We start from the raw sequence: 115,343 nt of genomic DNA on the forward strand, positions 1-115,343 counted from the left end.
GTGTCGTCGCGGGCTTCATCCGCAATTTTTTCCGCTACTTTTTCACTGTCGACCGAGGCGTTTGCCAGCTTCACCAGCAGGTCGAACAGCACTGCGTAGCGGCTCTCACGTTGCTGAAGACGCGCGCTGAGCAACGCCAGAATCGGCGCGATGTCCTGCAAACCGCCAAGGGCATCTTCTTTTGGCAGCTGTGCCAGATATTCCAGGTACAGCGGCAGGTGGTCTGGAAGCTCACGGCTGTCGAGCTGCAGGCCGTGCTGCTCGTACTGGGCCATCAGGTCTACCATCGCCTGACCACGGTCGCGGGACTCACCGTGAACGTGTTCAAACAGCAGCAGTGAGGTAGCGCGGCCACGGTCAAACAGCTGGCTGTAATCCGCCTGCGCATCGAGCAGATCGCGCGCTAACAGGTCGCGGAGGAAAACGCCCAGTTTCTGGGCATCCTCTTTATCCAGGTTTTCAGATGACGCGAGTGCATCGAAGAGTTCCTGTTGATGCTGCGCAAGCGCAGCATCCGGGTACTCGAGCAGACGCGAAACAATGACGAGTTCAATCATTGGTGCGGCTCCGTTTTGCTGGTCACATCCATGGCGTCGATGCGGCGGCTGTTGAACAGGTTGAATTTGCTGTCTGACCCGTGGCAACCGTCGCCAAAGGTAAAGCCACAACCTCTTTGTTCCGGGAAGGCTTCGCGGGCCTGCTCACGGTGGCTGCTCGGCACCACGAAGCGGTCTTCGTAGTTCGCAATCGCCAGGTAACGGTACATCTCCTGCGCCTGCGCTTCGGTCAGCCCAACCTCTTCCAGCGCACGGGTATCGTTAACACCGTCAACGGTTTCCGCACGTTTGAAATGACGCATCGCCAGCATACGTTTCAGCGCCAGCAACACCGGCTGGGTATCGCCTGCGGTCAACAGGTTCGCCAGGTACTGAACCGGGATACGCAGGCTTTCCACATCCGGCAGAATGCCGTTGCTGCCCAGTTCGCCTGCATCAGCGGCAGACTGAATCGGAGACAGAGGCGGCACGTACCAGACCATCGGCAGCGTGCGGTATTCCGGATGCAGCGGCAGGGCCAGCTTCCAGTCCATCGCCATTTTGTACACCGGAGACTGCTGTGCCGCGTCGATCACGCTCTGCGGTACGCCGTCTTTCAGCGCCTGCTCAATCACCTTCGGATCGTTTGGATCAAGGAACACGTCCAGCTGGCGCTGATACAGATCTTTCTCGTTCTCGGTGCTGGCCGCATTTTCAATCGCATCCGCGTCATACAGCAGCACGCCGAGGTAACGAATACGCCCTACGCAGCTCTCGGAGCAGACGGTTGGCATCCCGGCTTCAATACGTGGATAACAGAAAATACACTTCTCTGATTTGCCGCTCTTCCAGTTGAAGTAGATTTTTTTGTACGGGCAACCGGTAATGCACATACGCCAGCCGCGGCACTTGTCCTGGTCGATCAGGACGATGCCGTCTTCTTCACGCTTGTAGATAGCACCGCTCGGGCAGGTCGCGACGCACGCCGGGTTAAGGCAGTGCTCACACAGACGCGGCAGATACATCATGAAGGTGTTTTCGAACTGGCCGTACATCGCCTTCTGCATGTTTTCGAAGTTCTGGTCTTTGGCGCGTTTTTCGAACTCACCACCCAGGATCTCTTCCCAGTTTGGACCGCTGGTGATCTTGTCCATGCGCTGACCGGTGATCAGCGAGCGAGGACGCGCGATCGGCTGGTGTTTGCTTTCCGGCGCGTTATGCAGATTCTGGTAGTCGTAGTCAAACGGCTCGTAATAATCGTCGATACCCGGCAGATGCGGGTTAGCAAAGATTTTACCCAGCAGCATCGCGCGGTTACCCATGCGCGGCTGCAGCTTGCCGTTGATTTTACGTATCCAGCCGCCCTTCCACTTCTCCTGATTTTCCCAGTCGGTCGGGAAGCCGGTGCCAGGTTTACTTTCCACGTTATTGAACCAGGCGTATTCCATACCTTCACGGCTGGTCCAGACGTTTTTACAGGTGACTGAGCAGGTATGACAGCCGATGCATTTATCCAGATTCAGCACCATGCCGACTTGTGAACGAATTTTCATTTTACGCTCTCCTGTACCTGGTCATTACCTTCGCCGTCTAACCAGTTAATATTCTTCATCTTACGTACCACCACGAACTCATCGCGGTTAGATCCTACGGTGCCGTAGTAGTTAAAGCCGTAGGCCAGTTGCGCATAGCCGCCGATCATATGGGTTGGCTTAGGTGTAATACGGGTCACGGAGTTGTGAATACCGCCGCGCTGCTCGGTGATTTCAGACCCCGGCAGGTTAACGATACGTTCCTGCGCGTGGTACATCATGGTCATCCCGGCAGGTACACGCTGGCTCACCACCGCACGCGCCGTCAGCGCACCATTGCTGTTGAACACCTCGATCCAGTCGTTATCTTCGATACCCAGATCTTTAGCGTCCGCTTCACTCATCCACACAATCGGGCCACCGCGGGACAACGTCAGCATCAGCAGGTTGTCGCTGTAGGTGGAGTGGATACCCCACTTCTGGTGCGGCGTCAGGAAGTTCAGCGCCTTCTCAGGGTTACCGTTGGATTTCTTGCCCATCACAGTTTTCACCGAACGGGTGTCGATTGGCGGACGATAAACCAGCAGGCTTTCACCGAAGTCACGCATCCACTGGTGATCCTGATACAGAGACTGACGACCGGACAGGGTACGCCATGGGATCAGCTCGTGAACGTTGGTGTAACCGGCGTTATAAGAGACATGCTCATCTTCCAGGCCAGACCAGGTCGGGCTGGAGATAATTTTGCGTGGCTGCGCCTGAATATCGCGGAAGCGAATTTTCTCTTCCTCTTTATTCGTTGCCAGATGCGTATGATCACGGCCAGTGAATTCACTCAGCGCCGCCCACGCTTTTACCGCCACATGGCCATTGGTTTCAGGAGCCAGAGTCAGGATCATCTCTGCCGCATCAATTGCCGTGTTCAGCATTGGCTGGCCTTTAGCCGGGCCGTCTGCTTTGGTGTAATTGAGCTTACGCAGCAGATCCATTTCGCTCTGGGTGTTCCAGGCAATGCCTTTCCCGCCGTTACCGATTTTCTCCATCAGCGGGCCGATAGAGGTAAAGCGCTCGTAAGTGGCCGGATAGTCGCGTTCAACCGGAATAATATGCGGCGCAGTAACGCCAGGGATCAGGTCGCACTCGCCTTTCTTCCAGTCTTTCACGTCCAGCGGCTGCGCCAGTTCGGCGGCAGAGTCGTGCTGGATTGGCAGCGTAACCACGTCGGTCTCTTTACCCAGGTGACCCACACAGACCTCGGAGAATTTCTTCGCGATGTCTTTGTAGATCTCCCAGTCACTTTTGGATTCCCATGCCGGGTCAACAGCAGCCGACAGCGGATGAATAAACGGATGCATATCCGAGGTATTCATGTCGTCTTTTTCGTACCAGGTCGCGGTTGGCAGCACGATGTCGGAGTACAGGCAGGTGCTCGACAGACGGAAGTCCAGCGTCACCACCAGATCCAGCTTGCCGTCCAGCCCGTTGTCTTTCCATTCCACTTCTTCAGGCTTCACGCCGCCCTGTTTGCCGAGATCTTTACCCTGGATACCATTTTCAGTACCGAGCAGGTATTTCAGCATGTACTCGTGGCCTTTACCGGACGAACCCAGCAGGTTAGAGCGCCAGATAAACAGGTTGCGCGGATGGTTTTTACCGTTTTCCGGCTGTTCAGCCGCGAAACGGATTGAGCCGTCTTTCAGGGATTTAACGGTGTAATCCACCGGCGTCATGCCTGCTTTTTTCGCTTCTTCCGCGATGCGCAGCGGGTTAGTACCCAGTTGAGGCGCAGACGGCAGCCAGCCCATACGTTCAGCGCGAACGTTGAAATCAATCAGATGGCCGCTGTAGCGGGATTTATCTGCCATCGGTGACAGCAATTCCTGCGCGGTTACCGTCTCGTAGCGCCACTGGCTGGAGTGGTTATAGAAGTAAGAGGTGCTGTTCATGTGACGCGCCGGACGCTGCCAGTCAAGGGCAAACGCCAGCGGCTGCCAGCCGGTTTGCGGACGCAGTTTTTCCTGGCCCACATAGTGCGCCCAGCCGCCGCCGCTCTGACCCACACAGCCGCAGAAGATCAGCATGTTGATCAGGCCGCGATAGTTCATATCGAGGTGATACCAGTGGTTCAGACCGGCACCCACGATAATCATCGAACGACCGTGAGTTTTATCTGCGTTTTCCGCAAATTCACGTGCGATACGGGTGATCTGTGCCGCCGGTACGCCCGTGATTTTCTCCGCCCACGCCGGCGTATACGCTTTCACTTCGTCGTAGCTGGTTGCGCAGTTTTCGTCGTTCAGGCCACGTTCCAGACCATAGTTGGCCATGGTCAGGTCGTAAACGGTTGTCACCAGCGCCGTAGACCCATCCGCCAGCTGCAGGCGTTTCACCGGCAGTTTGTGCATCAGGACGTTTTGCAGTTCAACTTTATTGAAGTGTTCAGAACCTTCACCGCCGAAGTACGGGAAGCCGACTTCAGCGATGTCGTCCTGGCTACCCAGCATGCTGAGACGCAGTTCAGTCTCTTCACCCGTGGTGCCGTTACGCTGCTCCAGGTTCCATTTACCCTTCTCGCCCCAACGGAAACCGATAGAGCCGTTTGGTGCTACCAGCTCGCCATGACTGTTAAAGGCGACGGTTTTCCACTCTGGATTGTTTTCCTGACCCAGTGCGTCTACCAGATCGGCTGCACGCAGTGTGCGGCCCGCGGCATAGTAACCATCACGCTCTTCCAGCATCACCAGCATCGGCATGTCGGTATAGCGGCGCACGTAGTCGGTGAAATACTGGCTTGGTTTATCCAGGTGGAATTCACGCAGCATGACGTGGCCCATTGCCATCGCCATCGCGGCATCGGTCCCTTGCTTCGGAGCCAGCCACAGGTCGCACAGTTTGGCGATTTCTGCGTAATCCGGGGTCACTGCAACGGTTTTGGTGCCTTTATAGCGGACTTCAGTGAAGAAGTGGGCGTCTGGGGTACGGGTCTGCGGAACGTTAGAACCCCAGGCAATGATGTAGCTGGAGTTGTACCAGTCTGCAGATTCAGGCACATCGGTCTGTTCGCCCCAGGTCTGCGGAGAGGCTGGCGGCAGGTCACAGTACCAGTCGTAGAAGCTCAGACAAGTGCCGCCGATCAGCGACAGATAGCGAGCACCGGAAGCGTAAGAGACCATCGACATCGCCGGAATTGGCGAGAAGCCTGCGACACGGTCCGGGCCGTAAGTTTTGACGGTATAGACGTTAGAGGCGGCAATCAGTTCGTTCACCTCTTTCCAGGAAGAACGGACAAAACCACCGCGGCCACGAGCTTGTTTAAAACTTTTCGCTTTGTCAGCATCCTCGATAATGGATGCCCAGGCATCAACCGGATCGCTGTGCTGAACTTTCGCTTCACGCCACATTTTCATCAGGCGTTTACGCATCAGTGGGTATTTCAGACGGTTAGCGCTGTAGAGATACCAGGAGTAGCTGGCACCACGCGGACAGCCGCGCGGTTCGTGGTTTGGCATATCCGGGCGAGTGCGCGGATAGTCGGTCTGCTGCATTTCCCAGGTCACCAGACCGTTTTTAACGAAAATCTTCCAGCTACAAGAGCCAGTGCAGTTTACGCCGTGGGTAGAACGGACAACTTTGTCATGCTGCCAGCGCTGACGGTAACCGTCTTCCCAGTCCCGGTTAGTCTCCAGAACCTGGCCGTGCCCATCGGCAAAAGTTTCACCCTTCTGTTTGAAGTAGCGAAACCGGTCCAAAAATTTGCTCATCGGGTATCTCCTGTGTGGAGCCTGTGGCTCTCTAAATCGACATTGCTGATTTGCAGCGAAGGTAACGCCCTGATAGATGACGAGAATTGATAACGATCAAGGCAAAGAGGCTCTTCGCGTCGTGGTATTACATGTGCTACCACTTAAGCGGTATATTTTTCTATTTTTTATCTTTATGATTTATAAGGGTAAAATCCATTTATCGTACAAACAGTACGGCTTTTTTTAACATCTTAGGTATTAAGGGGTAGAGACAGCTGCAAAGCGATGGCGATCACAGTGTCAGAGGTTCAAAACAGGTGCAGCACCGATAAGTATGTTGTAACTACTTTACGCATAAAAAAAGCGCGGCCCAAAGGCCGCGCAAACGGATAATCAAACTTACTTGTTTTTCTTGGTATTACGGCCATATACCAGCCACGTAATCACAACGCAGGCGATATAGAAGACGAGGAATACTTTCATTGCCCCTGCCGGAGAACCGGTCAGGTCCAGTGAGATACCAAACGCTTTTGGAATAAAGAAGCCGCCAATCGCGCCAATGGCAGAGATAAAGCCCAGCGCCGCTGCAGTATCGGTCGCTGCTTCACGCATCGCCTGTTCTTCAGTGCCACCCTGTGCTTTCACGCGATCCATTGTGAGCTTGCGGAAGATGATAGAAATCATCTGGAAAGTCGACGCACTACCCAGCCCGGCCGTCAGGAACAGCACCATAAAGACGCCGAAGAAGGCGATGAAATTACCACTCTGACCCTCGCCTGGCAGCGTCAGGAACAACAGCGCACAGAAGACAGCCATCACCACGAAGTTCACCAGCGTCACGCGCGTCCCGCCCAGACGGTCAGAGACCATACCGCCGAGGGAGCGTGCCAGTGCACCAATAAACGGACCGAAGAAGGCAAAATGCAGGATCTGTATTTCCGGAAACTGCGTTTTTGACAACATGGCAAAGCCCGCAGAGAAACCGATGAACGAGCCGAATGTGGCCAGATACAGCAGCGCCATCACCCACAGGTGGCCGCGTTTCAGCACCGGAAGCTGCTCGCTCAGGGAAGCCTTCGACGCGGACAGGTCATTCATAAAGAACCAGGACGCGAGGGTGAATACCACCAGGAACGGCACCCAAATCCAGGCTGCGTTCTGCAGGAACAGAGAAGAACCATCCGGCTGCTCAACGCCACCGCCGCCAAAGGCTGCGAAGATGGAGACAGAGATCGCCAGCGGGGCAATCAGTTGCATCACGCTCACGCCCATGTTACCCAGACCGCCGTTGATACCCAGCGCACCACCCTGCTTCGCTTTCGGGAAGAAGAAGCTGATGTTTGCCATGCTGGACGCGAAGTTTGCACCGGCAAAACCGCACAGCAGGGAGATAATCACGAACACGCTAAACGGTGTGGAGGTATCCTGGACGGCGAAGCCGAGCCACACGCAAGGCACGATCATGATACCGGTACTGAACGCCGTCCAGCGACGGCCGCCAAACACCGGCACCATAAATGCGTAAGGCACGCGCAGCAGTGCACCCGATAACGACGGCAGCGCGGTCAACATAAACAGCTGATCGGTGGTAAAGGTAAAGCCGACTTTCGGCAGATTCACCGCGACCGCACTAAACAACATCCATACGCAAAACGCTAACAACAAACATGGAACGGAAATCCACAGATTACGACTTGCTACACGATGACCGCGCTGTTGCCAGAACGCCGGATCTTCCGGACGCCATTCAGTAATAACGCCACCGTTTTCCCTTTCGGGAGCGGATGAGTGACTCATAGACACCTCTGATTCTCGAATGATGCTGCAAACATTAGGGTTTTAGGGCGGCGGTAAGTTGATATAAATCAAAGGAAAAGTGGAGGGTTTGGCGACGAAAAAAACGCCATCACCCTTAGTGGGTAGGGATTTTATGCAAAAAAGGTGTGGTTTTTCACGGTGCTGAAGCGTCCTGGTCGGGGCCTCCCCCCGACCACTACCCTTATGGCAATTTAGGGGTAATCCTTTATTGGTATGGGTATACTCCAGGGTATGCACCAGAATAGCGCCATTCCTGCAAGCAGGCCACGTCAGGAGCCCGGCAACTCTATGTTAAAAAGATGTTTATCACCATTAACGCTGGTGAATCAACTGGCACTGATCGTTTTGCTGTCCACCGCTATCGGTGTGACCGGCATGGCTATCTCTGGCCGTCTGGTTCAGGGCGTGCAGGGTAGCGCGCATGCCATTAACGAGGCAGGTTCCTTACGCATGCAGAGTTATCGCCTGCTGGCCGCCATCCCGCTTACGCAGGATGATAAACCGCTTCTTGATGATATGGAGCGTACCGTATTCAGCCCGGAACTGGTCGTTGCCGCCAACCGCGACGGGCAGCAGGCGCAGCTCAAATCACTGCAGGATTACTGGCACAGCCAGCTGCAACCCGGCATGAAACAGGCCACATCGCCAGACGCGGTAGCCACCGATGTCGCCAGTTTTGTTGCCCGCATCGACAGCCTTGTCTCCTCGTTCGACCATACTACCGAGATGCGTATTGAGCGGGTGGTACTCCTGCATCGGGCGATGGCCCTATTTATGGGCCTGCTGCTAATTTTCACCATTATCTGGCTGCGTAAGCGGCTGCTGAATCCCTGGAAACAGCTACTCGCCGTGGCGCGCGCAGTCACCGAGCGCGACTTTACGCAGCGTGCCAACATCAGCGGTCGCAATGAAATGGCAATGCTGGGCCAGGCGCTGAACACCATGTCCGGGGAGCTTGCTGAAAGCTACGCGGTGCTGGAGCAACGTGTGCAGGAAAAAACCGCCGGGCTTGAGCAGAAAAACGAGATCCTCTCGTTTCTGTGGCAGGCAAACCGTCGTCTGCATATGCAGGTCCCGCTGTGCGAGCGGCTCTCCCCGGTACTCAACGGTCTGCAAAATTTAACGATGTTGCACGATCTGGAACTGCGGGTTTACGACGTCGAAGATGAAGAGAACCATCAGGAATTTACCTGTCAGTCGGATATGTCATGCGATGATAAAGGGTGTCATCTTTGCCCTCGCGGTTTACCTCCCTTGACCACCAGCGGTACTACGCTGAAATGGCGTCTGACGGACAGCCACACGCAGTACGGCATTCTGCTGGCGACGCTTCCCGCAGGCCGCCATCTCAGCCATGACCAGCAGCAGCTGGTTGATACGCTGGTTGAACAACTGACGGCCACGCTGGCGCTTGACCGCCACCAGGAAAAGCAGCAGCAGTTGATTGTCATGGAAGAGCGCGCCACCATTGCCCGCGAACTTCATGACTCTATCGCCCAGTCGCTCTCCTGTATGAAAATGCAGGTAAGCTGCCTGCAGATGCAGGATGCGGAGATGCCCGAGAGCAACAAACAGCTCCTTAGCCAGATCCGCAATGAGCTGAACACCTCCTGGGCTCAGCTTCGGGAATTACTGACCACCTTCCGTCTGCAGCTAACCGAGCCAGGACTGCGCCCTGCTCTTGAATCCAGCTGCCACGAATTTAGCGCCCGACTGGGGTTCCCGGTCAAACTTGATTACCAGCTTCCGCCTCGTTTTGTCCCTTCTCACCAGGCGATTCATCTACTGCAGATCGCCCGTGAAGCCCTGAGCAACGTACTCAAGCATTCCGGTGCTACGGCGGTCACGGTGACCGTGAGTCATCACAATAATCAGGTGAAGCTGACTGTCCAGGATAACGGCTGCGGCGTGCCGGAAAATGCCGAGAGAACGAACCACTATGGTTTAATTATCATGCGAGACCGCGCGCAAAGCCTGCGCGGTGATTGCCAGGTTCGCCGGGGAGAGTCTGGTGGCACTGAAGTCGTCGTCACCTTCATACCCGAAAAGCCCCTTACAACTGCTCAAGGAGAAAACCATGACTAATCAGGAACCGGCATCGATCCTGCTGATCGACGATCACCCGATGCTGCGCACTGGCGTAAAACAACTTGTCAGCATGGCACCGGATATCACCGTTGTCGGTGAAGCCAGCAACGGCGAACAGGGTATTGAACTTGCCGAATCTCTTGATCCTGATTTGATCTTGCTCGATCTCAATATGCCCGGCATGAACGGCCTGGAAACCCTCGACAAGCTGCGGGAGAAATCGCTGTCAGGACGCGTTGTGGTCTTTAGCGTTTCGAATCATGAAGAAGATGTGGTCACAGCGCTGAAGCGCGGTGCAGACGGCTATCTGCTGAAAGATATGGAGCCTGAAGATCTGCTCAAGGCGCTGCAACAGGCCGCTGCGGGCGAAATGGTATTGAGTGAAGCCTTAACGCCGGTACTGGCCGCCAGCCTGCGCGCGAACCGCGCGACGTCCGACCGTGACGTCAGCCAGTTAACCCCGCGAGAGCGCGATATTCTCAAGCTGATTGCCCAGGGACTGCCGAACAAAATGATCGCCCGCCGCCTGGATATCACCGAAAGCACGGTTAAAGTGCACGTGAAACATATGCTGAAGAAAATGAAGTTAAAATCCCGCGTCGAGGCCGCCGTGTGGGTGCATCAGGAACGCATTTTTTAACTTATTCATCCGGCAGCAACGTCCACCGTGGGTCGTCTTTCGGTAAGGCGATAAGCGGTTGCACCACCGTTAGCGTGATCTCATTGGAAGAGACACGCTGCCCCTTCTCATCTTCAACCACCACCGACAGCCGCCAGCGGTTGGTCGCCCCTTCACTGTCATCCCAGGCAGGCATGATCACACTCCAGCCCTCGCTGCTGTTACTCTTCGCCGGTGACGTCAGGCTCAACGCCTGCGTATCGCCCTGCCAGTGAAGCTGCCGGATACCGTTCGAACTGCGAATTTGCAGCTTCAGCATCACGGTTTCACCTGCTTTCAGATCCCACGGCGGTGTCGCCAGATAGACCGACAGCGTTTTGCGCTGGCGGAACTCCATCACCGGCAGGTTATCCCGCTCCGGTGAGTCATAACGGCTGCCCCGCAGCGAACGCGTCGCGGCAACTTCGCTGGCTGAAAGTTGTTTAACGAGAGGCACACCGAAGCGATAGTTTAGCTTCAGCCCGAGATTGTTCTGGGTTACGCCACTTTCCCCCTGCTTATGAGCAGCCGTTAAGGTGACCAGCGGAACGGGCGTATAGTTAAGCCCCAGATTCACCGCCATCGGGTTGTGATAACCGTTGCCAGTGTTGAACAGATCGACGTTATCGCCAAAATACTGCTCAAAGCTGACGCTGGTGTTGAGATGATGAAACCACGGTAGCCACGCTTTAGCCGTCACATCATAACCGCGCGCCATACGTTGTTCCTGAACGTCGGAGCTGTCGCGCCAGCTGGCGAACGGCTGATAGTAGTTTGCAGACAAACGCAGATTTTCACCCCACGCCTCGGCCCCAAGCCCGGCGCGCTGCAGATTTTCTTCGAGCAGGTTGTCATAAAACGTGTTGTAACCCAGCAGCCAGCTTCCGGCGACCCAACGCTGCCCCGCTCCGGCGTTACTGACCAGGCCGTCCGTTTGTTGCGTCAGCCCAAGCTGGCTCCAGCTCAGATAACGGTTATTATCATTCCAGGGAATAAACCAGTTCCCGCTGCTGCCATTGAATTTGCCCTCGTCATCCACCAGCACATTTACGCTGGCATTTCCCCAGGGCGAAAGCCAGGACTCAATCTGATCATTCACCTCACCACTCAGCACATCACGCACCTGACCAAACGCGAACTGGCGCGCCTGCTGGCCCGTGGTGAGGCCGTTGTCGGTCATACTGGCTTCACCAAAGGCTTTTGCCATCTCCGCCAGATGCTTTTCACCTTCCGAGGTCGGTTTTGCGAGGCCCAGATCCGGCAGATTATCACCGTTGTTATCAAACGGGTTTTGCGCCTGCTGCATAAAGGAATTCGGCGCACCGTGAACGGCTCCGGCCGAAATAAGGGGGAGTAGAAACAACCAACGGAGATGAAATAAAACGGTCATTAACGTCGTAAGAAATACCCGGTGCTTACGTGAGAACACAGGGTACATTAACGTGATTCTTTTTCTTTTGCAGCCTTAACGGGAATTTTCAGGAATAACCTGAAACAGGGTTTTCAACTCCGGTACGCACGATCCGCAGTTCGTCCCGCAACGTAATTTGGCCCCCAGCGCCTCGACAGAATCACACCCTCCGGCGATGGCCTCACGAATCACCTTCTCCCCGATGCTGAAACAGCTACAGATGATCCGCCCCGGTTCGGCGCGCTCATCCGGGCTCTGTCCGTTCAACAGCGCATGACGTCCGGCAAGATCAGCAGGAGCATGCTGGAACGAGGCTTCAATAAACGTATGTGCCAGATCCGGTAATGCAGTACCTTCCCAGAACCCAAGCATCAGCGCGCCGTTATGCCACGCCAGCACGCTGCTGCGCTCGTCGGTTTTAGCGATTTGCAGTTGCCAGCCCTGATTGCTGGCGTACGCCATTACCCACTCCAGCAGCGGTTTATCGCCTGCCACGGTCAGTCGAGAGGTTTTGCGCCACCAGTAGACGGAAGACGGCAGCTCCGGCAGTTCGCGTGCATACAGTTCCCCCTGCCAGCCAGGCTGCCAGGGCATGATCCTTACGGCGGTTTGTTTGCTCTCAGGCTGGCCTGAGCAGGGATCGCAGCGCCCTTCCACCAGCGCGTTCACCCTGCCCTGACGCGAAAAAAGGGAATTCCAGTGCATGGGCGCAAACAGCTCGCCCTCCTGTGGTGAGTCGTTAATGCGCACTCTGGCGACCATCACACCGCGCGGAGAGCTGATCCGCGCGAGCTGACCGTCGAGCAATGCAAAGCGTGAGGCATCGGCCGGACAGATCTCAACAAATGGCTCAGCGATATGCTGCATCAGCCGGGGAACGTATCCTGTGCGGGTCATGGTGTGCCATTGATCGCGAATGCGACCGGTATTCAGTATCAGCGGATAGAGCGCATCTGCCACAGCCTTGTGTAATGCAGGTTCGACGGGAACGATCCGTCTGCAGGGGAAATCTCCGGCGTTCCACTGGTACGGCTCCAGCGCGTCCCACTCAGCGCGGGTCAAGCCGGCAAGTTCATGCAGGTTTAACGCCCGCTCACCGTCATTCTCAAAGGCCGTAAGCGCCGCATGTTCGCAAAAAATCGCCTGCGGATGTTCCCATGCAAATGCCTCTCCATAGCCAAGCTGTTCAGCTATCCTGGCGATAATCCACCAGTCCGGTTTGGCGTTGCCAGGGGCGGGCAGGAAAGCCCGCTGACGCGAAATGCGGCGCTCGGAGTTGGTCACCGTGCCATTTTTCTCTCCCCAGCCCAGCGCCGGAAAACGAATATGAGCAAAACGGCTGGTATCTGTGTCCTGCATTACCTCCGAGACGATGACCAGCGGGCAGTTCGCCAGCGCCTGACACACCGCATGGCTGTCCGGCAGCGATACGGCAGGGTTAGTGCCCATAATCCACACCGCTTTCACCTCACCGCGGGCAATGGCGTCAAACAGTTCCACCGCCATCAGCCCCGGCGTTTGCGCCAGCCGCCCGGTTCCCCAGAAGCGCGCCACGCGCGAGAGATCGTCCGGTTCGAAATTCATGTGTGCCGCCAGTTGATTCGCCAGCCCGCCCACTTCCCGCCCGCCCATCGCATTTGGCTGTCCGGTCAGCGAAAACGGGCCACAGCCCTGACGGGCGAATTTTCCGCTGGCAAGGTGGACGTTGATAATGGCGTTACATTTGTCGCTCCCGCTGGTGGACTGATTGATCCCCATGGTGTAGAGCGTAATGGCGCGGGGGGCGGTCATAAACCAGTCGTAAAAAGTCCCGATCTCTTCGGCGGATAAACCGCAAAATTCTGCCACGCGAGCAACCGGCCACGCGTCGGTTTTCTGAATCAGGTTTAGCAAGCCGACAAACAGCCCGGCGTCACTGCCCGGCGCAAGCGCCAGATGCAGATCGGCGATATCGCAGGTGGCGGTTTTGCGCGGCTCGATCACCACCACTTTCATCCCGGCGTTGTTCTGCCGGGCCTGCACCAGCCGCTGGTAGAGCACCGGATGCGTCCAGGCGGCGTTTGACCCGACGAGTACCACCAGATCGCTGTTTTCCACATCTTCATAGCTGCACGGCACCAAATCTTCCCCGAATGCGCGCTTATAGCCCACCACCGCCGACGACATACACAACCTGGAGTTGGTATCGATATTAGCCGCACCGATGAATCCCTTCATCAGCTTATTGGCGGCGTAATAGTCCTCTGTCAGCAACTGGCCGGAGGCGTAGAACGCCACCGCCTGCGGCCCCCAGGTATCAATGATCTCCCGTAGCCGCTCGCCCGCCGCGCTTAACGCCTGTGGCCATTCCACGTCCTGGCCGTCAACAACGGGGTGTAACAGCCGCCCCTGCAGGCCTGTGGTTTCGCCCAGTGCCGAGCCTTTAACACAAAGCCGCCCAAAGTTTGCAGGATGGCGTTCATCGCCGCGCACGCTTACCTTTTCGCCCTCAACGCTGACGACCACGCCACAGCCCACGCCGCAGTAAGGGCACGTTGTCCGCGTTTCATTCATGATGCCTCCGCTCGCATGACCAGTTCCTGGTTACCGACCCACACTTTGCCGTGTTCGACTTTTACCGGCCACGCCCGCACGGCGGGTTCACCGTTCTCACACTGCCGCCCGTCACGCAGGCGGATGCGCTGTTTATAAAGCGGAGAGATCACCACCGGCTCACCGCCCGCATCGCCCAGAATGCCGCGCGAGAGCACGTTCGCGCTGCTGCCCGGTTCAATATCATCAAGTGCATAAACGGATTTACCAAAGCGGAACAGCGCAATAGGGTTGTGCCCCAGCCGCGCGCCAATCCCGGCTTGTTCCGGAATGTCGTCGATGCCGCAGATCTCCTGCCAGCGTTTGCTCTCCTCCGCTGGGGTGTTGTTCACCGTGGTACGGAACAGCGCCAGTCGGTTTGGATCGTTAAGCGTGGTTTGCCATTCGCACTGATACGTCTCCACCACGCGGGCCATCTCCTGCTCAAGCTCGTGGGCGATGCCCAGACTGTCGTCGAGGATCACCTCACGCAGGTAGTCCAGCCCACCTTCAAGGTTATCCATCCAGGTACTGGTACGCTGCAGGCGGTCCGCAGTACGGATATAAAACATCAGGAAGCGATCGACGGTACGAACTAAGGTTTCGTCATCCAGATCGCTGGCAAAGAGATCCGCATGGCGCGGTTTCATGCCACCGTTACCGCAAAGATAGAGATTCCAGCCCTTGTCCGTGGCAATGACACCGACATCTTTACTCTGCGCTTCGGCGCACTCGCGGGTGCAGCCGGACACCGCCATTTTGATTTTATGCGGCGCACGCAACCCCTTGTAGCGGTGCTCCAGTTTTACCGCCAGCCCGGTAGAATCCTGCACGCCATAGCGGCACCAGGTCGACCCGACGCAGGACTTCACCGTGCGGAGGGACTTACCGTAAGCGTGTCCGGTTTCAAACCCAGCCTCCACCAGCGCCTGCCAGATCTCCGGCAGTTGTTCAAGGGTGGCACCGAACAGATCAATACGCTGTCCGCCGGTGATTTTGCTGTACAGGTTGTAGCGTTTTGCGATCTGGCCGATGGCGATCAGCCCGTCGGCGGTCACTTCGCCTGCTGGCATGCGCGGCACGATGGAGTAGGTCCCGTCCTTCTGGATATTGGCAAAGTAGCGGTCGTTGGTATCCTGCAGCGGCAGATGCGCCGGTTTTAACAGGTATTCATTCCAGCAGGAGGCGAGCACTGATCCTACCAGCGGCTTACAGATCTCACATCCGTGTCCGTGCCCATAGCGACCGATCAACTGGTCGAAGGTGCGAATGTGGTTGACGCGAACCAGGTGATAAATTTCCTGCCGCGAGTACGGGAAGTGTTCGCAGATATCCTTTTTCACCTCCACGCCCTGCTCCGCAAGCTGGAATTCCATCACCTGCTTCACCAGCGCGCTACAGCCCCCACAGCCCGTCGCCGCTTTGGTGCACTGTTTAACCGCGCCGATATCCGTTGCACCTGCGCTCACCGCCTGGCAAATATCGCCTTTGCTGACGTTATGACACGAACAGATCTGCGCGCTTTCCGGCAGCGCCGCCACGCCCAGCGCTTTCGGCGCACTGCCTGACGAAGCGGGTAAAATCAGGGTTTCAGGCTCTTTTGGCAGGCTGATACCATTGAGCATCATCTGCACCAGCGTAGCGTATTCGCTCGCATCGCCCACCAGCACGCCACCCAGCAACGTTTTGCTGTCGTGACTGACCACGATTTTTTTGTAGATCTGCTGAGGGCCATGCGTCCACTGGTAACATAACGCGCCAGGGGTTCGCCCGTGGGCATCCCCAAACGAGGCCACATCTACGCCGAGCAGCTTCAGTTTGGTACTCATATCGGCCCCGGCAAACCTCTTCTCTTCGCCTGCAAGCGTAGCCGCCACAACGCGTGCCATTTGATAGCCTGGTGCCACTAAGCCGAAAATTTTGCCTTCCCATAGTGCGCATTCACCGATGGCAAACACGTTTTGATCGGAGGTCTGACAGCGGGCATCAATGCAGATCCCTCCACGTTCACCAGTGCTCAGCCCGCTGCTGCGTGCCAGCGCATCCTGCGGACGAATACCGGCCGAGAAGACCACCATATCGGTTTCCAGCTGTTCACCATCGGCGAAGCGCAGTACCAGCCCGTCGTCCGTTGTCGCAATTTCCGTGGTGGCTTTACAGGTGTGTACCCCCACGCCCAGTGCCTCAATTTTCTTGCGCAGCATTGCCGCGCCGTCGTTGTCGAGCTGAACTGCCATTAGATTCGGCGCAAACTCCACCACGTGAGTTTCCAGCCCCAGTTGTTTCAGCGCGTTCGCCGCTTCCAGCCCCAGCAGGCCACCGCCTATGACCACACCACGACGGGAGCCTTCAGCATGTGCCGCAATGTTGTCGAGATCGTCGAGCGTGCGATAGACAAAGCAGCCCGGCAGATCGTTACCGGGTACAGGCGGTACAAACGGATACGAGCCGGTTGCCAGCACTAGTTTATCCCAGTGGGTTTCATGCCCGCTGGCGGTGCGCACCACGTGCGTTTCGCGGTCAATCGCGACGATCTGCTGAGCCAGACGCAGCTCAATGCCGTTGTCGGTAAAGAAATCACCTTTCACCAGCGAGAGCGAATCTGCGCTGCGCCCGCCAAAATATTCTGAAAGGTGGACACGGTCATACGCGGCATAGCGCTCTTCACCGAAGACGATAATCTGGTATTGCTGGTGCAGATTGCGGTTAACGCAGTCTTCAAGAAAATGATGGCCGACCATACCGTGTCCAACCACCACCAGAGTAGGTTTTGTCATAGCGTTTTGTCCTGCAACCTGCGGTTGCGTAGTGAAACGATCGAACAGCCAGTCCACGTGCGCGGGAACCGGCGTTGCCAGTAAATCGGTGAAGGTCGTTGCGCTGCGGCAATCCCCCACCAGCAGCACGCCTGCAAGGGTGCCGTGATTGATCACCAAGCGGCGGTAATGGCGCGTCAGCGGGTCCCACGATTGCCAGACCACATCATCCGCCTGTGCCGTTGCGCGTCCGGCGCAGAACAACTCCACGCCCGTCACCTTGAGGCGCATCCCGTTCCCGGTTAGCGCGACGGGCGTTGCCGTATCACCAGCCAGGCGAGCGGCGAGGATATCTGCCTGTGCCAGGCACGGGGCGACCAGGCCAAATGTCTGACCCTCTGTTTCGCAGCATTCGCCGATGGCGCTGATGTGTGGTGCGGATGTCTGCATCCAGCGGTCAACCACAATGCCTCTGGCGCACTCAATGCCACTCGCTTTTGCCAGCGTAACGTTGGGCTGCACGCCAGTAGCCAGCACCACGCGCCTGGCGTCGAGCTGACGGCCATGGGATAACGTCACAGAATCCGCGGCGATAGCCGTAATGCTGGTAGCCAGTTCACACCGCACACCGCGCTCCGCCAGGGCCTCTTCCAGCAGCAGCCCCGCCTGCTGATCCAGCTGTTGTTCCATCAACCACGGGCCGCGATGCACCAGCGTGACATTGTCACAAGTCCGCGCAAGCGCCGCCGCTGCCTCGACACCGAGCACGCCGCCCCCCAGCACCACCGCCGGGCCTGGCGTTTCGAGAATCGCGCGGGTATCCTTCAGGGTGCGAAACGTAAAGACGTGCGGTGCGTCGTGACCAGGGATCGGCGGCACAAACGGCAGCGACCCGGTGGCAAACACCAGTTCATCCCACGGCAGCGTCAGGCTTTGGGTATGGACTTCAGCGCGCACCACATCCACCGCCGTCACCTTTTCCCCTCTCAGAACCGTGACGCCACGCTGCTGATACCAGTCGTCCTCCTGCAGGCGAATAGTCGCCGCCTGTTTTTCGCCGCCCAGCACCGGAGAAAGCTGAATGCGGTTGTAGGCATGCTCATGCTCATCGCCAATCACGGTGATAGCAAAGCGGCCAGGCGCACGCCCGGTTAGCGAGGCAATCAGCCGTGTCGCCGCCATTCCATTGCCGATAATCACCAGTCGCATCGTGGCCTCCTCGTTACGCCGCTTTCGGCTGCTTTTCATAGAGGAAATGGAGGATTTGCTGGCGCAGGTGGTGATAACGGCTGTCGTCCGCCAGTTGCACCCGATTGCGCGGCCGCGGCAGGTTAACAGACAGGATCTCCCCGACGTTGGCCGCCGGGCCGTTGGTCATCATCAGCACGCGATCGGAGAGCAGCACCGCCTCGTCCACGTCATGCGTGATCAGCACGATGGTGGTGTTCAGCGCCTGCTGGATCTGCATCACCGAGTCCTGCAGATGCGCACGCGTCAGCGCATCCAGCGCGCCAAAGGGTTCATCCATCAGTAAGACTTTCGGCTTCATCGCCAGCGCGCGGGCGATACCTACACGTTGCTTCATGCCGCCGGATATTTCTCCCGGACGTTTATGCAGGGCGTGACCCATCTGCACGCGATCGAGGTTGTGCTCTATCCACTCCTTGCGCTCGGCTTTACTCATGGTGCGACGAAACACCTGATCCACCGCCAGCGCGACGTTGTCGAAGCAGGTGAGCCACGGCAGCAAAGAGTGGTTCTGAAATACCACCGCGCGCTCGGGCCCTGGACCGGCAATTTCACGGTTGTCACAGATCAGCCCGCCTTCGGTCGGCAACGTGATCCCGGCGATCAGGTTCAGCAGCGTCGATTTGCCGCAGCCCGAGTGACCAATCAGGCTCACAGTTTCGCCTTCGTGAATATCAAAAGAGACGTTCTGCAGCGCCAGAAACTCGCCGCTGGCAGTGGAAAAACGCTGGCTCACAGCCTGTACCTGAATTAACGGTTTCATCATCACTCCTTATTTTTCCTGCCAGCTAAAGCGACGGGCGATCAGCATCAGCCCCTGCTCCAGCAGCAACCCGACCACGCCAATGATGACGATGGCGATGAGAATGTTTTCGACGTTGAGGTTGTTCCACTCGTTCCAGATCCAGAAGCCGATCCCCAGCCCCCCGGTCAGCATTTCAGCGGCGACGATCACCAGCCAGGCGATACCGATGGAGAGGCGCACCCCGGTCAACACGGCGGGCAGCACGGCGGGGAAGAGAATGCGGCGCATGATGGTCCACTCAGAGAGCTGCAGCACGCGAGCAACATTGAGATAGTCCTGCGGAATACGGCGCACGCCTTCGGCGGTATTGATCACCATCGGCCAGATCGAGCAGATAAAAATCGTCCAGCTCGATGCGGGTTCCGCTTTCTGGAACAACAGCAAGCCGATAGGTAGCCAGGCCAGCGGGCTGACCGGGCGCAGAAGCGCAATCAGCGGGTTGAACATGCGCGCAAAAAAGGTGAAGCGGCCAATCAGAAAACCGAGCGGAATACCGGCCAGCGCCGCCAGACCAAAGCCCACCGCCACACGCTGCAGCGAGGCAAGCACGTTCCAGCCGATGCCCATATCGTTGGGGCCGTCGCGGTAGAACGGGTTGGCGAAGAGTGTTAACGCCGAATCCAGCGTACTGAGCGGCGTCGGGAAACCTTTGCTGTTAATCGCCGCCAGTTGCCAGAGCACCACCAGCAAGCCCAGGCCGAGGAGCGCCGGGATGATGCGCTGTAACAGGCCATTCATCCGCCGGGCAAACGCAGGCGCGCGACGGCGAACCTGTAACGGAGGCAGGACAATCACTTCCCCGCTCTCTGACGTCTCTTGTGGTTTCGTATTTTGCAGATGCTGCATAATCAGGCCCCTCTGTGATGAATGGCGAAGCGGGTGGCGTAACCTTCCGGATCGGTACCGTTCCAGACGGTGCCGTCCATCAGTGTGCTGCTGCGAAGTGATGATGCCGGTGTGGTGATCCCCCCTACGGCTGTGGCGGCATCCTGCCAGACCGACGTCTGGTTAATACGCTGTGCGATGCCCGCGTAGTCCGGTGCAGATTTGAGTAATCCCCAGCGGCGGAACTGGGTTAAGAACCACATGCCGTCGGAAAGATACGGATAGCTCACGGCACCGTCGTTGAAGAAGCGGATTGGATGCGCATCCTGCCAGCGCTGGCCGAGGCCGTTTTCGTATTCACCGAGCATCCTCCCGGTGAGGTATTGCTCTTTGGTGTTCAGCCACGCGCGACGTGCGAGGATCTGCGCGGTTTCGCGTTTGTTCTGCGGTGAAGCGTCGATCCAGCGCGCAGCCTCCAGAACAGCGCTCACCAGCGCGCGGGCGGTATGCGGGTTTTTATCTACCCAGTCGCGGCGCGTACCGAGAATTTTTTCGGGATGATCGGCCCAGATGGACTGAGAGGTTGCGGCGGTAAACCCGATCCGGTCGTTAATGGCGCGCGCATTCCACGGCTCCCCGACGCAAAAACCGACCATGTTGCCTATGCGCATGTTCATCACCATTTGCGGTGGCGGCACCACCACGGTGCGAACGTCGTCGAACGGATTAATACCCGCGCTGCCCAGCCAGTAATAGAGCCACATGGCGTGCGTGCCCGTCGGAAAGGTGTGTGCAAAGGTGTATGTCCCCGGTGCCTGCTGCCCAATCATTTTTGTCAGGCTATCCAGATCGCGAACGCCCTTCTCTGCCAGATCGCTGGAGAGCGTAATGGCCTGGCCGTTCTGGTTGAGAGTCATCAGGTTTGCCATCTGCTGAGGCTTACCGGCGATACCCAGCTCCAGCCCGTAAAGCAGGCCGTAGAGAATATGTGCGGCATCCAGTTCCCCGGCGACCAGCTTGTCACGCACTGCCGCCCAGCTCGCCTCTTTCGTGGGCACGAGGGTAATGCCGTATTTTTTATCAAACCCTTTCAGCGCCGCGATAACGAGCGGAGCACAGTCGGTCAGAGGGATAAACCCTACGCGTACCGTCTCCTGCTCGGGCTTATCCGAGCCAGCCGCCCACGCCGCCTGCATGACGCCAGGTAACAGCATTGCCCCGCTCGCCAGCATGCTGGCCTGCAAAAACCGTCGTCTCGACACATCCGCCATAACCACTCCTGAAAAAAAGCCAAAAAAAAGCGCCCGACAGTGCCGGAGCACCGCTGGACGCCTTTATCCCGAAGACACATGCACCGCCGTTGGTACATTGTCGAAAGTAGTGAGTTTGTCACTGCAAAGTAGATGCCAGTTTTTAATCCCTTGTTTTTCCGCCTCTCATCGGTTGCTGCCAGCGATTACGCACCTGAATCATGCAAAAAATGCCCACTGACTGTGCAACTACTCCTTTGGTATTATCTGCCAGAGGTTCTTTACGGTGAGCAGCGCGCGGGCGATATCCACCATCCGCTGGTTCTTATCCATCGCCATTTTACGCAGCGCTGTCCACGCCTGCTCTTCACTCATGTTCTGGTACGTCATCAGGATGCTTTTGGCTTTATCGATGGTTTTACGTTCTTCCAGCGTGTCGCGCAGCGAGGCCAGTTGACGGGAGAGTTGTTCTATTTCCCGCGCCTGCTGACGAACCAGTGGCAGAAGCGGCTTATCCGGGAAGTGGGCGAGAGGATCGTCATGCTCGCTGGCCTGGGGTGTGCAATCATCATCGCTGCGCATTCGTTCATCGACCGCGACCATCAGATCGGCGATCTCTCCCTCCTCCAGCGTGCGCAAATGTTCAAGACGCGCGGTCTGCAACGCAAACCACTTCAGCGCAGTATTGCCGTTATCGGCCGCAGGCTGGCGGGTACAGGCCATGCGTCTGAGCTGCTCGGTTTCACGATCCGGCAGGCAATAGAGGGTAAATGTCTCCTGCACGTCGGCATGGCTGTGCGATAAAAAGACCTCAAAACAGGCCTGCTGCCCGTCAATGCGATCAACCAGTCTCTGACGCGTTTCATCGTCAAAAAAGTTTAGGGTAAAGCCAATTGCCCCCAGCGCGCGCTCCTGGCCCACCAGCTCTTTTCCCTGCATCAGACAATAGAGCGCCACAAAGCGGCCCGCGATTTGCGGATCGTCAATGCTGTCATTGAGCTGCGGAACGATACTGAGCAAATGGCGGAGCATACGGCTGTAGTGCTCCATCGCCTGAGGTGCCGCAATAGTTTGCTCAGTGACGCCGTCACGCAGTGCGTCAAGCGTCTCCAGACACTGCAGAGCACGGGCAATGCGTTCGCACACCGCACTGCCCGGCAATGGGGAGTGCTCATTGAGAAAATGATGAAAAAGCGTAATATTTTCATCGACCAGTGCTCTGCTGGCTTTGCATTCGGGCGCATAGAGCTTGCCTTGTGAACACAGCCAGACGTTTGATGCCCCGCGTTCGCACTGTAACATATGCACCAGTCGGCTGATGCCGTTCACCAGCGTCCCTGATTGCGCCAGCCTGCTGAGATGTTCCCTGCGCATCTGCCTGGCGCGTTGAAACCACGCGGTTGCGCCGGGCGAACTGCCAGCCTTCAACGTCATACATACTCTCCCGGATAGGTATACCCGTTGAGATAAGCAATATCCGTGCCTTTACAAGAACAGGAGTCAATATGCAGAAGATTGTGATCGTCGCCAACGGTGCGGCTTACGGTAGCGAATCCCTATTTAATAGCCTGCGTCTGGCGATTGCGCTGCGCGACCGCGAAAGCGACCTGGAACTGCGTCTTTTTTTAATGTCCGATGCGGTAACAGCCGGATTGAAGGGGCAAAAACCTGCTGAAGGGTACAACATCCAGCAGATGCTGGAGATCCTGACAGCGCAAAATGTACCGGTTAAATTGTGTAAAACCTGCACCGACGGGCGCGGGATCACCGGGCTGCCGCTGATTGAGGGGGTTGAAATCGGCACCCTTGTTGAGCTGGCTGAGTGGACTCTGACCGCCGATAAAGTATTAACTTTTTAATAATAAACCCGTAAAAATATTATTTTCTTATGGACGCGGTTTCAGCATCAAGTTTACCTGCGAAATTGCCGATAGGCATGAAAACAACACAGCAGGTATTTCACTTATGTTCAGGTCCATTCGTGCTCGTATCATTGCCGCGACGACAGGCTGTCTGGTCGTCGCCCTTCTTCTTAATACCGTTATCAACTTCCAGGTCACGCGCCAGGATAACCAGCAGTCGCAGCGCGATATCCTGACCAGCACCAGTGCCAGCCATAATATGGCGATTGCGGACTGGGTAAATAGCAAAATGACCGTGATTGTTTCCGCGCAGAGCGTCGCGCTGAGCGATGATCCGGTTCCGACCTTTAAACAACTCGCTCAGGCTGGCGGGTTTACTAACGTCTATGTGGGCTATGCCAGCAAAACGGCAAAATTCTCTGATCCTGCGGGTGTTCCGGCGGATTACGACCCGACCATTCGCCCGTGGTATCAGCAGGTCGTCAGCGCCGACGCGCCCGTTGTTACCGCTCCTTACGTTGATGCAGGAACCGGCAAGCTGGTGGTGACCTTCGCCGTGCCGGTCAAAGAAAATGGCACCCTGAAAGCGGTGGTTGCAGGCGACGTGGCAATGGATAGCGTGGTCGCTAATATTCGCGGTATTCACCCCACTCCGGCGAGCAGCGGGTTGCTGATTGACAGCGACGGCACCGTGATTGCAGCCAACGATCCGGCCCTGACGCTGAAGCCATTTGCCGACGTGCTCAAGGGGACTGACTTTAGCGCGCTGAAAAAGGGTGACCCGGTCGACGGAACGTTTAACGGCGTTGAGAAAACGTTCGTGGCAACAGCGGTGCCAGGCACACACTGGATGCTGATTGTGGCACTCGACAACAATGATGCCACCTCCGGTATGCGCTCCCTGCTGAAAGCCTCGGCGCTGTCGCTGGTGATCCTGGCCCTGCTGAGCGGCGCAATTGTCCACTTCCTGATTGCCCGTCTGCTGAAGCGTTTATCGGATATCCGCGACGCGATGCATAACATTGCCAACGGCACCAACGACCTGTCGCAGCGCCTGCCCGATAACGGTGAAGATGAAGTGGCACAGATTGCCCAGGCGTTTAACGCCTTCAGCGATAAGCTCTCGGTGGTAATGGTTCAGCTACGGGATGCGAGTGCGTCGGTGAAAAATGCCGCACGGGAAATTGCAGCGGGCAACCAGGATCTGTCCGGGCGTACTGAACAGGCCGCCTCCAGCCTGCGTGAAACGGCCAGTGCCGTCGAAGAGATCACCGCCTCGGTCACCCAGTCGAATGAGTCCGCAGCGGAAGCCAACGATCAGGCGAGTAAAGCCTCAGCCGCAGCCTCGCGTGGAGGCGAAGTGGTATCCCAGGCCATCAGCACCATGCAGTCTATTGAAGTGGCCTCGGCTAAAATTGGCGACATCACCAGCGTGATTGACGGCATTGCCTTCCAGACCAACATTCTGGCGCTGAATGCTTCCGTCGAAGCGGCGCGCGCCGGAGAGCAAGGCCGCGGGTTTGCCGTGGTGGCAGGTGAAGTGCGTAACCTGGCCAGCCGCAGCGCCCAGGCTGCTAAAGAGATTAAATCTCTGATCGATTCCACTACTGACAGCGTGGCGACCGGTTCTCGTTATGTACATCTGGCCGGAGAGAGCATGAATGAGATCCGCTCCAGCATCGGTAGCGTTTCGGGCATCATGCGCGAGATCTCCATCGCGACCAGTGAGCAGATGAAAGGCATTCATGAGATCAACCATGCGGTGACGCACCTGGATCGTATGGTGCAGCAGAACGCCGAACTGGTGGTGCAATCCGCCGCCGCAGCCAGCGCCCTGCAGAGCCAGGCGGGCGACCTTGCTGAAACGGCCGGACATTTCCGCATTTAATTTTCTTCTGGCGCGCGAAAAGGGGGTAAAACGCGCGCCAGCTGAATGCTTTCAGGAATTTTGTCATTTTTGTTTAAACGTTATGCCATTTTTTGATCAAAATCAGCATCCTTCACCCTCCCCTTTGGTGTTATGCACTGAGTGAATTGTGAACAACATCACGCTCAGCGCTGGCTGCAAAGAGCGTAGCTTAAGACGACGGGGTAAAAAAATGGCACTGGTAAAAACAAGTCTGAAACTGTTTGGCGGGGATACGGTTGTGGTACGTTGCTCAGAGCGCTGCCGCATTCATTTGATGAGTGCAAAAGCACAAAAGCAAACGCAGGCAGATATCCTGACCGTGCAGGATGACAAGGCATGGCTGACGGTGCCGTACACCGGCACCTGGGATGTGCTGATTGACAGCCACAGCCAGTCACTCGAACACTCTGTGAGCTACGTTGCCGCTTAACCGCGACGCCCGGCTGCAGTCACACAGTCGGGCATTTTTATCAGGCAAAGCCCGGACGCAGCGGGTTATTCAGCAGGTTACCTTCCATCAGCGCTTTGACTTTCGTCACCAGCTCATTCAGACAATCATCCTTCATGCCGAGCCGCGTTAGCTCCTGATCGAGGGAAAAGAGATATTGCGCATTCGTGCCCAGTGGACCACTGGCGGCAGCAATTAACGGGGCAATAACCTGCGGGCGGGTGTCCGCTTCATACAGCGGATGGCGCGGGTCCATAATAAAGACCAGCGCATTGACGGTGCGGCCATCGTCGAGTTCCAGTTTGAACCAGCCGGGAATGTAGCAGCCGGTGATCATCTCGCGCTTCCACAGCAGCGTCAGTTCATCTTCCAGCGTGGCATCCGGGAGCCGGTAAGCCACGCCGGTGGTGCGTCCGCCCTCTTTCAGTGCAAGCATACGACCCGGCTGACACGCACTGCCGCGCCCGGCTGTCAGGCGCAAACAAAATGCGCGATGCCAGCCAGGAAGCGTACCGGTTGCCGATTCGACAAATTCCAGGGCCGGGTTCCACATCAGCGAACCGTAGCCAAAAATCCACACCGGTCCATCATCCGGGCGGCAGGCCAGCGTCGCAGCGAGCGATGCCGCACGTTGTTCAGCCGACCAGAGAAGCGATTCCTCAATATCACCAAATGCCGTCTTACAATCTGCCTTCATTAAGAAATCACGCGTTAACACTTTCCACCTCCGCCACTGCATGCTTCCCTGCGACATCTGTAATTCGCCTTCCCGGCATTAAATGCTGGTCATTTTACCCGCAGTGAATGAACGATAAGCAATTCACAGGCCAGTTGCAATACAACGGAAGTTCCACCGCCTGAAAAGTCAAAATGAAGGTGTTGCATCAGGCAGCGGCTATTTCTTTTTGTGCCATTTATCATCGTCTCCTTTCTCATATTCATGTTTTACGGCAGCCCATGCCACCTTATGTGCGGTCTCTTCACGGCTGGCATCATCCCGGCGATCGTCTTTATCTTTGTACTGATCCCAGGCGCTGTTAAACGCCTCTTTATAGATCTCCTGCGCATGAGCGGGAAGGACGTGCTGCACGCTGTCGGGTAATTCGCGTTTCGTTTTATATGGCATCTCTGACCTCTCTTTTTGCTAAAGAGATAAGTGTGGACGAGGATACTTCATGGTGCCAGCATGAATAGAATTCTTAAATACCAAAGAAGTTAATTAACTGTTATTTATTGATTATTTATAAAAGAAGATAAGATATGCCACTTAGAATAAGAATTTACTGCTAACGGTAAAATTAAGTAAACATTAAACGGTATTCAACAGAGATCTGTTAGTTTAATGGCCTCAAAATTCTATCTATAATTACAAGCACCTGCATTGACGGAGAAGCACATGACAGCAACACACGAGGCGGTAAAGACCCGCCACAAGGAGACGTCGCTCATTTTCCCGGTTCTGGCACTGGCTGTGCTGCTCTTCTGGGGAAGCAGTCAGTCACTGCCAGTGGTGGTGGGTATCAATATCCTTGCGCTGGTGGGGATTTTAACCAGCGCATTTAGCGTGGTTCGCCATGCGGACGTGCTGGCGCACCGCCTGGGTGAGCCGTACGGTTCATTAATCTTAAGCCTTTCCGTTGTTATTCTCGAAGTGAGCCTGATATCTGCTCTCATGGCGACCGGCGACGCTGCGCCAACGCTGATGCGCGATACACTCTATTCCATCATTATGATTGTAACGGGCGGTCTGGTGGGCTTTTCTCTCTTACTGGGCGGACGCAAATTTGCGACCCAATATATGAATCTGTTTGGTATTAAACAGTATTTAATCGCCCTGTTCCCGCTGGCCATTATTGTGCTGGTCTTCCCGATGGCGCTACCGGGTGCGAATTTCACCACTGCACAAGCATTACTGGTCGCACTGATTTCGGCCGCAATGTACGGCGTGTTTCTGTTAATTCAGACCAAAACGCACCAGAGCCTGTTTGTTTACGAGCATGAAGATGACGCCGACGACGACGACCCGCATCACGGTAAGCCGTCAGCCCACAGCAGCGCCTGGCACACCGTCTGGCTGATTGTGCATCTGATCGCGGTTATCGCCGTGACCAAGATGAACGCAAACCCGCTGGAAACGCTGTTAACTGAGCTGAATGCGCCCGTGGCCTTCACCGGCTTCCTGGTGGCGCTGCTTATTCTCTCCCCTGAAGGGCTGGGAGCACTGAAAGCGGTGCTGAACAACCAGGTGCAGCGCGCGATGAACCTGTTCTTTGGCTCCGTTCTGGCAACCATTTCCCTCACCGTTCCGGTGGTAACGCTGATTGCCTTTATGACCGGTAATGAGCTGCAATTTGCGCTGGGCGCACCGGAGATGGTTGTGATGGTGGCATCCCTGTTGCTGTGCCAGTTATCCTTCTCGACCGGACGCACCAACGTACTGAACGGTGCCGCGCATATGGCGCTGTTTGTCGCGTACCTGATGACGATTTTTGCGTAACCTTTTTTGCCGGGTGGCGCTGCGCTTACCCGGCCTACAAAACCCGTAGGCCCGCGCAAGCGCAGCGCCGCCGGGCAAAGAAAAACCCGCCGAAGCGGGTTTTTTATTAGTTGCTGGTATCCAGCTCGTCGAAGCTCTTCACCAGATCGTCAATCGCTTTGATCTGCTTCAGGAACGGCTCCAGCTTATCCAGCGGCAGTGCAGATGGGCCATCGCATTTCGCATTGGCCGGGTCCGGGTGCGCTTCAATGAACAGACCCGCCAGGCCGGTAGCCATACCGGCGCGCGCCAGCTCGGTCACCTGCGCACGACGGCCGCCAGAGGCTGCGCCAAACGGGTCGCGGCACTGAAGGGCGTGGGTCACGTCGAAGATCACCGGAGACTGGCCGGAAACGTTCTTCATTACGCTGAAGCCCAGCATATCCACAACCAGGTTGTCGTAACCGAAGTTTGAACCACGGTCACACAGGATCACCTTGTCGTTGCCGCCTTCGATAAACTTATCGACGATGTTACCCATCTGGCCAGGGCTGACGAACTGAGGTTTTTTCACGTTGATCACGGCACCGGTTTTCGCCATCGCAGCAACCAGATCGGTCTGGCGAGCCAGGAACGCCGGAAGCTGGATCACGTCTACCACGTCTGCAACAGGCTGCGCCTGAGAGGCTTCGTGCACGTCGGTGATCACTTTCACGCCAAAGGTCTGTTTCAGCTCCTGGAAAATCTTCATCCCTTCTTCCAGACCAGGACCACGGTAAGAATTGATAGAGGAGCGGTTGGCTTTGTCAAAAGAGGCTTTAAACACATACGGGATACCCAGCTTCTGGGTCACGGTCACGTAGTGTTCGCAGATACGCATCGCGAGATCACGGGACTCCAGCACGTTCATACCGCCAAACAGCACGAACGGCAGGTCGTTTGCCACGTTGATATCGCCAATGCTAACTACTTTTTGTTTCATATAATCGCCTTTTTCAGGTGTGAATCGGAACTAAGTTAATGCAATGTGATTTGTTTATGCGAGATCGCGTTGATCTGCGCGCGAATCATTTCGCTAATGGGATCTTCCGGACACTGCTCAACGAAATAGTTCAAATCATGTAACGCCACATGCTCACAGTCGAGCTGGGCATAAATAAGCCCGCGGTCGCGAATTTCATACGGATCTTCAGGGTTAAACTGGAGCAGTACCTCGCTGGCACGCAGTGCCAGCTCCATTTGCCGCTCTTCCATCAGTGCGGATTTTAGCGTATCCAGCAACTTGCGAATAACCTCTGAATTATCGGCTTCATCAAGATCTTCGTTAAAAAGCTCAGCCACCGGGCTAATGTTACCTTTCAACCACACATCCAGCGTATGCTCATCCAGCGTATCGCCGTTAAAGGGATTAATTAACCACATCTCCCCATCCAGCCACTCTGCACGCAGGATCATCTGCGTTGGAAAAATGACCGGTACTAGCGGAATATCCAGGCGATGAGCCACCCACAGCAAAATGGCACCCAGCGCAACGGCGCTGCCCTGACGGTTTTTTAACACCTGGTCCAGCCACAATGCATCAGAAAGACGATACACGCCACGCGTGTCGCAGAAACCCCATTCGCCGTAGAAAAGCTCAACCAGCTTCTCTAATTGCCAGTCCTGCGGGCGGGCCTGATTGATCTCTTCGCGCGCCAGGCTGACCAGATTCTCCAGCTCATCGTAGACATACTGTGACGTAAAGTCGTCGCGAATCATCTCAGAAATCAGGATCATGCCATCGCAGAGCGGCACTTTGTTAAATTCGAAATCGGCTAAGGACCTCATGACTTACCCCAGTAACGGTATTCTTGTGGTGGCGAGTTTAATGATGATGTACAGCACCACCAGGCCCAGCAGAAAGGCAATAAACCCCGTCTGCTGGCTGCGCGGACGATGACGCCCAAGCGCGATAAAACCCAAAACGATGTAGATGATAACGCCAAACAGCTTTTCAGTCAGCCATGCGCCTTTATCAGTAAATGGCAGATAGCCGGTCTTCCACATTAACCCCGCGCCGGAAAGGAACAGCACGGTGTCGATACAGTGCGGCGCGATGCGTACCCAACGCGCGTTAATCAGCAGATTATTGCTGTAGCGCCACCAGTAACGGACGATAAAAAAGCCGATGGTCAGGGCTACGGAAATCAGGTGAACGGAGATCAGCACCGTAAACACGCTCACGACCACTGCCCCAGCGTCAGGCGTTCATTGCCGCCGTAATCGCGACAGGTTTCCACTGCGGTGTACCCTGCCTGCGTAAACAGCGCACGAACGGCTTCCCCTTGCGTCCAGCCATGTTCCACCAACAGCCAGCCACCGGAAAGTAAATGTTGCCGTGACGTTGTCACAATGTGATCAAGATCGGCTAACCCTTCGTTAGCGGCAACCAGCGCCGTCAGCGGTTCAAAACGAACATCACCCTGCGCGAGGTGCGGATCGTGTTCGTCGATATAGGGCGGATTGCTGACAATCATCCCAAAAGTACGGTTCTTAAGGGCGGCAAACCAGCTGCTTTGCAGGACAGAAACATTGTTCAGCCCCAGACGTTCAACGTTACGCTGCGCGAGTGCCACCGCATCAGGCATGACGTCCACCGCCGTCACGGTGCAGTCCGGCCGCTCGCTGGCAAGCGCCAGCGCTATCGCGCCAGTGCCCGTACCAAGATCGAGTATGTGGCATGGCTGCGCCGGTAACCGCGCCAGCGCCTGCTCCACCAGACACTCGGTGTCGGGGCGAGGGATCAGCGTTGCCGCCGAGACGTACAGCGGCAGAGACCAGAACTCACGTTCCCCGACCAGATGCGCCACAGGCTCGCCCGTTTTACGGCGGGCAAGCAGCGCGTCCAGCTTCGTTTGCTGTTCAGCGGTCAACCCGGTTTCCCCGAACGCCAGCAGGTACGTGCGGGCTTTACCCGTCACAAAACCCAGTAAAATCTCGGCGTCGCGGCGTGGGCTTTCGCTGGCAGAAAGCTCACTTGCGGCATGGCGTAACCAGTGCTGAAAATCCATTATTCCTGCTCGGACAAGGCCGCCAGCTGGTCGGCCTGGTATTCCTGCACGACAGGCTCAATCAGCATGTCGAGCTTGCCTTCCATCACTTCGTCCAGCCGGTACAGCGTCAGGTTGATGCGGTGATCGGTTACACGGCCCTGCGGGAAGTTATAGGTACGGTTACGATCGCTGCGATCGCCGCTGCCCAGCAGGTTACGACGCGTAGACGCTTCTGCCTGCTGGCGTTTCGCCACTTCGGCGGCGCGGATACGCGCACCGAGCACGGAGAGCGCTTTGGCTTTGTTCTTGTGCTGCGAACGTTCGTCCTGACACTCCACCACAATGCCGGTTGGCAGGTGGGTAATACGGATGGCGGAGTCAGTGGTGTTAACGTGCTGACCGCCCGCCCCTGAGGAACGGAAAGTATCGATGCGCAGGTCCGCGGGGTTGATGTCCGGCAGTTCCGCGTCCGGCAGCTCAGGCATGACCGCGACCGTACAGGCGGAGGTGTGAATACGTCCCTGCGATTCCGTGGCAGGCACGCGCTGCACGCGGTGGCCGCCGGATTCAAACTTCAGGCGGCCGTAAACACCGTCGCCGCTGATCTTGGCGATAACTTCTTTAAAACCACCGTGCTCACCTTCGTTGGCGCTCATGATTTCCACACGCCAGCGACGCGCTTCCGCGTAACGGCTGTACATGCGGAACAGGTCACCCGCAAACAGTGCCGCTTCGTCGCCGCCGGTTCCGGCGCGAACTTCCACAAACGCGTTGCGTTCGTCGTCAGGATCTTTTGGCAGCAAAAGCACCTGGAGCTGCTGCTCCATCTCTTCAGAACGCGCTTTCGCATCCTGCAACTCTTCCTGCGCCATTTCACGCATTTCAGGGTCGTCGAGCATCATCTGCGCGGTTTCAATATCTTCCTGGACCTGTCGCCAGTCGGTAAAGCATTTAGAAACATCACTTAACTGCGCGTACTCACGCGACAGCGCGCGAAAACGTTCCTGGTCTGCAATGGTCCCGGCATCACCGAGCAGCGCCTGTACTTCTTCATGGCGCTCGTGCAGAGCTTCCAGTTTGGCGACGATAGAAGGCTTCATAGGCGTAAATGCACCTTGTAATAGAAAATGGGTGTAGGGCGCTATTCCAGCCCGAGGCTGTTGCGCAGAATAGTCAGGCGTTCATCGTCCCCGTCTCGGGCAGCCTGCTGAAGAGATTTGGTTGGGGCATGGATCAGGCGGTTGGTCAGTTTCCAGGCCAGATCCTGCATAATAGCTTGCGCGTCGCCGCCCTGTTCCAGGGCCGCTAACGCTTTGGCAGTCAGGTCATCACGCACCTGCTCTGCCTGCCCGCGATACTCGCGGATCGTCTCGCTGACGCTTTGCGCGCGCAGCCAGGCCATAAACTCGCTGGTTTCCTGCTCGACGATGGTTTCCGCCTGCATCGCCGCCGCTTTACGCTGCGCAAGGTTGTGCGAAATGATGCTTTGCAGGTCATCCACGCTGTAAAGATAGGCGTTTGCCAGTTTGCCGACTTCCGGCTCGACATCGCGCGGAACCGCGATATCCACCAGCAGCATCGGCTGATTACGGCGGGATTTCAGCGCACGCTCCACCATCCCTTTACCGATAATCGGCAGCGGGCTGGCGGTAGAACTGATAATAATGTCCGCCTCTTTCAGGCGTTCATCAATGTCGCTCAGCGCAATGACTTCTGCGCCCACTTCGTCCGCCAGCACCTGCGCACGTTCGCGGGTACGGTTCGCGATAATCATCTTTTTCACTTTATGTTCGCGCAGATGGCGGGCCACAAGTTCGATGGTTTCACCGGCACCCACAAGTAACACCGTGACAGTCGACAGCGACTCAAAAATTTGACGCGCCAGAGTACAGGCTGCGAAAGCAACAGAAACCGCACTGGCACCAATGTCGGTTTCGGTTCGCACACGCTTTGCGACGGAGAAGGATTTCTGGAACATACGTTCCAGCTCGCTGGCTTTAAGATGCCCTTTTTGCGAATCCGCAAAGGCTTTTTTGACCTGACCGAGAATTTGTGGCTCGCCGAGCACCAGCGAATCCAGACCGCTGGCCACGCGCATCAGGTGGCTGACCGCATCGTTGTCATGATGCCAGTACAGACTATTACGCAGCTCTTCTTCGTCGAGGTTGTGGTAGTCACATAACCAGCGAATTAACGCTTCGTGCAGGTTGTCCTGCTCTTCCACGCTTAAGTACAGCTCGGTACGGTTGCACGTCGAGAGCACCACGCCGCCCTGCACCATCGGTTGTGCAAGCAGGCTGTCCAGCGCCAGGTCGAGCGTATCCGGCGAAAACGTAACGCGTTCTCGCAACGAAACCGGGGCTGTTTTGTGGTTAATACCGAGTGCTAATAGGGTCATGTTGAGCGGGAGTAGTACCAGCGTTAATAAGGTTAGCAGGTCGCATCATACAGGATGCGCGAGATCAATAAAAGAGACTGCCCCCTTTCGGAGTAATAGCTTACACAACGCTTTGAGATAATTTGAACGTAGACGGTAGCACCCTGTGACGCTAGCATTAACAGTTATAACTGCAACGTATCTCAAGGATTTGTCATCATTATGACCCGACTGATTCGCCTGCTGCCTCTGGCGGCGCTGGTTCTGACCGCGTGTTCCATCACCCCGCCCAAAGGACCAGGCAAAAGCCCTGACTCGCCGCAGTGGCGTCAGCACCAGCAGGACGTGCGCAATTTAAGTCAGTACCAGACCCGCGGTGCCTTTGCTTACCTGTCTGACGAGCAAAAAGTGTACGCCCGCTTCTTCTGGCAGCAAACGGGGCAGGACCGTTACCGTCTGCTGTTGCTCAACCCGCTGGGCAGTACCGAGCTGGAACTCATCGCCAGACCGGGTGAAGCGCAGATCACCGACAACAAAGGGCAGCATTACACCGCCACCGATGCGGAAGAAATGATCAGCAAGCTGACCGGCATGCCTATCCCGCTGAACAGCCTGCGCCAGTGGATACTCGGCCTGCCGGGTGACGCGACCGATTACACCCTCGATGACCAGTACCGTCTGAGCCAGGTGAATTACACCCAGAACGGCAAAAGCTGGAAAGTGGTTTACAGTGCCTATGACAGCAACACGAAACCGTCGCTGCCATCCAATATGGAACTGACGCAGGGCAGCCAGCGCATCAAGCTGAAAATGGACAACTGGATCGTTAAATGATGACCCACTGGCCCTCACCTGCAAAGCTGAACCTGTTTTTATACATCACCGGGCAGCGTGCTGACGGGTATCACACCCTGCAGACGCTGTTTCAGTTTCTTGACTACGGCGACACAATCTCTATTGAGCTACGTCAGGACGGGCAGATTCGTCTGCTGACGCCGGTTGACGGCGTAGAGCATGAAGATAACCTGATCGTGCGTGCCGCACGCCTGCTGATGAAGGCGGCGGCGAATACCGATCGGCTGCCTGCGGGCAGCGGCGCAGATATCCACGTTGAAAAGCGTTTGCCGATGGGCGGCGGTCTGGGCGGTGGCTCTTCTAATGCGGCTACCGTACTGGTTGCGCTGAATCACCTTTGGGGCTGTGGGTTATCGAAAGACGAGCTGGCAGCCTTAGGGTTGACGCTGGGTGCGGATGTGCCGGTGTTTGTGCGCGGTCATGCGGCGTTTGCTGAAGGCGTTGGTGAGATACTTTCGCCCGTGGAGCCAGCGGAAAAATGGTATCTGGTTGCCCACCCTGGCGTGAGCATTCCGACCCCTGTTATTTTCAAAGATCCTGACCTGCCAAGAAATACCCCGGTGCGGTCAATAGAAACGTTATTAAATTGTGAATTCAGCAACGATTGCGAGGTTATCGCAAGAAAACGTTTTCGCGAGGTTGATGCGGTGCTTTCCTGGCTGTTAGAATACGCGCCGTCGCGCCTGACTGGCACAGGGGCCTGTGTCTTTGCTGAATTTGACACCGAGTCCGCCGCTCGTCAGGTGCTTGAGCAAGCGCCGGTTTGGCTGCATGGTTTTGTAGCACGCGGGATGAACACCTCCCCCCTACAGCACGCCATTCTGGCGCAGACTGAGTTTCGGTGACAACGTCACCCTGTTCCAGACGTTGCATCGCGCTCTTTAATACACCGCCTGGATAGCATTTCGCTTAGGCCCCGCAGTTAGCGGCGAATGCTATCCACCACTGGACGCATGCCTGAGGTTCTTCTCGTGCCTGATATGAAGCTTTTTGCTGGTAACGCCACCCCGGAACTAGCACAACGTATTGCCAACCGCCTGTACACTTCCCTCGGCGACGCCGCCGTAGGTCGCTTTAGCGACGGCGAAGTCAGCGTACAAATTAACGAAAATGTACGCGGTGGTGATATTTTCATCATCCAGTCCACCTGTGCTCCAACGAACGACAACCTGATGGAACTGGTTGTTATGGTCGACGCCCTGCGTCGTGCTTCCGCAGGCCGTATCACTGCTGTAATCCCTTACTTTGGCTATGCCCGCCAGGACCGTCGCGTCCGTTCCGCGCGTGTGCCCATCACGGCCAAAGTTGTCGCTGACTTCCTGTCAAGCGTAGGCGTTGACCGCGTTCTGACCGTTGACCTGCACGCCGAGCAGATCCAGGGCTTCTTCGATGTTCCGGTTGATAACGTATTCGGCAGCCCAATCCTGCTGGAAGACATGCTGCAGCTGAATCTGGACAACCCAATCGTGGTTTCTCCGGACATCGGTGGTGTGGTCCGTGCACGTGCTATCGCAAAACTGCTGAACGATACCGACATGGCAATCATCGACAAACGCCGTCCGCGTGCTAACGTGTCTCAGGTGATGCATATCATCGGTGACGTTGCTGGCCGCGACTGTGTGCTGGTTGATGACATGATCGATACCGGCGGTACGCTGTGTAAAGCAGCTGAAGCCCTGAAAGAGCGTGGTGCCAAGCGCGTGTTCGCTTACGCGACTCACCCGATCTTCTCCGGTAATGCGGTGAATAATCTCCGTAACTCCGTTATCGACGAAGTTGTGGTTTGCGATACCATTCCATTGAGTGATGAAATCAAAGCGCTGCCAAACGTGCGTACTTTGACCTTGTCCGGAATGTTGGCCGAAGCGATTCGTCGTATCAGCAACGAAGAATCGATCTCAGCAATGTTCGAACACTAAGCGAACATGGCCGAAAAACCCGCTGCGGCGGGTTTTTTTGTCTCTGATATGTATTTGTATGATTAATGCCTCCTTCACCTGCCATTCACATGACAGATGATGCGCACACGGATGAAAGATAATTGTGAAAAACGTAACTTCCTCACATGTTCTGCCCTTTCGCGCCCTCATCGACGCTTGCTGGAAAGAGAAATATACCTCGTCACGTTTTATACGTGACGTCATCGCCGGGATCACCGTCGGTATTATCGCCATACCGCTGGCGATGGCGCTGGCGATTGGTAGCGGCGTGGCACCGCAGTACGGCCTTTACACCTCGGCTGTCGCCGGGATTGTGATTGCGCTGACGGGCGGCTCACGCTTCAGTGTTTCCGGGCCGACCGCTGCTTTTGTGGTGATCCTTTACCCGGTTTCTCAGCAGTTTGGCCTGGCTGGCCTGCTGGTCGCCACCTTGATGTCCGGCGTCTTTCTGATCCTGTTTGGCCTGGCCCGCTTTGGTCGGTTAATTGAGTACATTCCCCTTTCCGTGACGCTGGGGTTCACATCCGGGATTGGCATTACCATCGGAACAATGCAGATCAAAGATTTTCTTGGCTTGCAGCTGACGCACGTGCCTGAACATTACCTGCAAAAAGTCGGAGCGCTGCTGATGGCGCTACCGACCCTCAACGTGGGTGATGCCGCGATTGGGATTGTCACCCTGGGGACGCTGATTGCCTGGCCTCGTTTGGGCATTCGTCTGCCGGGGCATTTGCCTGCGCTGCTGCTGGGCTGTGCGGTGATGGCCATCGTTAATTTATTCGGTGGAAACGTCGCCACTATCGGCTCACAGTTCCACTATGTTCTGGCGGATGGTTCTCAGGGTAGTGGTATTCCACAGCTATTACCGCAACTGGTTCTGCCGTGGGATATGCCTGGCTCCAGCTTCACGCTGAGCTGGGATTCGCTGCAGGCGCTGCTGCCCGCCGCCTTCTCAATGGCGATGCTGGGGGCGATTGAATCCCTGCTGTGCGCCGTGGTACTGGACGGTATGACCGGCACCAAACATAAAGCCAACAGCGAGCTGGTTGGTCAGGGGTTAGGGAATATCATCGCGCCATTCTTTGGCGGTATCACGGCAACGGCCGCCATTGCCCGCTCTGCGGCCAACGTGCGCGCAGGGGCCACCTCACCGGTTTCGGCGGTTATTCACTCCGTGCTGGTGATCCTCGCCCTGCTGATCCTCGCGCCGCTGCTTTCATGGCTGCCACTTTCGGCTATGGCGGCTCTGCTGCTGATGGTGGCGTGGAACATGAGTGAAGCGCATAAGGTGGTAAATCTGCTGCGCCGTGCGCCAAAAGACGACATCATCGTCATGCTGATCTGTATGTCCCTGACCGTGCTGTTCGATATGGTTATCGCTATCAGCGTGGGCATCGTGCTGGCCTCGTTGCTGTTTATGCGCCGCATTGCGCAGATGACACGCCTCTCACCGGTTAACGTTGAGGTGCCTGACGATGTGCTGGTGCTACGCGTGATCGGCCCGCTGTTCTTTGCCGCTGCCGAAGGTCTGTTTAGCGATCTGGAGTCCCGCATTGCGGGCAAACGCATTGTTGTGCTGAAATGGGATGCCGTGCCGGTGCTGGATGCCGGTGGCCTGGATGCCTTCCAGCGCTTCGTTAAGCGTCTGCCGGAGGGTTGCGAGCTGCGGGTCAGTAACCTGGAATTCCAGCCGCTGCGCACCATGGCACGCGCTGGCGTACAGCCAATCCCCGGTCGCCTGGCTTTTTATCCCGATCGCGAAGCCGCGCTAAAGGATCTGTAATCTGCAACCGCAAAAAAAACGACTCTGAAAAGAGTCGTTTTTTATGTTCTTTATTGCAACGCACTAACTGTGCTTATGCTGGTCACGGCGGCAACGTTTGTCGTAATGGCGCACCCACCAGTATCTGTCACTCACCTGTTCGTGGCCGCTCACACGCGCCCCTGCCAGCCACAACACTGCACCAATAAAGATGCTCAGCACCGCGCCATGCGCGAAGTATTGTGGAAGGTCAAGCTGCGGTAACTGGTTTAAAATAGAATAACCCACACCGACGACCATCACCAGGAGTCCCAACCCCATCAGTACGTTACCGAGTATCGAAGCGTTTTTGCGTTTCATATGTCACCTCCGGAACCTGGGTTGTAAGGGATAATCCCCTAATCCTTGTGTGTAAAGTATAGACAACACCGCTTATATGAGTTGCGTGAATGATCACAATTACAGACGACGTCCGGACAAAAGTTTACAAATAAGCGCCTGAACAGCTTGAAATTCTAATGGTTCAGACCAGTAATTATTCACATTTCCGCCTGACTGCCCCATAACTTTGTCAAGCGGCTCGCCAGACAGTAAACTACGCGCCAGATCTGGAACCCATTAGGAATTGAATCGTGACGATTAAACTGATTGTCGGCCTCGCCAACCCAGGCGCAGAATATGCAGCGACCCGCCATAATGCCGGTGCCTGGTATGTCGATCTGCTGGCCGAACGGTTACGAGCCCCGCTGCGTGAAGAACCGAAATTCTTCGGGTATACCTCACGCATCAACCTTGCCGGTGCAGATGTACGGCTGCTGGTGCCCACCACCTTTATGAACCTGAGCGGCAAAGCCGTGGCGGCAATGGCAACGTTTTATCGCATCAATCCGGATGAAATTCTGGTTGCTCATGACGAGCTTGACCTGCCCCCTGGTGTGGCAAAATTTAAACTCGGCGGCGGTCATGGCGGTCATAATGGCCTGAAAGACATTATCAGCAAACTGGGGAATAACCCGAATTTTCACCGTTTGCGCGTGGGAATCGGTCATCCGGGCGATAAAAACAAAGTTGTGGGTTTTGTTCTGGGTAAGCCTCCGGTTTCTGAGCAAAAATTAATTGATGAAGCGGTAGACGAAGCGGCGCGCTGCACTGAAATCTGGCTCAAAGAGGGCTTAACAAAGGCGACAAATCGCTTACATGCCTTTAAAGCGCAATAATCAGGGCAATACGGCTTTTTTGCCGCGCACCCTGCAGGTTACGTGTATAATAGGCGTAGTTATTTACTTTTCTTCAATCGGTTATCTCTAACGGATTGATTATCAAGATATTAAGGTGATTTAGAAATGGGATTCAAATGCGGTATCGTCGGTCTGCCAAACGTGGGCAAATCCACCCTGTTTAACGCGCTTACCAAAGCGGGTATCGAAGCGGCGAACTTCCCGTTCTGTACCATCGAGCCAAACACTGGCGTTGTGCCAATGCCCGATCCGCGTCTGGACCAGCTTGCGGAAATCGTTAAGCCACAGCGCATTCTGCCAACCACCATGGAGTTCGTGGACATCGCGGGCCTGGTTAAAGGGGCTTCCAAAGGTGAAGGTCTGGGCAACCAGTTCCTGACCAACATTCGTGAAACCGAAGCGATCGGTCACGTTGTGCGCTGCTTCGAGAATGACAACATCATCCACGTGAATAACAAAGTGGACCCGGCAGACGACATCGATGTTATCAACACCGAACTGGCGCTCTCTGACCTCGATACCTGCGAACGCGCTATCCACCGTGTGCAGAAGAAAGCGAAAGGCGGCGATAAAGACGCAAAAGCTGAACTGGCCGCGCTGGAGAAGTGCCTGCCACAGCTGGAAAACGCGGGCATGCTGCGCGCGCTGAAAAACCTGACCGAAGAAGATAAAGCTGCGATCAAATACCTGAGCTTCCTCACTCTGAAGCCAACTATGTACATCGCGAACGTCAACGAAGACGGTTTTGAAAACAACCCGTATCTGGACAAAGTGCGCGAAATCGCCGCTGCTGAAGGTTCTGTCGTGGTTGCCGTCTGTGCCGCCGTTGAATCTGACATTGCTGAACTGGACGACGCCGACCGTGAAGAGTTCATGGCGGAGCTGGGTCTGGAAGAGCCTGGCCTGAACCGTGTGATCCGCGCAGGCTACGAACTGCTGAACCTGCAGACCTACTTTACCGCTGGCGTAAAAGAAGTCCGTGCATGGACCATCCCGGTTGGCGCGACTGCGCCGCAGGCAGCGGGTAAAATCCACACCGATTTCGAGAAAGGCTTTATCCGTGCTCAGACCATCGCGTTTGAAGACTTCATCACCTATAAGGGTGAACAGGGTGCGAAAGAAGCCGGTAAAATGCGTGCAGAAGGTAAAGATTACATCGTTAAAGATGGCGACGTGATGAACTTCCTGTTCAACGTTTAATCCTCTCCATCCTGCTTACAAAATCCACGCCGTTGCGTGGATTTTTTATTTCTCGCCGGACGCGGTTAGATAATAACGTTAATACGGAGCGAGAAGCCGGGCATACGGCTGACGCGTCATCTCACTAAATCCCTTAATCAACACGGCATCGCAAACGCCTCTGTATTCCGGTGCTTTTACCAGCGCATTCAGCGCATCCCGAAGGGCATGCAGGGTGTCGGCTGATGTCGCACGGGAGGTGATTAACGGCAAACCCGGCGTCAGTGGAGTACAATCAATCACTGCCAGTCCTTCAGATAATTGTGGTTCATGGCGTTGCAGCAGCGTATACGTTACGCAGTCGATAGCCGCGATGTCCCCTTCCCCGCGCCTTACAGCCCTCAATGATTGGCGATGGCTGCCGCTAACGTTCATCTGCGAGAAAAATCGTCCGTTAACTGCGAGCGGTGCCACCTTTTTCAGCAGGGCGTTATAGCCTGACTGGGAATCGAGCGAGTTACATACCGCACGCCGCCCGCGAAAATCGGCAAGCTGATGATGTTTATCTTCCTCACGCACCACCAGAAAACTGCGGTACTGCTCCCCTTCGCAGCCCGGTGCAGAGTAGTGAAAACAGCCGACAACCTGCACGTCTGGCAACTGTGTGACCAGCGGATAGCCGCAGGTCTGGCTCAAAATAAGCCGGGGATCTCGCCAGTGTTCCAGCAATTCCACGTCCGGTGCACCTGGCGCAGCATCGCCCACCGCCACGCCGCGCGCGGCCAGCAGCGTTTGAACTACCCGCCATAACGCGTCGGTATTTGCGCGATCCACAGCATACATCGGGAACGCCAGCAGGTTACTCATTCCCCTAATCCTTTTTAATTCCCGGATGAACGGTAATGTCCACCGCCTTGCCCCAGAACTGGCGAAGCCATTCGCCGTATCCTTTCACCAGAAAACCGTGGTTTCGCTGTTGATAATCGTCGCGATTTCGCAGATAGATACTCTTCAACCCGTACCAGGGTACACCAGGGAGATCGTGGTGCACTGAATGATAGTTGAGATTTAAAAACAGCACCTGCCAGAACAGTCCGGCCTCGTTAATCACCGACCGCGCCAAAGGATCGTCCGCCGCGCGATGTTCAAGGAAGGAGCGCACCTTAGTCAGCGCCAGCGCAGGGTAGCTCACCGCCAGCACAAACCAGAGAGGTGAGAAACCGATGTGATCCATCCAGGCGAAAAGCACAACCAGCAGCGCAACATGCACCAGCCACATCACTATCGCCCGAAGGTGACGCTGCCGAAACGCCACCACCGCGCTGTTGAGTGTCTGAACAATATCCAGCAGCGGTGCCAGCAGCACGCGTCCGATAAAGGTATTCCGCGCGTGGATGAGCCTTTGCTGCCACGGCGAAAACCGCGCCCAGCTCTCTTCGGTAAAATAGTATGACTCCGGATCATCCACCGGAACAGTCAGGTGATCGTTACGGTGATGGGCCAGGTGGGAATCCCGGTACAGACCATACGGATACCAGACAGCCAACGGCAGCGTGCCGAAAAGCTGGTTAATCCGCGGGAAACGCGTGGGATGACCATGAATTAACTCATGCTGAAGTGACATATACCAGGCGGTAAACCAGACAAGCAGCAGCGTGGCGGGCAGCAACCCCAGCGTTTGCCAGTACGCCAGCGTGGAAAACCAGCCGCCGTAAAGAGTGATGATTAAGAGCCAGGTTGGTAGTTCACTTCGCCACAGAAAACCCGCGGCGAGATGATGAATCTCATTGCGTTGTTGTTCATGCAAATAGAGGGAGTGTCGTTTACCCATTCCGTCAGACGCCGTTTCCGTCAGTAACTATTGAGCATGACGATCCCGGATAACGTCTGAAATAACAAACAACTTAAATCGCTTTGCTTTGCCAAAAGTGATACAGCCCCCGCAACTCCGGCTTGACTTATTCTGTGTTAAAGGTACTTTTCAGGACATGAAGAAGATCCTGATTATCGTTCCTGACGGCGGCATGCTGTTTGAAGCCGCCGGTATCGCCGACATTCTGATGCAGGCCAACCGGCTGCACCCGGAAGGCACGGCCCATCCCTGCTATCGCATTATCATTGCGACCACCCAGCCTCACCAGGTGATCCACGGCCAGTCCGGGTTAAACCTGCTGGCAGACTACCGCCTGCCGGAGCTGGACCCGCGCGAGCCGCTGGACACCATCATCATTACCGGGCGTGGCATGAACGAGCAGGAGAGCACCGCCGTGGTGGACTGGCTGCATCTTGCTGCTCCGCATGCGCGTCGGATTGCCTCCATTTGTGGCGGTGCGATGCTGCTGGCACAAACCGGTTTGCTTGATGGACGGCGCGCGACGACGCACTGGCGGTTGCTGGAAACCATGCAAACGCTGTACCCGGCAATCACGGTTGAAGGCGGCCCGCTCTATATCCAGGATGGCCCAGTCTGGACCTCAGGAGGCGTCAGCTCCGGGTTCGATCTCACGCTGGCGCTGGTTGAGGACGATTACGGTTTTTCCCTCGCCCGCGATGTCGCCCAGGATATGGTGATGTATCTGCGCCGCCCTGGCGGACAATTGCAGTTCAGCCGTTATAACCTGCAGCATTCCGGCTCCACCGGCCCGATTAGCGAGCTACAGACCTGGATACTGCAAAACCTCACCGCCGATTTGTGTGTGGAAAATCTGGCGGAAAGAGTCGCCATGAGTCCACGCAATTTCACCCGCGTGTTTACTCGCGATACGGGCGTCTCTCCGGCGCGTTATGTGACCGAAGCACGCCTTGCCGCCGCTCGCCAGCTGCTTGAGCAAACAGCGGAGACGCTTGAGAACATTGCGGAGAAAAGTGGTTTTGGCAGCAGCATCAATCTGCGCCGCGTTTTCGAGAAACAACTTCATCTCACGCCGGGTGAATACCGCCAGCGCTTCCACTGCCGCAAAATGGCGTAATGTGATCCTTTTTTGTCGTTTACGCCACTTAGCCTGACGCCTACAGTAACGCCAGACAACACTGATAAGGAGTCCATCATGGTTAAGGTCGGTATTAACGGTTTCGGCCGTATCGGGCGTAATGTTCTGCGTGCAGCGCTGGGTAATCCGGAAATTCAGATTGCCGCTATCAACGATCTGACAGACAGCAAAACGCTTGCTCATCTGCTGAAATATGATTCCCTGCTCGGTACGCTGCCAGTTCCTGTTGAAGCGGCAGACGGCGCTCTGCAGGTGGATGGTCAGCGGATCACGGTGTTTAGCGAACGCGACCCGGCAAATATCCCCTGGCGTGATGTCGGCGTTGACGTGGTGATTGAAGCGACAGGTTTCTTCACCGAACGTGACAAAGCCGCGGTGCATATTACGCACGGCGGGGCGAAACGCGTCATCATCTCCGCACCAGGCAAGAACGACGATCTGACGATCGTGATGGGTGTCAACCACACGCTGTACGATCCCGCTCAGCACGTTGTGGTGAGTAACGGCAGTTGCACCACGAACGGACTCGCTCCGGCGGCTCAGGTGTTGCATCAGGCGTTCGGTATTGAGCATGGGTTAATGAATACCACCCACGCCTATACCAACAGCCAGGCGCTGCACGATCAGCCGGAGAAAGATCTGCGTGGTGCGCGAGCTGCAGCGCTGTCGATTGTCCCTTACTCCAGCGGGGCGGCTAAAGCGCTGGGCAAAGTGATCCCTGAGCTGGATGGGCGTCTGACCGGGTATTCTCTGCGCGTTCCTGTTCCGGTAGTGTCGATTGTCGATTTAACGGTAACGCTAAGCCGTGATGTCACCGCCGACGAGGTGAATGACGCGTTCCGCAAAGCCGCCACCAGCGGAGCACTGAAGGGGATTCTGGGTTACAGCGATGAGCCGCTGGTCTCCAGCGATTACCAGGGCGACCCGCGATCGTCCATTATCGACGGGCTCTCAACGCTGGTCATTGGCGGCAACATGGTCAAGATCCTGGCGTGGTATGACAACGAGTGGGGCTTCTCGAACCGACTGGTGGACCTGGCCGTGTGGATGGATAAGAAAGGGTTGTAAGCTCACCTCATTCCCTCTCCTCCGGGAGAGGGAACAGGGCTACTCCGCCTTAACTCTGACGCCCATAAACACGATCACCATTGCGGTCACCAGCAACAAGCCGCTCCCCATGAATACCCCGCTGGCACCGTTGAGATCGAACACCGCACCGCCCCCTGCCGCACCCGCGCTTATCGCCAGCTGGATGGACGCCACCAGCAGCCCTCCGGCACTTTCTGCTTCATCCGGAACCGTGGTTGCAAGCCAGGTTGACCAGCCCACCGGCACCAGGCCAAAGGCAAAGCCCCACAGCGCGACCAGTAACCCGTCCAGCATCGCCAGATGACCAAACGCCACCATGGTCAGCGCCAGTACACCCATCACAAAAGGCACCAGCGCCAGCGTCAGACGTAAGTTGCGTGCCAGCAGATGTCCGGCGAGAGACGTGCCGACAAAGTTGGCGAGCCCGAAGCCCAGCAGGATCAGCGAGATGCTTTCCACACTCGCCTGCCCGACGGTTTCCAGGAACGGACGCAGGTAGGTGAAGAAGGCGAAATGACCGCTGAAGATCAGAATCGTCGCCAGCATCCCGCCGATCATTCCCGGACGTCGCAGCACGCGGAATAACGTTCCCAGACTGCCGCTACTTTCCGGTTTCATTGACGGGAGCACCCACAGCTGCCACAACAGCGCCAGCATGCTAGGCAAAATACAAAGGATAAAGACGTTACGCCAGCCAATCAGGCTACCCAGATAACTCCCCAACGGCGCAGCCACTACCGTTGCAATCGACACGCTGGAGAAGATCACCGCCAGCGCTTTGGGCACTTTATCGGCAGGCACCAGACGCATTGCCGTGGCGGTGGACATCGCCCAGAATCCCCCAATCGCGATACCGAGCAGCAGACGTCCCATCAACAGCACATGCAGCGTGGGCGCGAAAGCAACCAGCAGGCTGGAGATAATCTGTAAAACAGAGAAGAACATCAGTACCCAACGACGGTCGATGCTTTTGGTGGCTGACGTGATAAGCAATCCGGTGACCAGCGCCACCAGGGCGGTGGCGGTCACGGCTTGTCCGGCCATGCCTTCCGTCACGCCCAGGCTTGCCGCCATCGGCGTTAATAAACTGGCTGGCAGGAACTCCGCCGTAATCAAGCCAAACACCCCCAGCCCCAGAGAATAGACGGCTCGCCAGGCGGGTTTTGCGGGCGTAGCGGCCTCTCTCGCTGCGACACATGTGTTCATCTGTTGTACTCCCGTTATAAAAATGTGACTAATGTCGCAAAAGCATAGAGTGTTCCTAATGGACGATCTATGACATATAATCTCCACTTATTGATTATTCGTCCGGAGTTGTGCCGATGAGCGTCCAGTCACCCGATTTAATCAGCGAGCTTTTACGGGGTATGCGCCTGTCGGGCGTGAAATACCGGCGGATCGAAGCCAGCTCACCGTTTGGCGTGGCATTTCAGCAAGCGCCTGGGAAGGCACAGTTTCACTTCGTGAGCCACGGTACGGCACTGCTGCGCATGGAGAGCGGCGCGACGTTCGGGTTGAATGGCGGCGATGCCTTATTCATCCCAAACGGCAACGCCCATGCCCTCCTCTCTGACGAACATGCGAACGTGACGCCGGTGAATGCCTTTCCAAGCGAGCCAATATGTAACTCGGTCTGCGCCATTCGCTGCGAACCCTGCCCGGAGAGTGAGAAGACCGTTATCTTCAGCGGATGCATGGATTTTGAGCTTGGCGGGATGCAGCCGCTGATTAAGGCGATGCCGGAAGTGATGATGGTAAGCCGGTTAATGTCCACCTGGCCGGAGATCCACCCACTGCTGGCGGCCATGGAGCGTGAGTCGATGACGCGTCAGGTCGGGTTTGCCGGAATACTGGCACGTCTGGCGGATGTGGTCGCCGCGCTGATTGTGCGCGGCTGGGTAGAAGCCGGGTGCGGCAAAGCCACGGGTTGGGTACAGGTGCTACGCGATCCCCGTCTGAGCCGGGCGATTTATGCCATGCATCAGCAACCTGGCGTAAACTGGAGCGTGGCAGATCTGGCGAAAGAGGCGGGCACATCGCGCTCCGTATTTGCTGAACGTTTTCTCTCGGCTACGGGCACCACGCCGGCAAAATACCTCGCCGAGTTAAGGATGCGGCTGGCGATCCAGTACATACGCCATGAGCATCAGCCTGTCGAAACCGTCGCGCTGCGTCTGGGATACGGGTCGCTGGCGGCGTTTAGCCGGGCGTTTAAGCGCATCGTCGGCCATGCGCCGGGAACATTGCGGGAAGCCAGCCAGGCCCCGGAAGAGGTCTGACCGGCAGGTCCATCAGAAGTAATATTTGAAGCGCACGCGGCCGCCATAGCGATCGTCGTTTTTATCGTTACCTTCTTTAGGCGACGCGTTCACCCAGGACGCATACGCCCCCAGATAGATGTTGAAGTTTTTCATCTTCATCACGTTTGGGATCAGGTATGACGTATGGATGGTATGAATGTCATATTCGCCGGGATCGGTGATCCAGCAGTCGTTATCGCAATCCGCATCAAACGTGGAGGCGTTAAATTCATCGATTTCGTTGTGAGCATAGATATAACCCAGCTCAAAGTTGTGCCACAGGCCGTTAATCCCGGTGGTCAGGTCTGTCTCGTCAGCCGCATCCAGATAAGCCGTGTTGACATTCACGACGACACCATCTTCCGGATCAGTTTTGAGCCCGTCCCAGGTGAGGGTAAAACCGTAGCCCGTGCGGTCAGACTGATCGACCCAACGCCCCGCATCATCCCGATATCCGTAAGCGTTGTTGACCAGGTTGGTCTCCATCGCCACGGCGGTTGAAAACGGCCCGTCCTGCCACGAAATGACCGGGCGCACGTATGCCACATTTTTGTCGTTTTCAAGTTCTGCACCGTGATAACGCTGATCGACAAACAGATCGCTTCCATCCTTAAACAACGTATTCAGCTCGAAATACCAGTTATCCAGCGTTTTGCTCATCAGGAAGTTACCGCCACTGTCGGTACGGCCACGTCCCTCTTTCAGCATATAGATATAACCGTAGCCGTCGCTATAGAGATCGTCTGCGGTATTACCGGAATATTCAACAAAGGTATCCTGATTAAGCGGAAACATATCGTAGGCTTCGAAGCGTCCGACTTTCACTTCCCAGTCGTTTTCTGTGCCAAAGAAGAATACTGCATCATCAAGATACATTTGTCCGACGAGATCTCCCAGCGGCTGAACAGAGAAGCCAGCAAAATTACCGTTATCCATTTTTCGATAGCCATCAAAGCCGAGCAAAATACGTCCGTTAATATCCCAGCGCTCTTTATCTCCGGGAGCCCAGTCATTATTAGCGCTTTGCTTAACAGAGGTCAGACTGCCAGTTTTACTTGCTGCGTCCATATTAAATTCCACATCGCCGTAGAATTTAATATCACCGAAACCAGACAACGTGAGCTTCGGTGGCGCGTCTGCGTTTACGGGCTCCGCCGACTGTACTGCAACGGTTGTCGCTGGCTGGCTGGCCACCTGCTGTTGTTTTAATTCCTGGATTTGCGCTTCCAGTTGCGCCAGTTTTTCTTCCACGCTCAACGGCGTTTGTGCAGCAAACAGAGCCCCCGAATAGAGCGCCCCCATAACGACAGCTATTTTATTTAGTTTCATAGAATCCATCCTGATAACAAAAGTGAACACCCAAAAAGATGAGTTCCGCAATTTCGTATAAATGCCGACAAAGACGCTATTATGTTTTTTGGTATGGGTGTTATGTTTTTTACTTTGTGTGACTCTCGCAGAAACTTTCCACCTATTTTCGTTTTAAAACAGAACGTGACTCACATTATTAAATACGGCTTCAACCCATAACCACAACCAATATTAAAAAGAATCTTTAATATAATATTTAATATCAATTATTCCTGAGGATTTATTCCCTTCAAAAATATTCTCCTGCCACCCCTGCGCTGCGACCGCAGCGGTAAATCGTCTGGTTGTGCGCAAAATGGGATGTTCAACACGCGAAGCGGGCAATATTCGTCTAAGGTTTTCAGGTGATTGACAACAGCGGTCACGCTGTTCAGCGAATACAGGAGATGAACCGATGATAAGACCTCGTAGACTACGCCCTGCTCTTTTGCATCTTGCGCTGGGAGGCGCACTACTCGGCGTTACCACGTTGGGTTATGCAGACGATCAGCTAACGAGCCAGAAAACCTCACCCGACATTCTGTTTGGCCCACTCTTTAATGATGTTCAGAGCGCGAAACTGTTCCCGGATCAAAAAACCTTTGCGGATGCGGTCCCCAAAAGCGATCCACTGATGATTCTGGCGGATTACCGGATGCAGCGTACCCAGTCTGGTTTTGACCTGCGCCACTTTGTGGAAATGAACTTTACCCTGCCGACGGAAGGCGAAAAATATGTTCCCCCCGCAGGTCAGAACTTACGTGAACATATCGACGATCTGTGGCCTGTGCTCACCCGCACAACCGACAAAGCCAGCAAATGGGATTCACTCCTGCCGTTACCGAAATCCTACGTGGTGCCCGGCGGGCGTTTCCGCGAGGTCTATTACTGGGACAGTTACTTCACCATGCTGGGCTTAGCCGAGAGCGGGCACTGGGACAAAATCAGCGATATGGTGGACAACTTCGCCTATGAACTGGATACCTGGGGCCATATTCCTAACGGCAACCGCAGCTATTACCTGAGCCGCTCTCAGCCACCGTTCTTCTCTTTAATGGTGGAACTGCTCGCCACCCACGACAGCGATGCGCTGAAAAAATACCGTCCGCAGATGGAAAAAGAGTATGCCTACTGGATGGATGGGGTTGACGCACTGCAGCCTGGTGACGCCAGCAAACGGGTGGTGAAGCTGGACGATGGCTCCGTTCTCAACCGCTACTGGGATGACCGCGACACGCCGCGCCCGGAGTCCTGGCTGGATGATGTGACCACGGCCAAAAACAACCCGAATCGCCCGGCCACGGAGATCTACCGCGATCTGCGTTCTGCCGCCGCCTCAGGCTGGGATTTTAGCTCCCGCTGGATGGACGATCCGCAGAAACTCGGCACAATCCGCACCACCAGCATTGTGCCGGTGGATTTGAATGCGCTGATGTTTAAGATGGAAAAACTGCTGGCGCGGGCAAGCCAGGATGATGGCGATGCCGCCAGCGCGAGCAAATATGAAGCGCTGGCGACGGCGCGTCAGAAAGCGATTGAAAGCCACCTGTGGAATGAAAAAGAGGGGTGGTACGCCGATTACGATCTTAAAAGCAAAAAGGTGCGTAATCAGCTGACAGCGGCCGCGCTTTTCCCGCTTTACGTGAAAGCGGCGGCGCAGGATCGTGCCGACAAAGTCGCGGCAGCTACCGCTTCTCGCTTGCTGAAACCGGGCGGTATTTCCACCACCACAATCAACAGCGGCCAGCAGTGGGATGCACCGAACGGCTGGGCACCGCTGCAGTGGGTCGCGACCGAAGGATTGCAGAATTACGGGCAAAACAAGGTGGCGATGGATGTAACGTGGCGCTTCCTGAAAAACGTTCAGCATACCTATGATCGCGAACAGAAACTGGTGGAGAAATATGACGTTTCCTCGACGGGCACCGGCGGAGGCGGCGGAGAATATCCCCTGCAGGATGGGTTCGGCTGGAGCAATGGCGTGACGCTGAAAATGCTGGATCTGGTATGTCCGAAAGAGAAACCGTGTGACAGCGTGCCGGAGAATCAGCCTGCGGCGAACGACGATGTCGCGCCCGCGAAAAGTGCGGCGCAGTAATTCCCCTGCGGCCTGATGGCCTCACCTTACCCCTCTCCCGGTGGGAGAGGGAAAAGGTCGTCAGAAACGGTAACTTGCTCCTAACTGATAGGTCCGGTCACGCCCAATCCAGCAGTGAGTCTCGTCGTAACAGGTCAGCGTCTCTTTGTTGGTAATATTCTGCGCACTGGCTTTTAGCGTCAGCCCTTCCAGCGAGGGCAAAAGTTCGCCCATCCGGTAGGATGCCGCCAGATCGTATTGCGTCGTGCCACCCAGTTTGCCCGCTTCGTTGGTCGGTGAAATCTCCATCGCCCCGGTGTAGCGCACCCCGCCCCCCAGCATAAGTCCCTTTAGCGGCGTGCTGTCGAAGGTGTAATCCCCCCACAGGTTGAAGGCATTCTCCGGCACCTGCGTAGGGCGTTTCCCTTTGTATTTATCATCTTCCGTATTGATAGCGTGCGTGTAAGCATAGTTCGCAATCAGCGTCAGATTATCCGTCGGACGGCTGACGGCAGACAGTTCTGCACCTTTAGATTCCACTTCCCCGGTCTGGCGGTAGTTCAGGAAGCCTGGGTCGCTCGTCACCACATTTTTCTGGCGAATGGTGAACACCGACGCGGTAAAGGTGGTGGCGTACTCTTCCAGCAGGTATTTCAGACCACCTTCGACCTGCTTGCTGGTCGTCGGCTTAACGTCTTTCGCTGTCAGCGTTCCCTGCGGCGACACCGGGGCGAAGCCTTCGGCGTAGCTGATAAACGGTGCGAGGCCATTCCCGAAGGTGTAAAGCGCCCCCAGACGTTTGGTGAGACGATCCTGCGCCACCCACGCTTTATCGTCGTGCTGCAGATAGTCTGTGGTGACAGAGCGGTAATCGTCATAGCGCAGGCTGGCCAGCAGGTTCAGCCCGCCAAATTCCACCAGATCCTGCAGGTAATAGCCATTCTGCTGGTAACTCAGGCGGTTTTTCTGCACGGTATAAAGCCCCAAATCGCCCGTGTGGATCTGCGAATAGTCAGGGTTGCGCATATCAATGCCCGGCGTGGTGGCGGACGCGTAGCGATAGCGGAAGTGCGAGTTCAGTTTCTGATAGTCAAACCCCGCCAGCAGGTGATGCTGCCATTCGCCCAGCGCAACCGTTTTGGTGACCTGGTTGTCAATGTTGAAGCTCTGAAGATTTTCATCCGTGGTGTAAGCAAAACGATTGAGTTGATAGACCTCGCTGCCCGGCCCTGTTGAATAGACGCTTCGCTGATGGGTATCGACATCGAAATAGCGCGCTTTCTGATTAACCCCCCAGCCGTTATCAAACTGATGCTCAAAATGGTAGCCCATCATCCACTGGCGCTGTTTGAAACCACTCCACTCATCACCGGCATAGTCGCGCCTGTCGGCATATTTCGAGCGCAGGTATGAAAGCGGCAACGGATCAGACGGCGACAGGCCCGGCGTATTTTGCGCCAGCGTATCGATTGTGAGACGCGTTTTGCTGTCCGGTTGCCAGGCCACAGACGGTGCCAGCAGATAATTTTCATCACGCGTGGTGTGTGGTTGATCGTCACCTTCCGTTGCTTTACCCAGCAGACGGTAGTTCCAGTCGCTTTCCGCAATCTGCCCGGTGGAATCAAGGAAACCCTCTTTCAGGTTGCGCGTTCCGGTGTTGAAGCCCGCCTCGGTGCGGGACGTTTTTTGCGGCTTTTTGCTCTGGATGTTGACCAGGCCGCCCGGCGATCCGCCGCCATAGAGCACGGATGCGGGTCCCTTCAGAATATCGACGCTCTCAATGAGCAGCGGATCGATACGCGCTTTGGTGTTCCCGGTAACGTTATACGGCAACTGAAGCCCATCGTAGAACTCCTGATCGACGGTAAAGCCACGGATTTTGTATTCGCTCATGTAGGACGTATTACCGCGCATCTCGGTCGATACCCCAGGGGCATAGCGCAGGATTTCGTTTACTGAACGGGCATGACGCTTCTCAATCTCCTGCGCTGAAACGGTGTTGATCACCTGCGGCGTTTTACTTTCAGCAACAGCCGATTTGGTGGCGCTGTTGGTCCAGACCGGGAGCGCGCTGTCCTGCTCAGCGCCCGTCACCACGAGGGTCGTTTCTTCGGCGAAAGCCGGTCCCTGCAATGCCAGCGCGACGGCTCCTGCCAACGCACATAACGCAAAACGTGAGGTGTTCATATTGTCGTCTTTATTATTAGATGATATTGGGAACGACAATTATTATCATTTAGGTAGGCAAATCAATATGGCCAAAAAAAACGGCTCTCCAGGGAGAGCCGCTTTCGATAATCTTATGCCCGTCTGAGTAACCTGAATATGCCCAGCACGACGATTGCGCCGACCACTGCGACAAGGAAACTGTGCAGATCAAAGCCGCTGATACTGCCGCCGAAACCAAACATGGTAGCCAGCCAGCCGCCCACCACCGCACCCACGACACCGAGAACGCAGGTCAAAATAAAGCCGCCGCCATCATTCCCCGGCATGATAAGTTTAGCGATAGCGCCAGCGATAAGGCCAAAAATAATCCAGGCGATAATACCCATAGCGATGCCCTCTTGCAGGTTTAACGCATGTGCAGAAACGCTTCTGCGCAAGTCACTTAAGTATAGGCTATCGGCGTAAAACTGGTTTCATCTCACCGACTTAAATTGCTGCCGCGATGAAAAAACTCACAGGTTTGTATTAAGTTTCACATCAGGCTGCCGATAATTCAGAGACAGTCTGTCACACATCGAGGAGCCATCTGGCGTGAGTAATTACAGTGAGCAGTTCCTGAAACAAAATCCGCTGGCTGTATTAGGAGTGCTGCGCGACCTGCAAAAAGGTGAGGTGCCGCTGCGCATCACCTGGTCAACCAATCAGTTTATCAGCAAGATCCTTGATGTCTCGCCGGAGCGCCTGATTATCGACCTGGGTAGCCAGGAGTATGAAAACCGCGCGGCGCTACGGGCAGAAAAAATCTCGGTGATGGCAGAAACGCAGGGTGCAAAAGTGGAATTTATTCTGCCTCGTCTGGCGCTCAGCGAGTATCAGGGGCTGCCCGCTTTTGTCACATCGTTTCCCTCTAACCTCTGGTTCGTACAGCGCCGCGAATATTTTCGCATCAGCGCCCCGCTGCAGCCGCCCTATTATTGCAAAGCCCGAATGCCGGACAAAAAGGAGTTCCGCTTCCGACTCTTTGATCTGTCGCTGGGCGGGATGGGGGCATTGATGGACACGCCAAAACCCGAAGGGCTGGTCGAAGGCATGCGCTTCTCGCAAATTGAACTGGATCTGGGAGGCTGGGGACGGTTCTGGTTTGATGCGCAACTGATTGCCATCAGCGAGCGTAAAGTGGTGGACAGCAAAAACGAGACTATTACCACACCGCGTCTGAGCTTCCGTTTTCTGAATGTCGGGCCGGGTGCAGAGCGTGAACTGCAGCGTATTATTTTCTCGCTGGAACGCGAAGCGCGGGAACGTGCGAATAAAGTTCTGTAACGCGCGTCGGGCAGCGTGGCTGCCGCCCGACAATGGCTTTACATGGCATCCATCGCTTTCTGTACTTTCCAGATATAACGCGGAGCCTGTGGTGCCGGATGGTTCTTCACCACATGCTCAAAGAACTCGTCTTTGTCCATGCCGTTTATCTCTTCAATCGCTTCTTTGCGATCGGAGGAGAAGGTTCTGAGCAGCGCACCTGCGCCATTCACGTAAGAGACCACCAGCGCGTATTGCATCACCTCAGGATCTTCGATGCCTTTCAGCACCCCATGCTCCAGAATGCTCAGATAAGCCGTTCCCATTGAGATGTTGCGTTCCGGGTTTTTCAGCTCGCTGGTCGAAGGCTGTCCGCTCCAGCCCATGTAACGATAGACTTCTCTTCCGGCCGTCGAGGCTTTAAGCTGCATCAGCCCCACGGCATTTGATTTACTGACAAGCGAAGGGTTTCCCCCGGATTCCACCGCGATAATCGCCGTGACCAGACGCGGACTCACGCCCCAGGCTTTCCCGGCTTGTTCGCTGATTGGCATCCACTGCATCGCCCGTTTCACCGGCACTTCCGGGTTCCAGCGCGGGTTTTGATAATCATGTTTTGAACTACAGCCAGCAAGCAACACAATCAAAAAAGCAAACCATCTCAATTTCACGTCATCTATCCTTATAGCCGGTCATCGCGGTGCGCCGCCCCTTGAAGCGGGCAGCGTATAAGCGGCATGATATAGACAATTAGTTTCTCATTCAGCAAGGAATTGCCATGTCTCAGTTTCATCTCATCGCGCCGTCGGGCTATTGCATCAACCAGGACGCGGCACAGCGAGGCGTTCAGCGTTTACTGGAATCCGGCCATCGGGTAGAAAATCAGACAATTATCCCCCGCCGCCTGCAACGTTTTGCCGGAACCGACGCGCAGAGACTGAACGATATCAATAGCCTGGTAAACCTGAAGGACGAGAACACTATCGTACTGGCGGTGCGCGGAGGCTATGGCGCGAGCCGGTTGCTGGACAGTATCAACTGGTCCGGGCTGGCAAAACGCCAGCAGCAGAACCCGCTGCTGATTTGCGGGCACAGCGATTTCACAGCGTTCCAGCTTGGTTTACTGGCGTTGCATAACGTCATCACCTTCAGCGGCCCGATGCTGGCGGGGAATTTTGGTGCACCGGAGCTGGATGCGTTTACCGGGGAACATTTCTGGCGTGCGCTGGAGAACCCGGTATTCAGTATTGAGTGGCAAGGCCGCGGGCCGCACCATGAGTGTGAGGGCCAGCTGTGGGGCGGAAACCTGGCGATGCTGGTGTCGCTGATAGGTACGCCGTGGTTACCGCAGATAGAGAACGGCATTCTGGTGCTGGAAGATATCAACGAGCACCCGTTCCGCGTCGAGCGCATGCTGCTGCAGCTTTATCATGCGGGTATTCTTGAGCGCCAGTCCGCCATCGTGCTGGGCAGTTTTAGCGGCGCGCTGCCCAATGATTACGATGCCGGATACTCTTTTGAATCAATGGTTGAGTTTATCCGTTCCCGGCTGGATATTCCGGTGATTAGCGGCCTGGAATTTGGTCATGAACAGCGGACCGTCACCCTGCCGCTGGGGGCGAAGGCGCACTTATTGCATCATGATTCAGGCAGTCGGTTAACCATCAGCGGTCATCCGGTTATAAAGGCATAAAAAAGCCGTTAAACCGCCTTAATAAAACGCTGTTTCTGTCGTTAATATGTTAGGGTTTTAATAACAGCATTAACATTGAGGTGGGAGTAATAAAACATTGGATGCCGCAGCGATAATCAGCCTTTTCATTCTGGGTTCTGTGCTTGTAACCTGTAGTATTTTATTGAGTTCATTTTCATCGCGTCTCGGCATACCTATTCTCGTTATTTTTCTTGCCATCGGCATGCTGGCTGGCATCGATGGCATTGGCGGTATCCCATTCGATAACTACCCGTTCGCCTACATGGTGAGTAACCTCGCGCTGGCCGTTATCCTGCTCGACGGCGGGATGCGCACCCAGGCAAGCTCGTTTCGCGTCGCATTAGGCCCGGCGCTGTCGCTGGCGACCGTCGGCGTGCTGATTACCTCTGGCCTGACCGGGATGATGGCGGCTTGGCTGTTCCATCTGGACATCATGGAAGGTCTGCTGATTGGTGCCATTGTGGGCTCTACCGATGCGGCGGCGGTGTTTTCTCTGCTCGGCGGCAAAGGGCTGAACGAACGTGTCGGCTCAACGCTTGAAATTGAATCCGGCAGTAACGATCCGATGGCGGTATTTCTTACCATTACGCTGATTGAGATGATCCAGCAGCACGAGACGGGCCTGAGCTGGATGTTTGCCTGGCATATCCTGCAGCAGTTTGGTCTGGGGATTATTATCGGTCTGGCTGGTGGCTATCTGTTACAGCAGATGATCAACCGCATCTCCCTGCCTGCGGGTCTTTATCCCTTGCTGGCCCTGAGCGGCGGTATCCTGATTTTCGCCGTGACCACTGCGCTGGACGGCAGCGGCATTCTGGCGGTCTATCTCTGTGGTTTCCTGCTCGGTAACCGCCCGATTCGCAACCGCCATGCCATTTTGCAGAACTTTGACGGCCTGGCCTGGCTGGCGCAAATCGGCATGTTCCTGGTGCTCGGCCTGCTGGTGACCCCCTCTGATCTGCTGCCAATTGCCGTTCCGGCACTGCTGCTGTCGGCCTGGATGATCTTCTTCGCGCGCCCGCTGTCGGTATTTGCCGGTTTGCTGCCGTTCCGCGGCTTTAACCTGCGCGAGCGGGTATTTATCAGCTGGGTGGGGCTGCGCGGCGCAGTGCCGATTATCCTTGCGGTCTTCCCGATGATGGCCGGTCTGGATAACGCGCGGCTGTTCTTCAACGTGGCGTTCTTCGTGGTGCTGGTGTCGCTGCTGTTCCAGGGAACCTCACTGGGTTGGGCGGCAAAAAAGGCGAAAGTGGTGGTTCCGCCCGTCGGCTGGCCGGTCTCCCGCGTGGGGCTGGATATCCACCCGGAAAACCCGTGGGAGCAGTTTGTCTACCAGCTTAGCGCCGATAAATGGTGCGTGGGTGCGTCGCTGCGCGATCTGCACATGCCTGCCGAAACGCGGATTGCGGCGCTGTTCCGTGACAATGCCCTCCTGCACCCGACCGGTAGCACAAGACTGCGCGAGGGCGATATTCTCTGCGTGATTGGCCGTGAGCGCGATCTGCCCGCGCTGGGCAAGCTGTTCAGCCAGTCGCCACCGGTTGCGCTGGACCAGCGTTTCTTTGGTGATTTTATTCTGGAAGCCAGCGCCAAATTTGCCGATGTCGCCTTGATCTATGGCCTGGATGAAGGCATGGAGTACCGTGACAAGCAGCAAACGCTGGGCGAAATTATCCAGCAGATGCTGGGTGCTGCGCCTGTCGTGGGTGACCAGGTGGAGTTTGCCGGGATGATCTGGACGGTTGCCGAGAAAGAGGATAACGCGGTGCGGAAAGTCGGCGTGAGGCCGATGGAAGAGGAACCGGAATAGCGGTTTTTTGCCGGGTGGCGCTAACGCTTACCCGGCCTACGTTCGGGGATTTTGTAGGTCGGGTAAGGCGAAGCCGCCACCCGACACAACCCATCGTTACACTGTCACAACCGGCACTCTTGGTGCCAGCGCACACATTAATTCATACCCCACCGTTCCTGCCGCGGCCGCCACATCATCAATTTTGATTTCATTGCCCCACAGTTCGACAGGCGAGCCAATGCCTGCCTGCGGGCATGGGGTCAAATCTATCGCCAGCATATCCATTGACACCGTGCCGACAGTGCCGGTACGTACCCCATCGACCCACACGGGTGTACCACTCGGCGCGATACGTGGATAACCGTCAGCATAACCGCCTGCAACGATCCCGATACGTTGCTCGCCCGTCGCCCGGTAGCGGCTGCCATAACCTACCGTGTCTCCGGCTTTCAGAGTCTGTACGCCTATGATCTCACTGCGCAGGGTCATCACCGGCTTCAGGCCACTGTTGGCAATATCCTGCCACTGGCCGGACGGCGACGCACCGTACAGAATAATTCCCGGACGCACCCAGTCAAAATGCGCTTCCGGGTGCCAGAGCGTGGCCGCCGAGTTAGACAGCGAGCGCGGACACGCCAGCCCTTCTGCCGCCTGCTCAACACGCACCATCGCATCAGCAATGCCGTCCGGCTTTTCCGCGTCCGCGAAGTGCGCCATCAGCGTCATTTCACCGACGTTTTTCAGTGCGCGCAACTGCTGCCAGACCGTATGTACGCGCTCAGGCTGAAAGCCCAGGCGGTTCATGCCACTGTTGACCTTGAGGTAGATGTCCAGCGGAGCGTGTAATTTTGCATCCTGCAGGGCTTTAACCTGCCAGTTACTGTGAATGCTGGTCGTCAGCCGATACTTGTCCAGCAGCGGTAAATCATCCGCACGGAAGAACCCTTCCAGCAGCAGTATCGGCCCTTTCCAGCCGCGCTCGCGCAGCAGAATGGCCTCTTCCAGATTCAGTAACGCAAAGCCATCAGTGGAACCGAGTGCGCTCCAGATGCGATCGATGCCGTGGCCGTAGGCATTAGCTTTCACCACCGACCAGACGCGTGAACCTGGCGCAGCACGGCGAACAATCTGCAGGTTATCTTTCAGGGCCTGCAAATCCAGCTGAGCCAGAATGGGACGGGACATGACGACTCCTTAATTATGCGCGCCGTGCAGGTGCTGTGGACGCGTTGGGGTAAAACCTGATTGATAGCGTGCGGCACTTAAATCGTCAAACGGAATTGCCGGAGTGCGCCCGGAGATCAGGTCACTCAACAGCTGACCGGAGCCGCAGGCCATCGTCCAGCCGAGCGTGCCGTGCCCGGTATTGGTCCACAGGTTTTTATACGGCGTGCGGCCAACAATCGGCGTGCCGTCTGGCGTCATCGGGCGCAGGCCGGTCCAGAAGGTCGCCTGCTCAATAAAGCCCCCGCGCGGGAAGAGATCGCCCACCACCATCTCCAGCGTTTCGCGACGCGGCTGCAGCAGCTCGGTATTGAAACCGACAATCTCCGCCATGCCCCCCACACGGATGCGGTTGTCGAAGCGGGTGATCGCGATTTTGTAGGTTTCATCCAGGATGGTTGACACCGGCGCGCCGCTCTCTTCTTTCACGGGAATGGTCAGTGAGTAGCCTTTCAGCGGGTAAACCGGAATATCGAGGATACCTTTCAGCATGGCGGTGGAGTATGAGCCAAACGCCATCACGTAGGCATCCGCTTTGATCACCTCTTCGCCACACTTCACGCCGTATATCTTTTCCCCTTCCGACAGCAGTTTATCGACAGCAGTGTTAAAGCGGAATTTAACGCCCGCCTGCTCGCACATGCTGGCCAGACGCTGGGTGAAAAGCTGGCAGTCACCGGTTTCATCATTAGGCAGGCGCAGGCCGCCGGTCAGCTTGTGCGCCACTTCCGCCAGCGCCGGTTCAACCCCGGCGAGCTGGCTGGCTTCCAGCAGTTGATAGGGTACGCCCGCATCTTCCAGCACCGCGATATCGCGGGTGGCGTTCTCATACTGTTGCGCGGTGCGGAAAAGTTGCAACGTACCGCCCTGACGGCCCTCATATTCAATGCCGGTCGATGCGCGCAGCGCTTTCAGGCAATCACGGCTGTATTCCGCCAGACGCACCATGCGCCCTTTATTTTCCATGTAGTGGCGGGTATCGCAGTTGCGCAGCATCTGCCACATCCATTTAAGCTGGAACTGCGTGCCGTCGAGGCTTATCGCCAGCGGCGCATGACGCTGGAACATCCATTTGATCGCCTTCAGCGGGACACCAGGTGCCGCCCATGGCGCGGCATAGCCCGGAGAGATTTGCCCGGCGTTCGCCGCGCTGGTTTCCAGTGCAGGGCCGGATTCGCGATCGATAACGGTAACATCATGTCCCGCCTGACTTAAATACCAGGCGCTGGTCACGCCAACGACACCACTTCCCAGTATGACAACACGCATAGCCACTCCATAATGAGCAAAAGAACAATCATCTAATTACAGATTGATAACCTAGTTGAAAATATTATTCAACATACGACTTTTTTATGGTGACTTATCTCACATCCTCCCCTGTATACAGGGTAAAGGCTTATTTGCGATCTCGTGCTGCGCGTCATTTTTAACCAGCATAAAATGCTGGTCAGTGGGCTTTTTTTGCCGAATCAAAAATGGAAAATCGCAAAGAAAAAATTTCTGCGTCAGCACGTTTTTTAACACGTTGATCTATGCTTGAAAGGAGGCTCTCCAGACAGAGAGAGCACCAACAACGAGGGCGCGCTAATGGCTACTATTGATTCCATGTCCAGGGACAGCACACGTCTGAGCGATGGACCCGACTGGACCTTCGAGTTGCTGGATGTCTACCTGGCGGAAATTGACCGGGTAGCAAAACTGTATCGCCTGGATACCTACCCCCATCAAATTGAAGTCATTACGTCCGAACAGATGATGGATGCCTACTCCAGCGTCGGGATGCCGATTAACTACCCGCACTGGTCGTTTGGTAAAAAGTTCATCGAGACAGAGCGACTGTATAAGCACGGCCAGCAGGGGCTGGCATATGAGATCGTCATTAACTCCAACCCGTGTATCGCCTATCTGATGGAAGAGAACACCATTACCATGCAGGCACTGGTGATGGCGCACGCCTGCTACGGGCATAACTCGTTCTTCAAGAACAACTATCTTTTCCGCAGCTGGACGGATGCCAGTTCCATCGTCGATTACCTGATTTTCGCCCGTAAATACATTACCGACTGCGAAGAGCGCTACGGCGTGGATGAAGTGGAAAAACTGCTCGACTCCTGCCACGCGCTGATGAACTACGGCGTCGACCGTTACAAACGCCCGCAAAAAATCTCCCTGCAGGAGGAGAAAGCCCGGCAGAAAAGCCGCGAAGAGTATCTGCAAAGCCAGGTGAATATGCTGTGGCGTACCCTGCCAAAGCGTGAAGAGGAAAAAACCATCGCCGAGGCGCGTCGTTACCCGTCTGAGCCGCAGGAAAACCTGCTCTACTTTATGGAGAAGAATGCGCCGCTGCTGGAGCCGTGGCAGCGCGAGATCCTGCGCATTGTGCGTAAGGTGAGCCAGTATTTCTACCCGCAGAAACAGACGCAGGTGATGAACGAAGGCTGGGCGACCTTCTGGCACTACACCATCCTTAATCATCTGTATGACGAGGGGAAAGTCACCGAGCGGTTTATGATGGAGTTTCTGCACAGCCACACCAACGTGGTGTTCCAGCCCGCTTACAACAGCCCGTGGTACAGCGGCATTAACCCGTATGCCCTCGGCTTTGCCATGTTCCAGGACATTAAGCGCATTTGCCAGTCGCCGACGGAAGAGGATAAATACTGGTTCCCGGACATTGCCGGTTCGGACTGGCTGGAAACGCTGCATTTTGCGATGCGCGACTTTAAGGATGAGAGCTTTATCAGCCAGTTTATGTCGCCGAAAATCATGCGCGACTTCCGCTTCTTCACCGTGCTGGATGATGACCGGAATAACTACCTGGAAATTTCAGCGATCCATAACGAAGAGGGATACCGGGAAATCCGCTCTCGCCTCTCTTCTCAGTACAACCTGAGCAATCTTGAGCCAAACATTCAGGTGTGGAACGTGGATTTGCGCGGCGATCGCTCGCTGACGCTGCGCTATATCCCGCACAACCGCGCGCCGCTGGACAAAGGGCGCAAGGAAGTGCTGAAGCACGTGCATCGCCTGTGGGGGTTTGACGTACTGCTGGAGCAACAGAACGAAGATGGCAGCGTGGAGCTGCTGGAACGGTGCCCGGCGCGGTTGAATACGCTGTAGTACCGCTTTTTTTGCCCGGTGGCGCTGCGCTTACCGGGCCTACAAAACCCGTAGATCGGGTAAGGCGTAGCCGCTACCCGACGAAAAAAAACCTCTCATGCGAGAGGTTTTTTATTTTAGCGGCTCTGAATTGCTAAATCGCCCGGCAGCGTTTTCTGCATACGGTGCCAGATTTCACCGGAGTCATGGCCATAACGACGCACCGTTTCATAGACCTGATCGTGCAGACCTTCAGAACACAGTTTGCTCAGTTTATGGTAGAAACCCAGCGCCAGACTGCGGGCTTCAGGGTTGGCAAAATAGTGACGACCAATGCGGGTATACAGCCCTTTCATCCCGTTCAGGATCAGGCCGTAAATCGGGTTACCGGATGCAAACGCCAGACCACGGAAGACATTGTAATCCAGTGTTGCAAACGCATCGGCGTGATCTTCCACTGCATTCGCACTCGCCAGCACAGCGAGTGCATCTTCAGGATGCTGACGAAACGCAGTACGAATAAAGATGGTGGCGATGTTGGTACGCACGGAGAGCAGATTATCGATCAGCTGTGGCACACTTTCGTGGTCGAGACGCGCAAGCGTTTCAAGAATATTCAGCCCGGACGTTTCCCAGAAGTTATTCACTTTGGTTGGCTTGCCGTGCTGAATCGTCAACCAGCCATCACGTGCCAGTCGCTGAAGCACTTCGCGGAGCGTGGTACGCGTGACGCCAATCAGTTCAGAGAGTTCGCGTTCAGCAGGTAGAATTGATCCCGCAGGGAAACGATTATTCCAGATGCTTTCAATGATGTACTCTTCCGCGAAACCCGCCGGGCTCTGCGCCTTAATGACCATAGTGAGATTTCCATTACACAGCTTTAGCAAATTGCACTCATCATACCAGAGGCTCGCTAAGGCAGATAGCGCAGCAAAGTGAGAAAAGAGGGATCGCCGTTTCATTTTTGTGAAATTTACAAAATGGCTTTGCCGCCCTCTCCGTCGCCATTTTTGCGTATACTGATGTTTTGTCTCATTTGACGGGGAAGGACGTCTGTCGTGGAAATTTCATTTGGCCGCGCGCTGTGGCGCAATTTTTTAGGCCAGTCACCTGACTGGTACAAACTGACTTTACTGGTATTCCTGGTCGTTAATCCCGTTATTTTCGTTGTGAACCCGTTTCTTGCCGGGTGGCTTTTGGTTGCGGAGTTTATCTTTAGCCTGGCGATGGCGCTGAAATGCTACCCGCTCCTGCCTGGTGGACTCCTGGCGTTTGAAGCCGTAGTTATCGGCATGACCCGCGCTGAGCATGTTAAAGAGGAGCTGGCGTCGAACCTGGAAGTCCTGCTGCTGCTGATGTTTATGGTGGCCGGGATCTACTTTATGAAGCAGCTGTTGCTGTTTATCTTTACCCGCCTGCTGTTAAGCATTCCCTCAAAAACCGCCTTGTCGCTGGCGTTCTGCCTTGCTGCCGCGTTCCTGTCGGCCTTCCTTGATGCGCTGACGGTGGTCGCGGTTGTGATCAGCGTCGCCGTCGGGTTTTACGGTATTTATCACCGGGTGGCTTCGTCGCGCCCCGGAGATGACCTGCAGGATGACAGTCACGTGGATATGCATAACCGCGAGGTGCTGGAACAATTCCGCGCGTTTCTGCGCAGCCTGATGATGCATGCGGGCGTCGGTACGGCACTGGGCGGCGTGATGACCATGGTCGGCGAGCCACAAAACCTGATCATTGCCAAAGCCGCAGGCTGGAATTTCGGTGAGTTTTTCCTGCGCATGGCACCTGTCAGCGTCCCGGTACTCTTCTGTGGATTAGCCACCTGTATTCTGGTCGAGAAATTCAGGGTCTTTGGCTATGGCGCGCAACTGCCAGAACCGGTTCGCCATGAGCTGCATTCGTTTGATCTGCAGAGCCGCCGCCAGCGTACTCGTCAGGAGACGTTGCGTCTTATTGCCCAGGGGATTATTGGCGTCTGGCTTATCGCGGCGCTGGCGTTCCATCTTGCCGAAGTCGGTTTGATTGGTTTATCCGTCATTATTCTCGCCACCACCTTTACCGGCGTAACGGATGAGCATGCGATCGGCAAAGCCTTTACCGAAGCCCTGCCGTTTACCGCGCTGCTGGCGGTATTTTTCGCCGTTGTCGCGGTGATTATCGACCAGCATCTGTTCGCGCCGATTATCGCCTTTGTACTGCAGGCCGCACCGGACGCGCAGCTTTCGCTGTTCTATTTGTTTAACGGCCTGCTGTCGTCGATTTCCGATAACGTGTTTGTCGGGACGGTCTACATTAACGAGGCCAAAGCTGCAATGGAGCAAGGAACCATCAGCGCCGGGCAGTTCGAACTGCTGGCCGTGGCGATCAACACCGGCACCAACCTGCCATCGGTGGCAACACCTAACGGCCAGGCCGCATTCCTGTTCCTGCTGACCTCAGCGCTTGCGCCACTCATACGGCTTTCCTATGGAAGGATGGTGTGGATGGCCCTGCCCTATACGCTGGTGCTGACACTTGTTGGCTTGCTGTGCGTCAAAATTACCCTCATTCCTTATACGCACTGGTTGATACAAGCGGGTATACTTGCTGCGCCTTAAAACACGCATAGCGGGCAGTTTGCTGCCCGTTTGCCTTTTCGCATGATAAACATCCAATTACGTTTATTTCGTCAGGTACAGGTGGCGCGAAAAACGAATTCGTTTACACTGCGCTTTCTAAGCATGTTCCAGGGAAATGATTATGTTGAGATTTTTAAACCAGTGCTCCCGCGGTCGCGGAGCGTGGTTGTTAATGGCCCTGACCGCCTTTGCGCTGGAAATGGTCGCGCTGTGGTTCCAGCACGTGATGGGGCTGAAACCTTGCGTGCTGTGCATTTATGAACGCTGCGCGCTGTTCGGCATTATGGGGGCAGGCCTGGTGGGTGCGATTGCCCCAAAATCGCCGCTACGCTACGTCGGTATTGCTGTCTGGCTGTACAGCGCCTGGAAAGGGATTGAGCTTTCCTGGCAGCACACCATGATGCAGCTGCATCCGTCACCGTTTATGACTTGTGATTTCGCCGCCCGCTTCCCGAGCTGGCTGCCGCTGGATAAATGGCTGCCGCAGGTGTTTGTGGCATCCGGTGACTGTTCAGTCCGTCAGTGGGAATTCCTGACGCTGGAGATGCCACAATGGCTGGTGGGTATCTTTGTGGCCTACTTCGTTGTGGCGCTGCTGGTATTGATTGCGCAGCCGTTCAAACCGAAGAAACGCGATCTTTTTGGGCGCTAATTTGCCCGGCGGCGCTTCGCTTGCGCGGGCCTACGGTTGTGTAGGTCGGTAAGCGTAGCGCCACCCGACACAACAGCGCATAAAAAACCCGCCTCGGCGGGTTTTTTATTATCAACGATTGGGATGGTTCATAATGTGGTCTTCCCAGTCCCGCACCTCAGACTCTTTCACCGCAATGTGGCGCACGGAAATACGCTCGCCATGCATCGCCGCTTTAGAGCCGGTCAACAGTGGATGCCATGTCGGCAAATCCTTCCCTTCCGCCAGCAGACGATAGGCGCAGGTATGCGGCAGCCATTCAAACGTTGGCAGGTTTTCGCGGGTTAGCTTGATGCAGTCCGGCTCATATTCGAAGCGGCGCTCGTAGTTGCGGCATTGACAGGTTTTGATGTTGAGCTGCTTGCAGGCAACGTTGGTGAAATAGATCTCGTCGGTATCTTCATCCATCAGCTTATGCAGGCAGCACTGCCCGCAGCCGTCGCATAACGACTCCCACTCCACGTCGGTCATTTCGTCGAGCGTTTTACGTTGCCAGAAAGGGATGTCGTTCATCAGGATGTCCACACGTCAAAAGAAAGCGCACCTTATAACGAGTCTGGCACGTTGATGCAAGTTTTGCCGCCCGATAAAGGCGGCAAGATGCTTTTACAGCACGCGGGTTTTCAGGGAAAGGCCATTAAAGCTGACGTCCAGTTCGTCGCCACCGTGAAGCGGGCCGACGCCTTCAGGCGTACCGGTCAGAATCACATCGCCCGGTTTCAGGGTAAAGTAGCGGCTCATATAGGCTATCAGCGGCACGATCTTGTGGATCATATCGGCGGTTGTACCCTGCTGGCGGATCTCGCCGTTCACCTTCAGGCTGAGCGGGGTGTTCTGCGGATCGTCGGTAAACTCTCCTGCCGGCACAAAGCCTGAAATCGGGCAGGAATTATCAAAACCTTTGGCTTTTTCCCACGGCTGCCCTGCTTTCTTCATTTTACCCTGCACGTCACGCAGGGTGAGATCCAGGGCGACACCGTAACCGGCAATGGCTTTTTGCACATGCTCTTCGGAAGCCTGACGCAGGGTTGCACCGATGAGCACGGCCAGCTCCACTTCATGATGAACGGACCCCAGTCCCTGCGGTAGCGCCAGCGGCTGACGAATATCGCAAAGCGCGGTCTCTGGCTTTATGAACAGCACCGGCTCTTCTGGCGTCGCGCTGCCCATTTCCTGAATGTGTTTGGCATAGTTGCTGCCGACGCAGACCACTTTGCTGACGGGATAATCCAGTAATGCACCTTGCCAGTTATGATGTTGATACATGGTCGACCCCTAAACGGTTGATGTGTTGTTTCCGGAAGCGTCCCGGACTATTTCTTTCCGTTCACCTCAAGATGCTGTTTTAATAAATTCTCGGGTGGTGGTGGAAGCTGTAAATAATAGCCTTGCTCGGTTAATGCCGTTTTCACTTTTTCCAGATCGGCATTCACCAGTTTCTTACGCCCATCCAGCGGTAACAGCATGGCCAGCTGTGGCCGGCCAAAACTTTTCATTAATTCTTCAGGCACGCGGGAAAAATCGTCTTTCTTTTCGACATACAGGTAGGTCTGGTCGCGGCTTGTACTTCTGTAGATCACACAAAACATGTTTTTACTCTGAATTAATGGGTGGTTGCTTGCCTCAATATACTCCTGACTATAACATGCCTGATACTCTTCGGAATATCGCAGCGACGTGTTGCGGTTAATAGCAAATTGAGTAAGGCCAGGATGTCAAACACGCCCATCGAGCTTAAAGGCAGTAGCTTCACCTTATCAGTGGTTCATTTGCATGATGCAAAACCCGAGGTTATTCGTCAGGCGTTAGAAGACAAAATTGCGCAGGCTCCCGCATTTTTGAAACATGCCCCCGTCGTCGTCAATGTCAGTAGCCTGGACGCTCCCGTTAACTGGAAGCTGCTCCAGCAGGCCGTCTCGTCGACCGGGCTGCGTATTGTTGGCATCAGCGGCTGTAAAGACGCTGAGTTAAAAGCAGAAATTGACCGCGCAGGGCTGCCGCTTCTTAACGAAGGTAAAGAAAAAGCCCCACGTCAGGCTCCTGTCGCCGCACAAACAGCCCCGCCTCCGGTGCAAAACGCTACTTCCGTCACAAAAACACGATTGATTGATGTGCCGGTTCGTTCCGGTCAGCGTATTTATGCGCCAAACTGTGATCTTATTGTTACAAGCCACGTCAGCGCTGGCGCAGAACTGATTGCAGATGGCAATATTCACGTCTACGGTATGATGCGTGGGCGAGCGCTCGCAGGTGCAAGTGGCGATCGGGATGCACAAATATTTTGTACTCACCTGACGGCGGAGCTGGTGTCCATCGCAGGTGAATATTGGCTGAGCGACAAGATCCCAGCCGAATTTTATGGCAAAGCGGCTCGCCTGCTGTTAGCAGACAACGCTTTGACCGTTCAACCGTTAAATTGATCCCTTTTAACAAGGAATTTCTATGGCACGCATTATTGTTGTGACTTCGGGTAAAGGAGGCGTTGGCAAGACCACCTCCAGCGCGGCCATCGCTACTGGTTTGGCCCAGAAGGGAAAGAAAACTGTCGTTATCGATTTCGATATCGGCCTGCGTAACCTGGACCTGATCATGGGCTGTGAGCGTCGCGTTGTGTATGACTTCGTTAACGTCATTCAGGGCGATGCCACGCTTAACCAGGCGCTGATTAAAGACAAACGCACCGAGAATCTCTACATTCTCCCGGCTTCTCAGACCCGCGATAAAGACGCGCTGACCCGCGAAGGCGTGGAAAAAGTGCTCGACGATCTGAAAAAGATGGAGTTCGACTTTGTGGTCTGTGACTCCCCTGCCGGTATCGAAACCGGTGCGCTGATGGCGCTCTACTTCGCCGATGAAGCGATCATCACCACCAACCCTGAAGTCTCATCCGTTCGTGACTCTGACCGAATTCTGGGTATTCTGGCCTCCAAATCCCGCCGTGCGGAAAATGGCCAGGAGCCGATCAAAGAACACCTGTTGCTGACCCGCTACAATCCGGGTCGTGTGAACAAGGGTGATATGCTGAGCATGGAAGACGTGCTGGAGATCCTGCGCATCAAGCTGGTTGGCGTGATCCCGGAAGATCAGTCCGTGTTGCGCGCGTCTAACCAGGGTGAGCCGGTTATTCTGGATACACAGGCAGACGCGGGTAAAGCGTATGCGGATACCGTAGACCGTCTGCTGGGAGAAGAACGTCCTTTCCGCTTCATTGAAGAAGAGAAGAAAGGTTTCCTCAAACGCCTGTTCGGAGGATAAGTTATGGCATTACTGGACTTTTTTCTCTCGCGGAAAAAAAGCACCGCCAACATCGCTAAAGAGCGTCTGCAAATCATCGTTGCGGAGCGTCGTCGTAGCGACGCCGAGCCGCACTACCTGCCGCAGCTGCGCAAGGACATTCTGGAAGTGATCTGTAAATACGTGCAGATTGACCCGGAAATGGTCACCGTACAGCTTGAGCAGAAAGACGGGGATATTTCGATTCTGGAGCTTAACGTGACGCTCCCGGAAGCGGAAGAGTCGCGTCCGTAGGTTTATGATTTCGTAGCCCCGGTAAGCGTAGCGTCACCGGGAAAATGTGCCGGGCATGGTTTCATGACCCGGCATAGTCTTTATCGTGGGTATGCTTCCAGCAGCGTATTCAGGCGATCGGCCATCAATTCCCCGCGCCAGCCCGCCACCATCTCCGGCAGTCCATTTTGTGGTTTCAGCTTCCAGTGCCAGTTCAGCAACTGGTTAATCTGACGCCGTGAGGCCAGCAGCTCCGCGCTCAGTTTACTTTCGCTCGCCACGTCCTGCACCAGCGCCTTTATGTCCTTGAACGCTTTACGATAGCCCGGCATGTCCATCAGATTCAGCAGTGACTCCGGCAGTGCGTCATCCGGCATTTGCTGCGCTTTTGCCACCAGCGCAAGCAGCGTTTTGCCATGGAAACGGATCTCGCTACCGGAAAGCCCGATGCTATCCAGCTCGCCCATGCTGCCAGGCATATAGCGCGCAACCGCCCAGAGATGCTCTTCACGCACCACAAAGTTAACGGCCAGGTCGCGCTCGCGCGCTTTACGCAGACGCCAGTCGGCCAGCAACTGCAGGCATGCCAGCTGACGCGTGCGGAGCTGCCATGCGTTGGTGATATCGCGCCACGCATCCTTTGGATCAACCACTTCCTGACGGCGTAGCTGCGTCATACGACACTCATCCAGTGCGGCTGGCAGCCATCCGGAGGCGTCGGCCTCTTTCATCAGCTGTCCGGCAATGGGCAGCAGGTAGAATACGTCAGCCGCCGCATATTCCAGCTGACGCGCCGTCAGCGGGCGGGCGAGCCAGTCGGTGCGGGATTCGCTTTTGTCCAGCACTAAGCCCGTGTACTCCTCCACCATGGCCGCAAACCCCCACGACAGCGGGCGATTGCTGAAGGCGGCGAGGATCTGCGTATCAATCAGAGGCTGCGGCATGATGCCAAAGGTGTTGAGAAACACTTCCAGATCTTCACTGCCCGCGTGCAGGTATTTGGTCACGGCGGTATCGAGCAGCAACTCACGCATCGGCGTCCAGTCGGTAATACCGAGAGGGTCGATCAGCGAGACGTGTTTGCCGTCGTACATCTGAATCAGCCCCAGCTGCGGATAATACGTGCGGGTACGGACAAATTCCGTATCCAGAGCGATAGCGGGAAAATCGCGCGTCACCTCGCACAGCGAAGCCAGCTCGTCGTTGGTAGTGATCATCTGGTAATTCAAATCGGACTCTCTTTTGTTTGCGCCCATAAAAAACGCCGGCTTAACCGGCGTCTGGGCGATTAACGTGAAGCTCAGGCCTTATTGTCCACTTTGGCACGGGCTTCGTCACGTAATTCTCGTCGTAATATCTTCCCGACGTTGGATTTTGGCAGCTCATCGCGGAATTCAACCAGCTTCGGCACCTTGTAGCCTGTCAACTGACGTCGACAGAAGGTGATCAGCTCGTCTTCTGTCAGCGAAGGATCTTTTTTGACCACAAAAATCTTCACCGTCTCACCGCTGCTGCCGGAAGGGACGCCCACTGCCGCCACCTCAAGCACACCGCTGTGCTGCATCACCACGTCTTCGATTTCGTTCGGATAGACGTTAAAACCGGAGACGAGGATCATATCTTTTTTACGATCAACGATGCGCAGGAAGCCTTCATCATCCATCACGGCGATATCGCCAGTGTGCAGCCAGCCGTCTTTAAGGATTTCGTCGGTGGCATCCGGGCGCTGCCAGTAGCCCAGCATAACCTGTGGGCCTCTGACGCACAGCTCGCCCGGCTCGCCATGGGGCACTTCATTACCGTCATCATCGACCAGTTTGGCTTCGGTCGATGGCACCGGCAGGCCGATGCTGCCGCTGTGGTAGTCGATATCGTGCGGGTTAACGCTGACCAGCGGTGCGCATTCCGTCAGCCCGTAACCTTCCAGCAGATATTGCCCGGTGAGCTTCACCCAGCGCTCAGCAACTGCCTGTTGAACAGGCATCCCGCCGCCTGCGGAAAGGTGCAGCGTGGAGAAATCAAGCTGCTGGAACTCTTTGTTATTAAGCAGCGCGTTAAACAGCGTGTTTACGCCCGTCATGGCGGTGAACGGGTATTTAGCCAGCTCTTTCACCAGGCCCGGAATATCGCGAGGGTTGGTGATCAGCAGATTCTGCCCGCCCAGCTCAATAAACAGCAGGCAGTTCATTGTGAGCGCGAAAATGTGATACAGCGGTAGCGCGGTCACCACCAGCTCTTTGCCTGGATGCAGGAGCGGTCCATAGGTCGCGTTCACCTGCTCAAGGTTTGCCAGCATGTTGCGATGCGTAAGCATTGCCCCTTTGGCAACACCTGTGGTGCCCCCCGTGTATTGCAGGAACGCCAGATCTTCAGAAACAACCTCCGGTTTGACGTACTGCATACGGTAGCCAGCATGGAGTGCGCGGCGGAACGAGATGGCATCCGGCAAATGATATTTTGGCACCAGACGCTTAACGTACTTAACAACGAAGTTCACCAGCGTGCCTTTCGCCGTGGAGAGCTGGTCGCCCATGCGCGTCAGGATAACGTGTTTAACCTGCGTTCTCTCGACCACTTTTTCCAGCGTATGGGCGAAGTTCGAGACGATGACAATCGCGGCCGCGCCGCTGTCATTCAACTGGTGTTCAAGCTCGCGCGGCGTGTAGAGCGGGTTGACGTTGACGACAATCATCCCTGCCCTCAGTATCCCGAACAGCGCCACCGGGTACTGCAACAGGTTTGGCATCATCAGCGCGACGCGGTCCCCTTTTTGCAACCCCAGCCCTTCCTGCAGATAAGCAGCAAACGCCCGGCTACGCTCTTCCAGTTTACGGAAGGTCATGACTTCGCCCATATTCACAAATGCAGGCTGGTCAGCGTAGCGTCGTACCGAGTGTTCAAATAATTCAACCAGGGATTGATAACGGTCAGGGTTGATCTCCGCAGGCACATCTGCGGGATAACGGTTAAGCCAAACCTTCTTCAATGCATCACCTCTGAAATGAGCGTTCGTCGTCATCACAACCCCGATAATAAACAGTTCGTTAACATTATATTAACTCAGCGTACCAGTTTATTAATTACCCAGATTTAAGGTTGCGAAGCGCGTCACTCTTTTTTTTCGTTTTATCCGTAAAAAAACAGAGACAGCGGCTGAGCCGCTGTCTCTTTTCTAGTAATAACAGTAAGTTACTCAGTTACGATGGTTTGAACCTGTGCTGGACCAGGGTTGTACCAGCCCCATCCGCCATAACCGTAACGATACGGGTGTGGACCCCACATCCACGGATCGATCGGCTGCGGCGGCATCACCACCTGCTGCGCAATGCGCCAGCGTTTGTAACCGTTCACCTGCATGGTCATAAATTTGTACGGCGTATTGCCGATTTTACCCTGCTCCGAACCGGTGATGGGCCCTACCACCGTGACCAGTTGCCCACGGAAATCAACCGGGTCAAGGAAGCCACTGACGTCAGCATAGATCCGCCCACGCGAAGCCTCGCCCAGCATTGGCCGCGCACCGCTATCCAGTGGCACAGTCGCAATCTCCAGGCGGGTTTTGCCTTGCTGGTTTACGACCTCAACCACCTTACCGCCAAACCGCGCTTCCTGGCCGACATACAGCTCAGGCGCATTCATCACGCGAACCAGATCCTGCTGTGGCGTAGGGCTGCTGCCCTTAATCGCATCAGGAACGGTTACACACCCGCTCAGTGCTATGGCAACCACGCCTGCCATAAAAAGGCGTACAACTTTAGTCTGAACCGCCATGATGCGACTCCTTTTTTCTCAGTTCCTGTTACTGAGATTCATTCGCGGCCTGGAAGTTTCTTCCACGCAACCGTGTTTCGCAAATAAACCGGCTCGGCGTGTTCAACGGCCACGGTTTTTCCTGCCGCCAGCAACTGACGGGCAATTGGGAGCATATCCTCCGCAGCGGGAAGAAGCATGTTGCCATCCACCAGCGTTAAACCGGTGCCGTTCGCCATCTCCGGCCAGGCGGGCCAGCCGGTACCGACCGTTGCCCACTCGCCGGACAACTGCTGCAGACGTTCAGTTACCGCCTCCGGCTTAAGTACCGCTTCTGTCTCTTCACCGTGCCAGACGCCGTTTTCATCACGGGTATATTCAGCCCAGTAGACTTCCCCCATGCGGGCATCAATCGCTGCCAGCACGCGGGTTGCGCCGGTCATTCGCCATGCGCCCTGCGCCATGGTCGCCAGCGTGGAGACGCCGATCATCGGCAGATCAGCGCCCAGCGCCAGCCCCTGCGCGATACCAATCCCGATGCGCACGCCCGTAAAGCTGCCAGGGCCACGGCCATAGGCCAGCGCATCAAGTTCGGTTAAGGCAGTGTTGCCCTCGGTCAAAATCGCTTTCACCAGGGGCAGAATACGTTGGGTGTGTTCCCGTGGGCACTCTTCGAAATGAGCACAGATAGCACCGTCGTTCCACAGGGCAACAGAACAGGCCTCTGTAGCGGTATCAATAGCCAGAATTCGCATCAGTCGTCGCGCTCTCGCAGTGGTCAGTCACAAAATGGCGCGCATCTTAGCATACTCCGGGGCAAATTACTCCGCCGTTGGGTTAGCCAGGAAACGGACTGCGCGTTTAATGTCACGCGTGCGTGGCGCGGGCGGCAGGCTTGCCAGAAAGGTGGCACCGTAAGGGCGCATCACCAGCCGGTTGTCGCAGATAACCAGCACGCCGCGATCGGTGACGTCGCGGATCAGACGCCCGACACCCTGTTTCAGGGTTATCACCGCGTCGGGTAACTGCACGTCGTCGAAGGGATCGCCCCCGCGCAGACGGCAATCTTCCATTCGCGCTTTCAGCAGCGGATCGTCCGGGGAGGTAAACGGCAGTTTGTCGATGATCACCAGTGAAAGCGCATCGCCGCGCACGTCCACCCCTTCCCAGAAGCTGCTGGTTGCCACCAGCAACGCGTTACCCGCACTGACAAACTGTTGCAGCAGTTGTCCCTTGCTGGTTTCCCCCTGCAGCAGAACCGGCAGTGTCATGGTGGCACGGAACTGTTCTGCCAGGTCGCGCATCATGGCGTGGGAGGTACAAAGCATAAAGCAGCGGCCATTGTTGGCCTCAATCATCGGTTTCAGCATCGCCGCAAGAAGGCGCGCTGCACCGGGCTGATTCGGCAACGGTAAATTGCGCGGCACACAGAGCAACGCCTGCTTTTCGTAATCAAACGGGCTTGGCAGCAGCAGTGATTCCGCCTGCTCAATCCCCAGACGCTCGGTAAAGTGGTGCAGATCGTCATTTACTGACAGCGTTGCCGAGGTGAAGATCCAGCTCCCCGGTTTTTGCGCCATCACCTCTTTAAATTTATCCGCGACCGTCAGCGGCGTCAGGGCCAGCGTGAATTGACGCGAGGTACATTCATACCAGTAGCTAAACCCTGGCTGGTTGATCTCTTTCAGCCTTTTGAGCCGTCCGCGGTAGAGCGTGGCGCGCTCAAAAGCGGCATCCAGCAGCGCGGAGCGACCGAGTGACAATTTTGCCACGTCGTAACAGAGTTCAAGCGCATCATCCAGCAGCAACAAGGCGCGCTGGATATTTTTGTCCGCCAGCAGTTCACGCAGGTTGCCGCGATAACCTGGCTCGCCAAGCTGTAAGCGGAAATCCTGCGCGCTTTGTGCCAGACGGTCGGCACATTTCTGTAGCTGCTGGGTGTCTTTTAATTCGGTGCGATAGGCGATGGTGAAATCTTTCGCCAGATCCTGCAACTGGCGGCTGGAGAGCGACTGGCCGAAATACTGGCTGGCGATATCCGGAAGCTGGTGGGCTTCATCGAAGATCATCACGTCCGCTTCAGGGATGAGTTCGCCAAAGCCGCTGTCTTTGACCACCATATCCGCGAGGAACAGATGGTGGTTAACCACCACCACATCGGCGTCCATGGCGGTTTTACGCGCTTTCACCACAAAACAGTCTTTATACAGCGGGCAGTCGCTGCCGAGGCAGTTGTCGTTGGTACTGGTGACCAGCGGCCAGGCAGGGGAATCTTCCGGTACGCTCGCGCAGGTGCTGATATCCCCCTCTTCGGTCTGGTTGGCCCAGGCGCGAAGGATAATGACATCGCTCAGGGTTTGTACCGGCAGATCGCCTCCCGCCAGCGCCTGCTGTTCAAGCCTTTCCAGGCAGAGATAGTTAGACCGCCCTTTCAGCAGCGCCAGACGGCCTTTATATTTCAGCGCTTTTGCAACCGTCGGTAAATCACGGCTGTAGAGCTGATCCTGCAGAGCTTTCGACCCTGTCGAGACAATCACTTTCTTTTTCGCCCGAAGCGCCGGGGCGAGGTAAGCGTAGGTTTTACCCGTGCCGGTTCCGGCCTCAACCACCAGCGGTTGTGCCTTATCGATTGCGCGTGCAACGGCGTGCGCCATCTGGCGCTGTGGTTCACGCGGTTTGAAGCCGGGAATGGCCTGCGCTAACTGACCTTCAGGGGAAAAATCGTCTGCCACGGTGCTCTCTCACTGTATTTTTGCACAGGGATTATGTCAGCCCATCCTCTCCTGTGCCACCCCAAATAGTGACGAAGGGAGAACAATATGGCAGTCTTGCCGCCTGATATGAAAATAACGAGGAAACGTTTATGACAATCGTGCGCATTGATGCCGAAGCCCGCTGGTCTGATGTGGTGATCCATAACCAGACGCTTTACTACACTGGTGTTCCGGCTAATCTTGACGCCGATGCCTTTGAGCAGACGGCGAACACCCTGGCGCAGATCGACGCCGTACTGGAAAAACAGGGCAGCGATAAATCCCGCATTCTGGATGCGACGATTTTCCTGGCGAATAAAGACGATTTCGCGGCGATGAATAAAGCGTGGGATGCGTGGGTCGTAGCGGGTCATGCGCCTGTACGCTGCACCGTACAGGCCACACTGATGAAACCGGAATACAAGGTAGAGATTAAGATTATCGCGGCGGTCTGAGCCGGATTACTCTTCGTCCTCATCCTCGAAACGCGCCACGATCCGCTCGCCGGTATGGCTGGCGCGAAGTTCTTCCGCCACCTGCGCAATCGCCTGCCCGCTGCTCATCCCCTGGGACATCAGCTCCTGGATACGTTCAACGGCTTTCTGCTGTTGGTCATGGCTGAGAGAAGGTAAACCTGCAAACATCGTCAACTCCTGCTAAATTATTCGCGCTAATTATTTCACGCTGCCCGGTAGTATGCCACACATGAACATGCGCTTCCCCACTGTCATTACTTTGCCCTGGCGTTCTGACGCCGCGGAATTCTGGTTTGCCCGCCTGAGCCACCTTCCTTTTGCGATGCTGCTGCACTCTGGCTACGCGGCGCACCCATATAGCCGTTTTGATATTCTGGTGGCCGATCCGCTAAAGACGCTGACTACCGATGACCTGTCGCCGACGGACGATCCGCTGATGCAGCTTCAGCAAGAAATCAGCGCGCTGAAATTATCCGCTACACCGAACCCGGACCTCCCTTTCCAGGGTGGGGCGCTGGGCTTGTTTGGCTACGATCTGGGTCGCCGTTTCGAAACGCTGCCGAACCACGCGAAAGAGGATATCCCGCTGCCCGATATGGCTGTGGGGCTGTACGACTGGGCATTGATTGTCGATCACCACCGTCAGGTGGTTTCCCTGCTTAGCCATTCAGATGTGAATGCCCGTCTCGCCTGGCTTGAGGCGCAAAAGTCTGCACCCGCCGACGCATTCAGCTTGACCTCAGACTGGCGTTCAAACATGAGCAGGCAGGAATATGCAGAAAAATTCGCACGCGTTCAGGCTTATCTGCAAAGCGGCGATTGTTACCAGGTCAACCTCGCTCAGCGTTTCCAGGCAACCTATCAGGGCGACGAGTGGCAGGCGTTTACCCGCCTTAACGCCAGTAACCGCGCACCGTTTAGCGCGTTCATACGTCTCGAACACGGCGCGATCCTCAGCCTTTCCCCCGAGCGGTTTATCCATCTTGCGGATGGCACCATTCAGACGCGCCCGATCAAAGGCACGCTTCCGCGTCTGGCCGATCCCGTTGCCGATCGCCTTCAGGCAGAAAAGCTGGCTGCGTCACCAAAAGATCGCGCCGAAAACCTGATGATTGTCGACTTGATGCGCAATGACATTGGCCGCGTCGCGGAACCGGGCAGCGTGCGCGTGCCCGAACTGTTCGTTGTTGAGCCGTTCCCCGCGGTGCATCATCTGGTCAGCACCGTTATCGCGCGCTTACCCGGAGCTCGCACCCCCTGCGATCTGCTGCGAGCCGCCTTTCCCGGTGGCTCCATCACCGGTGCACCAAAAGTGCGGGCAATGGAGATCATCGATGAGCTGGAGCCGCACCGCCGCAATGCCTGGTGTGGCAGCATCGGCTATGTGAGCCTGTGCGGCACCATGGATACCAGCATTACCATCCGCACCCTCACCGCCTGCAACGGAAACCTGTACTGTTCCGCAGGCGGCGGCATTGTTGCCGATAGTCAGGTCGAGGCGGAATATCAGGAAACCTTTGATAAAGTTAACCGTATCCTGAAACAACTGGAGAATTAACGGGTGGAAAAAGAGAACCTGACGCTGGATGATTTTTTATCACGCTTTCAGTTGTTACGTCCGCATGTGAACCGTGAAACCCTGAACAGCCGCCAGGCTGCGGTGCTGATCCCGGTGGTACGCCGTGAGCAGCCCGGTTTGCTGCTCACGCAACGTTCACCGCATATGCGTAAACACGCGGGTCAGGTTGCTTTTCCGGGAGGCGCGGTGGACAGCACCGATGCGTCGTTAATTGCCGCAGCACTCCGTGAAGCGCAGGAAGAGGTCGCCATTCCGCCTGAAGCCGTCGAAATTATTGGCGTCCTGCCACCGGTAGACAGTGTCACCGGTTTTCAGGTAACGCCGGTGGTCGGCATTATTCCGCCCGATCTTCAGTACCACGCCAGTGTCGATGAAGTCTCTGCCGTGTTTGAAATGCCGCTGGAAGAGGCCCTTCGCCTGGGGCGTTACCACCCACTGGATATTCAGCGTCGGGGCCATGCCCATCGGGTCTGGTTGTCCTGGTATCAGCATTATTTTGTCTGGGGCATGACGGCGGGCATCATTCGTGAGCTGGCGCTGCAAATCGGCCTGAAGCCTTGACTATACTTTACATTCCACCCTCTTCTGCCTGGTTTGCGATCGGCGTCGCGCTATTAGCAAAACCATCGTTAACCATTAGTTTAATTCATGTGAATAGTTAAGCCGAGGTGGATGTTCCCTCTTACACTATGCGCAGTTATAACATCGTTACTGGAACCCCGGTAACCCTGTCAGGAGTGTGAAAGTGATTAGTATATTCGACATGTTCAAAGTGGGAATTGGTCCTTCTTCTTCCCATACTGTCGGGCCGATGAAGGCCGGTAAACAGTTCGTCGATGATCTGGTCGAAAAAGGATTACTGGAAAGCGTTACCCGTGTCGCCGTGGATGTCTACGGCTCGCTGTCTCTCACGGGTAAAGGCCACCACACCGATATCGCCATTATTATGGGTCTGGCAGGTAACATGCCGGACACTGTTGATATTGATGCCATTCCGGCATTCATCCGCGACGTGGAAACGCGCGGACGCCTGCTGCTGGCGAACGGCCAGCACGAAGTGGATTTCCCGCAGGATGACGGCATGCGTTTTCGCAGCGACAACCTGCCGCTGCATGAAAACGGCATGACCATCCACGCCTGGAACGGCGAGAAAGAAATTTACAGCAAAACGTATTACTCCATTGGCGGTGGTTTCATCGTCGATGAAGAGCACTTTGGCAAAGAATCCGCAGGCGATGTCAACGTGCCGTATCCGTTCAAATCGGCGACTGAGATGCTTGCGTTTTGCAAAGAGACGGGCTTGTCGCTCTCCGGCATGGTGATGCAGAACGAACTGGCGCTGCACAGCAAAAAAGAGATTGAAGACTATTTTGCCAACGTGTGGCAGACCATGCGCGCCTGTATCGACCGCGGCATGAACACCGAAGGCGTGCTGCCGGGCCCTCTGCGCGTACCGCGCCGTGCTTCAGCGTTGCGCCGTATGCTGGTCACCACCGACAAATACTCCAACGATCCAATGAACGTGGTGGATTGGGTGAATATGTTTGCGCTGGCGGTGAACGAAGAGAATGCGGCAGGTGGACGTGTTGTTACCGCGCCAACGAACGGCGCGTGCGGTATCGTTCCGGCAGTGCTGGCTTACTATGACCACTTTATCGAGCCTGTGACTGCAGACATCTACATTCGTTATTTCCTGGCGGCAGGCGCGATTGGCGCATTGTATAAGATGAATGCGTCGATCTCGGGTGCTGAAGTGGGCTGCCAGGGTGAAGTGGGTGTGGCCTGTTCCATGGCCGCAGCGGGCCTTGCAGAACTGCTGGGCGCGAGCCCTGAGCAGGTGTGCGTGGCAGCGGAAATCGGCATGGAGCATAACCTCGGTCTGACCTGCGATCCGGTTGCGGGCCAGGTGCAGGTGCCGTGCATTGAGCGTAACGCCATTGCCTCGGTGAAAGCGATCAACGCCTCGCGTATGGCCATGCGCCGTACCAGCGAACCTCGCGTATCGCTGGATAAGGTTATCGAAACCATGTACGAAACCGGCAAAGACATGAACGCGAAGTACCGTGAGACCTCCCGTGGCGGTCTGGCTATTAAGGTGCAGTGCGACTAATACTCCTTTCGCCCGTCTGCAACGGATGGGCGAATTTTTTCCTCACGTCTCGTCTGATGACGCATTCCCCACTACACTTTCTCTGTTGCTTCCGGCTTTTGGGGCTGGCAGCGTAACGGGCGACCGTGTCATGCAAAATGCACAAACGATAATCAAAAAATATCGCCGAAAACGCGTTATCGTCTGTGGGACGGTTGCGCTCCTTACGCTCATCCTCACGCTGGGCATCCGCTTTATTTCACAGCGTAATAGTAATCAGGATCGGATACTCGAATTTGCCAGCCATACCGTTCACTCGCTGGATAATATTTTGCTTTCACTGGAAAACAGCCGTGACGCGCTACTCCCTCTGGTGGGGCAACCCTGCCCACAGGCTCACCTTGTGTTGCGAAAGCAAGCCGCCATTCTGCAGACCGTACGTTCTATTGCCCTGATTAAAGAAGGCATCCTCTACTGTTCAAGTATTTTCGGAACGCGGCGTGTACCGATAAACGATTTTCAAGCGGTTTTGCCCGCCGCAGAGCCAAAGCTAATTTTATCGACGGATCAGTGGCTGTTGAAAGGCAGCCCGATCCTTGTCCAGTGGTATCCCGTCTCTCTGAGCGGTCAGGATGGGGTGATGGAGATTGTGAATATCGATCTCATCACCAAAATGATACTTGAGCCACAACGACCGCTGATTACTGACGTTGTGCTGAGAGTGGGCGACAGTTTTCTGCGTTACGGCCAGCAGGTCACTGACAAATTAACGTTGAGCAGCAACGATGCGCGGATGCAGCAAGCCTCAGCGCATTATCCTTTCACTATTACCGTAAGCAGCCCTGGTCCGGGCAAAATGGCGCTAAAAAATCTCCCCACGCAACTTCCACTGGCGCTAATGCTCAGTTTACTGGTGGGTTATATTGTCTGGCTGGCCACCGCACGCCGGATGAGCTTCACCTGGGAGATCAACATGGGGCTTGCGGCGCGGGAATTTGAGCTTTTCTGCCAGCCGCTGGTGAATGCCCGCACCCAGGACTGCATCGGTGTTGAGATCCTGCTGCGCTGGAAGAACCCGCGTCAGGGCTGGATCTCACCCGACGTGTTTATCCCACTGGCGGAGGAACATAACCTGATTGTGCCGCTGACCCGCTACGTCATCAGCGAAACGGTACGCCAGATAGGGTATTTCCCGGCATCAAGCGGTTTTCATATTGGCATCAACGTTGCCGCCAGCCATTTTCGTCACGCCGCCCTGCTGCAGGATCTCAACCGCTCCTGGTTCAGCGCCAGGCCGATTCAGCAACTGGTGATTGAACTGACAGAGCGTGATGCGCTGAAGGATGTGGATTATCGCATTGTCCGTGAGCTGCATCATAAAGGAGTGAAACTTGCCATTGATGACTTCGGCACCGGGAACAGTTCCCTCTCCTGGCTCGAAAAACTTCATCCGGACGTGCTGAAAATTGACCGGTCCTTCACCACTGCAATCGGGACCGATGCCGTGAATTCGACGGTGATGGATATCATTATTGCTCTGGGGCAACGGCTGAATATTGAACTGGTTGCAGAAGGGGTTGAAACCGAGGAGCAGTCGCGGTATTTGCGTCGCCACGGTGTGCATATCTTGCAGGGATTTTTCTATGCCCGGCCCATGCCGCTGCGGGAGTTTCCGAAATGGCTGGCGGGGAGCACGCCCCCGCCAGCGCATCATAACGGACACATCGTGCCCTTGATGCCATTACGTTAGAAAGGCTTATTCTTCTTCGTCATGTGCTGATTGCTCTTTAACAATGCGCACCATATCAACGCGATAGTCGTTGGCTTCGACAATCGTGATATGTAACGGCGGCAATTCAATGACATCGCCGACATGCGGGATTTGCCCGTTAACAGCAATGACCAGCCCTGCCACGGTGGCAATGTCTTCATCGTCATTAACGACGTTTTCTACACCCAGCGTATGCGAGAGCGCATGCAGGTCGGTCGTTCCTTTCACCAGCCAGCCTTCACCATCAGCAACGATTTCCGGCGTTTCGTCCGCATCCGGGAACTCGCCGGCAATCGCTTCAAGTACGTCCAGCGGCGTGACAAGGCCCTGCACCACGCCAAACTCGTTGGTCACGATGACGAAGCTCCCGCGCGCGCGGCGCAGCACACCCAGCAGGTTAATAGGGTCCAGCGTTTCCGGTACGACAATAGCAGGCGACGCGGCCGCAATGGCTTCAACGTTGACGCCCTCTTCCAGCGCCACCAGCATCTCTTTTGCACGCACCACGCCGATGATTTCATCCAGTTCACCGCGGCAAACCGGGAACAGGCTGTGCGGTGAAGAGAGCAACTGCTGGCGGATCTCATCGACGCTCAGATTGGCATCTACCCAGCTGATTTCACCGCGCGGGGTCATAATGCCGCGCAGCGAGCGGGACGCCAGGGAGAGTACGCCGTTAATCATGTAGCGCTCTTCTTCCACAAATGCGCCTTCAGGAACCGGAACCGGATTGCGGCTCTCGGAATCAGACTGCACGTTTACCTGGCGACGACCGCCCATCAGACGCAGGATGGCGTCCGCGGTGCGGGCACGCAGCGGCAATGTGGACTGCTGCTTAATAAAGTTACGACGCGCAATCTGGTTAAACAGCTCGATAAGAATCGAGAAGCCAATCGCGGCGTACAGGTAGCCTTTCGGAATATGGAAGCCAAAGCCTTCCGCCACCAGGCTCAGACCAATCATCAGCAGGAAGCTCAGACACAGCACCACCACCGTCGGGTGTTGGTTCACGAAACGCGTCAGCGGTTTCGAGGCCAGCAGCATGACCGCCATTGCAATGACAACCGCCGCCATCATGACCGGCAGGTGGTTCACCATGCCGACCGCCGTGATCACCGCATCCAATGAGAAGACGGCATCCAGCACGACAATCTGCAGAACAACAACCCAGAAGCTGGCATAGCCTTTACCGTGACCGTCATCGTGCTGACGGTTCTCCAGCCGTTCATGTAGCTCTGTTGTGGCTTTGAACAGCAGGAATATCCCCCCCAGCAACATGATCAGGTCACGTCCTGAGAAGGTGAAATCCATGACGGTAAACAGCGGTTTCGTCAGCGTAACCATCCACGAAATCACGGACAGCAGTGCCAGACGCATAACCAGCGCCAGCGAGAGGCCAATCAGACGTGCTTTATCACGCTGTTTTGGCGGTAGCTTATCCGCGAGGATGGCGATAAACACCAGGTTATCAATGCCGAGAACGATCTCCAGCACAACCAGCGTGAGCAATCCCACCCAGATTGACGGGTCCATTAAGAATTCCATGACAAGCTCCTGCTAAAGGAATGACCAAACGGTGCCCCGATTAGAGTGGGCGAATCAATGGCAGACAGAGTTGATGCGTGGCGAGGTTCGCCGGTGAAAAAGGCGCGAAATGGCCTGGTAGATGACTGACGTCGGTGACGATCCATACAGTGGGCTGCTGCCCTCTACTCCTGAACAATTAAACGGAGGCTAAACATATCAGAGACAACAGCTTTTTAGCAAAGATTTACGTTCCTTTGCAAAGATCTGTAACACAAGTGCTTTACCCTACAGGAAAATCTGTAATGCGAAGCTAAATTACGGATCTTCATCACATAAATTATTTTTTCACTATCTAAAATAATTCGCGGAAGTCTTAGTTTATTGAACTCTAACCCTTATCTGAATCGATTCGGTTTACGAGATACGATTCTCAGTACGACTGCCCGGCAGGCGTATTAATGATAATAAAAGGAGGTAGCAAGTGACCATTGCTATTGTCATAGGCACACATGGTTGGGCTGCAGAACAGCTACTCAAAACCGCAGAGATGCTGTTAGGCGAGCAGGAAAACGTCGGCTGGATCGATTTCGTTCCCGGTGAAAACGCCGAGACGCTGATAGAGAAGTACACTGCTCAACTGGAAAAGCTGGATACCAGCAAAGGCGTGCTGTTTCTCGTTGATACATGGGGCGGCAGTCCGTTTAACGCGGCCAGCCGTATTGTCGTCGATAAAGAGCATTATGAAGTCGTCGCAGGGGTGAATATCCCGATGCTGGTGGAAACCTTCATGGCACGTGACGACAACCCGAGTTTCGATGAACTGGTGGCGCTGGCCGTTGAAACCGGTCGCGAAGGCGTGAAAGCGCTGAAAGCACAGCCAGTTGAGAAACCCGCTCCAGCCGTTGCGGCACCGAAAGCTGCAGCACCCGCGAAGCCGATGGGCCCGAACGATTATATGGTTATCGGCCTTGCCCGTATCGATGACCGTCTGATCCACGGCCAGGTGGCAACGCGCTGGACCAAAGAAACGAACGTTAAGCGCATTATCGTGGTCAGCGACGACGTCGCCGCCGACAAGGTGCGTAGTACCCTTCTGACTCAGGTTGCACCGCCGGGCGTTACCGCGCACGTGGTGGATGTCGCCAAAATGATCCGCGTTTATAACAACCCGAAATATGCGGGTGAACGCGTGATGCTCCTGTTCACAAACCCGACAGACGTCGAGCGCATTGTTGAAGGCGGCGTGAAAATCACCTCCGTCAACATTGGTGGTATGGCTTTCCGTCAGGGCAAAACGCAGGTCAACAACGCGATTTCAGTCGACGAGAAAGATATCGAGGCATTCAACAAACTGAATGCGCGCGGTATTGAGCTGGAAGCCCGTAAGGTTTCCACAGATCAGAAACTGAAAATGATGGATTTGATCGGCAAAGTTGGGAAATAAGCCCGCGCCGGTTTTTCACATAAAGCATAGGTAATAGGAGAAGTACAATGGAGATTACCACTCTTCAGATTGTGCTGGTGTTCATCGTCGCGTGTATTGCGGGTATGGAATCCGTACTTGATGAATTTCAGTTCCACCGTCCTCTGGTGGCCTGTACGTTGATTGGTGCCGTTCTCGGTGATATGAAAACCGGTATCATCATCGGTGGTACGCTGGAGATGATCGCCCTCGGCTGGATGAACATCGGTGCGGCGGTTGCGCCTGATGCCGCGCTGGCGTCCATTATTTCAACCGTTCTGGTTATTGCCGGTCACCAAAGCATCGGTGCAGGTATCGCCCTGGCTATCCCGCTGGCAGCAGCAGGCCAGGTTCTGACCATCATCGTTCGTACTATCACCGTTGCATTCCAGCACGCGGCAGATAAGGCGGCCGAAAATGGCAACCTGACGGCGCTATCCTGGATTCACGTCTCGTCCCTGTTCCTGCAGGCGATGCGTATCGCTATCCCGGCCGTAATCGTTGCAATCTCTGTAGGAACCAGTGAAGTTCAGGGCATGCTGAATGCGATCCCTGAAGTGGTCACCAGCGGTCTGAACATTGCCGGTGGTATGATCGTGGTAGTAGGTTATGCGATGGTTATCAACATGATGCGCGCAGGCTACCTGATGCCGTTCTTCTATCTCGGCTTCGTTACCGCTGCATTCACTAACTTTAACCTGGTTGCTCTGGGTGTGATTGGTGCAGTGATGGCGATTCTCTACATCCAGCTGAGCCCGAAATATAACCGCGTTGCGGGTGCCCCAGCGCAGGCTGCTGGTAATAACGATCTCGATAACGAACTGGACTAGCAGGTGAGCGAAATGGTTGATATGACTAAAACTACCACTGAGAAAAAACTCACTCCGGGTGATATTCGTGGCGTGTTCATCCGTTCTAACCTGTTTCAGGGTTCATGGAACTTCGAACGTATGCAGGCGCTGGGCTTCTGCTTCTCCATGGTGCCGGCAATCAAACGCCTGTATCCGGAAAACAACGAAGCACGTCGTCAGGCGATTAAGCGTCACCTGGAATTCTTCAACACCCATCCTTATGTAGCAGCACCGGTACTGGGCGTTACGCTGGCGATGGAAGAACAACGTGCCAACGGCGCAGAGATTGACGATGGTGCCATCAACGGTATCAAAGTCGGTCTGATGGGCCCGCTGGCTGGCGTAGGTGACCCAATCTTCTGGGGTACCGTGCGTCCGGTCTTTGCGGCACTGGGTGCCGGTATCGCGATGAGCGGCAGCCTGCTTGGTCCACTGCTGTTCTTCATCCTGTTCAATGCGGTGCGTCTGCTGACCCGTTACTACGGCGTAGCTTACGGCTACCGTAAAGGCGTGGATATCGTTAAGGATATGGGCGGCGGCTTCCTGCAAAAACTGACTGAGGGGGCGTCAATCCTCGGCCTGTTTGTCATGGGGGCGCTGGTTAACAAGTGGACACACGTGAACATCCCGCTGGTGGTATCGACCATCACCGGCCAGGATGGTCAGACCCGTGTCACCACCGTACAGACCATTCTGGACCAGCTGATGCCGGGCCTTGTCCCGCTGCTGCTGACCTTCGCCTGTATGTGGTTGCTGCGTAAGAAAGTTAACCCACTCTGGATCATCGTTGGCTTCTTCGTCATCGGTATCGCGGGCTACGCTATCGGCCTGCTGGGTCTGTAAGACATAACGTTATATATGCCGGGGGCTTGCCCCCGGTTTTTTTATCTGGAGGATGAATGACTGTCACGGACATCGTACTGGTTTTGTTTATTGTTGCCCTTCTGGCTTACGCGATCTATGACGAGTTCATCATGCCCCGCCGCCACGGCGAGACGCTACTTGCCCTTCCCCTCCTGCGACGCGGTCGCGTTGATGCGTTTATCTTCGCTGGCCTGATCGTCATTCTGATTTACAACAACGTCACCAGCCACGGTGCAATATTAACCACATGGTTATTATGTGCGCTGGCATTAATGGCCGTTTATCTCTTCTGGGTCCGTACGCCTAAAATCATTTTCAAAAAAGCGGGATTCTTCTTCGCCAATGTGTGGATAGAATATAACCGTATTAAAGAGATGAATTTATCTGAAGACGGTGTATTAGTGATGCAATTAGAACAGCGCCGCCTGCTTATTCGCGTCAGGAATATAGACGACCTCGAAAAAATATATAAGTTACTTGTTAGAACTCAATAAGTTAGACACATAGCTTTGGCTATATTCTGGCGTTTTCTCATACAATGAATATAGCCTGAGCTATATTCCGAAGAGATATTTCACTTATACTTATTAACGTTATTTTTACGCATAAATCTAAATGAAAATCGTTATCAATGAGTTAATGAAATAATACTTCTCTGTTGTTGTTTTATATTCTCAAAATATGTTAAGGTTGCGCCCGTCGTTGGGGAGTAGCCGATTTCCTGCTCACAGGAAATGTACGTGTCAACATACTCGTTGAAAAACGTGGCACGTACGGATCGCTTTCAGCACATTTACGTGCAGGGTGGTCAGGCGAGACCATAGATACATCAACTGCTGTTTACTGGGGGCAGTGATGTGTCATATGGATATCCCCGGTCTGGACGCTCTTATGAATATCTCCGCTACGATCCTTCTGGCTTTCGGCATGTCCATGGACGCATTTGCTGCGTCGATCGGCAAAGGTGCCACGCTCCACAAACCTAAATTCTCTGAAGCACTGCGTACCGGTCTGATCTTTGGCGCTATCGAAACGCTGACACCGCTTATCGGCTGGGGTCTTGGCATGCTCGCCAGCCAGTTTGTGCTGGAGTGGAATCACTGGATCGCGTTTGTGCTGCTGGTGTTCCTCGGCGGCCGAATGGTTCTTGAAGGTTTTCGCGCTAACAGCGATGAAGATGACGAGCCTCAGCACCGCCACGGCTTCTGGCTACTGGTAACAACCGCGATTGCCACCAGCCTTGACGCGATGGCGGTTGGGGTCGGTCTGGCATTCCTGCAGGTCAATATTATTGCCACCGCGCTGGCAATTGGTTGCGCCACGCTGATTATGTCAACGGTGGGAATGATGGTCGGCCGCTTTATTGGTCCGCTGCTGGGCAAACGAGCCGAGATCTTAGGGGGCATCGTGTTAATTGGGATTGGTGCCCAGATCCTCTGGGCACACTTCGCGGGTTAAACGTCGCGCTGCCAGCAGTGGATACTGAAATCCGTCTGGCAGCGAAATTCTGACTGCGTCGCTAACGTTTTCCACACTTCAGGTTTTGCCCGCCATGCAAACGGTGTCATCTGAAGCAATGCCACGGCTTCCTCACCTTTCAGCTTCATCTCATACGCTACTGACTGCGCCTGCCTGAGCGAAAAACCCGTCAGTTGCTCTGAATGTGGCGCATGCAGGCGTACTTCATCGTAGATCAGCCCTTTCAGCTCCATCAGATGCCGCGGACCCGGCGTGACGGTAATCACCCATCCGCCCGGTTTCACGACGCGCGCCAGCTCTTCCGCTTTACAGGGCGCATAGATACGTACCACGGCATCCATACTGGCATCGTCGAACGGCAGCCTGTGGCTTGAGGCTACGCAGAACGTTACGGCTGAATAGCGTTTTGCCGCCGCGCGAATGGCAACCTTTGAGACATCCAGCCCATACGTTTCTGCGCCTTTCTCACCTGCCATCTCAGCAAACGCTGCAGTGTAGTAACCTTCACCACAGCCGATATCCAGCATAGCCGTTGCGTTCACCGACAGGTGTTCACACAGGACCGCCGCGACAGTATCTCTGAGCGGTTGATAGTGCCCGGCATCAAGAAACGCACGCCGCGCCTGCATCATCTCCGCGCTGTCACCCGGATCGCGGGAACGCTTATGCTGCACCGGCAGAAGATTCACATACCCTTCTTTCGCCATATCAAACTGGTGTCCCTGCGGACAGACAAAACTTTTCGCTGAGCGCGCGAGCCGCGCGTGGCAAAGGGGACAACTGAAAGACATGGTGGCTCCGGGCATTCTTCAAAGGGCGAAAGTGTACCGTTATTCGCCAGGGTTATAAACGGCTGGGTTAACGCATGACGATGAGATGTTCAGAATCTGCCGCCAGGCCGTCCGGTTTCACGTTTTCCAGCCGCAGAACGTTACCCATGATCTCGCTGAAAACCGGTGCAGAAACCGCCCCGCCGTAATATGCCCCGTTTTGTGGATCGTTTATTACCACCACCAGCGCAAAACGCGGATCGCTGGCGGGCGCGACGCCTGCGGTATAGGCCACATATTTATCAACGTACTGCCCCCTATCGTCGATTTTTTTCGCCGTGCCGGTTTTTACCGCCACGCGGTAATCACGCACAGCCGCTTTAATGCCCCCACCGCCTGGAAGCGCAACGCTCTCCATCATATGTTCCACCTCGTGGGCGATCTCTTCAGGCATTACCCTGTGGCCCATTACAGGAGGATCGATACGGGTGATCGACAGAGGGCGCTCAAGACCGTAGCTCCCGATGGTGGCGTAAACATGCGCCAGCTGCAGCGGCGTCACCATCAAACCATAGCCAAAGGCAAACGTGGCGCGATCGAGCTGGCTCCAGAATTTACGTTGTGGCAATAGCCCGGCACTCTCGCCCGTTAAACCAAGCCCGGTGCTCGTGCCAAAGCCAAAATTCTTATAGGTGTCCAGCAATCGCTGGATGGGCATCGCCAGAGATAGACGGGAGACACCCGTATCGCTCGATTTTTGCAGAATACCGGTCATCGTCAGCTCCGGATAGTAACCCACATCACGGATGCGGTGACCATCAAGCATATAGGGTCGGGTGTCGATTACGCTGTCTGGCTGTACCAGCCCCTGCTGCAGCGCCGTCATCAGCACCAGAGGCTTAACGGTGGAGCCGGGCTCGAAGGTGTCGCTGATCGCACGGTTGCGAAAATCATCTAACGTCGCGCCCTCCCTGTTGTTTGGGTTGAAGTCCGGGAAACTCGCCATCGCGAGAATTTCGCCCGTTTGCACGTTAATCAGCACTGAAGCGCCTGACTCGGCTTTATTCCATGCCACCGCGTTATCCAGTGCATCTTCGGTAATAGTTTGCAGGCGCTCATCAATGCTCAGTTGAATATTATGCGCAGGCACAGGAGCCACTTCCGTCAGATTTTCGACCACATGCCCGTAGCGGTCCTCCCTCACCTGCCTGACGCCAGCCTTACCGGTAAGTTGTTTATTAAAACTCTTCTCGACGCCTTCAATACCCTGACCATCAATGTTGGTGAAACCAATCAGGTTAGCCGCCACGTGACCCGCCGGATAAAAGCGTCGAGACTCATCGCGCAGATTAATACCTGGCAGATTCAGCTTGTCGATCCACTGCGCCTGAGAAGGGTCCACCTGGCGCGCAAGATAGATAAATCGCCCTTTTGGATTACTGTTAATCCGGGACGCCAGCGTACCCAGAGAGAGATGCAGAGCATTCGCCAGCGCCTGCCAGCGGTCATCAAACCCTACGCCCCCTTTTGCCAGTACCGTTTTCGGGTCTGCCCAGACAGCTCTGACCGGCACGCTCACGGCAAGCGGTCGGCCTTCGCGGTCAACGATCATGCCACGCGGGGCATCAATCGCGACTTCACGCAAAGAGCGCATATCTTCCTGTTTTACCAGGTTGTCTGGTTTGATGATTTGCAGCCAGGCCACGCGGCCTAACAGGAAAGCGAGACTACAAAAGATGGCAAGACAGAGCAGAGCAAAACGCGCCGGAGTGAAATTTCCGGTGGTCATTATCGTTTTCTTTTTCACCTGAACCCCAGGACTGTTAAACAACGGCCTGATTTAACGGGAAAAAACATCTGAAGGGAGCGAAAACAATGCTAATAACCTCGTAGCTTTGCAACAAGTTACTAACAAGAGAAGCAAACGTAATATTTTGAAAGATAAAGCAATAAAAAAGCCCCGCACAATGCGAGGCTTCATGTCTGAGATCGAAGCGCATAAGCACTTCAGTCAGCAGTGGTTCGATCAGATAGCAGTTACGTTAACTGCAGCTGGGCCTTTCTGGCCGTCCTGAATTTCGAACTCAACGTTCTGGCCTTCAGCCAGAGTTTTGAAGCCGTTACCCTGGATTGCAGAGAAGTGTACGAACACGTCTTTGCTACCGTCAGCAGGAGTAATGAAACCAAAACCTTTAGACTCGTTGAACCACTTAACTTGACCTTTAATCTTTGCCATTTGCAAAATTCCTTAGAGTGTTTTCTTAGCCCGCGGGCATTGACTTAGATAAAACTGAGACATTACTGCATGAGGCACTAATATAAGGTTCGGCAGAGAAGCGGTATTCAACGACAACGTGTTTACTCAGGACTTCTTTACTGAAAATGCCACACATAAACAGAACTGTACCTCGTTTGACCCAAAACGTGTTATCACATACAACGTTTAATATGGCAAGCCATTTTTAAACGTGTCTCGATCCGCCGCACAAATTCTGGGGCTTCCCTGCAACGTTCTGCACAATTATGCGTGTTGCTAAAGGAGGCTTTCCAGTTTTAACTGCCTTACGACTGCATTCGCAACCGCTGTAATCTAAGACATTTTTACCATAGCTCAATCATTTTAAAGCGTCCAGATCCCGCTTAAAGTTTTCTCAACGCAATGATTGAGTTAGAACAAATTGTGAAAACTTATGCTGAAATCTTTGTAACACGTCGGGAATGTTACAAGAAAAATACGGGGTTAACGGTGTCGCACTGGTTGTATTAATTTTCACCGTTTAATAAACATCTTTTGCACTAAAATAATGAAATTTTTATGACTCTGCCTCAAAAGAAGGCAAGCAAAACGTTTCGATAAAAATAAACCCGGTGTTGATAGGTTCAAATACAGAATATATGCAACTTAATGGTGCCTGAGCGATAAGGATAAATATTCGCCAGTTTTCAGTATCCTGAATGAATTATTAACTGATACTACATTTGCGTGGGACGCATGAACCCGGAACATACGGTTTTAGCGCGATAAGGCATGGCAGGTTTTTGTTCGCGATCACGGGAGGGTTTTACCCTGACATGGCCAGGCCGCCTCCCGCATATGACAGATTAACGTTCTGCCACCAGGCGAATGAAATCGTCTTCGTCGTCTTTGTTTTCAACAACCGCTTCTTTCGGTGCTTCTTTTTCTGGCTCGTTGGCTTCACACAGGCGACGCAGCAGCGCGTTCTGGCGTTTCTGCTGATCGAGTAGCGCTTCTAACAGTTCAATTTGCTCGTTCGTGCGAGAACTGGCGCGGTTAACGAAAAACCACAACACCAGACCCACCACCAGGATCACTAATGCGATCGCCAGGGATGCGATGCTTAGCAGCCCCGAATTCAGTAACTCACCCATTTCACCACCTCGATAAAAACAGCTATTTTACCACTGGCGCGAAGGAAGGAAATCACCTTAAGAAAAAATGCGTTCTACCACGGGATAAACTTATTGATTGCACAAATGCCACTAAAAAACTGTACATCCTGATCGCACATCACATTGATCGTCTGTGTCCAGAGCACCACACATGCAATCAACACGATAACCAGAATTACCCAGCGTATTTTTTTCACTCCACACTCCGTCTTATGACTGATGCGACCAGGTTATCACGGTTATCTTAAACAAGGACTAACTGTAACCCTATCAAACTCTTTTCGGAATCATGCACTTGTTTCACAGGGTGAACCGTTTACGCTTAGCACATGACAACAAAGATAAAGAGGCAATGATGAAGTTTATCATTCGTACCATTATTGTACTGGCCATTTTATGGATTGGCCTTCTGTTAACCGGATACGGTGTACTTGTGGGAAGCAACGAAAACGCTGCAGGATTAGGTATCCAGTGTAAGTACCTGACAGCCCAGGGCGTGAGCACAGCACAGTATTTGCATTCGGATAGTGGGATCATTGGCTTAACGAACTGCCCGGTTCTGCGAAAAATGGCCGTAGTCGTTGATAACGGCTAACGCTTCAACGTAACCACAAAACGCCGCAACAGATGCGGCGTTTTTTATTCTCAGCAAGGTTTAGAAGGGATAATCGTTATAACCCATCTGCTCAGAAATTTTACGGGCAGCAGTATGCAGAATAGCGACATACTCATGTAAACGCTCTTCCGAGAAACGCAGTGTCGGGAATGAAATGCTCAGGCCCGCAATCACCACGCCAAAGCGGTCAAAAACAGGCACGCCGATACAGCGCAGGCCTTCTTCCTGCTCTTCGTTATCTTCACCGTAACCCTGCTCACGCACTTTATCGAGCACGGCCAGCAGCTCATCAGTGCTGGTGATGGTACGCCCGGTGCTGCGTTTGTATTCAACGCCTTCGAGGATCTGTTTCACCTCTTCGCGATCGCGCCATGCCAGCAGCACTTTACCAATCGCGGTACTGTACAGCGGGTTGCGACGACCAATACGGGAATACATGCGCAGGTTATACATGGAGTCAATTTTGTGGATGTAGACGATACTGTCTTCATCCAGCGCCCCCAGGTGGACGGTCTCTTTCGTCAGACGAGAAAGTTCACGCATCTGAATGTCTGCGCTACGGATCAGATCCACATTTTGCAGCGCCCGCGCGCCCAGCTCAAACAGCTTCAGCGTCAGAGAGTACTTTTCCGATTCGCCTTCCTGAGCGACATAACCCAACGATTTCATGGTTTGCAAAAAGCGATAAACGGTGCTCTTCGACATCATTACACGCTGCGACAACTCTGTAATACCAATTTCACGCTCTTCTCCGAGCGCCTGTAAGATGCCAAACACCTTCAGCACGGAAGAAACAGAATCTGGCTGCTTATCCAAATCTGCGATTGCCATTTATCACCTCATGGAGAGTGTTTTATAAAATTCAGAACCGGTTTTTATTATAAATTCGTGTCATGTTACCTGCAATCAATCTGCGTTTACTTCGTTACAAATCTGCGACATAAAACCGAATTAACGATGCTAAAATAGTTACTCTGAGAATAATTTCACCTTGAGTCTTTCATTTCCCATGGAAAAAAATCCTTCCGATGGCCTGCCCTTACCGCAGCGGTATGGCGCAATTGCCACGATTATTATCGGCATTTCAATGGCGGTTCTCGACGGGGCTATTGCCAACGTCGCGCTTCCAACCATCGCCAGCGACCTGCATGCCTCGCCTGCCAGCTCCATCTGGATCGTCAATGCGTACCAGATAGCCATTGTGGTTTCACTACTGTCACTCTCATTCCTGGGCGATATGTTTGGCTACCGTCGGGTCTACCAGTGTGGACTGGTGGTCTTTACCCTGACCTCACTCTTTTGCGCGCTTTCGGATTCATTGCATACCCTGACGCTGGCGCGTATTGCTCAGGGTTTCGGTGGCGCGGCCCTGATGAGCGTGAATACTGCGCTGATACGGCTCATTTATCCGCAACGCCATCTTGGGCGCGGTATGGGGATTAACTCGTTTATTGTGGCGGTTTCATCGGCAGCCGGGCCTACCATTGCGGCGGCAATTCTCTCTGTCGCCTCCTGGCAGTGGCTGTTTGCAATCAACGTGCCGCTGGGCATCGTGGCAATCGTTTTTGCCCTGCGCTATCTCCCGGCTAATGGCCCTAAAAGCACCATGCCACGTTTCGATCTGCCAAGTGCAGTGATGAACGCACTGACTTTCGGCCTGCTTATCACTGCGCTGAGCGGCTTTGCACAAGGCCAGTCACTGAGGCTGATTGCCGCTGAAGTGGCCGCCATGCTGGCGATCGGCTTCTTCTTCGTGCGTCGCCAGCTGGCGTTGCCTGTACCTTTGTTGCCGGTAGACCTCTTACGTATCCCGCTGTTTTCACTCTCTATCTGCACCTCAATTTGTTCATTCTGCGCCCAGATGCTGGCACTGGTTTCTCTGCCCTTCTTTTTACAAAGCGTGATTGGCCGTTCAGAGGTGGAAACAGGTTTACTGTTAACGCCGTGGCCACTGGCGACGATGGTGATGGCACCGCTGGCAGGTTATTTAATTGAGCGTGTGCATGCCGGGCTGCTGGGTGCACTCGGGCTGGTCGTGATGGCCGCAGGATTGTTTGCTCTGGCATTGCTTCCCGCTTCGCCAACCGATCTGGATATTATCTGGCGGATGATCCTGTGCGGTGCCGGTTTCGGTCTTTTTCAGTCACCAAACAATCACACCATTATTACTTCTGCCCCACGCCATCGCAGTGGGGGAGCCAGTGGAATGCTGGGTACAGCTCGCCTTCTGGGACAAAGCACCGGCGCGGCATTGGTGGCCTTAATGTTTAACCTCGCCGGACAAAACGGTACTCACGTTGCATTGTTCACCGCCGGAACGCTGGCGACTGTCGCCGCGATTGTCAGCGGACTTCGCGTGACGCAGCCCGGCGCGCAGGCATAAAAAAAGCCGGGCGGAGTGCTCTCCTGCCCGGCTTTATTCTGTCTTTCGCGTTACTTCAGGTATTCACCACTGCGCAGCGCTTCGATACGTTTATCCAGCGGCGGGTGGGACATAAACAACTCACTCAGCGATTTCGATTTACCGTTAATGCAGAAGGCCATCATGCTGTTCGCTTCCTGCGGCTCGTAGCTGGTTTTCAGGCGCTGCAGCGCAGCAATCATCTTCTCACGCCCAACCAGTTTCGCAGAGCCCGCATCCGCGTGGAATTCACGGTGACGGGAGAACCACATGGTAATGATGCTTGCCAGAATACCGAACACCAGTTCAAGTACCATCGAAACGGCGAAATAGATCAGCGGGTTACCGTTGCTCTCTTCACCTTCGTCGCGATTGCCCCCCATAAAGCCTGCCGCGATCTGCGCCAGAATACGTGAGATAAAGATAACGAAGGTATTCACCACGCCCTGAATGAGAGTCATGGTCACCATGTCGCCATTAGCGATGTGGCTAATTTCGTGGGCAATCACCGCCTCGGCTTCATCACGGCTCATGTTCTGCAACAGGCCGGTACTTACCGCAACCAGCGACGCATCGCGACGGGCACCCGTGGCAAAGGCGTTAATATCCGGCGCATGGTAAATCGCCACCTGCGGCATCGCGATGCCCGCCTGCTGCGACTGCTGCGCAACCGTGTTCATCAGCCAACGCTCCATATCGTTACGCGGCTGTTCAATAACCTCACCCCCGACCGATTTGAGTGCCATCCACTTTGACATCAGCAGGGAAACAAAGGAGCCACCGAAACCAAACAGCAGCGCCATAATTAACAGGCCCTGAACGCTGCTCGACTGAATTCCCGTCAGGCTTAGCACGAGCCCGAAAACCACCATAACCGCCAGGTTAGTGGCCAGGAAGAGCGCGATTCGCATCATAATTTTCTTTTAACCTCAGTTTAACAAAGCGCACTATGCGATTACCCACATCGTATGGGTATTGTGGCTATTTTCAAGGTTTCGGGGCGCGTAAGTCACCAGAAAGACACAACTTTACACAATTGAAATTCAGGTTGACGTGAGGATGCAGAACTAAAAAAACAGGCACAATTTCTTGTGCCTGTGCGGGGATTATTTTGCCGGTGTCGGTTGCACGGCAGGCTTCTCTTTTTCCAGCTTCGCCAGGTCGAGCGCGATGTGGACCGTCTCATCAAGATACGGGTCCGGCTCCTGGTAATCTTTTGGCAGATCGTCCAGTTTTTTGAGCAGCGGCTTACCTTCACGTTTGAAGCGGTCGTTGATGCGCGCCAGACGCGTCGCGTCATCTTCGTTGTTCTCTTTCTCACGCTGAGCGTAGTTAAGAGAGACAATATTCCGTTTTTCTTTCAGGGCATTGAAACGCGCAATGTCCTTCATGATGTACTGGAATTCCGGATCTTTCGCGATGCGCTCGTTATGGTCTTTCAGCAACTCAGGGCCAAACGGGGTCATGTCGCCAGACTTCACAAATGTCGCGGCATTGATGCTGTCCCACGGCAATGCGTTATCTTCAAACTTCTCACCCGTTTCCGTCTCTTCGGTGCCCGTCGGCATCATGATGTCCGGCGTGACGCCTTTACGCTGCGTACTGCCGCCATTCACGCGGTAGAACTTCTGAATGGTGTACTGCACGGAGCCGAGCGCAGGCCATTCCGGGCGCAGCATCTGATCGTAAATACGGTTCAGAGAGCGGTACTGCTGCACGGTGCCTTTACCAAACGTCGGTTCACCCACGATCAGCGCGCGGCCATAATCCTGCATTGCGGCAGCAAAAATTTCAGACGCGGAAGCACTGAAGCGATCCACTAATACCACCAGCGGACCTTTGTAGTAGACCACGCCATCGGTATCGGCATCTTCACGCACTTTACCGTTGTTATCACGCACCTGAACAACCGGGCCGGACGGGATAAACAGGCCAGAGAGTGAAACCGCTTCAGTCAGCGCCCCACCACCGTTACTGCGCAAATCGATGATCACGCTGCTGACATTCTGCTTCTCAAGTTTCTGCAGTTGCACTTTCACATCGTCGGTCAGGCCAACGTAGAAGCCAGGAATATCCAGCACGCCGACCTTCTCTTTACCCACGGTTTTCACCGACATTTTCACCGCGCGGTCTTCAAGACGAATACGCTCGCGGGTCAGGGTAACGATACGGGTTTTGGTGCCTTTACCGGCAGGCAGAATTTCCAGGCGAACTTTGCTGCCTTTCGGCCCTTTAATCAGCGCAACCACGTCGTCAAGACGCCAGCCGATGACATCAACCATGCTCTGCCCGGTTTGACCCACACCCACAATGCGATCGCCTACGCTAATCGCTTTGCTTTTGGATGCCGGGCCACCCGCCACCATGGAGTTGATCACGGTGTAATCATCGTCCATCTGCAGCACCGCACCGATACCTTCCAGAGACAGGCTCATTTCGGTATTAAACTGTTCGGTGTTGCGCGGAGAGAGATAGTTAGTATGCGGATCGATTTCGTGGGCAAACGCGGTCATCGCCAGTGAGAACACATCTTCACTGTTGGTCTGCGCCAGGCGACGAATAGCAAATTTGTAACGACGCGTCAGCGTGTCACGAATCTCTTTCTCATCTTTGCCGGTGAGCTTGAGGCTCAGTTGGTCGTATTTCACTTTTCCGTCCCACAGCGCATTCAGCTCGGCTTCATCTTTCGGCCAGGGCGCTTTGCTGCGGTCCAGATTAAAGGTGTCGTTGCCGGTGAAGTCCATTGGACGTTCCAGCACTTTCAGCGCGTATTGATAACGTTCAAAACGACGCTTTTGCGAAAGGTTGTACAGATCGTAAAACAGGTCAAGTTTACCGGAACGGAGTTCATCACCCACTTCGGTTTTACGTTTGGCGAACTGTTCAACATCGCTGGCCAGCAGCACGTTATGGCTGTAATCCAGCAAGTTCAGATAGCGGTCGAAAATTTTGGCCGAAAAGGCCTGATCGAGATCGAACTGACGATAGTGCGAACGAGTGAAGCGCGACGTCACGCGCTCGCTGACCGTCGCATGCTGAGTCTCTTCCTTTAAGACCGGAATTTGGTCAACACGCGTAATATCGTCCACTGCGAAAGCATGGCCTGTTATGGCAAACAGGCCCGCTAACGCGGTGAGCTTAAAAAAAGTGTTCATGCCAGGCTTGGCCTCCGTTTCAGAACAACAAGTGTTCTGCGCGTACAATCATTGACATACCAGAAGTCAGCTGTACACGAACGCCATCTTTGGTGATTTCCAGTACGGTGGCGTCCATCGCATTGTTACCCGCCTTGACCTTCAGTGTCTGGCCTACGCTCAGCGCAGTGATGTCAGAAACCGGAGTATGGCGCGGCTCCTCACGTGGCGCACGCGGAGCTTTAGCGGCTGGTTTGTCAGCACGCGGTTTGCGATCGTTATTCTCATTGCGACGCTGCGCAGGACGCGGTTTACGTTCACGACGTGGCGCGTCTTCCTGGCCATTTGCCGCTGCAGCTTCGCGTTTTTTCGCTTGCTGTTCAGCGCGTTGCGCCTGAACGCGCGCTTTGGCTTCTTCCAGCTGCTTGCGAGCGTGCTCTACGTGCTGCTCATCCAGCTCACCACATGGGTTGCCGTCGAGATCGACACGGGTCGCGCCCGGTTTAATACCGTACAGGTAACGCCAGCTCGAAGTATAAAGACGTAAGGCAGAGCGAAGCTGAGTTTTGCTGAGGTTCATCTCCCCCTCAACGCGCGCGACCAGATCCTGAAAAATACCGACTTTCAGGGGACGAGCCTCACCTTCAGCGCTGAAGCACTGTGGGAAACGCTCGGCCAGAAATGCGATAACTTCTTTACTGCTATTCAACTTAGGTTGATTTTCCATGAAATTTCCTGATTACAACGGACGTTGCCAACAAGCGCAGGCATGAACAGGCGACATTATAATGACGCTATCAGTAAATGCTACGTTATCCGTTGATTATCCTGCGACGCTCGCAAAGAATTTTTGATAATCGGTTGCTGCCAGAACATTTTCCAGATTTGCCACCAGCTCGCGCAACCCTTGTTCGTCCTCGGCTGTAAAGCGACTGAAGTCTGTACTGTCGATATCCAGAACGCCAATAATCTGATTTTTTACCACCAGAGGCAGTACGATTTCAGAATTGCTGGAGGCATCGCACGCAATGTGTCCATCAAAGGCGTGAACATCTTCTACACGCTGAACCTCGTTTGTGGCAACCGCAGTACCACACACGCCGCGACCTACAGGAATACGCACGCAGGCGATTTTCCCCTGGAATGGCCCGAGCACCAGTGTGTCACCTTCGAGAAGGTAAAAACCAGCCCAGTTCACACCGGAGAGACGTTCAAACAGTAATGCACTTGTATTTGCCAGAGTGGCTAAGAAGCTGGTTTCACCTGCCATCAATGCCTGAAAATCGCGATTAAGATCCGCGTAGAATTCTGTTTTGTTCATTATTCAATCACTTAGTTGTCTAACAAATTTACCGCTTTGCCTATTAAAATAAGCATTAAATGCGCTCATGCTCAAGGTGAATCAATTCATGAGTTACTATAACATTCAACAATACTTATCTGTGCGCGACTCATGGCTCTAAAAACACCCAAAATTACGCCGACACGAAAGATCACCGTCCATGCGGTAAGCGAATCGTTGCCTCGTGCACATTATCAGCGTTGCCCTCAGTGCGATACGCTTTTTATGTTGCCGAAGATGAAATCGCACCAAAGTGCCTTTTGCCCTCGCTGTGATGCCAAAATCCGCGACGGGCGCGACTGGTCTTTAACGCGACTCGCGGCCATGGCGGTGACGATGCTGCTGCTGATGCCGTTTGCGTGGAGCGAGCCGCTGCTGAAGCTCTATCTTCTCGGTGTCCGTATCGATGCCAACGTGCTGCAGGGGATCTGGCAGATGACACGTCAGGGCGATCCGCTCACCGCCGCGATGGTGCTGTTTTGCACCGTCGGTGCGCCGCTGGTGTTGGTTGCCGCCATCGCCTATCTGTGGTTTGGCAATATTCTGGGGATGAACCTGCGCCCTGTCCTGCTGATGCTGGATAAACTCAAAGAGTGGGTGATGCTGGACATCTACCTCGTCGGCGTGGGTGTCGCCTCGATTAAAGTCCAGGATTACGCCTTTTTGCAGCCAGGTATTGGCCTGTTCGCCTTTATCTCGCTGGTGCTGCTGAGCATCCTGACGCTCATCCACCTCAATGTGGAACAGCTTTGGGAGCGCTTTTACCCGCAGCGCCCTGCCACACGGCCCGATGAAAACCTGCGCGTCTGCCTGGGCTGCCATTATACCGGGCTGCCTGACGCCCGTGGACGCTGTCCACGCTGCCATATCCCGTTAAGGCTACGTCGCAACAACAGTCTGCAAAAATGCTGGGCGGCGCTGATTGCCTCAATGGTATTTCTGATCCCCGCCAATATGCTGCCGATTTCCATTATTTATGTGAACGGAGGCCGCCAGGAAGATACTATCCTTTCAGGTATTATCTCCCTCGCCCACAGTAACGTGGCTGTGGCGGCGATTGTTTTTATCGCCAGTATTCTGGTGCCATTTACCAAGGTGGTGGTGATGTTTACGCTACTCATCAGCATCCACTTCAAATGCGAGCAGGGCTTACGCACCCGTATTCTGCTCCTGCGATTCGTCACCTGGATTGGTCGTTGGTCGATGTTGGATCTGTTCGTGATTTCGTTGATGATGTCACTCATCAATCGCGATCAGTTGCTTGCTTTTACAATGGGACCCGCAGCTTTTTATTTCGGCTCTGCGGTGATATTGACTATTCTTGCAGTGGAATGGCTGGACAGCCGCTTACTTTGGGACGCACATGAGTCAGGAAACGCCCGCTTCGCCGACTGAAGCGAGAATTAAAACAAAACGCCGCATTTCGCCATTCTGGTTGCTGCCTGTCATCGCGCTGATGATTGCAGGCTGGCTTATCTGGACGAGCTATGAAGATCGCGGAAGTACCATCACCATCGATTTCCAGTCTGCCGACGGTATTGTCGCAGGGCGCACGCCTGTGCGTTTCCAGGGCGTTGAAGTCGGTACGGTTCAGGATATTACGCTCGGAAAAGGACTGAATAAAATTCAGGTTCGGGCCAGCATTAAGTCCGATATGCAGGACGCGCTCCGCAGCGAAACTCAGTTCTGGCTGGTGACGCCGAAAGCCTCGCTCGCAGGCGTTTCAGGGCTGGATGCGCTGGTAGGCGGGAACTATATCGGCATGATGCCGGGCAAAGGTGAGCCGCAGGATCACTTCGTTGCGCTGGATACGCAGCCGAAATACCGGCTTAACAACGGGGATTTGATGATCCACCTACAAGCTCCGGATTTAGGTTCACTGAACAGTGGTTCGCTGGTTTATTACCGTAAAATCCCGGTCGGCCGCGTTTACGATTACGCCATTAATCCCAACAAACAGGGCGTGACCATTGATGTCCTGATTGAGCGACGTTTTACCAATCTGGTGAAAAAAGGCAGCCGGTTCTGGAACGTCTCTGGCGTGGACGCCGATGTCAGCCTGAGCGGAGCAAAGGTGAAACTTGAGAGTCTGGCGGCGCTGGTTAATGGCGCTATTGCCTTTGATTCCCCGGAAAACTCAAGCCCTGCCAAAGCCGATGATACGTTCGGACTGTATGCCGATCTGGCGCACAGCCAGCGAGGCGTGATCGTCAAACTGGCTCTGCCGGATGCAAAAGGGTTAAAAGCGGGCTCAACGCCATTGATGTATCAGGGCTTACAGGTTGGTCAGCTCACCAAAATGACGCTCAACCCTGGCGGCTCTGTTACCGGTGAGATGACGGTCGACCCGAGCGTGGTCGATCTTCTGCGTGAGAAAACGCGTATCGAAATGCGCAGCCCGAAGCTGTCGCTGAGCGATGCCAGTATCAGCAGCCTGCTCACAGGCAGCACCTTTGAGCTGATTCCCGGTGAAGGTCAGCCGAGCAATAATTTTGTCGTCGCCCCGGCAGACAAAGCGCTTCTGCAAAAGCCAGGCGTCGTAACGGTGACGCTGAATGCGCCAGAAAGTTACGGCATTGAAGCCGGTCAGCCGCTGATCTTACACGGCGTGCAGGTCGGCCAGATACTGGAGCGCAAGCTGTCGGAAAAGGGTGTTTCCTTCTCTGCCGCCATTGATCCGCAGTACAGCGATCTGGTTCATGGTGACAGTAAATTTGTGGTTAACAGCCGCGTCGATGTGAAAGTCGGGCTGGATGGTGTGGAGTTCCTCGGGGCCAGCGCCAGCGAGTGGGTAAACGGTGGCGTCCGCATTCTGCCGGGCAACAAAGGCCCCCTGCGCGAAAGCTACCCGCTGTATGCCAATCTGGACAAAGCGATTGAAAACAGCCTGAGCGACATGCCGACCACCACGCTGACATTAACCGCCGAAACGCTGCCTGATGTCCAGGCCGGTTCCGTCGTGCTCTATCGTAAGTTTGAGGTCGGGGAAGTGATCGCCGTTCGCCCACGCGCGGACGCGTTTGATATCGAACTGCATATCAAACCGGAATATCGCAAGCTGCTGACGCCAAACAGCGTGTTCTGGGCTGAAGGTGGCGCGAAGGTGCAACTTAACGGCAGCGGCCTGACCGTACAGGCGTCCCCCTTCTCCCGTGCGCTGCGCGGCGCGATTAGCTTCGATAACCTGACCGGTGCGGGCGGCAATATGCGCAAGGGTGACAAGCGTATTCTCTTCCCGTCTGAAACTGCGGCACGTGCCGTGGGCGGACAGATCACCCTGCATGCTTTCGATGCGGGCAAACTGTCCGAAGGGATGCCTATCCGCTACCTCGGCATTGATATCGGGCAGATCCAGAAGCTGACGCTAATCACGTCGCGCAACGAAGTGCAGGCCACCGCCGTGCTCTACCCGGAATATGTGCAGACGTTTGCCCGCGCAGGCTCGCGCTTCTCCGTGGTAACACCGCAAATTTCTGCCGCAGGCGTTGAGCATCTCGACACAATTTTGCAGCCATACATTAACGTTGAACCTGGGCGTGGTAATGCCCGTCGTGACTTTGAACTTCAGGAAGCGACGATTACCGACTCTCGCTATCTGGATGGCCTGAGCATTGTGGTGGAGGTCCCGGAAGCGGGAGGCCTCGCCATCGGCACGCCGGTCCTGTTCCGTGGCATTGAGGTGGGGACGGTAACGGGCCTGACGCTGGGCACGCTGTCCGACCGCGTGATGGTGGGGCTGCGTATCAGCGAGCGTTACCAGCATCTGGTGCGGAACAATTCCGTATTCTGGCTGGCGTCAGGCTACTCACTGGACTTCGGCCTGACTGGGGGCGTCGTGAAAACCGGTACGTTCAACCAGTTTATTCGCGGTGGTATCGCCTTTGCGACGCCTCCGGGCACACCGCTGGCACCAAAAGCACAGCCGGGTAAACACTTCCTGCTGCTGGAAAGCGAACCGAAAGAGTGGCGCGAGTGGGGAACCGCACTGCCACGTTAATATCAAAGGCTCCGGTGTCACCGCACCGGAGCCTTTATGCTACACTGCGCGTCTGAATTTTTCCGTGTGGTGTCTCCGTGGCTCAAAACTCCGTATTTCTTCCTGAACAATTCCTGGCGCAGATGCGCAAGGCGCTTCCTGCTCATCTCTCATTCGACGATTTTATCGCGGCCTGTCAGCGTCCGTTACGTCGCAGTATCCGCGTTAACACGCTGAAAATCAGCGTGGCCGATTTTCTGACGCTGGTATCACCATACCACTGGCAGCTAACGCCGGTTCCCTGGTGCGAAGAGGGTTTCTGGATCGAACGGGATGATGAAGAAACGCTGCCACTGGGCAGCACTGCGGAGCATTTGAGCGGGCTGTTTTATATTCAGGAAGCCAGTTCCATGCTGCCGGTTGCCGCACTGTTTGCGGAGGGCAATACGCCCGAGCGGGTGATGGATGTTGCCGCTGCACCAGGCTCCAAAACCACCCAGATTGCCGCGAAGATGGGGAACCGTGGCGCTATTCTCGCCAACGAGTTTTCTGCCAGCCGCGTTAAGGTTCTGCACGCCAATATCAGCCGTTGCGGGCTGCATAATGTGGCCCTCACGCACTTTGACGGGCGGGTGTTTGGTGCCGCTTTACCGGAGGCCTTTGACGCTATCCTGCTGGACGCCCCCTGCTCCGGCGAAGGGGTGGTACGGAAAGATCCCGACGCATTAAAAAACTGGTCCGTTGAGAGCAACCTTGAGATCGCCGCCACGCAGCGGGAACTGCTCGACAGTGCGTTCCATGCCCTTCGCCCCGGCGGGACGCTGGTCTATTCCACCTGCACGCTGAATCGCGACGAGAATGAAGATGTCTGTCTCTGGCTGAAGGCGCAATACCCGGAGGCCGTCGAATTTCTGCCGCTGGAGGGCTTATTCGCCTCCGCCAGAGAGGCCATCACGCCTGAAGGTTTCCTGCACGTTTTCCCGCAGATTTATGACTGTGAAGGTTTTTTCGTTGCTCGCCTGCGGAAAACCCACGCAATCGCCCCCCTGCCTGCTCCTGCATTCAAGGTAGGCAATTTCCCGTTCGCACCGCTCAAAGGCCGCGAAGCGGCGCAAGCGGAAGCGGCCGCCAGCAAGGTCGGGCTGGTCTGGGACGAGAGCCTGCGCCTGTGGATGCGCGATAAAGAAATCTGGCTTTTCCCGACTCACATCGAGCCACTGATTGGCAAAGTCCGTTTCTCGCGGCTGGGCATTCGCCTCGCGGAAGTCCATAACAAAGGCTATCGCTGGCAGCACGAAGCGGTTATTGCGCTGGCCGGAAGTGAAAATACCTTTGCCCTGACGCATCAGGAAGCCGAAGAATGGTATCGCGGCCGCGATGTTTATCCGGAAAACGCCCCGTCTCAAGATGAGGTTATCGTGACATATCAGGGATATCCGTTAGGACTTGCGAAAAAGGTAGGCTCCCGCCTGAAAAATAGCTATCCGCGAGAGTTAGTGCGCGACGGGCGTCTGTTTACCGGTAACGATCTCACCGCCTGAAAAAAAACGCACTTTTTTACTGGCGAATTTGCTCTCCTTGTCTAGGCTAAAAAATGGACGGCCTAACTGGTCATACCAGAATTTTAACCCAAACCCGGAGAGCAATATGACGAAAACCAGCGTGCGTATTGGCGCTTTTGAGATCGACGACGCAGAACTGCGCGGCGAAGCTCAGGGCGATCGAACGTTAAGTATTCCCTGCAAATCCGACCCGGATTTGTGCATGCAACTCGATGCCTGGGATGCAGACACCAGCGTTCCAGCAATTCTTGATGGTGAACATTCCGTCCTTTACCGTGAGCATTACGATAGTAAAACCGATGCCTGGGTCTTGCGTCTTGCCTGACCAGAGAGAACCCGCCCGAAGGCGGGTTATTTATTACTGGAGTTGAACAAGCGTCAGCACACCGCCGAACACCGCCCCGGTATCGATATAGTGCAGATTATTGAAGTCATAACGTCGTTCAATAGGCGTATGACCGAACCAGAAGTGATCCGCTCCGGTTATTCCCTGCCCCTTCCCGGCCATCAATCCCATCAGCCGATCGCGATCCCACAGCACACGCTGGGCGCTCACCGGTTTGTTCCAGACATACTCCGGTGCGGGATAATCCGCATGAGCAATCACATTCAGGCCGTTTGCACAGGTCGTCTCGATAATATGCGGTAAGGCCCGGCACTCTTCGAGTAGCTTCAGCGCCAGTTTTTGTTGTTCGCTATCAAGCCTCGCAAACCAAATACCGCCATTGATTGTCCAGAGGGCAAAATCATTATATTGAAGCGCATCCAACGCCATTTGTTCATGATTACCTCGTACTGCGCAAAACCATTTTTCATGCATAAGCTGTAAACATTTCACGCTGTCCGGACCGCGATCGATAATATCCCCGACGGAGATCAGCAGATCTTCATAAGGATTAAAATGACGACGCTTCAGTTCGTCCATAAGCGCTTGATAGCAGCCATGTATATCGCTCACAACCCAGACATGACGCCAGTGTTCACCGTCGATTCGCTGATACATAACGCCTCCTTTAAAAAGTATAGCTGCACCCGAAAATGACACCAGACGCGTATTGATTTCACAAAGCCAAACAAACGGTAAACCAACCGCAAATAAAGATCTCCGCGGTATTAATCCGTTTTTTCCTGCCCTTTAGAATAAGAGGTGAAAATAACAAGAGGTCTTCACGTGTCAAATACACACCTGCAAAACGATGTGCTGTATCCGCATCGCACCAATATCATTTCCGGTCTGGTGAAAGGAAAGCTCATTCCGGGCCCCATCTGGCAGAAACGCGATTACCGGCTGAAGTTTCTTTTACGTTCGCTTCTGTTCTGGTCTTCCACCCATCGCATGCTGGATGCCCTCTCGGGCCGTGATGATTTCGACCGTCTGCTGGCCTCTCAAATCACCCTGCCGAGCAAAACCCATCGCCAGTACCTGATGCGTGGCCTGCACGCCAGCGATCGTGCGGACGCTATCATTAGCCACTATCACTGGATCGATGGCCTGAAAGACGCCGTCCTCGCCCATGCGCTGACGAGCCCACAAGAGCAGTCGGTTGTGCAATTTCAGGCGAAAAACGACGTTATCTATACTGTCAACGCGTCTTCCGCCCGAAAAGCCGAACGCGAAGGCGAAAGCACCCTGTGGCTGCGAGATAACGATAACACGCTGCTTGCAAGCCTGACCTTTAGCGTTGCCCGCAGCAACGGGCAGTCCGTGCTGGTGATTGGCGGCCTTCAGGGTCCACGACGCAATGTCTCTCGTGACGTGATTAAGCATGCAACACGTGCCTGTCACGGTCTGTTCCCCAAGCGCGTGCTGATGGAAGTGCTTTTTCAACTGGCGACCCACTCCCGCATCCATGCCATTTTTGCCGTCAGCGACGAAGGCCACGTTTTCCGCGCATTGCGTTACCGGCTGAGCAAAGGCCGTCATTTCCATGCCAGCTACGATGAATTCTGGGACTCGCTTGACGGTAAAAAGCTCTCGAATTTTTGCTGGCAGTTGCCCCTGCAGATGGAACGTAAATCCCTCGACGAGATTGCCAGTAAAAAACGGGCTGAATACCGTCGCCGCTTCGCACTGCTTGATGAAATTGAAGCGTCAGTAAAATCACGCTTTTAAGCTCACTGACGCCTTTCGCTAACTACGCACAAGAATTTAACAAAACAGTCAAAAAGGGCTGGACTTTCGCCCGCTGTAGTGTGGTATGGTTGAAGCAGTTGCACAGGAAGTGTACGCTCTGCGAAAGTCGATTAGTGGATTTTATCGTTTACTTTTATGCAGATAAAAAGAGACCGAATACGATTCCTGTATTCGGTCCAGGGAAATGGCTCTTGGGAGAGAGCCGTGCGCTAAAAGTTGGCATTAATGCAGGCTCAATCGCCTTGCCTTTTAAGAATAGATGACGACGCCAGGTTTTCCAGTCCACAGCAAAAGTGGCCTGAAAAAAAGCGTCACAGCATCATTAAAATTGAAAAACCGCAGAGCTTTCACAAGCGCCTGCGGTTTTTTATTGGAAACCAGACGGCTAGCAGAGCGTGTTGGCCCGCTCGATAAACGGTGCGAGGCTCATTTTCTGCCCTGGGTTCGCCGGATCATCAATCTGGATCACGCTGACAGGCTGGCCGTTACTCTTTCCACTGGCGACCTGCTGTTCAGCGGTGTCGTTTAGCGGATACTGCACAAGCGTACTGGGGTTAATCACATACAGCGCGTGCCCTGGACGGCAGGTCAGCATCACCTCTTCGCGATTGAACGCCCATTTATCCTTACCCACTTCAAAACGGCTGACGGTGATAACCTGCGGTGCCGCCAGCGCATTTCCGGCGCAGGCCAACAGTAAGAGAGAAAGCAGTGTCTTTTTCATATGTTCTTTAACCTTGTCAGAAGGGTTCCCAGGTCGCAAACAGACTGACCGTTGCCAGTACCAGCGCGCCCAGCACCACTTCTGTCTGTGTCATCCTGATAAAAATCTGTTGTTCCCGCCCGGCGTCCGGGCGAAAGCGTGGCACCAGAAAATACCGATTCACCAGCGCAATTGCCACCATCATTACCACCAGCGCACATTTGAACAACAACAGTTGTCCATAAGCTGTGTGCCAGGGCACAGCAAAACCGAGGATAAAGAGTGCATTCACAATCCCGGTCAGCAATACACCCGCCACGGCGTAATGTCCCACGCGTGAAAAGCGCATCATGGTATAGATAGCCGCCGTCTGCCAGCGCCCTTTTGCAAGATGCATACAAAACAGCAGAGGCAGTAATCCGCCAAGCCAGGTTGCTGCGCATAAAAGGTGAATGGCATGGTTCAGACGCTGCAGCGCCCCCGCCGCACCTTCGTTCATCGTCGCGTGGCCGACGCCCGCCAGCAGAACAAATTGCCCCAGCGACAACAGCAATAGCCGCGCTCCCCTTTGCGGTGCCAGCCACGCGGCACCGGCAGTGATAACAGCGAGAATTATTTGCCACAGCCAGACGCTACCAAACTGCGTACCGAGTACGCTATGCCAGATAGCCGGGCGAAGTACGTCGCTCCAGCCGTTACCCATCAATCCCCCCTGAACCGAGAACATCAGGAGTGCAGCCGTCAGGCTGATTACGGCGGCGATTTTCTGCTGTAACTGGAAACGTCTCACCATCAGGCGATGCAGGGAAGAAGGCGCAAACCAGACGCTATATAACGCGTTGCCGAAAATCAGCATCAATGCGCCAAAATGGATGAAGCGCAACGCGACATAGCACAAAGCCAGCATTCTATTTCACGCTAAAGTGATAGCTGCCTTTGGTTTTGTGGCCGTCCACAGAGACCACATGCCAGTCGACCTGGTATGTACCCGCCTTCAGCGGTTGTTCAAGCGGAACAATGAGCTGCGCGTTGTTCTTTTCGTCACGCTTCACTGTGCCGGTTTTGATCGGCTGCTGTTGTGCGTCGGTCACTACCACGCCACTAAACGCCGGTTCAATGCCTTCAGAGAAATTCAGCGTCAGTGTCTGCGGGGCCGCAACCAGAGAATCCGCTGCGGGAGTTTGCTGTTTAAGATGAGCATGGGCCAGAACAGATGGCGTCATTGCCGAGGAGATCAGTAAAGCCAGTGCGCACACCACGCGGGAGGAGTTGAAACGCATCGCAATCATTCCTTTTTGTTATGCCTGTATGGTAAAGAATAACTCTGTATAATAAGCGAGTCGAGGATCATCCTGCGCCTGCTTGTCATCATCGTGCAATCGCGGTAACGTTGCCGCCGCATAAAAAGGAGAAGGTAATGAAGATCAATCTGGCCGCCCTTCCTCAGGACGAGATGGACAAAATGAATGTCGATCTCGCTGCCGCTGGCGTCGCATTCAAAGAGCGTTACAACATGCCTGTCGTGGCGGAAGTGGTAGAACGTGAGCAACCCGCGCACCTGCGTGACTGGTTTCGTGAGCGCTTAATCGCCCACCGTCTGGCCTCTGTAAACCTCTCGCGTTTACCGTATGAACCTAAAGTGAAATAACCTTAACGACTCGTTACACTTCCTTACATGTATTCTGGCAGGATAAGAAAACCCTTATTAAATTAGGTGTATTCTTAAACCCCAGCGACTTAGTGTAAAAGGAAGTCACGATGTCACGATGGAATATTGCTGCCGCCCAATATGCCCGACAGCACCACAGCGTTAATGACCATGTTGAACACCATCTCCGTTTTATTGCCGAAGCAGCCCGGCAAAAGTGCGATTTAGTGGTGTTTCCTGAACTCTCATTAACCGGTCCGGGTGAGGCAACGTTACCCGCCCCGCCAGACGATCTACAGCTTGCCCCACTGCTTCACGCCGCGCAGTCGTTGAATATCAGCGTCATTGCGGGGATTACGCTTCTTCAGGACGGTCAGCCTCAGAAAGGGCTCGCGCTCTTCACACCACATCTCGATACCATACTGCGTTACCCGCAAGGAAGTGGAGCAAGTTTGATTCCCGGCGACAAGCAGTTAACCATCATCGAAAGCCCGTCTGACGCCCCCAATCTCGACCCGCTGGCGACGTTATTTACCAGTAGCCAGGCGGTGGGTGATAACCGCTGGCGGCAATCCATCAATACGTTACAGCGTTTTGCGCATAAGTATGCCATTGCGGTGTTAATGGCGAATGCGCGTAGCGGTAGCGCCTTATGGGACGAAAAAGGCCAACTGATTGTCCGCGCCGACAAAGGGGAGCTGTTATTAACCGGATCTCTGGGTCGACAGGGTTGGCAAGGCGATATCATTCCATTAGGCTAAGCGTTTTATGGTCAGGAGCGATCAATGCTGCGCGTCATCGATACCGAAACATGCGATCTTCAGGGTGGAATTGTGGAAGTGGCCTCTGTCGATGTGGTTGACGGAAAGATAGTCAACCCAATGAGCCACCTGGTACGTCCAGACCGCCCGATAAGCCCGCAGGCGATGGCCATCCATCGCATTACGGAATCAATGGTGGCGGATAAACCGTGGATTGAAGAGATTATTCCTCACTACCACGGCAGCCAGTGGTACGTGGCGCATAACGCCAGCTTTGACCGTCGGGTATTGCCGGAAATGCCGGGTGAGTGGATCTGCACCATGAAACTGGCTCGCCGTCTGTGGCCGGGAATTAAATACAGCAATATGGCGCTGTATAAATCCCGTAAGCTCAGCGTCAGAACGCCGGAAGGGCTGCATCATCACCGCGCCCTGTACGACTGCTATATTACCGCTGCACTGCTGATCGACATCATGAATACTTCCGGCTGGACGCCAGATGACATGGCGACGATCACAGGACGCCCCGCGCTGCTGACCACCTTTACCTTCGGCAAATATCGCGGTAAAGCGGTATCTGAAGTGGCTGATAAAGATCCGGGCTATCTGCGCTGGCTGTACAACAACCTCGACAGAATGAGCCCGGAATTACGCTTAACGCTGAAGCACTATCTGGGCGAAGCCTGACGCTCCGCACGGCCTGGCAGCGTGCCCTGCGCCAGGCCGATCAAAAAAGCATACTCCAGCGCAACCCCTTCATAGGATTTAAACCGCCCCGATTTACCGCCATGCCCCGAGTCCATGTCGGTACACAGCAACAGCAAATTATCGTCGGTTTTCAGTTCACGCAGTTTCGCCACCCATTTTGCCGGTTCCCAGTATTGCACCTGCGAATCATGCAAGCCGGTGGTTACCAGCATATGCGGATATGCTTTCGCCTCTACGTTGTCGTAAGGGCTGTACTCTTTCATATAGCGGTAATAGATCTCATCCTGCGGATTCCCCCACTCTTCAAACTCACCGGTGGTGAGCGGAATGGATTCATCCAGCATTGTCGTCACCACATCCACAAATGGAACCTGCGCAATGATGCCTTTAAAGCGTTCGGGACGTTGATTAATCACCGCGCCCATTAACATCCCTCCCGCACTGCCGCCCATTCCAAAGCAAAGCTGCGGATCGCCATAACCTTGTTCAATCAACGCATCACAGACATCAAGATAGTCGTTGAAGGTGTTTTTCTTTTTCAGGAACTTACCGTCTTCGTACCAGTGCTGCCCCAGCTCACCGCCGCCGCGAACATGGGCGATGGCAAACACAAAGCCGCGATCGAGAAGGCTCAGCCTGCTGCTGCTGAAATCCGCATCCATGCTGGAGCCATAAGAGCCGTAGCCATAGACCAGAATCGGGTTTTTACCTTTGTTGAAATGCGCCTTGTGATACACCAGAGAAACGGGCACCTCTACGCCATCGCGGGCGATCACCCACACGTGCTCACTGCGGTAGTTATCGGCGTCAAACCCTTTCACCTCAGCCTGTTTGATCACCTGCCGTTGCCCGGTATCCATATCCAGCTCGAACAGCGTGTCCGGCGTGGTCATTGACGAATAGCCGTAACGCAGTCGTGAAGATTCTGGCTCAGGGTTAAAGCCAATCCAAGTGACATAGGCCGGATCATCAAACGCAATCCCCACCACTTCCCGCGTTTTCCGGTTGATTTGCCGGATACTGGTTAACCCTCGCTGACGCTCTTCCACCACCAGCCAGTCGGTAAACAGCGTAAAGCCTTCCAGCATCACCTGCTCGCGCGCGGGAATGAGCACTTCCCACTTTCGTTCGTCTCGCACTTTGGTTTTATAGAGGCCAAAGTTTTTACCTTCGCGATTAGAACGCAGGTAAAAACTGTGCTGAAAGTGATCCAGGCTGTATTCATGATCTTTGCGGCGCGGCAGGAAGCAAAGCGGCTGCGCGTCCGGTAGCTCGGCATCCAGAAGCAGAACTTCTGAAGTGGTCGCGCTGGCAAGGAAAATAATCACATAGTGCCGCGACGAGGTTTTATGCAGGCTGACATAAAAGGTCTCGTCTTTCTCTTCGTAGACCAGCTCATCGTCAGCGGAATCCGTACCCACGGTATGCCGCCAGACCTGGTAAGGCAGCAGCGTGGAAGCATGTTTTTTAACGTAGTAAACCGTTTCGGAATCATTCGCCCAGACAAAATCGGGGGAGACATTATCCAGCATTTCCGGATACCAGTTTCCCGTTTCCAGATTGCGAAAACGCAGGCCATACTGGCGGCGCGAGAGGTAATCTTCCGCCAGCGCCATAATGGCGTTATCCGGGGAGATGGACATGCCGCCCAGCGTATAAAACTCACTGTGGGCGGCGCGTTTATTCGCATCGAGCAGAATGTCCCAGTCGTCCCACTCGGCGCTTAATACGGACTGCCGCTGGTAGATGGGATATTCATTGCCCGGCTCATAGATATGGCGATAGCGGTAGCCGTTTTTTGTCCACGGCGCGGAAATATCACGCTGGGGGACACGCTGTACCATTTCATTGAGCAACTGGTCCTGAAGCGCCTGCTGGCTGGACATAACCTTGCGGCCGTAGTCGTTTTCCTGGTGCAGATAGTCAAGCACCTCTGGCCGGGAACGGGAATCGTCCCGCAGCCAGTAATAGTGATCTATACGCGTATCACCATGCGTGGTGATCGCATAAGCAGTACGTGGGGCTTTCGGTGGCATGTCATGAATTCTTTTTCGTTTTACACCCTATAAGGTTGGCAAAACACACGCATGATGCAAGCGAAACATGACCACGGTAAGACATTACGTGCCCTGTAATGCCTGTTTTTGTTGCTGAATATCCTGCTCAATCCCTTCGCGAACATCCTGAGGAATTTTCAGTGCATCCCCCAGCGCATTCAGGTAACTCCGCTCCATAAAGTGATCGATATCGATGGCCGCACAGCTCAGAAAATAGAGTTCGAGCGCCTCTTCCTCGTTTTTAACGCTTTGTGCCAGGCGCTGTGGATCGAGCGGCTGTTCAATCGCCTGCGTTACCAGCGTTCTGCCCTGCGCTTCCACACCGGCTTCACGCAGTTGCTGTTCAATCGCCGAGCGTTCTTTGTCATCAATATGACCGTCACTTTTTGCAGCAAATACCAGCGCGAGGATAAGCCTCTCGGTGCGCACGTCCAGTGGCGACGTATGCTGCCCATACTGCGGTTCATCCTGATGCGCAGTGCGGACTTTGTCCTTATATTTGTTCCACAACACAGTCCCTGCAATCGCGCCGCCACCGGCCAGCAGTGCGCCGGTCCCGTATTTTGCCAGCAGCTTACGTGATGACTTATTGGCAACCAGCAGACCCGCCAGCCCCCCAAGCGCACCCGGCACCAGCAGCTTACTCAGCCCTTGCTCGCCAGATGACGAGGCTTTCTGGCCCAACATGGATTGCAATTGATTCAACCAGCCTGACATGATGTCCCTCGCTTAACAGTGCATAATCTTCACAGACTAAGCGAGCGCGTGTCAGGAAATGTCTGGCGGTACTAAAGAAGCGCAAATTTCTTACCCCCCTCACAGCCCCTGAGCAAGACAGACGCAAACGTTTTCGTTTATACTGCGCGCAACTTTTTCAGGGGGATTATTATGACTCGTTTAGGAACCGCGCTGCGACCTTCAGCGACGCGCGTCATGTTATTGGGATCGGGCGAACTGGGTAAAGAAGTGGCGATTGAGTGCCAGCGTTTAGGTGTGGAAGTCATTGCCGTCGACCGCTACGCTGACGCACCGGCCATGCAGGTTGCCCACCGCTCACACGTGATCAATATGCTTGACGGCGATGCCCTGCGCACGCTGATTGCCACAGAAAAGCCCGATTTCGTGGTGCCTGAAATCGAAGCCATTGCTACCGACACGCTCATTGCACTTGAGCAGGAAGGCCAGCGCATAGTGCCCTGCGCTAAAGCCGCAAAGCTGACCATGAACCGTGAAGGCATTCGTCGCCTGGCGGCTGAAGAACTTCAGCTCCCGACGTCCAGCTACCGTTTTGCCGGTGATAAAAATGAATTCCTGCAGGCCGTCGGGGAGATTGGCTACCCGTGCATCATTAAGCCAGTGATGAGTTCTTCCGGGAAAGGACAGAGCTTTATCCGCGACAGCAGCGCGCTGGACAACGCCTGGGACTACGCCCAACAGGGTGGCCGCGCCGGTGCCGGCCGCGTGATTGTCGAAGGCGTCGTAAAGTTTGATTTCGAAATCACCCTCCTGACCGTCAGCGCCACAGATGGCGTCCATTTCTGCGATCCGATTGGCCATCGTCAGGAAGATGGCGATTATCGCGAGTCCTGGCAGCCGCAGCAGATGAGCGCCCTGGCGCTGGCGCGGGCGCAGGAGATTGCCCGCAAGACGGTGCTGGCGCTGGGCGGCTATGGGTTGTTTGGCGTGGAACTGTTTGTCTGCGGTGACGAGGTGATTTTCAGCGAAGTCTCCCCTCGCCCGCACGATACCGGCATGGTGACGCTGATTTCGCAGGATCTCTCCGAGTTCGCCCTGCACGTTCGCGCATTCCTCGGTTTGCCCGTGGGCGGCATTCGTCAGTATGGCCCGGCAGCCTCGGCAGTGATCCTGCCGCAACTGACCAGCCAGAATGTCACCTTTGATAATATTGAAGGGGCAGTGGGAGCAGGCTTGCAGGTACGTTTGTTCGGTAAACCGGAAATCGACGGGACACGTCGACTGGGTGTGGCGTTAGCGACCGGGGCTAATGTGGACGAAGCCGTGACAAGAGCCAAAACAGCCGCCGCGAATGTGAAAATCGCAGGGTAAAAAAAACGGGCCAGGCGGCCCGTTTTTCATGGTGCTTTACTGCTTCGCACCTTCAACCGCTTCGCGGGCCAGTCTGGTGATGCGATCCCAGTCACCGGCTTCCAGCGCGTCAGCCGGAACCAGCCAGGAGCCACCGATGCACAGCACGCTTTTCAGCGCCAGGTAGTCACGGTAGTTCGCCGGAGAGATACCACCAGTCGGGCAGAAACGAACCTGTGAGAACGGGCCTGCAATGGCCTGCAGCGCTTTGGTGCCACCGTTAGCCTCAGCCGGGAAGAATTTGAACTCTTTCAGGCCGTAGTCCATACCCAGCATCAGTTCAGACACGGTGCTGATACCAGGGATCAGAGGGATTGTCCCTTCAGTTGCCGCTTTCAGTAGCGGCTCGGTCAGGCCAGGGCTGATCGCGAACTGTGCACCCGCTTCAGTCACTTCAGCCAGTTGCTGTGCGTTCAGAACGGTCCCCGCACCGATGATCGCATCCGGCACTTCTTTGGCAATCGCGCGGATCGCGTCCATTGCACAGGCGGTACGCAGCGTCACTTCCAGAACACGAACACCCCCTGCAACCAGCGCTTTCGCCATCGGAACAGCGTGCTCCAGTTTGTTCACCACGATAACCGGCACTACCGGGCCAGTCGTCAGGATTGCTTCTGCACTTGTTTTCCAGTTTTTCATCAGAGTTTTCTCTCGCCAGATCGATAAAATCAAGTCGTCTTAAAACGTAATACAGGTTGCGCCCTGCTCCGCGCCGGAGAGCTTCTCACGCAGCGCACCGAACATTTCGCGTCCGGTGCCTGTGCGCGACGCGCTCAGGTCAGGAATATATGGCTTACGTGCCGCCAGTTCTGCTTCATCCACCAGCAGCGTTAACTCACCTGTCTTGCCGTTGACGCGGATCATGTCGCCATCCCGGACTTTCGCCAGCAGGCCGCCGTCGTAGGCTTCGGGAGTCACGTGGATCGCCGAAGGCACTTTACCTGATGCGCCAGAGAGGCGTCCATCGGTCACTAGCGCAATTTTGAAACGGCGGTCCAATAATACACCAAGTGGCGGCATAAGTTTATGTAATTCTGGCATCCCGTTCGCTTTTGGCCCCTGATGACGCACCACAACAACGCAATCTTTGTCGAGAAGGCCGGCATCGAAAGCGGGCAAAACGTCATGCTGGCTTTCGAAGACAACTGCGGGTGCTTCGATAATCTGAT

Annotated in this window: 104 protein-coding genes, 2 pseudogenes and 1 riboswitch (2 of these 107 cut by a window edge); of the genes and pseudogenes, 46 read left to right on the plus strand and 60 right to left on the minus strand. The window is 55.0% G+C overall.

Features of this window, described 5'->3' with window-relative positions; all coding sequences use genetic code 11:
• The 4 genes from narJ to EoCCA6_RS02485 all read right to left on the minus strand — a co-directional run.
• Nucleotides 1–557, minus strand: partial view of a nitrate reductase molybdenum cofactor assembly chaperone gene (gene narJ / locus EoCCA6_RS02470; protein WP_152081326.1) — the 5' portion only. The gene continues 154 nt to the left of window position 1, outside the view; the window shows 557 of its 711 coding nt (coding positions 1–557); its start codon is at nucleotides 555–557; the stop codon falls past the left edge of the window.
• Nucleotides 554–2,089, minus strand: coding sequence for a nitrate reductase subunit beta (gene narH / locus EoCCA6_RS02475; protein ID WP_152081327.1), 1,536 nt, complete (start codon nucleotides 2,087–2,089; stop codon nucleotides 554–556). The genes narJ and narH overlap by 4 nt, the downstream gene beginning before the upstream one ends.
• The gene (locus EoCCA6_RS02480; protein ID WP_152081328.1) at nucleotides 2,086–5,829 is read right to left on the minus strand and encodes a nitrate reductase subunit alpha; all 3,744 of its coding nucleotides are present in this window, start codon (nucleotides 5,827–5,829) and stop codon (nucleotides 2,086–2,088) included. The genes narH and EoCCA6_RS02480 overlap by 4 nt, the downstream gene beginning before the upstream one ends.
• Nucleotides 5,830–6,210: 381 nt before the next feature.
• Complete coding sequence (locus EoCCA6_RS02485) at nucleotides 6,211–7,608, minus strand: NarK family nitrate/nitrite MFS transporter (RefSeq protein ID WP_152081329.1); 1,398 nt, start codon at nucleotides 7,606–7,608, stop codon at nucleotides 6,211–6,213.
• Between the two features lie 309 nt (nucleotides 7,609–7,917).
• On the opposite strand from EoCCA6_RS02485, the gene narX reads away from it, so the two are divergent.
• On the plus strand, nucleotides 7,918–9,714 hold the full coding sequence (gene narX / locus EoCCA6_RS02490) for a nitrate/nitrite two-component system sensor histidine kinase NarX (RefSeq protein WP_152081330.1): 1,797 nt from the start codon (nucleotides 7,918–7,920) through the stop codon (nucleotides 9,712–9,714).
• Nucleotides 9,707–10,357: a two-component system response regulator NarL gene (gene narL, locus EoCCA6_RS02495; protein ID WP_003856701.1), complete on the plus strand. Its 651-nt coding sequence runs from the start codon at nucleotides 9,707–9,709 to the stop codon at nucleotides 10,355–10,357. The genes narX and narL overlap by 8 nt, the downstream gene beginning before the upstream one ends.
• Nucleotide 10,358: 1 nt before the next feature.
• Here the strand turns inward: narL and EoCCA6_RS02500 are convergent, their stop codons facing one another.
• The 7 genes from EoCCA6_RS02500 to nasR all read right to left on the minus strand — a co-directional run bounded on the left by EoCCA6_RS02500 (nucleotide 10,359) and on the right by nasR (nucleotide 22,675).
• Complete coding sequence (locus EoCCA6_RS02500) at nucleotides 10,359–11,765, minus strand: YchO/YchP family invasin (RefSeq protein WP_152081331.1); 1,407 nt, start codon at nucleotides 11,763–11,765, stop codon at nucleotides 10,359–10,361.
• Nucleotides 11,766–11,840: 75 nt separating this feature from the next.
• Nucleotides 11,841–14,339, minus strand: a complete 2,499-nt coding sequence (locus tag EoCCA6_RS02505; protein WP_152081332.1) for a nitrate reductase — start codon at nucleotides 14,337–14,339, stop codon at nucleotides 11,841–11,843.
• On the minus strand, nucleotides 14,336–18,322 hold the full coding sequence (nirB, locus tag EoCCA6_RS02510) for a nitrite reductase large subunit NirB (RefSeq protein ID WP_152081333.1): 3,987 nt from the start codon (nucleotides 18,320–18,322) through the stop codon (nucleotides 14,336–14,338). The genes EoCCA6_RS02505 and nirB overlap by 4 nt, the downstream gene beginning before the upstream one ends.
• A 13-nt stretch (nucleotides 18,323–18,335) precedes the next feature.
• Nucleotides 18,336–19,124: an ABC transporter ATP-binding protein gene (locus tag EoCCA6_RS02515; protein WP_152084383.1), complete on the minus strand. Its 789-nt coding sequence runs from the start codon at nucleotides 19,122–19,124 to the stop codon at nucleotides 18,336–18,338.
• A 9-nt stretch (nucleotides 19,125–19,133) separates the two neighbouring features.
• A complete protein-coding gene (gene ntrB, locus EoCCA6_RS02520; RefSeq protein WP_152081334.1) occupies nucleotides 19,134–20,012 on the minus strand; it encodes a nitrate ABC transporter permease in 879 nt (292 codons plus the stop codon).
• A 2-nt stretch (nucleotides 20,013–20,014) separates the two neighbouring features.
• Nucleotides 20,015–21,262, minus strand: coding sequence for a CmpA/NrtA family ABC transporter substrate-binding protein (locus tag EoCCA6_RS02525; RefSeq protein WP_152081335.1), 1,248 nt, complete (start codon nucleotides 21,260–21,262; stop codon nucleotides 20,015–20,017).
• A gap of 228 nt (nucleotides 21,263–21,490) precedes the next feature.
• The gene (nasR, locus tag EoCCA6_RS02530) at nucleotides 21,491–22,675 is read right to left on the minus strand and encodes a nitrate regulatory protein NasR (RefSeq protein WP_152081336.1); all 1,185 of its coding nucleotides are present in this window, start codon (nucleotides 22,673–22,675) and stop codon (nucleotides 21,491–21,493) included.
• A 71-nt stretch (nucleotides 22,676–22,746) separates the two neighbouring features.
• Between nasR and EoCCA6_RS02535 the strand changes: the two genes are divergently transcribed.
• The 3 genes from EoCCA6_RS02535 to EoCCA6_RS02545 all read left to right on the plus strand — a co-directional run bounded on the left by EoCCA6_RS02535 (nucleotide 22,747) and on the right by EoCCA6_RS02545 (nucleotide 25,442).
• Nucleotides 22,747–23,100: a DsrE/DsrF/TusD sulfur relay family protein gene (locus tag EoCCA6_RS02535; RefSeq protein ID WP_152081337.1), complete on the plus strand. Its 354-nt coding sequence runs from the start codon at nucleotides 22,747–22,749 to the stop codon at nucleotides 23,098–23,100.
• Nucleotides 23,101–23,206: 106 nt separating this feature from the next.
• Nucleotides 23,207–24,991 (plus strand): methyl-accepting chemotaxis protein, encoded by a 1,785-nt coding sequence (locus EoCCA6_RS02540; protein ID WP_152081338.1) that lies wholly within the window; start codon nucleotides 23,207–23,209, stop codon nucleotides 24,989–24,991.
• A gap of 211 nt (nucleotides 24,992–25,202) precedes the next feature.
• Nucleotides 25,203–25,442, plus strand: coding sequence for a DUF1883 domain-containing protein (locus EoCCA6_RS02545; protein WP_152081339.1), 240 nt, complete (start codon nucleotides 25,203–25,205; stop codon nucleotides 25,440–25,442).
• Nucleotides 25,443–25,482: 40 nt separating this feature from the next.
• On the opposite strand, the gene EoCCA6_RS02550 is transcribed toward EoCCA6_RS02545, so the two are convergent.
• Nucleotides 25,483–26,178, minus strand: a complete 696-nt coding sequence (locus tag EoCCA6_RS02550; protein ID WP_152084384.1) for a gamma-glutamylcyclotransferase — start codon at nucleotides 26,176–26,178, stop codon at nucleotides 25,483–25,485.
• 177 nt (nucleotides 26,179–26,355) lie between these two features.
• Nucleotides 26,356–26,586 (minus strand): putative cation transport regulator ChaB, encoded by a 231-nt coding sequence (chaB, locus tag EoCCA6_RS02555; RefSeq protein WP_152081340.1) that lies wholly within the window; start codon nucleotides 26,584–26,586, stop codon nucleotides 26,356–26,358.
• A 270-nt stretch (nucleotides 26,587–26,856) separates the two neighbouring features.
• Here chaB and chaA point away from each other — a divergent pair, with 270 nt between their 5' ends.
• Nucleotides 26,857–27,957 (plus strand): sodium-potassium/proton antiporter ChaA, encoded by a 1,101-nt coding sequence (chaA, locus tag EoCCA6_RS02560; protein ID WP_152081341.1) that lies wholly within the window; start codon nucleotides 26,857–26,859, stop codon nucleotides 27,955–27,957.
• A gap of 106 nt (nucleotides 27,958–28,063) precedes the next feature.
• Here chaA and kdsA read toward each other — a convergent pair whose 3' ends face one another.
• Genes kdsA through hemA form a run of 6 tightly spaced genes read right to left on the minus strand, consistent with a single transcriptional unit; the run spans nucleotide 28,064 to nucleotide 33,366 of the window.
• On the minus strand, nucleotides 28,064–28,918 hold the full coding sequence (gene kdsA / locus EoCCA6_RS02565) for a 3-deoxy-8-phosphooctulonate synthase (RefSeq protein WP_152081342.1): 855 nt from the start codon (nucleotides 28,916–28,918) through the stop codon (nucleotides 28,064–28,066).
• 35 nt (nucleotides 28,919–28,953) lie between these two features.
• Complete coding sequence (gene sirB1 / locus EoCCA6_RS02570; protein ID WP_152081343.1) at nucleotides 28,954–29,763, minus strand: invasion regulator SirB1; 810 nt, start codon at nucleotides 29,761–29,763, stop codon at nucleotides 28,954–28,956.
• 3 nt (nucleotides 29,764–29,766) lie between these two features.
• Nucleotides 29,767–30,153, minus strand: a complete 387-nt coding sequence (sirB2, locus tag EoCCA6_RS02575) for an invasion regulator SirB2 (protein ID WP_373308808.1) — start codon at nucleotides 30,151–30,153, stop codon at nucleotides 29,767–29,769.
• A 2-nt stretch (nucleotides 30,154–30,155) separates the two neighbouring features.
• On the minus strand, nucleotides 30,156–30,986 hold the full coding sequence (gene prmC, locus EoCCA6_RS02580; protein WP_152081345.1) for a peptide chain release factor N(5)-glutamine methyltransferase: 831 nt from the start codon (nucleotides 30,984–30,986) through the stop codon (nucleotides 30,156–30,158).
• The gene (prfA, locus tag EoCCA6_RS02585) at nucleotides 30,986–32,068 is read right to left on the minus strand and encodes a peptide chain release factor 1 (RefSeq protein ID WP_152081346.1); all 1,083 of its coding nucleotides are present in this window, start codon (nucleotides 32,066–32,068) and stop codon (nucleotides 30,986–30,988) included. The genes prmC and prfA overlap by 1 nt, the downstream gene beginning before the upstream one ends.
• Before the next feature lie 41 nt (nucleotides 32,069–32,109).
• Entirely contained in the window at nucleotides 32,110–33,366 is a 1,257-nt protein-coding gene (gene hemA / locus EoCCA6_RS02590; RefSeq protein ID WP_152081347.1) for a glutamyl-tRNA reductase, read from the minus strand.
• 201 nt (nucleotides 33,367–33,567) lie between these two features.
• On the opposite strand from hemA, the gene lolB reads away from it, so the two are divergent.
• The 4 genes from lolB (at nucleotide 33,568) to dauA (ending at nucleotide 37,923) form a co-directional block, all read left to right on the plus strand.
• Nucleotides 33,568–34,179 (plus strand): lipoprotein insertase outer membrane protein LolB, encoded by a 612-nt coding sequence (gene lolB / locus EoCCA6_RS02595; RefSeq protein ID WP_152081348.1) that lies wholly within the window; start codon nucleotides 33,568–33,570, stop codon nucleotides 34,177–34,179.
• Nucleotides 34,176–35,045 carry a 4-(cytidine 5'-diphospho)-2-C-methyl-D-erythritol kinase gene (gene ispE / locus EoCCA6_RS02600; protein WP_152081349.1) on the plus strand — a complete coding sequence of 290 codons (870 nt, stop codon included), beginning with the start codon at nucleotides 34,176–34,178 and terminating at the stop codon, nucleotides 35,043–35,045. The genes lolB and ispE overlap by 4 nt, the downstream gene beginning before the upstream one ends.
• Nucleotides 35,046–35,171: 126 nt before the next feature.
• On the plus strand, nucleotides 35,172–36,119 hold the full coding sequence (prs, locus tag EoCCA6_RS02605; RefSeq protein ID WP_003856663.1) for a ribose-phosphate diphosphokinase: 948 nt from the start codon (nucleotides 35,172–35,174) through the stop codon (nucleotides 36,117–36,119).
• A gap of 124 nt (nucleotides 36,120–36,243) precedes the next feature.
• Complete coding sequence (dauA, locus tag EoCCA6_RS02610; RefSeq protein WP_152081350.1) at nucleotides 36,244–37,923, plus strand: C4-dicarboxylic acid transporter DauA; 1,680 nt, start codon at nucleotides 36,244–36,246, stop codon at nucleotides 37,921–37,923.
• 63 nt (nucleotides 37,924–37,986) lie between these two features.
• Here the strand turns inward: dauA and ychH are convergent, their stop codons facing one another.
• Entirely contained in the window at nucleotides 37,987–38,262 is a 276-nt protein-coding gene (ychH, locus tag EoCCA6_RS02615) for a stress-induced protein YchH (RefSeq protein ID WP_152081351.1), read from the minus strand.
• Nucleotides 38,263–38,534: 272 nt separating this feature from the next.
• On the opposite strand from ychH, the gene pth reads away from it, so the two are divergent.
• Together pth and ychF are read left to right on the plus strand one after the other, a co-directional pair.
• The gene (pth, locus tag EoCCA6_RS02620) at nucleotides 38,535–39,119 is read left to right on the plus strand and encodes an aminoacyl-tRNA hydrolase (RefSeq protein WP_049005084.1); all 585 of its coding nucleotides are present in this window, start codon (nucleotides 38,535–38,537) and stop codon (nucleotides 39,117–39,119) included.
• A 126-nt stretch (nucleotides 39,120–39,245) separates the two neighbouring features.
• On the plus strand, nucleotides 39,246–40,340 hold the full coding sequence (ychF, locus tag EoCCA6_RS02625) for a redox-regulated ATPase YchF (RefSeq protein ID WP_010432886.1): 1,095 nt from the start codon (nucleotides 39,246–39,248) through the stop codon (nucleotides 40,338–40,340).
• A gap of 78 nt (nucleotides 40,341–40,418) precedes the next feature.
• Here ychF and EoCCA6_RS02630 read toward each other — a convergent pair whose 3' ends face one another.
• A complete protein-coding gene (locus EoCCA6_RS02630) occupies nucleotides 40,419–41,186 on the minus strand; it encodes a phosphate/phosphite/phosphonate ABC transporter substrate-binding protein (RefSeq protein ID WP_152081352.1) in 768 nt (255 codons plus the stop codon).
• Between the two features lie 4 nt (nucleotides 41,187–41,190).
• Complete coding sequence (locus EoCCA6_RS02635) at nucleotides 41,191–42,150, minus strand: fatty acid desaturase (RefSeq protein ID WP_152081353.1); 960 nt, start codon at nucleotides 42,148–42,150, stop codon at nucleotides 41,191–41,193.
• Between the two features lie 157 nt (nucleotides 42,151–42,307).
• Here EoCCA6_RS02635 and EoCCA6_RS02640 point away from each other — a divergent pair, with 157 nt between their 5' ends.
• Both EoCCA6_RS02640 and gap read left to right on the plus strand, forming a co-directional pair.
• Nucleotides 42,308–43,288 (plus strand): GlxA family transcriptional regulator, encoded by a 981-nt coding sequence (locus EoCCA6_RS02640; protein WP_152081354.1) that lies wholly within the window; start codon nucleotides 42,308–42,310, stop codon nucleotides 43,286–43,288.
• Between the two features lie 78 nt (nucleotides 43,289–43,366).
• Nucleotides 43,367–44,377: a type I glyceraldehyde-3-phosphate dehydrogenase gene (gap, locus tag EoCCA6_RS02645; RefSeq protein WP_152081355.1), complete on the plus strand. Its 1,011-nt coding sequence runs from the start codon at nucleotides 43,367–43,369 to the stop codon at nucleotides 44,375–44,377.
• A 39-nt stretch (nucleotides 44,378–44,416) separates the two neighbouring features.
• Here gap and EoCCA6_RS02650 read toward each other — a convergent pair whose 3' ends face one another.
• Nucleotides 44,417–45,604, minus strand: a complete 1,188-nt coding sequence (locus EoCCA6_RS02650; RefSeq protein ID WP_152081356.1) for an MFS transporter — start codon at nucleotides 45,602–45,604, stop codon at nucleotides 44,417–44,419.
• A 116-nt stretch (nucleotides 45,605–45,720) separates the two neighbouring features.
• Here EoCCA6_RS02650 and EoCCA6_RS02655 point away from each other — a divergent pair, with 116 nt between their 5' ends.
• Entirely contained in the window at nucleotides 45,721–46,677 is a 957-nt protein-coding gene (locus tag EoCCA6_RS02655) for an AraC family transcriptional regulator (protein WP_152081357.1), read from the plus strand.
• Nucleotides 46,678–46,689: 12 nt separating this feature from the next.
• Here the strand turns inward: EoCCA6_RS02655 and EoCCA6_RS02660 are convergent, their stop codons facing one another.
• On the minus strand, nucleotides 46,690–48,027 hold the full coding sequence (locus tag EoCCA6_RS02660; protein ID WP_152081358.1) for a carbohydrate porin: 1,338 nt from the start codon (nucleotides 48,025–48,027) through the stop codon (nucleotides 46,690–46,692).
• A 436-nt stretch (nucleotides 48,028–48,463) separates the two neighbouring features.
• On the opposite strand from EoCCA6_RS02660, the gene EoCCA6_RS02665 reads away from it, so the two are divergent.
• Nucleotides 48,464–50,146, plus strand: coding sequence for an alpha,alpha-trehalase (locus EoCCA6_RS02665; RefSeq protein WP_152081359.1), 1,683 nt, complete (start codon nucleotides 48,464–48,466; stop codon nucleotides 50,144–50,146).
• A 60-nt stretch (nucleotides 50,147–50,206) separates the two neighbouring features.
• Here EoCCA6_RS02665 and EoCCA6_RS02670 read toward each other — a convergent pair whose 3' ends face one another.
• Both EoCCA6_RS02670 and EoCCA6_RS02675 read right to left on the minus strand, forming a co-directional pair.
• Nucleotides 50,207–52,312 carry a TonB-dependent siderophore receptor gene (locus EoCCA6_RS02670; protein ID WP_152081360.1) on the minus strand — a complete coding sequence of 702 codons (2,106 nt, stop codon included), beginning with the start codon at nucleotides 52,310–52,312 and terminating at the stop codon, nucleotides 50,207–50,209.
• Between the two features lie 113 nt (nucleotides 52,313–52,425).
• Nucleotides 52,426–52,680, minus strand: coding sequence for a GlsB/YeaQ/YmgE family stress response membrane protein (locus tag EoCCA6_RS02675; RefSeq protein ID WP_010432765.1), 255 nt, complete (start codon nucleotides 52,678–52,680; stop codon nucleotides 52,426–52,428).
• Between the two features lie 205 nt (nucleotides 52,681–52,885).
• On the opposite strand from EoCCA6_RS02675, the gene ycgR reads away from it, so the two are divergent.
• On the plus strand, nucleotides 52,886–53,617 hold the full coding sequence (gene ycgR / locus EoCCA6_RS02680; RefSeq protein ID WP_152081361.1) for a flagellar brake protein YcgR: 732 nt from the start codon (nucleotides 52,886–52,888) through the stop codon (nucleotides 53,615–53,617).
• A 38-nt stretch (nucleotides 53,618–53,655) separates the two neighbouring features.
• On the opposite strand, the gene emtA is transcribed toward ycgR, so the two are convergent.
• A complete protein-coding gene (gene emtA, locus EoCCA6_RS02685; protein WP_152081362.1) occupies nucleotides 53,656–54,267 on the minus strand; it encodes a membrane-bound lytic murein transglycosylase EmtA in 612 nt (203 codons plus the stop codon).
• 107 nt (nucleotides 54,268–54,374) lie between these two features.
• On the opposite strand from emtA, the gene ldcA reads away from it, so the two are divergent.
• Nucleotides 54,375–55,289 carry a muramoyltetrapeptide carboxypeptidase gene (ldcA, locus tag EoCCA6_RS02690; RefSeq protein WP_152081363.1) on the plus strand — a complete coding sequence of 305 codons (915 nt, stop codon included), beginning with the start codon at nucleotides 54,375–54,377 and terminating at the stop codon, nucleotides 55,287–55,289.
• Between the two features lie 139 nt (nucleotides 55,290–55,428).
• A pseudogene (locus EoCCA6_RS02695) lies at nucleotides 55,429–57,051 on the plus strand (potassium/proton antiporter); the annotation flags it as partial.
• Between the two features lie 165 nt (nucleotides 57,052–57,216).
• Here the strand turns inward: EoCCA6_RS02695 and dadX are convergent.
• Nucleotides 57,217–58,287 carry a catabolic alanine racemase DadX gene (gene dadX, locus EoCCA6_RS02700; RefSeq protein WP_152081365.1) on the minus strand — a complete coding sequence of 357 codons (1,071 nt, stop codon included), beginning with the start codon at nucleotides 58,285–58,287 and terminating at the stop codon, nucleotides 57,217–57,219.
• 9 nt (nucleotides 58,288–58,296) lie between these two features.
• Nucleotides 58,297–59,595: a D-amino acid dehydrogenase gene (locus tag EoCCA6_RS02705; RefSeq protein ID WP_152081366.1), complete on the minus strand. Its 1,299-nt coding sequence runs from the start codon at nucleotides 59,593–59,595 to the stop codon at nucleotides 58,297–58,299.
• Nucleotides 59,596–59,916: 321 nt separating this feature from the next.
• Between EoCCA6_RS02705 and EoCCA6_RS02710 the strand changes: the two genes are divergently transcribed.
• Nucleotides 59,917–61,449, plus strand: coding sequence for a SpoVR family protein (locus tag EoCCA6_RS02710; protein WP_152081367.1), 1,533 nt, complete (start codon nucleotides 59,917–59,919; stop codon nucleotides 61,447–61,449).
• A gap of 116 nt (nucleotides 61,450–61,565) precedes the next feature.
• On the opposite strand, the gene fadR is transcribed toward EoCCA6_RS02710, so the two are convergent.
• Entirely contained in the window at nucleotides 61,566–62,285 is a 720-nt protein-coding gene (fadR, locus tag EoCCA6_RS02715) for a fatty acid metabolism transcriptional regulator FadR (RefSeq protein WP_152081368.1), read from the minus strand.
• A gap of 201 nt (nucleotides 62,286–62,486) precedes the next feature.
• Here fadR and nhaB point away from each other — a divergent pair, with 201 nt between their 5' ends.
• Both nhaB and dsbB read left to right on the plus strand, forming a co-directional pair.
• The gene (gene nhaB, locus EoCCA6_RS02720) at nucleotides 62,487–64,025 is read left to right on the plus strand and encodes a Na(+)/H(+) antiporter NhaB (RefSeq protein WP_152081369.1); all 1,539 of its coding nucleotides are present in this window, start codon (nucleotides 62,487–62,489) and stop codon (nucleotides 64,023–64,025) included.
• A gap of 142 nt (nucleotides 64,026–64,167) precedes the next feature.
• Entirely contained in the window at nucleotides 64,168–64,698 is a 531-nt protein-coding gene (gene dsbB, locus EoCCA6_RS02725) for a disulfide bond formation protein DsbB (RefSeq protein WP_152081370.1), read from the plus strand.
• A gap of 111 nt (nucleotides 64,699–64,809) precedes the next feature.
• On the opposite strand, the gene EoCCA6_RS02730 is transcribed toward dsbB, so the two are convergent.
• The 3 genes from EoCCA6_RS02730 to EoCCA6_RS02740 all read right to left on the minus strand — a co-directional run bounded on the left by EoCCA6_RS02730 (nucleotide 64,810) and on the right by EoCCA6_RS02740 (nucleotide 66,326).
• Entirely contained in the window at nucleotides 64,810–65,250 is a 441-nt protein-coding gene (locus EoCCA6_RS02730) for a YcgN family cysteine cluster protein (protein WP_152081371.1), read from the minus strand.
• 93 nt (nucleotides 65,251–65,343) lie between these two features.
• Entirely contained in the window at nucleotides 65,344–66,003 is a 660-nt protein-coding gene (locus tag EoCCA6_RS02735; protein WP_152081372.1) for a fumarylacetoacetate hydrolase family protein, read from the minus strand.
• Between the two features lie 47 nt (nucleotides 66,004–66,050).
• Nucleotides 66,051–66,326: a YcgL domain-containing protein gene (locus EoCCA6_RS02740; protein WP_014832355.1), complete on the minus strand. Its 276-nt coding sequence runs from the start codon at nucleotides 66,324–66,326 to the stop codon at nucleotides 66,051–66,053.
• Between the two features lie 123 nt (nucleotides 66,327–66,449).
• Here EoCCA6_RS02740 and minC point away from each other — a divergent pair, with 123 nt between their 5' ends.
• The 3 genes from minC to minE are packed head-to-tail and all read left to right on the plus strand — an operon-like array spanning nucleotide 66,450 to nucleotide 68,265.
• Nucleotides 66,450–67,157 carry a septum site-determining protein MinC gene (gene minC, locus EoCCA6_RS02745; protein ID WP_152081373.1) on the plus strand — a complete coding sequence of 236 codons (708 nt, stop codon included), beginning with the start codon at nucleotides 66,450–66,452 and terminating at the stop codon, nucleotides 67,155–67,157.
• Between the two features lie 22 nt (nucleotides 67,158–67,179).
• Nucleotides 67,180–67,992 carry a septum site-determining protein MinD gene (minD, locus tag EoCCA6_RS02750; RefSeq protein WP_003859938.1) on the plus strand — a complete coding sequence of 271 codons (813 nt, stop codon included), beginning with the start codon at nucleotides 67,180–67,182 and terminating at the stop codon, nucleotides 67,990–67,992.
• Between the two features lie 3 nt (nucleotides 67,993–67,995).
• A complete protein-coding gene (minE, locus tag EoCCA6_RS02755) occupies nucleotides 67,996–68,265 on the plus strand; it encodes a cell division topological specificity factor MinE (protein ID WP_010432714.1) in 270 nt (89 codons plus the stop codon).
• Nucleotides 68,266–68,345: 80 nt separating this feature from the next.
• On the opposite strand, the gene rnd is transcribed toward minE, so the two are convergent.
• The 5 genes from rnd to EoCCA6_RS02780 form a co-directional block, all read right to left on the minus strand.
• Entirely contained in the window at nucleotides 68,346–69,461 is a 1,116-nt protein-coding gene (gene rnd / locus EoCCA6_RS02760) for a ribonuclease D (protein WP_152084385.1), read from the minus strand.
• 83 nt (nucleotides 69,462–69,544) lie between these two features.
• The gene (fadD, locus tag EoCCA6_RS02765; protein WP_152081374.1) at nucleotides 69,545–71,230 is read right to left on the minus strand and encodes a long-chain-fatty-acid--CoA ligase FadD; all 1,686 of its coding nucleotides are present in this window, start codon (nucleotides 71,228–71,230) and stop codon (nucleotides 69,545–69,547) included.
• Between the two features lie 203 nt (nucleotides 71,231–71,433).
• A complete protein-coding gene (locus EoCCA6_RS02770) occupies nucleotides 71,434–72,015 on the minus strand; it encodes a Slp family lipoprotein (protein ID WP_152081375.1) in 582 nt (193 codons plus the stop codon).
• A gap of 38 nt (nucleotides 72,016–72,053) precedes the next feature.
• The gene (gene tsaB, locus EoCCA6_RS02775; RefSeq protein WP_152081376.1) at nucleotides 72,054–72,749 is read right to left on the minus strand and encodes a tRNA (adenosine(37)-N6)-threonylcarbamoyltransferase complex dimerization subunit type 1 TsaB; all 696 of its coding nucleotides are present in this window, start codon (nucleotides 72,747–72,749) and stop codon (nucleotides 72,054–72,056) included.
• 66 nt (nucleotides 72,750–72,815) lie between these two features.
• On the minus strand, nucleotides 72,816–74,726 hold the full coding sequence (locus tag EoCCA6_RS02780; protein WP_152081377.1) for a DNA repair helicase YoaA: 1,911 nt from the start codon (nucleotides 74,724–74,726) through the stop codon (nucleotides 72,816–72,818).
• A 131-nt stretch (nucleotides 74,727–74,857) separates the two neighbouring features.
• Here EoCCA6_RS02780 and EoCCA6_RS02785 point away from each other — a divergent pair, with 131 nt between their 5' ends.
• A complete protein-coding gene (locus EoCCA6_RS02785) occupies nucleotides 74,858–75,202 on the plus strand; it encodes a RidA family protein (RefSeq protein WP_008500498.1) in 345 nt (114 codons plus the stop codon).
• A gap of 6 nt (nucleotides 75,203–75,208) precedes the next feature.
• On the opposite strand, the gene EoCCA6_RS02790 is transcribed toward EoCCA6_RS02785, so the two are convergent.
• Nucleotides 75,209–75,391 (minus strand): YoaH family protein, encoded by a 183-nt coding sequence (locus EoCCA6_RS02790; RefSeq protein WP_152081378.1) that lies wholly within the window; start codon nucleotides 75,389–75,391, stop codon nucleotides 75,209–75,211.
• Between the two features lie 61 nt (nucleotides 75,392–75,452).
• Between EoCCA6_RS02790 and pabB the strand changes: the two genes are divergently transcribed.
• The 4 genes from pabB to EoCCA6_RS02810 all read left to right on the plus strand — a co-directional run bounded on the left by pabB (nucleotide 75,453) and on the right by EoCCA6_RS02810 (nucleotide 80,641).
• A complete protein-coding gene (pabB, locus tag EoCCA6_RS02795) occupies nucleotides 75,453–76,781 on the plus strand; it encodes an aminodeoxychorismate synthase component 1 (RefSeq protein ID WP_152084386.1) in 1,329 nt (442 codons plus the stop codon).
• A gap of 3 nt (nucleotides 76,782–76,784) precedes the next feature.
• Nucleotides 76,785–77,363: a CoA pyrophosphatase gene (locus EoCCA6_RS02800; protein WP_152081379.1), complete on the plus strand. Its 579-nt coding sequence runs from the start codon at nucleotides 76,785–76,787 to the stop codon at nucleotides 77,361–77,363.
• A 184-nt stretch (nucleotides 77,364–77,547) separates the two neighbouring features.
• Entirely contained in the window at nucleotides 77,548–78,912 is a 1,365-nt protein-coding gene (sdaA, locus tag EoCCA6_RS02805; protein WP_152081380.1) for an L-serine ammonia-lyase, read from the plus strand.
• A gap of 130 nt (nucleotides 78,913–79,042) precedes the next feature.
• Nucleotides 79,043–80,641, plus strand: a complete 1,599-nt coding sequence (locus EoCCA6_RS02810; RefSeq protein WP_152081381.1) for an EAL domain-containing protein — start codon at nucleotides 79,043–79,045, stop codon at nucleotides 80,639–80,641.
• A gap of 6 nt (nucleotides 80,642–80,647) precedes the next feature.
• Here the strand turns inward: EoCCA6_RS02810 and yoaE are convergent, their stop codons facing one another.
• Entirely contained in the window at nucleotides 80,648–82,207 is a 1,560-nt protein-coding gene (gene yoaE, locus EoCCA6_RS02815) for a CNNM family cation transport protein YoaE (protein WP_152081382.1), read from the minus strand.
• A complete protein-coding gene (locus EoCCA6_RS21740) occupies nucleotides 82,195–82,353 on the minus strand; it encodes a protein YoaL (protein WP_373308805.1) in 159 nt (52 codons plus the stop codon). The genes yoaE and EoCCA6_RS21740 overlap by 13 nt, the downstream gene beginning before the upstream one ends.
• Nucleotides 82,354–82,670: 317 nt before the next feature.
• Between EoCCA6_RS21740 and manX the strand changes: the two genes are divergently transcribed.
• From manX to mntP, 5 genes are all read left to right on the plus strand, one after another.
• On the plus strand, nucleotides 82,671–83,633 hold the full coding sequence (gene manX, locus EoCCA6_RS02820) for a PTS mannose transporter subunit IIAB (RefSeq protein ID WP_152081383.1): 963 nt from the start codon (nucleotides 82,671–82,673) through the stop codon (nucleotides 83,631–83,633).
• 47 nt (nucleotides 83,634–83,680) lie between these two features.
• Nucleotides 83,681–84,481, plus strand: a complete 801-nt coding sequence (gene manY / locus EoCCA6_RS02825) for a PTS mannose transporter subunit IIC (protein ID WP_003859914.1) — start codon at nucleotides 83,681–83,683, stop codon at nucleotides 84,479–84,481.
• A 12-nt stretch (nucleotides 84,482–84,493) separates the two neighbouring features.
• Nucleotides 84,494–85,345, plus strand: a complete 852-nt coding sequence (locus EoCCA6_RS02830; RefSeq protein ID WP_045911197.1) for a PTS mannose transporter subunit IID — start codon at nucleotides 84,494–84,496, stop codon at nucleotides 85,343–85,345.
• A gap of 56 nt (nucleotides 85,346–85,401) precedes the next feature.
• A complete protein-coding gene (locus EoCCA6_RS02835) occupies nucleotides 85,402–85,860 on the plus strand; it encodes a DUF986 family protein (protein WP_152081384.1) in 459 nt (152 codons plus the stop codon).
• Nucleotides 85,861–86,058: 198 nt separating this feature from the next.
• A riboswitch (yybP-ykoY riboswitch) is annotated at nucleotides 86,059–86,247 on the plus strand.
• A 10-nt stretch (nucleotides 86,248–86,257) separates the two neighbouring features.
• Nucleotides 86,258–86,824: a manganese efflux pump MntP gene (mntP, locus tag EoCCA6_RS02840; RefSeq protein WP_152081385.1), complete on the plus strand. Its 567-nt coding sequence runs from the start codon at nucleotides 86,258–86,260 to the stop codon at nucleotides 86,822–86,824.
• Here the strand turns inward: mntP and rlmA are convergent.
• The 6 genes and pseudogenes from rlmA to mgrB all read right to left on the minus strand — a co-directional run bounded on the left by rlmA (nucleotide 86,821) and on the right by mgrB (nucleotide 91,223).
• Entirely contained in the window at nucleotides 86,821–87,636 is an 816-nt protein-coding gene (gene rlmA / locus EoCCA6_RS02845; RefSeq protein WP_152081386.1) for a 23S rRNA (guanine(745)-N(1))-methyltransferase, read from the minus strand. The two genes, mntP and rlmA, sit on opposite strands and share 4 nt — an antisense overlap.
• A 67-nt stretch (nucleotides 87,637–87,703) precedes the next feature.
• Nucleotides 87,704–89,404 carry a peptidoglycan glycosyltransferase FtsI gene (ftsI, locus tag EoCCA6_RS02850; protein ID WP_373308804.1) on the minus strand — a complete coding sequence of 567 codons (1,701 nt, stop codon included), beginning with the start codon at nucleotides 89,402–89,404 and terminating at the stop codon, nucleotides 87,704–87,706.
• A 237-nt stretch (nucleotides 89,405–89,641) separates the two neighbouring features.
• Nucleotides 89,642–89,851: a transcription antiterminator/RNA stability regulator CspE gene (cspE, locus tag EoCCA6_RS02855; RefSeq protein WP_001062678.1), complete on the minus strand. Its 210-nt coding sequence runs from the start codon at nucleotides 89,849–89,851 to the stop codon at nucleotides 89,642–89,644.
• A gap of 12 nt (nucleotides 89,852–89,863) precedes the next feature.
• Nucleotides 89,864–90,008 (minus strand): annotated as a pseudogene (locus tag EoCCA6_RS02860) (DUF2627 domain-containing protein).
• A gap of 709 nt (nucleotides 90,009–90,717) precedes the next feature.
• Nucleotides 90,718–91,005 carry a YebO family protein gene (locus EoCCA6_RS02865; RefSeq protein ID WP_152081389.1) on the minus strand — a complete coding sequence of 96 codons (288 nt, stop codon included), beginning with the start codon at nucleotides 91,003–91,005 and terminating at the stop codon, nucleotides 90,718–90,720.
• A gap of 74 nt (nucleotides 91,006–91,079) precedes the next feature.
• The gene (mgrB, locus tag EoCCA6_RS02870; RefSeq protein WP_152081390.1) at nucleotides 91,080–91,223 is read right to left on the minus strand and encodes a PhoP/PhoQ regulatory lipoprotein MgrB; all 144 of its coding nucleotides are present in this window, start codon (nucleotides 91,221–91,223) and stop codon (nucleotides 91,080–91,082) included.
• 158 nt (nucleotides 91,224–91,381) lie between these two features.
• Between mgrB and EoCCA6_RS02875 the strand changes: the two genes are divergently transcribed.
• Nucleotides 91,382–91,621, plus strand: coding sequence for a YobH family protein (locus tag EoCCA6_RS02875; RefSeq protein ID WP_152084387.1), 240 nt, complete (start codon nucleotides 91,382–91,384; stop codon nucleotides 91,619–91,621).
• A gap of 60 nt (nucleotides 91,622–91,681) precedes the next feature.
• Here the strand turns inward: EoCCA6_RS02875 and kdgR are convergent, their stop codons facing one another.
• The gene (kdgR, locus tag EoCCA6_RS02880) at nucleotides 91,682–92,473 is read right to left on the minus strand and encodes a DNA-binding transcriptional regulator KdgR (protein WP_152081391.1); all 792 of its coding nucleotides are present in this window, start codon (nucleotides 92,471–92,473) and stop codon (nucleotides 91,682–91,684) included.
• A gap of 178 nt (nucleotides 92,474–92,651) precedes the next feature.
• On the opposite strand from kdgR, the gene EoCCA6_RS02885 reads away from it, so the two are divergent.
• On the plus strand, nucleotides 92,652–94,025 hold the full coding sequence (locus EoCCA6_RS02885; protein WP_152081392.1) for an MFS transporter: 1,374 nt from the start codon (nucleotides 92,652–92,654) through the stop codon (nucleotides 94,023–94,025).
• Between the two features lie 50 nt (nucleotides 94,026–94,075).
• On the opposite strand, the gene htpX is transcribed toward EoCCA6_RS02885, so the two are convergent.
• The 4 genes from htpX to EoCCA6_RS02905 all read right to left on the minus strand — a co-directional run bounded on the left by htpX (nucleotide 94,076) and on the right by EoCCA6_RS02905 (nucleotide 98,498).
• Entirely contained in the window at nucleotides 94,076–94,957 is an 882-nt protein-coding gene (gene htpX, locus EoCCA6_RS02890) for a protease HtpX (RefSeq protein WP_152081393.1), read from the minus strand.
• Nucleotides 94,958–95,149: 192 nt separating this feature from the next.
• Nucleotides 95,150–97,198, minus strand: a complete 2,049-nt coding sequence (gene prc, locus EoCCA6_RS02895; RefSeq protein WP_152081394.1) for a carboxy terminal-processing peptidase — start codon at nucleotides 97,196–97,198, stop codon at nucleotides 95,150–95,152.
• 19 nt (nucleotides 97,199–97,217) lie between these two features.
• Nucleotides 97,218–97,904, minus strand: coding sequence for an RNA chaperone ProQ (proQ, locus tag EoCCA6_RS02900; RefSeq protein ID WP_152081395.1), 687 nt, complete (start codon nucleotides 97,902–97,904; stop codon nucleotides 97,218–97,220).
• A gap of 96 nt (nucleotides 97,905–98,000) precedes the next feature.
• Nucleotides 98,001–98,498: a GAF domain-containing protein gene (locus EoCCA6_RS02905; RefSeq protein ID WP_152081396.1), complete on the minus strand. Its 498-nt coding sequence runs from the start codon at nucleotides 98,496–98,498 to the stop codon at nucleotides 98,001–98,003.
• 132 nt (nucleotides 98,499–98,630) lie between these two features.
• On the opposite strand from EoCCA6_RS02905, the gene yebS reads away from it, so the two are divergent.
• From yebS to EoCCA6_RS02925, 4 genes are all read left to right on the plus strand, one after another.
• Entirely contained in the window at nucleotides 98,631–99,914 is a 1,284-nt protein-coding gene (gene yebS, locus EoCCA6_RS02910; protein WP_152081397.1) for a membrane integrity lipid transport subunit YebS, read from the plus strand.
• A complete protein-coding gene (locus tag EoCCA6_RS02915; RefSeq protein WP_152081398.1) occupies nucleotides 99,883–102,516 on the plus strand; it encodes a PqiB family protein in 2,634 nt (877 codons plus the stop codon). The genes yebS and EoCCA6_RS02915 overlap by 32 nt, the downstream gene beginning before the upstream one ends.
• Before the next feature lie 77 nt (nucleotides 102,517–102,593).
• The gene (gene rsmF / locus EoCCA6_RS02920; protein WP_152081399.1) at nucleotides 102,594–104,036 is read left to right on the plus strand and encodes a 16S rRNA (cytosine(1407)-C(5))-methyltransferase RsmF; all 1,443 of its coding nucleotides are present in this window, start codon (nucleotides 102,594–102,596) and stop codon (nucleotides 104,034–104,036) included.
• A gap of 106 nt (nucleotides 104,037–104,142) precedes the next feature.
• Complete coding sequence (locus EoCCA6_RS02925; protein ID WP_006176013.1) at nucleotides 104,143–104,382, plus strand: YebV family protein; 240 nt, start codon at nucleotides 104,143–104,145, stop codon at nucleotides 104,380–104,382.
• Between the two features lie 33 nt (nucleotides 104,383–104,415).
• Here EoCCA6_RS02925 and pphA read toward each other — a convergent pair whose 3' ends face one another.
• A complete protein-coding gene (gene pphA, locus EoCCA6_RS02930) occupies nucleotides 104,416–105,060 on the minus strand; it encodes a protein-serine/threonine phosphatase (protein WP_152081400.1) in 645 nt (214 codons plus the stop codon).
• A 168-nt stretch (nucleotides 105,061–105,228) separates the two neighbouring features.
• Here pphA and EoCCA6_RS02935 point away from each other — a divergent pair, with 168 nt between their 5' ends.
• Nucleotides 105,229–106,170 (plus strand): VirK/YbjX family protein, encoded by a 942-nt coding sequence (locus EoCCA6_RS02935; protein WP_152081401.1) that lies wholly within the window; start codon nucleotides 105,229–105,231, stop codon nucleotides 106,168–106,170.
• A 406-nt stretch (nucleotides 106,171–106,576) separates the two neighbouring features.
• On the opposite strand, the gene EoCCA6_RS02945 is transcribed toward EoCCA6_RS02935, so the two are convergent.
• From EoCCA6_RS02945 to yobA, 3 genes are read right to left on the minus strand one after another with little or no spacing between them, the layout of a single operon-like run.
• Entirely contained in the window at nucleotides 106,577–106,915 is a 339-nt protein-coding gene (locus EoCCA6_RS02945; RefSeq protein ID WP_152081402.1) for a YebY family protein, read from the minus strand.
• A gap of 16 nt (nucleotides 106,916–106,931) precedes the next feature.
• Complete coding sequence (gene copD / locus EoCCA6_RS02950; protein WP_152081403.1) at nucleotides 106,932–107,801, minus strand: copper homeostasis membrane protein CopD; 870 nt, start codon at nucleotides 107,799–107,801, stop codon at nucleotides 106,932–106,934.
• Between the two features lies 1 nt (nucleotide 107,802).
• A complete protein-coding gene (yobA, locus tag EoCCA6_RS02955) occupies nucleotides 107,803–108,174 on the minus strand; it encodes a CopC domain-containing protein YobA (RefSeq protein WP_152081404.1) in 372 nt (123 codons plus the stop codon).
• Between the two features lie 137 nt (nucleotides 108,175–108,311).
• On the opposite strand from yobA, the gene EoCCA6_RS02960 reads away from it, so the two are divergent.
• The 3 genes from EoCCA6_RS02960 (at nucleotide 108,312) to exoX (ending at nucleotide 109,990) form a co-directional block, all read left to right on the plus strand.
• The gene (locus EoCCA6_RS02960; RefSeq protein ID WP_152081405.1) at nucleotides 108,312–108,542 is read left to right on the plus strand and encodes a DNA polymerase III subunit theta; all 231 of its coding nucleotides are present in this window, start codon (nucleotides 108,312–108,314) and stop codon (nucleotides 108,540–108,542) included.
• A 110-nt stretch (nucleotides 108,543–108,652) separates the two neighbouring features.
• Complete coding sequence (locus EoCCA6_RS02965) at nucleotides 108,653–109,303, plus strand: carbon-nitrogen hydrolase family protein (RefSeq protein ID WP_152081406.1); 651 nt, start codon at nucleotides 108,653–108,655, stop codon at nucleotides 109,301–109,303.
• A 24-nt stretch (nucleotides 109,304–109,327) separates the two neighbouring features.
• Nucleotides 109,328–109,990 carry an exodeoxyribonuclease X gene (gene exoX / locus EoCCA6_RS02970; protein ID WP_152081407.1) on the plus strand — a complete coding sequence of 221 codons (663 nt, stop codon included), beginning with the start codon at nucleotides 109,328–109,330 and terminating at the stop codon, nucleotides 109,988–109,990.
• Here the strand turns inward: exoX and ptrB are convergent.
• Nucleotides 109,972–112,047 (minus strand): oligopeptidase B, encoded by a 2,076-nt coding sequence (gene ptrB, locus EoCCA6_RS02975; protein WP_152081408.1) that lies wholly within the window; start codon nucleotides 112,045–112,047, stop codon nucleotides 109,972–109,974. The two genes, exoX and ptrB, sit on opposite strands and share 19 nt — an antisense overlap.
• Before the next feature lie 84 nt (nucleotides 112,048–112,131).
• Nucleotides 112,132–112,785, minus strand: a complete 654-nt coding sequence (locus EoCCA6_RS02980; RefSeq protein ID WP_152081409.1) for a tellurite resistance TerB family protein — start codon at nucleotides 112,783–112,785, stop codon at nucleotides 112,132–112,134.
• Between the two features lie 171 nt (nucleotides 112,786–112,956).
• Here EoCCA6_RS02980 and purT point away from each other — a divergent pair, with 171 nt between their 5' ends.
• Nucleotides 112,957–114,135: a formate-dependent phosphoribosylglycinamide formyltransferase gene (gene purT, locus EoCCA6_RS02985; RefSeq protein ID WP_152081410.1), complete on the plus strand. Its 1,179-nt coding sequence runs from the start codon at nucleotides 112,957–112,959 to the stop codon at nucleotides 114,133–114,135.
• Between the two features lie 36 nt (nucleotides 114,136–114,171).
• On the opposite strand, the gene kdgA is transcribed toward purT, so the two are convergent.
• A complete protein-coding gene (gene kdgA / locus EoCCA6_RS02990; protein WP_134350674.1) occupies nucleotides 114,172–114,813 on the minus strand; it encodes a bifunctional 4-hydroxy-2-oxoglutarate aldolase/2-dehydro-3-deoxy-phosphogluconate aldolase in 642 nt (213 codons plus the stop codon).
• 39 nt (nucleotides 114,814–114,852) lie between these two features.
• Nucleotides 114,853–115,343 carry the 3' portion of a phosphogluconate dehydratase gene (edd, locus tag EoCCA6_RS02995; RefSeq protein ID WP_152081411.1) on the minus strand. It continues 1,321 nt past the right edge of the window, so the window shows 491 of its 1,812 coding nt (coding positions 1,322–1,812); its start codon lies off the right edge, out of view; it ends in the stop codon at nucleotides 114,853–114,855.

The sequence above is a fragment of the Enterobacter oligotrophicus genome (assembly GCF_009176645.1).
In the GTDB taxonomy this organism is placed as follows: Bacteria; Pseudomonadota; Gammaproteobacteria; order Enterobacterales; family Enterobacteriaceae; genus Enterobacter; species Enterobacter oligotrophicus.

Coding starts and splice junctions, on each gene's coding strand:
- narH (WP_152081327.1), bottom strand. CDS start 2,089: ATGAAAATTCGTTCACAAGTCGGCATGGTGCTGAATCTGGATAAATGC.
- EoCCA6_RS02480 (WP_152081328.1), bottom strand. CDS start 5,829: ATGAGCAAATTTTTGGACCGGTTTCGCTACTTCAAACAGAAGGGTGAA.
- EoCCA6_RS02485 (WP_152081329.1), bottom strand. CDS start 7,608: ATGAGTCACTCATCCGCTCCCGAAAGGGAAAACGGTGGCGTTATTACT.
- narX (WP_152081330.1), top strand. CDS start 7,918: ATGTTAAAAAGATGTTTATCACCATTAACGCTGGTGAATCAACTGGCA.
- narL (WP_003856701.1), top strand. CDS start 9,707: ATGACTAATCAGGAACCGGCATCGATCCTGCTGATCGACGATCACCCG.
- EoCCA6_RS02500 (WP_152081331.1), bottom strand. CDS start 11,765: ATGACCGTTTTATTTCATCTCCGTTGGTTGTTTCTACTCCCCCTTATT.
- EoCCA6_RS02505 (WP_152081332.1), bottom strand. CDS start 14,339: ATGAATGAAACGCGGACAACGTGCCCTTACTGCGGCGTGGGCTGTGGC.
- nirB (WP_152081333.1), bottom strand. CDS start 18,322: ATGCGACTGGTGATTATCGGCAATGGAATGGCGGCGACACGGCTGATT.
- EoCCA6_RS02515 (WP_152084383.1), bottom strand. CDS start 19,124: ATGAAACCGTTAATTCAGGTACAGGCTGTGAGCCAGCGTTTTTCCACT.
- ntrB (WP_152081334.1), bottom strand. CDS start 20,012: ATGCAGCATCTGCAAAATACGAAACCACAAGAGACGTCAGAGAGCGGG.
- EoCCA6_RS02525 (WP_152081335.1), bottom strand. CDS start 21,262: ATGGCGGATGTGTCGAGACGACGGTTTTTGCAGGCCAGCATGCTGGCG.
- nasR (WP_152081336.1), bottom strand. CDS start 22,675: ATGACGTTGAAGGCTGGCAGTTCGCCCGGCGCAACCGCGTGGTTTCAA.
- EoCCA6_RS02535 (WP_152081337.1), top strand. CDS start 22,747: ATGCAGAAGATTGTGATCGTCGCCAACGGTGCGGCTTACGGTAGCGAA.
- EoCCA6_RS02540 (WP_152081338.1), top strand. CDS start 23,207: ATGTTCAGGTCCATTCGTGCTCGTATCATTGCCGCGACGACAGGCTGT.
- EoCCA6_RS02545 (WP_152081339.1), top strand. CDS start 25,203: ATGGCACTGGTAAAAACAAGTCTGAAACTGTTTGGCGGGGATACGGTT.
- chaB (WP_152081340.1), bottom strand. CDS start 26,586: ATGCCATATAAAACGAAACGCGAATTACCCGACAGCGTGCAGCACGTC.
- chaA (WP_152081341.1), top strand. CDS start 26,857: ATGACAGCAACACACGAGGCGGTAAAGACCCGCCACAAGGAGACGTCG.
- kdsA (WP_152081342.1), bottom strand. CDS start 28,918: ATGAAACAAAAAGTAGTTAGCATTGGCGATATCAACGTGGCAAACGAC.
- sirB1 (WP_152081343.1), bottom strand. CDS start 29,763: ATGAGGTCCTTAGCCGATTTCGAATTTAACAAAGTGCCGCTCTGCGAT.
- prmC (WP_152081345.1), bottom strand. CDS start 30,986: ATGGATTTTCAGCACTGGTTACGCCATGCCGCAAGTGAGCTTTCTGCC.
- prfA (WP_152081346.1), bottom strand. CDS start 32,068: ATGAAGCCTTCTATCGTCGCCAAACTGGAAGCTCTGCACGAGCGCCAT.
- hemA (WP_152081347.1), bottom strand. CDS start 33,366: ATGACCCTATTAGCACTCGGTATTAACCACAAAACAGCCCCGGTTTCG.
- lolB (WP_152081348.1), top strand. CDS start 33,568: ATGACCCGACTGATTCGCCTGCTGCCTCTGGCGGCGCTGGTTCTGACC.
- ispE (WP_152081349.1), top strand. CDS start 34,176: ATGATGACCCACTGGCCCTCACCTGCAAAGCTGAACCTGTTTTTATAC.
- ychH (WP_152081351.1), bottom strand. CDS start 38,262: ATGAAACGCAAAAACGCTTCGATACTCGGTAACGTACTGATGGGGTTG.
- ychF (WP_010432886.1), top strand. CDS start 39,246: ATGGGATTCAAATGCGGTATCGTCGGTCTGCCAAACGTGGGCAAATCC.
- EoCCA6_RS02630 (WP_152081352.1), bottom strand. CDS start 41,186: ATGAGTAACCTGCTGGCGTTCCCGATGTATGCTGTGGATCGCGCAAAT.
- EoCCA6_RS02635 (WP_152081353.1), bottom strand. CDS start 42,150: ATGGGTAAACGACACTCCCTCTATTTGCATGAACAACAACGCAATGAG.
- EoCCA6_RS02640 (WP_152081354.1), top strand. CDS start 42,308: ATGAAGAAGATCCTGATTATCGTTCCTGACGGCGGCATGCTGTTTGAA.
- gap (WP_152081355.1), top strand. CDS start 43,367: ATGGTTAAGGTCGGTATTAACGGTTTCGGCCGTATCGGGCGTAATGTT.
- EoCCA6_RS02650 (WP_152081356.1), bottom strand. CDS start 45,604: ATGAACACATGTGTCGCAGCGAGAGAGGCCGCTACGCCCGCAAAACCC.
- EoCCA6_RS02655 (WP_152081357.1), top strand. CDS start 45,721: ATGAGCGTCCAGTCACCCGATTTAATCAGCGAGCTTTTACGGGGTATG.
- EoCCA6_RS02660 (WP_152081358.1), bottom strand. CDS start 48,027: ATGAAACTAAATAAAATAGCTGTCGTTATGGGGGCGCTCTATTCGGGG.
- EoCCA6_RS02665 (WP_152081359.1), top strand. CDS start 48,464: ATGATAAGACCTCGTAGACTACGCCCTGCTCTTTTGCATCTTGCGCTG.
- EoCCA6_RS02670 (WP_152081360.1), bottom strand. CDS start 52,312: ATGAACACCTCACGTTTTGCGTTATGTGCGTTGGCAGGAGCCGTCGCG.
- EoCCA6_RS02675 (WP_010432765.1), bottom strand. CDS start 52,680: ATGGGTATTATCGCCTGGATTATTTTTGGCCTTATCGCTGGCGCTATC.
- ldcA (WP_152081363.1), top strand. CDS start 54,375: ATGTCTCAGTTTCATCTCATCGCGCCGTCGGGCTATTGCATCAACCAG.
- dadX (WP_152081365.1), bottom strand. CDS start 58,287: ATGTCCCGTCCCATTCTGGCTCAGCTGGATTTGCAGGCCCTGAAAGAT.
- EoCCA6_RS02705 (WP_152081366.1), bottom strand. CDS start 59,595: ATGCGTGTTGTCATACTGGGAAGTGGTGTCGTTGGCGTGACCAGCGCC.
- EoCCA6_RS02710 (WP_152081367.1), top strand. CDS start 59,917: ATGGCTACTATTGATTCCATGTCCAGGGACAGCACACGTCTGAGCGAT.
- fadR (WP_152081368.1), bottom strand. CDS start 62,285: ATGGTCATTAAGGCGCAGAGCCCGGCGGGTTTCGCGGAAGAGTACATC.
- dsbB (WP_152081370.1), top strand. CDS start 64,168: ATGTTGAGATTTTTAAACCAGTGCTCCCGCGGTCGCGGAGCGTGGTTG.
- EoCCA6_RS02730 (WP_152081371.1), bottom strand. CDS start 65,250: ATGAACGACATCCCTTTCTGGCAACGTAAAACGCTCGACGAAATGACC.
- EoCCA6_RS02735 (WP_152081372.1), bottom strand. CDS start 66,003: ATGTATCAACATCATAACTGGCAAGGTGCATTACTGGATTATCCCGTC.
- EoCCA6_RS02740 (WP_014832355.1), bottom strand. CDS start 66,326: ATGTTTTGTGTGATCTACAGAAGTACAAGCCGCGACCAGACCTACCTG.
- minC (WP_152081373.1), top strand. CDS start 66,450: ATGTCAAACACGCCCATCGAGCTTAAAGGCAGTAGCTTCACCTTATCA.
- minD (WP_003859938.1), top strand. CDS start 67,180: ATGGCACGCATTATTGTTGTGACTTCGGGTAAAGGAGGCGTTGGCAAG.
- minE (WP_010432714.1), top strand. CDS start 67,996: ATGGCATTACTGGACTTTTTTCTCTCGCGGAAAAAAAGCACCGCCAAC.
- rnd (WP_152084385.1), bottom strand. CDS start 69,461: ATGATCACTACCAACGACGAGCTGGCTTCGCTGTGCGAGGTGACGCGC.
- EoCCA6_RS02770 (WP_152081375.1), bottom strand. CDS start 72,015: ATGGCGGTTCAGACTAAAGTTGTACGCCTTTTTATGGCAGGCGTGGTT.
- tsaB (WP_152081376.1), bottom strand. CDS start 72,749: ATGCGAATTCTGGCTATTGATACCGCTACAGAGGCCTGTTCTGTTGCC.
- EoCCA6_RS02785 (WP_008500498.1), top strand. CDS start 74,858: ATGACAATCGTGCGCATTGATGCCGAAGCCCGCTGGTCTGATGTGGTG.
- EoCCA6_RS02790 (WP_152081378.1), bottom strand. CDS start 75,391: ATGTTTGCAGGTTTACCTTCTCTCAGCCATGACCAACAGCAGAAAGCC.
- pabB (WP_152084386.1), top strand. CDS start 75,453: ATGAACATGCGCTTCCCCACTGTCATTACTTTGCCCTGGCGTTCTGAC.
- EoCCA6_RS02810 (WP_152081381.1), top strand. CDS start 79,043: ATGCAAAATGCACAAACGATAATCAAAAAATATCGCCGAAAACGCGTT.
- yoaE (WP_152081382.1), bottom strand. CDS start 82,207: ATGGAATTCTTAATGGACCCGTCAATCTGGGTGGGATTGCTCACGCTG.
- EoCCA6_RS21740 (WP_373308805.1), bottom strand. CDS start 82,353: ATGGATCGTCACCGACGTCAGTCATCTACCAGGCCATTTCGCGCCTTT.
- manY (WP_003859914.1), top strand. CDS start 83,681: ATGGAGATTACCACTCTTCAGATTGTGCTGGTGTTCATCGTCGCGTGT.
- EoCCA6_RS02830 (WP_045911197.1), top strand. CDS start 84,494: ATGGTTGATATGACTAAAACTACCACTGAGAAAAAACTCACTCCGGGT.
- EoCCA6_RS02835 (WP_152081384.1), top strand. CDS start 85,402: ATGACTGTCACGGACATCGTACTGGTTTTGTTTATTGTTGCCCTTCTG.
- mntP (WP_152081385.1), top strand. CDS start 86,258: ATGAATATCTCCGCTACGATCCTTCTGGCTTTCGGCATGTCCATGGAC.
- rlmA (WP_152081386.1), bottom strand. CDS start 87,636: ATGTCTTTCAGTTGTCCCCTTTGCCACGCGCGGCTCGCGCGCTCAGCG.
- ftsI (WP_373308804.1), bottom strand. CDS start 89,404: ATGACCACCGGAAATTTCACTCCGGCGCGTTTTGCTCTGCTCTGTCTT.
- cspE (WP_001062678.1), bottom strand. CDS start 89,851: ATGGCAAAGATTAAAGGTCAAGTTAAGTGGTTCAACGAGTCTAAAGGT.
- EoCCA6_RS02865 (WP_152081389.1), bottom strand. CDS start 91,005: ATGGGTGAGTTACTGAATTCGGGGCTGCTAAGCATCGCATCCCTGGCG.
- EoCCA6_RS02875 (WP_152084387.1), top strand. CDS start 91,382: ATGAAGTTTATCATTCGTACCATTATTGTACTGGCCATTTTATGGATT.
- kdgR (WP_152081391.1), bottom strand. CDS start 92,473: ATGGCAATCGCAGATTTGGATAAGCAGCCAGATTCTGTTTCTTCCGTG.
- EoCCA6_RS02885 (WP_152081392.1), top strand. CDS start 92,652: ATGGAAAAAAATCCTTCCGATGGCCTGCCCTTACCGCAGCGGTATGGC.
- htpX (WP_152081393.1), bottom strand. CDS start 94,957: ATGATGCGAATCGCGCTCTTCCTGGCCACTAACCTGGCGGTTATGGTG.
- prc (WP_152081394.1), bottom strand. CDS start 97,198: ATGAACACTTTTTTTAAGCTCACCGCGTTAGCGGGCCTGTTTGCCATA.
- proQ (WP_152081395.1), bottom strand. CDS start 97,904: ATGGAAAATCAACCTAAGTTGAATAGCAGTAAAGAAGTTATCGCATTT.
- EoCCA6_RS02905 (WP_152081396.1), bottom strand. CDS start 98,498: ATGAACAAAACAGAATTCTACGCGGATCTTAATCGCGATTTTCAGGCA.
- yebS (WP_152081397.1), top strand. CDS start 98,631: ATGGCTCTAAAAACACCCAAAATTACGCCGACACGAAAGATCACCGTC.
- EoCCA6_RS02915 (WP_152081398.1), top strand. CDS start 99,883: ATGAGTCAGGAAACGCCCGCTTCGCCGACTGAAGCGAGAATTAAAACA.
- EoCCA6_RS02925 (WP_006176013.1), top strand. CDS start 104,143: ATGACGAAAACCAGCGTGCGTATTGGCGCTTTTGAGATCGACGACGCA.
- pphA (WP_152081400.1), bottom strand. CDS start 105,060: ATGTATCAGCGAATCGACGGTGAACACTGGCGTCATGTCTGGGTTGTG.
- EoCCA6_RS02945 (WP_152081402.1), bottom strand. CDS start 106,915: ATGAAAAAGACACTGCTTTCTCTCTTACTGTTGGCCTGCGCCGGAAAT.
- copD (WP_152081403.1), bottom strand. CDS start 107,801: ATGCTGGCTTTGTGCTATGTCGCGTTGCGCTTCATCCATTTTGGCGCA.
- yobA (WP_152081404.1), bottom strand. CDS start 108,174: ATGCGTTTCAACTCCTCCCGCGTGGTGTGCGCACTGGCTTTACTGATC.
- EoCCA6_RS02960 (WP_152081405.1), top strand. CDS start 108,312: ATGAAGATCAATCTGGCCGCCCTTCCTCAGGACGAGATGGACAAAATG.
- EoCCA6_RS02965 (WP_152081406.1), top strand. CDS start 108,653: ATGTCACGATGGAATATTGCTGCCGCCCAATATGCCCGACAGCACCAC.
- exoX (WP_152081407.1), top strand. CDS start 109,328: ATGCTGCGCGTCATCGATACCGAAACATGCGATCTTCAGGGTGGAATT.
- ptrB (WP_152081408.1), bottom strand. CDS start 112,047: ATGCCACCGAAAGCCCCACGTACTGCTTATGCGATCACCACGCATGGT.
- EoCCA6_RS02980 (WP_152081409.1), bottom strand. CDS start 112,785: ATGTCAGGCTGGTTGAATCAATTGCAATCCATGTTGGGCCAGAAAGCC.
- purT (WP_152081410.1), top strand. CDS start 112,957: ATGACTCGTTTAGGAACCGCGCTGCGACCTTCAGCGACGCGCGTCATG.
- kdgA (WP_134350674.1), bottom strand. CDS start 114,813: ATGAAAAACTGGAAAACAAGTGCAGAAGCAATCCTGACGACTGGCCCG.